At 45.8% G+C, this 115,343-nt stretch carries 105 protein-coding genes, 6 tRNA genes and 3 riboswitches (1 of these 114 only partly in view); of the genes, 22 read left to right on the top strand and 89 right to left on the bottom strand.

Annotated elements, in window-relative coordinates; translation table 11 throughout:
- Nucleotides 1–81: 81 nt before the first annotated feature.
- From PFJ30894_RS00270 to PFJ30894_RS00330, 13 genes are all read right to left on the bottom strand, one after another.
- Nucleotides 82–2,010: an LTA synthase family protein gene (locus PFJ30894_RS00270; RefSeq protein WP_125668729.1), complete on the bottom strand. Its 1,929-nt coding sequence runs from the start codon at nt 2,008–2,010 to the stop codon at nt 82–84.
- 59 nt (nt 2,011–2,069) lie between these two features.
- The gene (locus PFJ30894_RS00275; RefSeq protein WP_125668730.1) at nt 2,070–3,098 is read right to left on the bottom strand and encodes a glycosyltransferase family 9 protein; all 1,029 of its coding nucleotides are present in this window, start codon (nt 3,096–3,098) and stop codon (nt 2,070–2,072) included.
- Nucleotides 3,098–4,132, bottom strand: a complete 1,035-nt coding sequence (waaF, locus tag PFJ30894_RS00280) for a lipopolysaccharide heptosyltransferase II (RefSeq protein ID WP_125668731.1) — start codon at nt 4,130–4,132, stop codon at nt 3,098–3,100. The genes PFJ30894_RS00275 and waaF overlap by 1 nt, the downstream gene beginning before the upstream one ends.
- Nucleotides 4,133–4,154: 22 nt before the next feature.
- Nucleotides 4,155–4,655, bottom strand: coding sequence for a D-glycero-beta-D-manno-heptose 1,7-bisphosphate 7-phosphatase (gmhB, locus tag PFJ30894_RS00285; RefSeq protein WP_021718081.1), 501 nt, complete (start codon nt 4,653–4,655; stop codon nt 4,155–4,157).
- Nucleotides 4,645–5,619, bottom strand: a complete 975-nt coding sequence (gene rfaD / locus PFJ30894_RS00290; protein ID WP_125668732.1) for an ADP-glyceromanno-heptose 6-epimerase — start codon at nt 5,617–5,619, stop codon at nt 4,645–4,647. The genes gmhB and rfaD overlap by 11 nt, the downstream gene beginning before the upstream one ends.
- A complete protein-coding gene (gene rfaE1 / locus PFJ30894_RS00295) occupies nt 5,616–7,109 on the bottom strand; it encodes a D-glycero-beta-D-manno-heptose-7-phosphate kinase (RefSeq protein WP_125668733.1) in 1,494 nt (497 codons plus the stop codon). Before rfaE1 ends, rfaD begins: the two co-directional genes overlap by 4 nt.
- Nucleotides 7,099–7,659 (bottom strand): D-sedoheptulose 7-phosphate isomerase, encoded by a 561-nt coding sequence (gene gmhA, locus PFJ30894_RS00300; RefSeq protein WP_125668734.1) that lies wholly within the window; start codon nt 7,657–7,659, stop codon nt 7,099–7,101. Before gmhA ends, rfaE1 begins: the two co-directional genes overlap by 11 nt.
- A 12-nt stretch (nt 7,660–7,671) precedes the next feature.
- Nucleotides 7,672–9,171 carry an LPS-assembly protein LptD gene (locus PFJ30894_RS00305; protein ID WP_125668735.1) on the bottom strand — a complete coding sequence of 500 codons (1,500 nt, stop codon included), beginning with the start codon at nt 9,169–9,171 and terminating at the stop codon, nt 7,672–7,674.
- Nucleotides 9,172–9,293: 122 nt separating this feature from the next.
- On the bottom strand, nt 9,294–10,265 hold the full coding sequence (locus PFJ30894_RS00310) for a hypothetical protein (protein ID WP_125668736.1): 972 nt from the start codon (nt 10,263–10,265) through the stop codon (nt 9,294–9,296).
- Nucleotides 10,266–10,361: 96 nt separating this feature from the next.
- On the bottom strand, nt 10,362–11,297 hold the full coding sequence (locus PFJ30894_RS00315) for a VirK/YbjX family protein (protein ID WP_231997918.1): 936 nt from the start codon (nt 11,295–11,297) through the stop codon (nt 10,362–10,364).
- An 88-nt stretch (nt 11,298–11,385) separates the two neighbouring features.
- Nucleotides 11,386–12,624, bottom strand: a complete 1,239-nt coding sequence (locus tag PFJ30894_RS00320; RefSeq protein WP_125668737.1) for an S-layer homology domain-containing protein — start codon at nt 12,622–12,624, stop codon at nt 11,386–11,388.
- A gap of 334 nt (nt 12,625–12,958) precedes the next feature.
- Nucleotides 12,959–14,149 carry an S-layer homology domain-containing protein gene (locus PFJ30894_RS00325; protein ID WP_125668738.1) on the bottom strand — a complete coding sequence of 397 codons (1,191 nt, stop codon included), beginning with the start codon at nt 14,147–14,149 and terminating at the stop codon, nt 12,959–12,961.
- A 392-nt stretch (nt 14,150–14,541) separates the two neighbouring features.
- Nucleotides 14,542–15,762 carry an S-layer homology domain-containing protein gene (locus PFJ30894_RS00330; RefSeq protein WP_113077424.1) on the bottom strand — a complete coding sequence of 407 codons (1,221 nt, stop codon included), beginning with the start codon at nt 15,760–15,762 and terminating at the stop codon, nt 14,542–14,544.
- A gap of 412 nt (nt 15,763–16,174) precedes the next feature.
- Between PFJ30894_RS00330 and PFJ30894_RS00335 the strand changes: the two genes are divergently transcribed.
- The gene (locus tag PFJ30894_RS00335) at nt 16,175–16,567 is read left to right on the top strand and encodes a hypothetical protein (protein WP_125668739.1); all 393 of its coding nucleotides are present in this window, start codon (nt 16,175–16,177) and stop codon (nt 16,565–16,567) included.
- Between the two features lie 60 nt (nt 16,568–16,627).
- Here PFJ30894_RS00335 and PFJ30894_RS00340 read toward each other — a convergent pair whose 3' ends face one another.
- From PFJ30894_RS00340 to PFJ30894_RS00360, 5 genes are all read right to left on the bottom strand, one after another.
- Complete coding sequence (locus tag PFJ30894_RS00340; RefSeq protein ID WP_021718092.1) at nt 16,628–17,167, bottom strand: hypothetical protein; 540 nt, start codon at nt 17,165–17,167, stop codon at nt 16,628–16,630.
- A gap of 199 nt (nt 17,168–17,366) precedes the next feature.
- On the bottom strand, nt 17,367–17,906 hold the full coding sequence (locus tag PFJ30894_RS00345) for a hypothetical protein (protein WP_125668740.1): 540 nt from the start codon (nt 17,904–17,906) through the stop codon (nt 17,367–17,369).
- Between the two features lie 131 nt (nt 17,907–18,037).
- Complete coding sequence (locus PFJ30894_RS00350) at nt 18,038–19,252, bottom strand: S-layer homology domain-containing protein (protein WP_125668741.1); 1,215 nt, start codon at nt 19,250–19,252, stop codon at nt 18,038–18,040.
- Nucleotides 19,253–19,578: 326 nt separating this feature from the next.
- Complete coding sequence (locus PFJ30894_RS00355; protein ID WP_125668742.1) at nt 19,579–20,130, bottom strand: hypothetical protein; 552 nt, start codon at nt 20,128–20,130, stop codon at nt 19,579–19,581.
- A 192-nt stretch (nt 20,131–20,322) separates the two neighbouring features.
- A complete protein-coding gene (locus PFJ30894_RS00360; RefSeq protein WP_125668743.1) occupies nt 20,323–21,564 on the bottom strand; it encodes a porin in 1,242 nt (413 codons plus the stop codon).
- A gap of 558 nt (nt 21,565–22,122) precedes the next feature.
- Here PFJ30894_RS00360 and PFJ30894_RS00365 point away from each other — a divergent pair.
- The gene (locus PFJ30894_RS00365; protein ID WP_125668744.1) at nt 22,123–23,868 is read left to right on the top strand and encodes a 2-oxoacid:acceptor oxidoreductase subunit alpha; all 1,746 of its coding nucleotides are present in this window, start codon (nt 22,123–22,125) and stop codon (nt 23,866–23,868) included.
- Nucleotide 23,869: 1 nt separating this feature from the next.
- Nucleotides 23,870–24,730, top strand: coding sequence for a 2-oxoacid:ferredoxin oxidoreductase subunit beta (locus PFJ30894_RS00370; RefSeq protein ID WP_125668745.1), 861 nt, complete (start codon nt 23,870–23,872; stop codon nt 24,728–24,730).
- Nucleotides 24,731–24,791: 61 nt separating this feature from the next.
- Here PFJ30894_RS00370 and gltS read toward each other — a convergent pair whose 3' ends face one another.
- The 4 genes from gltS to PFJ30894_RS00390 form a co-directional block, all read right to left on the bottom strand.
- Nucleotides 24,792–25,985 (bottom strand): sodium/glutamate symporter, encoded by a 1,194-nt coding sequence (gene gltS / locus PFJ30894_RS00375; protein ID WP_125668746.1) that lies wholly within the window; start codon nt 25,983–25,985, stop codon nt 24,792–24,794.
- A gap of 44 nt (nt 25,986–26,029) precedes the next feature.
- Nucleotides 26,030–26,959, bottom strand: a complete 930-nt coding sequence (locus PFJ30894_RS00380) for an NAD(P)/FAD-dependent oxidoreductase (protein ID WP_197714954.1) — start codon at nt 26,957–26,959, stop codon at nt 26,030–26,032.
- A gap of 25 nt (nt 26,960–26,984) precedes the next feature.
- The gene (gene trxA / locus PFJ30894_RS00385) at nt 26,985–27,293 is read right to left on the bottom strand and encodes a thioredoxin (RefSeq protein WP_021718101.1); all 309 of its coding nucleotides are present in this window, start codon (nt 27,291–27,293) and stop codon (nt 26,985–26,987) included.
- A gap of 177 nt (nt 27,294–27,470) precedes the next feature.
- Nucleotides 27,471–29,045 carry a sensor domain-containing diguanylate cyclase gene (locus tag PFJ30894_RS00390; RefSeq protein WP_125668747.1) on the bottom strand — a complete coding sequence of 525 codons (1,575 nt, stop codon included), beginning with the start codon at nt 29,043–29,045 and terminating at the stop codon, nt 27,471–27,473.
- Between the two features lie 185 nt (nt 29,046–29,230).
- Here PFJ30894_RS00390 and PFJ30894_RS00395 point away from each other — a divergent pair, with 185 nt between their 5' ends.
- On the top strand, nt 29,231–29,497 hold the full coding sequence (locus PFJ30894_RS00395; RefSeq protein ID WP_046430933.1) for a hypothetical protein: 267 nt from the start codon (nt 29,231–29,233) through the stop codon (nt 29,495–29,497).
- Between the two features lie 59 nt (nt 29,498–29,556).
- Here PFJ30894_RS00395 and PFJ30894_RS00400 read toward each other — a convergent pair whose 3' ends face one another.
- The 5 genes from PFJ30894_RS00400 to nifJ form a co-directional block, all read right to left on the bottom strand.
- Nucleotides 29,557–30,450, bottom strand: a complete 894-nt coding sequence (locus PFJ30894_RS00400) for an acetamidase/formamidase family protein (RefSeq protein WP_125668748.1) — start codon at nt 30,448–30,450, stop codon at nt 29,557–29,559.
- A gap of 13 nt (nt 30,451–30,463) precedes the next feature.
- Nucleotides 30,464–31,684 carry an aromatic amino acid transport family protein gene (locus PFJ30894_RS00405; RefSeq protein ID WP_021718105.1) on the bottom strand — a complete coding sequence of 407 codons (1,221 nt, stop codon included), beginning with the start codon at nt 31,682–31,684 and terminating at the stop codon, nt 30,464–30,466.
- 230 nt (nt 31,685–31,914) lie between these two features.
- A tRNA-Ser gene (locus PFJ30894_RS00410) sits at nt 31,915–32,005 on the bottom strand.
- A 100-nt stretch (nt 32,006–32,105) separates the two neighbouring features.
- Nucleotides 32,106–32,193 (bottom strand) — tRNA-Ser (locus PFJ30894_RS00415).
- Between the two features lie 144 nt (nt 32,194–32,337).
- Nucleotides 32,338–35,847, bottom strand: coding sequence for a pyruvate:ferredoxin (flavodoxin) oxidoreductase (nifJ, locus tag PFJ30894_RS00420; RefSeq protein ID WP_125668749.1), 3,510 nt, complete (start codon nt 35,845–35,847; stop codon nt 32,338–32,340).
- A 251-nt stretch (nt 35,848–36,098) separates the two neighbouring features.
- Between nifJ and PFJ30894_RS00425 the strand changes: the two genes are divergently transcribed.
- On the top strand, nt 36,099–36,605 hold the full coding sequence (locus tag PFJ30894_RS00425; protein ID WP_021718109.1) for a hypothetical protein: 507 nt from the start codon (nt 36,099–36,101) through the stop codon (nt 36,603–36,605).
- Between the two features lie 59 nt (nt 36,606–36,664).
- Here PFJ30894_RS00425 and PFJ30894_RS00430 read toward each other — a convergent pair whose 3' ends face one another.
- From PFJ30894_RS00430 to PFJ30894_RS11850, 3 genes are read right to left on the bottom strand one after another with little or no spacing between them, the layout of a single operon-like run.
- The gene (locus PFJ30894_RS00430) at nt 36,665–37,867 is read right to left on the bottom strand and encodes a quaternary amine ABC transporter ATP-binding protein (RefSeq protein WP_125669903.1); all 1,203 of its coding nucleotides are present in this window, start codon (nt 37,865–37,867) and stop codon (nt 36,665–36,667) included.
- The gene (locus tag PFJ30894_RS11845; protein ID WP_046430937.1) at nt 37,867–38,724 is read right to left on the bottom strand and encodes an ABC transporter permease; all 858 of its coding nucleotides are present in this window, start codon (nt 38,722–38,724) and stop codon (nt 37,867–37,869) included. The genes PFJ30894_RS00430 and PFJ30894_RS11845 overlap by 1 nt, the downstream gene beginning before the upstream one ends.
- A gap of 12 nt (nt 38,725–38,736) precedes the next feature.
- Complete coding sequence (locus PFJ30894_RS11850) at nt 38,737–39,726, bottom strand: ABC transporter substrate-binding protein (RefSeq protein WP_197714955.1); 990 nt, start codon at nt 39,724–39,726, stop codon at nt 38,737–38,739.
- Nucleotides 39,727–40,004: 278 nt separating this feature from the next.
- Here PFJ30894_RS11850 and PFJ30894_RS00440 point away from each other — a divergent pair, with 278 nt between their 5' ends.
- Nucleotides 40,005–40,634 carry a TrkA C-terminal domain-containing protein gene (locus PFJ30894_RS00440; RefSeq protein ID WP_125668750.1) on the top strand — a complete coding sequence of 210 codons (630 nt, stop codon included), beginning with the start codon at nt 40,005–40,007 and terminating at the stop codon, nt 40,632–40,634.
- A 43-nt stretch (nt 40,635–40,677) separates the two neighbouring features.
- Here the strand turns inward: PFJ30894_RS00440 and thiC are convergent, their stop codons facing one another.
- The 20 genes from thiC to PFJ30894_RS00540 all read right to left on the bottom strand — a co-directional run bounded on the left by thiC (nt 40,678) and on the right by PFJ30894_RS00540 (nt 61,020).
- Nucleotides 40,678–41,979: a phosphomethylpyrimidine synthase ThiC gene (thiC, locus tag PFJ30894_RS00445; RefSeq protein WP_125668751.1), complete on the bottom strand. Its 1,302-nt coding sequence runs from the start codon at nt 41,977–41,979 to the stop codon at nt 40,678–40,680.
- Between the two features lie 56 nt (nt 41,980–42,035).
- Nucleotides 42,036–42,135, bottom strand: a riboswitch (TPP riboswitch).
- 52 nt (nt 42,136–42,187) lie between these two features.
- The gene (locus tag PFJ30894_RS00450) at nt 42,188–44,413 is read right to left on the bottom strand and encodes a sensor domain-containing diguanylate cyclase (protein ID WP_125668752.1); all 2,226 of its coding nucleotides are present in this window, start codon (nt 44,411–44,413) and stop codon (nt 42,188–42,190) included.
- Between the two features lie 170 nt (nt 44,414–44,583).
- Nucleotides 44,584–45,417, bottom strand: a complete 834-nt coding sequence (locus PFJ30894_RS00455) for a family 1 encapsulin nanocompartment shell protein (protein ID WP_125668753.1) — start codon at nt 45,415–45,417, stop codon at nt 44,584–44,586.
- Nucleotides 45,418–45,428: 11 nt separating this feature from the next.
- Nucleotides 45,429–45,806, bottom strand: coding sequence for a demethoxyubiquinone hydroxylase family protein (locus tag PFJ30894_RS00460; RefSeq protein ID WP_021718117.1), 378 nt, complete (start codon nt 45,804–45,806; stop codon nt 45,429–45,431).
- 292 nt (nt 45,807–46,098) lie between these two features.
- Nucleotides 46,099–46,782: a DUF554 domain-containing protein gene (locus PFJ30894_RS00465; protein WP_046430942.1), complete on the bottom strand. Its 684-nt coding sequence runs from the start codon at nt 46,780–46,782 to the stop codon at nt 46,099–46,101.
- 67 nt (nt 46,783–46,849) lie between these two features.
- Entirely contained in the window at nt 46,850–49,567 is a 2,718-nt protein-coding gene (mgtA, locus tag PFJ30894_RS00470) for a magnesium-translocating P-type ATPase (RefSeq protein ID WP_021718119.1), read from the bottom strand.
- Nucleotides 49,568–49,870: 303 nt separating this feature from the next.
- A riboswitch (M-box (ykoK) riboswitch) is annotated at nt 49,871–50,028 on the bottom strand.
- A gap of 46 nt (nt 50,029–50,074) precedes the next feature.
- The gene (locus PFJ30894_RS00475; protein ID WP_125668754.1) at nt 50,075–52,870 is read right to left on the bottom strand and encodes a transporter substrate-binding domain-containing protein; all 2,796 of its coding nucleotides are present in this window, start codon (nt 52,868–52,870) and stop codon (nt 50,075–50,077) included.
- Nucleotides 52,871–53,054: 184 nt separating this feature from the next.
- Entirely contained in the window at nt 53,055–53,435 is a 381-nt protein-coding gene (locus tag PFJ30894_RS00480) for a MerR family transcriptional regulator (RefSeq protein WP_021718122.1), read from the bottom strand.
- A gap of 87 nt (nt 53,436–53,522) precedes the next feature.
- Nucleotides 53,523–54,671, bottom strand: a complete 1,149-nt coding sequence (locus PFJ30894_RS00485) for an aldo/keto reductase (protein ID WP_125668755.1) — start codon at nt 54,669–54,671, stop codon at nt 53,523–53,525.
- 20 nt (nt 54,672–54,691) lie between these two features.
- Nucleotides 54,692–55,456, bottom strand: a complete 765-nt coding sequence (locus PFJ30894_RS00490) for a heparan-alpha-glucosaminide N-acetyltransferase domain-containing protein (protein ID WP_125668756.1) — start codon at nt 55,454–55,456, stop codon at nt 54,692–54,694.
- Nucleotides 55,457–55,779: 323 nt separating this feature from the next.
- Nucleotides 55,780–56,343, bottom strand: a complete 564-nt coding sequence (locus tag PFJ30894_RS00495; protein ID WP_021718125.1) for a 6-carboxytetrahydropterin synthase — start codon at nt 56,341–56,343, stop codon at nt 55,780–55,782.
- Between the two features lie 349 nt (nt 56,344–56,692).
- Nucleotides 56,693–56,776: transfer RNA gene (locus PFJ30894_RS00500), tRNA-Leu, on the bottom strand.
- Between the two features lie 16 nt (nt 56,777–56,792).
- A tRNA-Lys gene (locus tag PFJ30894_RS00505) sits at nt 56,793–56,868 on the bottom strand.
- A 4-nt stretch (nt 56,869–56,872) separates the two neighbouring features.
- A tRNA-Gln gene (locus PFJ30894_RS00510) sits at nt 56,873–56,948 on the bottom strand.
- Nucleotides 56,949–56,969: 21 nt separating this feature from the next.
- Nucleotides 56,970–57,045, bottom strand: a tRNA-His gene (locus PFJ30894_RS00515).
- Between the two features lie 106 nt (nt 57,046–57,151).
- Nucleotides 57,152–57,532: a RidA family protein gene (locus tag PFJ30894_RS00520; protein ID WP_021718126.1), complete on the bottom strand. Its 381-nt coding sequence runs from the start codon at nt 57,530–57,532 to the stop codon at nt 57,152–57,154.
- A 38-nt stretch (nt 57,533–57,570) separates the two neighbouring features.
- Nucleotides 57,571–58,464 (bottom strand): L-serine ammonia-lyase, iron-sulfur-dependent, subunit alpha, encoded by an 894-nt coding sequence (gene sdaAA / locus PFJ30894_RS00525; RefSeq protein WP_125669904.1) that lies wholly within the window; start codon nt 58,462–58,464, stop codon nt 57,571–57,573.
- Between the two features lie 11 nt (nt 58,465–58,475).
- Nucleotides 58,476–59,141 (bottom strand): L-serine ammonia-lyase, iron-sulfur-dependent subunit beta, encoded by a 666-nt coding sequence (gene sdaAB / locus PFJ30894_RS00530; protein WP_113077437.1) that lies wholly within the window; start codon nt 59,139–59,141, stop codon nt 58,476–58,478.
- A 30-nt stretch (nt 59,142–59,171) separates the two neighbouring features.
- Nucleotides 59,172–59,603, bottom strand: coding sequence for a HutP family protein (locus PFJ30894_RS00535; protein WP_021718129.1), 432 nt, complete (start codon nt 59,601–59,603; stop codon nt 59,172–59,174).
- 4 nt (nt 59,604–59,607) lie between these two features.
- On the bottom strand, nt 59,608–61,020 hold the full coding sequence (locus PFJ30894_RS00540; protein ID WP_044491838.1) for a sodium:solute symporter family protein: 1,413 nt from the start codon (nt 61,018–61,020) through the stop codon (nt 59,608–59,610).
- 320 nt (nt 61,021–61,340) lie between these two features.
- Here PFJ30894_RS00540 and PFJ30894_RS00545 point away from each other — a divergent pair, with 320 nt between their 5' ends.
- From PFJ30894_RS00545 to PFJ30894_RS00555, 3 genes are read left to right on the top strand one after another with little or no spacing between them, the layout of a single operon-like run.
- Nucleotides 61,341–61,586: a TIGR03905 family TSCPD domain-containing protein gene (locus tag PFJ30894_RS00545; protein ID WP_021718131.1), complete on the top strand. Its 246-nt coding sequence runs from the start codon at nt 61,341–61,343 to the stop codon at nt 61,584–61,586.
- A 36-nt stretch (nt 61,587–61,622) separates the two neighbouring features.
- Complete coding sequence (locus PFJ30894_RS00550; RefSeq protein WP_021718132.1) at nt 61,623–62,573, top strand: magnesium transporter CorA family protein; 951 nt, start codon at nt 61,623–61,625, stop codon at nt 62,571–62,573.
- 9 nt (nt 62,574–62,582) lie between these two features.
- Complete coding sequence (locus PFJ30894_RS00555) at nt 62,583–62,813, top strand: hypothetical protein (RefSeq protein ID WP_113077439.1); 231 nt, start codon at nt 62,583–62,585, stop codon at nt 62,811–62,813.
- Between the two features lie 54 nt (nt 62,814–62,867).
- On the opposite strand, the gene PFJ30894_RS00560 is transcribed toward PFJ30894_RS00555, so the two are convergent.
- The 10 genes from PFJ30894_RS00560 to PFJ30894_RS00605 all read right to left on the bottom strand — a co-directional run bounded on the left by PFJ30894_RS00560 (nt 62,868) and on the right by PFJ30894_RS00605 (nt 72,125).
- Nucleotides 62,868–64,499: a GGDEF domain-containing phosphodiesterase gene (locus tag PFJ30894_RS00560; RefSeq protein ID WP_125668757.1), complete on the bottom strand. Its 1,632-nt coding sequence runs from the start codon at nt 64,497–64,499 to the stop codon at nt 62,868–62,870.
- 230 nt (nt 64,500–64,729) lie between these two features.
- On the bottom strand, nt 64,730–65,167 hold the full coding sequence (locus tag PFJ30894_RS00565) for a universal stress protein (RefSeq protein ID WP_021718135.1): 438 nt from the start codon (nt 65,165–65,167) through the stop codon (nt 64,730–64,732).
- Between the two features lie 41 nt (nt 65,168–65,208).
- Complete coding sequence (locus PFJ30894_RS00570; protein ID WP_021718136.1) at nt 65,209–65,646, bottom strand: universal stress protein; 438 nt, start codon at nt 65,644–65,646, stop codon at nt 65,209–65,211.
- A gap of 114 nt (nt 65,647–65,760) precedes the next feature.
- On the bottom strand, nt 65,761–66,111 hold the full coding sequence (locus PFJ30894_RS00575) for a hypothetical protein (RefSeq protein WP_046430951.1): 351 nt from the start codon (nt 66,109–66,111) through the stop codon (nt 65,761–65,763).
- A 15-nt stretch (nt 66,112–66,126) separates the two neighbouring features.
- Nucleotides 66,127–67,056, bottom strand: coding sequence for an ABC transporter permease (locus PFJ30894_RS00580; RefSeq protein ID WP_125668758.1), 930 nt, complete (start codon nt 67,054–67,056; stop codon nt 66,127–66,129).
- On the bottom strand, nt 67,049–68,125 hold the full coding sequence (locus PFJ30894_RS00585; protein ID WP_125668759.1) for an ABC transporter permease: 1,077 nt from the start codon (nt 68,123–68,125) through the stop codon (nt 67,049–67,051). Before PFJ30894_RS00585 ends, PFJ30894_RS00580 begins: the two co-directional genes overlap by 8 nt.
- Complete coding sequence (locus PFJ30894_RS00590) at nt 68,122–69,645, bottom strand: ABC transporter ATP-binding protein (RefSeq protein WP_125668760.1); 1,524 nt, start codon at nt 69,643–69,645, stop codon at nt 68,122–68,124. The genes PFJ30894_RS00585 and PFJ30894_RS00590 overlap by 4 nt, the downstream gene beginning before the upstream one ends.
- Before the next feature lie 24 nt (nt 69,646–69,669).
- Complete coding sequence (locus PFJ30894_RS00595) at nt 69,670–71,067, bottom strand: NAD(P)/FAD-dependent oxidoreductase (RefSeq protein ID WP_125668761.1); 1,398 nt, start codon at nt 71,065–71,067, stop codon at nt 69,670–69,672.
- A gap of 27 nt (nt 71,068–71,094) precedes the next feature.
- Nucleotides 71,095–71,586, bottom strand: a complete 492-nt coding sequence (locus PFJ30894_RS00600) for a DUF697 domain-containing protein (RefSeq protein ID WP_021718141.1) — start codon at nt 71,584–71,586, stop codon at nt 71,095–71,097.
- A 152-nt stretch (nt 71,587–71,738) separates the two neighbouring features.
- Nucleotides 71,739–72,125, bottom strand: coding sequence for a DUF190 domain-containing protein (locus PFJ30894_RS00605; protein ID WP_021718142.1), 387 nt, complete (start codon nt 72,123–72,125; stop codon nt 71,739–71,741).
- Nucleotides 72,126–72,340: 215 nt separating this feature from the next.
- Here PFJ30894_RS00605 and PFJ30894_RS00610 point away from each other — a divergent pair, with 215 nt between their 5' ends.
- Nucleotides 72,341–73,537 (top strand): PucR family transcriptional regulator, encoded by a 1,197-nt coding sequence (locus PFJ30894_RS00610; RefSeq protein WP_125668762.1) that lies wholly within the window; start codon nt 72,341–72,343, stop codon nt 73,535–73,537.
- Nucleotides 73,538–73,620: 83 nt separating this feature from the next.
- Here the strand turns inward: PFJ30894_RS00610 and PFJ30894_RS00615 are convergent, their stop codons facing one another.
- On the bottom strand, nt 73,621–74,553 hold the full coding sequence (locus PFJ30894_RS00615; protein ID WP_021717893.1) for a DMT family transporter: 933 nt from the start codon (nt 74,551–74,553) through the stop codon (nt 73,621–73,623).
- Nucleotides 74,554–74,611: 58 nt separating this feature from the next.
- Entirely contained in the window at nt 74,612–75,361 is a 750-nt protein-coding gene (locus PFJ30894_RS00620; RefSeq protein ID WP_021717892.1) for a creatininase, read from the bottom strand.
- Between the two features lie 407 nt (nt 75,362–75,768).
- On the opposite strand from PFJ30894_RS00620, the gene codA reads away from it, so the two are divergent.
- Together codA and PFJ30894_RS00630 are read left to right on the top strand one after the other, a co-directional pair.
- Nucleotides 75,769–77,031, top strand: coding sequence for a cytosine deaminase (codA, locus tag PFJ30894_RS00625; protein ID WP_125668763.1), 1,263 nt, complete (start codon nt 75,769–75,771; stop codon nt 77,029–77,031).
- 311 nt (nt 77,032–77,342) lie between these two features.
- Nucleotides 77,343–77,783, top strand: a complete 441-nt coding sequence (locus tag PFJ30894_RS00630; RefSeq protein WP_021717890.1) for a universal stress protein — start codon at nt 77,343–77,345, stop codon at nt 77,781–77,783.
- A gap of 96 nt (nt 77,784–77,879) precedes the next feature.
- Here PFJ30894_RS00630 and larE read toward each other — a convergent pair whose 3' ends face one another.
- Together larE and PFJ30894_RS00640 are read right to left on the bottom strand one after the other, a co-directional pair.
- Nucleotides 77,880–78,698 (bottom strand): ATP-dependent sacrificial sulfur transferase LarE, encoded by an 819-nt coding sequence (gene larE, locus PFJ30894_RS00635; protein ID WP_125668764.1) that lies wholly within the window; start codon nt 78,696–78,698, stop codon nt 77,880–77,882.
- 15 nt (nt 78,699–78,713) lie between these two features.
- The gene (locus PFJ30894_RS00640) at nt 78,714–80,195 is read right to left on the bottom strand and encodes a class I adenylate-forming enzyme family protein (RefSeq protein ID WP_125668765.1); all 1,482 of its coding nucleotides are present in this window, start codon (nt 80,193–80,195) and stop codon (nt 78,714–78,716) included.
- A 183-nt stretch (nt 80,196–80,378) separates the two neighbouring features.
- Between PFJ30894_RS00640 and PFJ30894_RS00645 the strand changes: the two genes are divergently transcribed.
- Nucleotides 80,379–80,771 carry a thioesterase family protein gene (locus PFJ30894_RS00645; RefSeq protein WP_046431216.1) on the top strand — a complete coding sequence of 131 codons (393 nt, stop codon included), beginning with the start codon at nt 80,379–80,381 and terminating at the stop codon, nt 80,769–80,771.
- 75 nt (nt 80,772–80,846) lie between these two features.
- On the opposite strand, the gene PFJ30894_RS00650 is transcribed toward PFJ30894_RS00645, so the two are convergent.
- The 6 genes from PFJ30894_RS00650 to PFJ30894_RS00680 form a co-directional block, all read right to left on the bottom strand.
- On the bottom strand, nt 80,847–81,482 hold the full coding sequence (locus PFJ30894_RS00650) for a flavodoxin family protein (protein ID WP_046431218.1): 636 nt from the start codon (nt 81,480–81,482) through the stop codon (nt 80,847–80,849).
- Between the two features lie 178 nt (nt 81,483–81,660).
- Nucleotides 81,661–82,872 (bottom strand): MFS transporter, encoded by a 1,212-nt coding sequence (locus PFJ30894_RS00655; RefSeq protein ID WP_125668766.1) that lies wholly within the window; start codon nt 82,870–82,872, stop codon nt 81,661–81,663.
- 137 nt (nt 82,873–83,009) lie between these two features.
- Nucleotides 83,010–83,567, bottom strand: coding sequence for a hypothetical protein (locus PFJ30894_RS11765; protein WP_021717884.1), 558 nt, complete (start codon nt 83,565–83,567; stop codon nt 83,010–83,012).
- 72 nt (nt 83,568–83,639) lie between these two features.
- Nucleotides 83,640–84,401, bottom strand: coding sequence for an amino acid ABC transporter ATP-binding protein (locus tag PFJ30894_RS00670; RefSeq protein ID WP_125668768.1), 762 nt, complete (start codon nt 84,399–84,401; stop codon nt 83,640–83,642).
- Between the two features lie 12 nt (nt 84,402–84,413).
- Nucleotides 84,414–85,064: an amino acid ABC transporter permease gene (locus PFJ30894_RS00675; protein ID WP_021717882.1), complete on the bottom strand. Its 651-nt coding sequence runs from the start codon at nt 85,062–85,064 to the stop codon at nt 84,414–84,416.
- Nucleotides 85,065–85,139: 75 nt separating this feature from the next.
- Nucleotides 85,140–85,910 carry an amino acid ABC transporter substrate-binding protein gene (locus PFJ30894_RS00680; RefSeq protein WP_231997921.1) on the bottom strand — a complete coding sequence of 257 codons (771 nt, stop codon included), beginning with the start codon at nt 85,908–85,910 and terminating at the stop codon, nt 85,140–85,142.
- Nucleotides 85,911–86,080: 170 nt separating this feature from the next.
- Between PFJ30894_RS00680 and PFJ30894_RS00685 the strand changes: the two genes are divergently transcribed.
- Nucleotides 86,081–86,425, top strand: coding sequence for a cupin domain-containing protein (locus PFJ30894_RS00685; protein ID WP_125668769.1), 345 nt, complete (start codon nt 86,081–86,083; stop codon nt 86,423–86,425).
- A gap of 111 nt (nt 86,426–86,536) precedes the next feature.
- Here PFJ30894_RS00685 and PFJ30894_RS00690 read toward each other — a convergent pair whose 3' ends face one another.
- The 9 genes from PFJ30894_RS00690 to PFJ30894_RS00730 all read right to left on the bottom strand — a co-directional run bounded on the left by PFJ30894_RS00690 (nt 86,537) and on the right by PFJ30894_RS00730 (nt 98,343).
- Nucleotides 86,537–89,506 carry an autotransporter outer membrane beta-barrel domain-containing protein gene (locus tag PFJ30894_RS00690; protein WP_125668770.1) on the bottom strand — a complete coding sequence of 990 codons (2,970 nt, stop codon included), beginning with the start codon at nt 89,504–89,506 and terminating at the stop codon, nt 86,537–86,539.
- A gap of 41 nt (nt 89,507–89,547) precedes the next feature.
- Complete coding sequence (locus PFJ30894_RS00695; protein ID WP_125668771.1) at nt 89,548–90,354, bottom strand: FkbM family methyltransferase; 807 nt, start codon at nt 90,352–90,354, stop codon at nt 89,548–89,550.
- A gap of 40 nt (nt 90,355–90,394) precedes the next feature.
- The gene (locus PFJ30894_RS00700; RefSeq protein WP_197714957.1) at nt 90,395–91,819 is read right to left on the bottom strand and encodes an autotransporter strand-loop-strand O-heptosyltransferase; all 1,425 of its coding nucleotides are present in this window, start codon (nt 91,817–91,819) and stop codon (nt 90,395–90,397) included.
- Nucleotides 91,820–91,903: 84 nt separating this feature from the next.
- Nucleotides 91,904–92,224, bottom strand: a complete 321-nt coding sequence (locus tag PFJ30894_RS00705; RefSeq protein WP_046431239.1) for a helix-turn-helix domain-containing protein — start codon at nt 92,222–92,224, stop codon at nt 91,904–91,906.
- Between the two features lie 473 nt (nt 92,225–92,697).
- Nucleotides 92,698–94,053, bottom strand: a complete 1,356-nt coding sequence (locus PFJ30894_RS00710) for an MATE family efflux transporter (RefSeq protein ID WP_021719001.1) — start codon at nt 94,051–94,053, stop codon at nt 92,698–92,700.
- Nucleotides 94,054–94,080: 27 nt separating this feature from the next.
- Nucleotides 94,081–95,988, bottom strand: coding sequence for an ABC-F family ATP-binding cassette domain-containing protein (locus PFJ30894_RS00715; protein ID WP_125668772.1), 1,908 nt, complete (start codon nt 95,986–95,988; stop codon nt 94,081–94,083).
- Nucleotides 95,989–96,050: 62 nt separating this feature from the next.
- Nucleotides 96,051–96,320 carry a barstar family protein gene (locus PFJ30894_RS00720; protein ID WP_125668773.1) on the bottom strand — a complete coding sequence of 90 codons (270 nt, stop codon included), beginning with the start codon at nt 96,318–96,320 and terminating at the stop codon, nt 96,051–96,053.
- Between the two features lie 11 nt (nt 96,321–96,331).
- Nucleotides 96,332–96,847: a ribonuclease domain-containing protein gene (locus PFJ30894_RS00725; protein WP_125668774.1), complete on the bottom strand. Its 516-nt coding sequence runs from the start codon at nt 96,845–96,847 to the stop codon at nt 96,332–96,334.
- 11 nt (nt 96,848–96,858) lie between these two features.
- Entirely contained in the window at nt 96,859–98,343 is a 1,485-nt protein-coding gene (locus tag PFJ30894_RS00730) for a helicase HerA-like domain-containing protein (RefSeq protein ID WP_125668775.1), read from the bottom strand.
- A 177-nt stretch (nt 98,344–98,520) separates the two neighbouring features.
- Nucleotides 98,521–98,606, top strand: a riboswitch (ZMP/ZTP riboswitch).
- A gap of 79 nt (nt 98,607–98,685) precedes the next feature.
- Here PFJ30894_RS00730 and PFJ30894_RS00735 point away from each other — a divergent pair.
- From PFJ30894_RS00735 to PFJ30894_RS00745, 3 genes are all read left to right on the top strand, one after another.
- A complete protein-coding gene (locus PFJ30894_RS00735) occupies nt 98,686–99,909 on the top strand; it encodes an L-lactate MFS transporter (protein WP_125668776.1) in 1,224 nt (407 codons plus the stop codon).
- 251 nt (nt 99,910–100,160) lie between these two features.
- Complete coding sequence (locus PFJ30894_RS00740; RefSeq protein WP_046431248.1) at nt 100,161–100,724, top strand: chromate transporter; 564 nt, start codon at nt 100,161–100,163, stop codon at nt 100,722–100,724.
- The gene (locus PFJ30894_RS00745; RefSeq protein WP_125668777.1) at nt 100,721–101,299 is read left to right on the top strand and encodes a chromate transporter; all 579 of its coding nucleotides are present in this window, start codon (nt 100,721–100,723) and stop codon (nt 101,297–101,299) included. Before PFJ30894_RS00740 ends, PFJ30894_RS00745 begins: the two co-directional genes overlap by 4 nt.
- 47 nt (nt 101,300–101,346) lie before the next feature.
- On the opposite strand, the gene PFJ30894_RS00750 is transcribed toward PFJ30894_RS00745, so the two are convergent.
- On the bottom strand, nt 101,347–102,051 hold the full coding sequence (locus PFJ30894_RS00750) for a 4Fe-4S binding protein (RefSeq protein ID WP_125668778.1): 705 nt from the start codon (nt 102,049–102,051) through the stop codon (nt 101,347–101,349).
- A gap of 196 nt (nt 102,052–102,247) precedes the next feature.
- On the opposite strand from PFJ30894_RS00750, the gene PFJ30894_RS00755 reads away from it, so the two are divergent.
- Nucleotides 102,248–102,742, top strand: a complete 495-nt coding sequence (locus PFJ30894_RS00755; protein WP_197714958.1) for a cyclophilin-like fold protein — start codon at nt 102,248–102,250, stop codon at nt 102,740–102,742.
- A 36-nt stretch (nt 102,743–102,778) separates the two neighbouring features.
- Here PFJ30894_RS00755 and PFJ30894_RS00760 read toward each other — a convergent pair whose 3' ends face one another.
- The 3 genes from PFJ30894_RS00760 to PFJ30894_RS00770 all read right to left on the bottom strand — a co-directional run bounded on the left by PFJ30894_RS00760 (nt 102,779) and on the right by PFJ30894_RS00770 (nt 105,509).
- Nucleotides 102,779–103,951, bottom strand: coding sequence for an iron-containing alcohol dehydrogenase (locus tag PFJ30894_RS00760; RefSeq protein ID WP_125668779.1), 1,173 nt, complete (start codon nt 103,949–103,951; stop codon nt 102,779–102,781).
- 13 nt (nt 103,952–103,964) lie between these two features.
- The gene (locus tag PFJ30894_RS00765) at nt 103,965–104,366 is read right to left on the bottom strand and encodes a cupin domain-containing protein (RefSeq protein WP_113077465.1); all 402 of its coding nucleotides are present in this window, start codon (nt 104,364–104,366) and stop codon (nt 103,965–103,967) included.
- A gap of 213 nt (nt 104,367–104,579) precedes the next feature.
- Nucleotides 104,580–105,509 (bottom strand): DUF1848 domain-containing protein, encoded by a 930-nt coding sequence (locus tag PFJ30894_RS00770; RefSeq protein ID WP_125668780.1) that lies wholly within the window; start codon nt 105,507–105,509, stop codon nt 104,580–104,582.
- A 162-nt stretch (nt 105,510–105,671) separates the two neighbouring features.
- Here PFJ30894_RS00770 and PFJ30894_RS00775 point away from each other — a divergent pair, with 162 nt between their 5' ends.
- On the top strand, nt 105,672–106,073 hold the full coding sequence (locus tag PFJ30894_RS00775; protein WP_125668781.1) for a MerR family transcriptional regulator: 402 nt from the start codon (nt 105,672–105,674) through the stop codon (nt 106,071–106,073).
- Nucleotides 106,070–106,924, top strand: coding sequence for a carboxymuconolactone decarboxylase family protein (locus PFJ30894_RS00780; protein ID WP_125668782.1), 855 nt, complete (start codon nt 106,070–106,072; stop codon nt 106,922–106,924). The genes PFJ30894_RS00775 and PFJ30894_RS00780 overlap by 4 nt, the downstream gene beginning before the upstream one ends.
- A 71-nt stretch (nt 106,925–106,995) precedes the next feature.
- On the opposite strand, the gene PFJ30894_RS00785 is transcribed toward PFJ30894_RS00780, so the two are convergent.
- The 6 genes from PFJ30894_RS00785 to PFJ30894_RS00810 form a co-directional block, all read right to left on the bottom strand.
- Complete coding sequence (locus PFJ30894_RS00785) at nt 106,996–107,646, bottom strand: flavodoxin (protein ID WP_125668783.1); 651 nt, start codon at nt 107,644–107,646, stop codon at nt 106,996–106,998.
- A 128-nt stretch (nt 107,647–107,774) separates the two neighbouring features.
- Nucleotides 107,775–108,254 (bottom strand): 23S rRNA (pseudouridine(1915)-N(3))-methyltransferase RlmH, encoded by a 480-nt coding sequence (rlmH, locus tag PFJ30894_RS00790; RefSeq protein WP_021719017.1) that lies wholly within the window; start codon nt 108,252–108,254, stop codon nt 107,775–107,777.
- Entirely contained in the window at nt 108,255–109,343 is a 1,089-nt protein-coding gene (locus PFJ30894_RS00795) for a S1C family serine protease (RefSeq protein WP_227202698.1), read from the bottom strand.
- A gap of 26 nt (nt 109,344–109,369) precedes the next feature.
- Nucleotides 109,370–110,149 (bottom strand): MBL fold metallo-hydrolase, encoded by a 780-nt coding sequence (locus PFJ30894_RS00800; RefSeq protein ID WP_046431258.1) that lies wholly within the window; start codon nt 110,147–110,149, stop codon nt 109,370–109,372.
- Nucleotides 110,146–110,796: a deoxyribose-phosphate aldolase gene (deoC, locus tag PFJ30894_RS00805; RefSeq protein WP_125668784.1), complete on the bottom strand. Its 651-nt coding sequence runs from the start codon at nt 110,794–110,796 to the stop codon at nt 110,146–110,148. Before deoC ends, PFJ30894_RS00800 begins: the two co-directional genes overlap by 4 nt.
- Nucleotides 110,797–111,036: 240 nt before the next feature.
- Nucleotides 111,037–111,462 carry a transcriptional regulator PerR gene (locus tag PFJ30894_RS00810; protein ID WP_021719021.1) on the bottom strand — a complete coding sequence of 142 codons (426 nt, stop codon included), beginning with the start codon at nt 111,460–111,462 and terminating at the stop codon, nt 111,037–111,039.
- Nucleotides 111,463–111,689: 227 nt separating this feature from the next.
- Here PFJ30894_RS00810 and PFJ30894_RS00815 point away from each other — a divergent pair, with 227 nt between their 5' ends.
- Nucleotides 111,690–113,852 carry a Tex family protein gene (locus PFJ30894_RS00815; protein ID WP_125668785.1) on the top strand — a complete coding sequence of 721 codons (2,163 nt, stop codon included), beginning with the start codon at nt 111,690–111,692 and terminating at the stop codon, nt 113,850–113,852.
- A 153-nt stretch (nt 113,853–114,005) separates the two neighbouring features.
- Nucleotides 114,006–115,343: the 5' portion of a sensor domain-containing phosphodiesterase gene (locus PFJ30894_RS00820; RefSeq protein WP_125668786.1), read on the top strand. It continues 798 nt past the right edge of the window; only the first 1,338 of its 2,136 coding nucleotides appear in the window; its start codon is at nt 114,006–114,008; its stop codon lies off the right edge, out of view.

A 115,343-nucleotide genomic window follows, 5' to 3' on the forward strand; every position in this document is an offset into this window, starting at 1 on the left:
CCTGATTAGATATTATAACATCTTTATTCTGCTTTAATCTATAGTAATTGAATCAATATCATTTCAACTGCCAGATAAAGATTATTGGATATCATTTCCTTTTAAAACTCTCCACGCAGTTAATTGACGGGCAGCTTTTATTTTATTTGTCAAAGCATTTGGTATCTCGCTGTTTATTTTATATATTTTTTCAGTATCTGTCCATAAACGATGATTGAAAACAATACCATTATAATCAAACAAACTGGGCCAAATACTGCTGTAAGTGTCACCCTTTTGGCCTACCATTTCTGCCAGAGTGGATATGATCTGCAAATGACAGCCAACTTTATTATCCGCTAGTAAATCTTTATCTACATTCTTGCCATAAAAGATACAGGGAACTGCCGATAAAGTCTTTAAATCTACCTCTTTAGCAAAGTCAAACCGTTCAGCATGGTCACCTGTTATTACGAACAGCGTATCCGGTTTATCTGCTTCAACTTTTTCAATAAAATTGCCCATACTTTGATCAGCATACCAGATATGTCCCATTTCATTTAAAGTTTCTTCATCAGAACCCAAACTATCCGGCAATTTTTGTTTTATTTCTTCTTTAGGAAAGCCTTTGGCTACAACGTCTATATTATAAGGCGGATGATTACTTGTCGTTAAAATAATATGGAATGTTCTTTCATCTTTTTCTCCAGCTATATATTTTTCTACATATTTGAACAATATTTCATCAGGGCATCCCCATGAATTTCCGCCTTCATACTGAAAATCGCCTGCACAATGAAACTCATCAAAATTTTGGGATAAAGTAAACTGTTTGATATCCTGCCAAGCTTCAAACCCGCCATACCAAAAAACTGTTCTATATCCTAAAGCTTTCATAACACTACCGATTCCTGTGCCATATTTTGTTTTATAACTTTCCGGCTGGCTGTTAGGATAAATTCCAGCATCTGCCAGTCCAGTCACGAAACCATTGATCGTAGGCATCGTTCCCGTCCCCTGAGCTAACATAAAATTGGTTTTAAAACAGTTAGGCGAATTGAGCAAATTTTGTTCCTTTGTTACTAATCCCAAATCTTTATATTCTGGTAAAAATGGCCATAAAGCATGGCTTTCGCCGATTATAAGCACCACATTCCCCGGCGGCTGCTGCAATTTTGGAACAGCAACAACTTTTTTGAAGGCTTCATCAATATTACCGGCTGAAGGATTCCCTCCTAATAATTCTATTTTTTGCCGAAGTGCATCCGCACTAATTTCTACATTATTAATTTTTTTAATTTTCCCAGCAATACTTTTAACTCTGTATAATGACTGTCCGTCATCCAATATAGCTTCATTAAGTAAATTGGATTTAAGCCGTTCGGCATTTTCCCAATTTACTGATTTGGCATAACTAAATGCCCCCCCATAACGAACAAATATCCAAAATATTGTCAAAAATATTATTATACCAAAACTATATAACCATCTTTTATTTTTGCTGATAAACTTGATCTTATATGTTCTTGTATCTAAAAATTTACATAATATCCATGCTAAAATAATCCCGCATATAATTGCTGCCGGCAAACGCCATAACAGCTGATATTCATTAACAGCAGTATCTATGATAGCACTGATATCATCATACATACCATTAATAAGCATGATATTGAATCCTGAATTAAAAATTTTATAATAAGGCACTCTTGCAAAAAATAAAACCGTAAATAACACTACTGATAATGAAGAAATTACTTTTCTCAACAAATCAGACGGCCATTTTGTAAATAACAGCTGCGGCAGCGTTGCAAAAACAGCTGATATCAATACTATTATCCCTGTGGTTTTAAGGCTCAACCTCAATCCATACCACAAACAGAGTATAACTTCCCTATAACTGCCATCTTCAAGCTGATAACTATATATGCTGATAAAAACAATTCTAAACAACGTAAATAAAATTGTAAAAAACAAAAACAGCTTTAATTCCTGCTGTAAATTTCTAAAGAACAAACTGAATTTTTCCAACTCGAACCAACTCTCTTAATAATAAACCAGAAAAAGCGGATATCATATCCGCTTTTTTATTATTTATTCAACATTGTATCAGCTGCTGCCACAACCTGCTCTACCGTCATCCTGGACATACACTGCAGATCATCGCAGCTGTGCTTCATTCCGTCTGCACATCCCTGACAAGGCGGTTGTGCCGTAACTATTACAGCATCCTTTGTATAAGGACCATAAAGCTTTGGATTTGACGGTCCATACATAGCAACGATAGGCACCTTCTGGCTGATAGCCACATGCATAGGACCGCTGTCATTAGTAATAATCAAACAACAACGGCGCATTGCAGCGGCCAGCCCGCCAATAGCAAAATGTCCTGTAGCAATAATCGGCCGCGTTTGCATATAACCTGTTGCTTTCGCAACCATCTCTTCATCCATTGGCCCGCCAAAAAATACTGTTTTATATCCCTTGGCCGCAAAAATATCTGCAACCTCAGCAAAACGTTCCGGCGGCCAGCGTTTAGTCGGTACGGCGCTGCCAATATTAAAGCCAATCAGTTTATCCTGATCAGTAATATTTTGTTCCTGCCAGAAAAGCTCTGCTTCTAAAAAATGTTCTTCCCCCGGAAAAATTTCCAGACCGTTATTACTCAGATCCTGCACACCTAACTGCTGCAATACATCAAGATACATATCAGCAGCATGCATAGACCTATCCAGCGGCGTAAAAACATCCCAAAACCACTTAAATATTTTATGCGTCGTACCTGTACGCAGTTTAACACTTGTCATCGCATCAATAAAAGAACAGCGCTCGTTAGGATGCAAATTAATGAGCACATCAAAATCAAGTTTGCTTAAATGCCTGGAACAGGCCCATAGAGACAAAATACTGTTGTCACGTCCTTTTTTATCTATCGTGACAACTTCATCAAGGTACGGATTAAAAAGCACCACATCTTTTAGTTTTTCATCTACCAGCATAGTAATATGTGCATCAGGTGCAGCTTTACGCAGAGCATGGATAAAAGGCGTCGTTAAAGTCAAATCACCCAAGTGCATTAAAAACGTTACCAGTATCTTCTTGCCATTGAGTTCAACCATTACAGCCTCCTGCTTTTCTCGATATAAACCGCATATACCATCTCAGGTGTGATGTCATACATACAATGCCAGTCGTCACATTCTTTTTTTAAACAACCGGCACATGCAGCCGTACTCAAAATAACCGTCGCGTCATCAGAGCCATACGGGCCGGTCCGATCAGCTTTAGTCGGTCCATACATAGCAATCAAAGGTTTCTTCAACGCTGCTGCAAAATGCAGCGGCCCTGTATCCGCGCTGATAAAAAGCTTACAGCCTTTAATAAGCGCTGCTAATTCGCGCAGACTGGTCTGTCCGATCAAATTTATAAGCTGCATAGGTTTTCCAGCCAACTCCGTAATTTTTTCTCCTTTAGCAATATCATCAGGTCCACCTGCCAAAACAACACTGCAGCCATCAGCAATGATCATTTTGATCAAACTGGCATAATGCTCTGCCGGCCACTCTTTTGTTTTCCACCTTGCCCCGGGAACAACAACTATATATTCACCCTGCAGCTCATTTTTTTGTAATTTTTCCTGCACAGAAACAGTCTCTTTGGACAAATCAGGCAACGGGAAAACAATTTGCTCTGCCGAAGCGCCTAAATAACGTGCCACATCAAGATAACGCTCAATAACATGGTCATTACTGTGACTGCCGCAAATCGCTTTACTGACCAACCCGCTGCTTTCACGCATTTCACAATATCCAATGCGATCAGAACAACCGCTGATAGCTGCAAGCACCGCACTTTTAAACAACCCCTGCATATCTATTACCAGATCAAATTTTTTAGAATGCAATAATCGGCGCATTTCCTGGAAATACGCCAATTTAGCCAGTAAATTCATTTTATTGAACTTTACCTTATCAAAATAAATTATCTCATCAATAACAGGCGGATCAGGTACAAAACCGGCAAACTGCGGATGCACCAGCCATGTTATTTTCGCTTTGGGAAAACGCTGCCGCAAAGCTGCCGCAAAAGGCAACGTGTGCAAAATATCACCCAATGAACTCATTTTGATCAGTAAAATATTTTTATATTCCATGTATGCCTCTAATAACACTTATTTAAGGAATTATCAGCTTGATAAAGTCCAATAAATTTCCCTTTTCAAACAAATACCCTTTGATCCCGGCGGCCTCTGCCGCTTCTACATCACGTCTCTTATCACCAATCAGAAAAGATTTATCCTGATCGATATCATATTCTGCCATAGCCTGTAAAATAAGTCCCGGTTTCGGTTTGCGGCACTCGCAGTCAACAGCATACTCAGCAACGCTGCCAGACGGTAGATGCGGACAATAATAAAACTTTTCTATCTTCCCGCCGCTGTTAAAAACAATATCTGACATATACTGATGTAGTTTTTCCATTTCAGCGACCGTATAATAACCTCGTGCTATCCCGCTTTGATTAGTCACGACAAAAACAAGGTACCCGGACTGTGTTAAATAGGTTATTGCCTCCAGCGCGCCTTCTATCCACTCCAGTTCATCGATCTTATATAAATAAGCTTTATCGATATTCAGCACACCGTCGCGGTCAAAAAAGACTGCCTTATGCGCCATGAGTATAATAACCGCCGCTCTTGTCCAGGATAGCGCAGTATTCAGCAACAGCTTCATTCACGTCAGTAAAACCTCCGTCATACCCTGCCGCCAAAAGATTCGTCGCATCTGCCTGAGTATAGCTCTGATATTTACCCTTTAATACTTCTGGGAACGGCACATATTCCAATTCGCCGCTGCCAAAATGTTTCAGTACACCTTGGGCCAAAGTATTAAAAGTATGGGCATGCCCTGTTCCGCAGTTAAAGACCCCGCTGATTTCAGGATGATCCCAGAAGAAGAAATTAACTTTAACAACGTCTTTTACATAAATAAAATCTCTTGTCTGTTCACCGGCACCATAATCTCCGTAAGCATCAAATAATTTAACCTTTTTCTCTGCCAGCCATTGATTATACATCTGGAAAACCATAGATGCCATTTTACCCTTATGATTTTCCTGCGGACCATAAACATTGAAATAGCGCAGGCCGACTAACTGACTGTTGGTCTTGCCAAAATAACGACGGGCATAATTATCAAAAAACAATTTGGAAAACGCATAAACATTTAAAGCTTCCTCACAGGCAGGCTCTTCACGAAATCCGTTTGTACCGCTGCCGTAAGTAGAAGCCGACGACGCATAAATCATCTGTATCTTACGGTCAACTGCAAAATGCATCAGATTTTTCGTATATTCAAAGTTATTCTGCATCATATATTTGCCATTATATTCCATCGTATCAGAGCAGGCGCCTTCGTGGAAAATAACATCAACATTCTCATGAGCAAATTTACCAGCCTTTAAAGCCTCAGAAAAATCCATTTTATCCATATAATCCATGACCTTCAGTCCCTGGATGTTTTTAAATTTGACCATATTAGTCAGATTATCCACAACTAAAATATCATCGCGTCCGCGATCATTTAAGCCTTTAACGATATTACTGCCGATAAAACCTGCACCGCCGGTTACAATAATCATAGTTTGCCCTCCTTCACAAATTGAGCTATCTGCTCCACAATACCAGTCGTCGAATAGCCATCTTCAAAATCAATGATCCTGACTTCGCCTGCATATTCCCTTCCGGCAACTTCCTCAGGTTTATAATCACCGCCCTTGACTAAAATATCAGGACGTATTTTTTCAATCAATTCCGTCGGTGTGTCCTGTTCAAACAATACCACTGCGTCAACACAAGCCAGTGCCGCTAAAACGCGCGCACGGTCAAGCTCATGTACTAAAGGTCTGACATCACCTTTCAGTTTCCGTACCGAAGTATCAGAATTCAACCCAACGACTAAATGCCTGCCAAGCCTGGCCGCTTTTTCCAAATAGCTGACATGCCCTACATGCAGAATGTCAAAACACCCATTGGTAAAAACTATTTTTTCCCCGCAGGATCTCCAGGTTTTAGCCAAAGATTCTATCTCAGACCAGCTCAAAGTTCTATAACCGCGGCCCTGTTTACGCTCTTCCGTCAGCATATCCTTTAACAGTTCCTCCCGATGCACAGGATACGTACCAACTTTTGCTACAACTATACCTGCAGCACGATTAGCCATAAATACTGCATCCTGTAAGGCAAGCTTCCCTGCAGCGCCTGCCAAAAGCGTTGCCGCTACGGTGTCACCGGCACCTGAAACATCGAATACCTCTTGTGCCGTAGCCGGGTCATTAATCACCAGGCCATCCAAACCGGCTAAAGTCATCCCCCGCTCACTGCGGGTGACTACAACATTTTTGATTTCATATTTTTCCCGGGCATTTTGGGCCAGACGCAGAACCTCTTCATCCTCATTAGGAACAAATTCTCCAGCCGCCTCGCACATCTCCTTTAAATTTGGAGTAATGAAATCACAGCCCCGATATTTATTCCAGTCAGCCCCCTTAGGGTCAATAAGCACCGGCACCTGATACTGATGCGCAGCCGCGATCACCCACTGCACAAAATTATCCGAACAGACACCTTTGGCATAATCAGAAACAATCACACCGTCCAATCCGGCTTCCAGTAAATTCTGGAGCCATAATGATAAGGCCTCTGTTTCTTCCGGAAACAAATCTCCTGTTTCTTCAAAATCCAGGCGCAGCATCTGCTGCTGCGCTCCCAAGATACGCATCTTCGTGATCGTTTCACGCTGCTGCGACTTGATCAAACCACTGTAATCGATACCTTTTTCGGCCATCATCGCTTCCAGTACTTCTCTGTTGTTATCGGCCCCGGTAACGCCACCCATAAAAACCCTGCATTCTAAATGTGCCAGGTTTGCAGCTACATTTGCGGCGCCTCCCAAAACAGACTTTATGCGTTTGACCTTATTAACAGGCACAGGAGCCTCCGGAGAAATGCGCTTGACCTCACCATAAAAATAACGGTCGAGCATAACGTCCCCAATCACAGCAATTTTTAAATTCTGGATATGTTCAGCTAAAAAAGCAGTACATGACAAATTCGTCACTTTATTCACCATCCACCAATTCGCACAGAATATGGCCAATCAAAATATGTATTTCCTGCGCTCGAGCCGTAACCGGGCAGGGAACAGCCATGCAGATATCACAGACCTCTGCCATCTTGCCGCCCCCCTGAGCCGTCATCCCGATGCACTGTATCCCTTTAGCTTTGGCAACATCAATAGCCGCCAACACATTTTTACTGTTACCCGAAGTTGATAATCCGACCAAAACATCACCGGTATTTCCTAAGGCCTGCACCTGTCTTGCAAAAACAGTATCATAGCCATAGTCGTTAGCTACCGCGGTCAAAATAGAAGTATCTACAGTCAAAGCTATAGCCGGCAGACCGTTGCGCTCCTTTTGAAAGCGTCCTACGAATTCAGCCGCTAAATGCTGACTGTCGGCGGCACTGCCGCCGTTGCCGCAAAACAAAACCTTCTTGCCGTTTTGCAAGGCCTGTCGAATAATTTCCGCACTGGCTGCAACCTGCTCTAAAATTCTGCTTTCTGCAACCTGCTGTGCCAAAGTAATATGTTCAGCAAAACGCTGTTTAATGGTTTCCATAGTTCACCTGCTTTACCAATTAAGGAAGTTATAACGGACTCTGAAAGTATTGCCATGATCTTTTCTGTGATCCTGCTCATATTCAAATTCAATGGCCCAGCAGCAGAACCTGTGCGTCCATCTGTAATTTGTTTCATAATTACTATGCTTGCCCAAATCATAACGGTTGACAATCGTAAAAGTATTTTTATCATCAAGTTTAAAGCTCAGTCCGTTACGAAGCTCCCTGCCCATATCAGGCTGTCCGTAATCATAGAGATTGCTTGTTCTGTCCTCACGGTAATAGCCGACCCAGGTATCCCATTTCGGAGCCAGCTTTTGGCCTAAAGTTGCATAATACATCATTGTGGACTGCGTTTCGTCAGTATAACTTTCTGTTACCCATTTTTTACCTACAGTCAGGTCAAGGAAAGTATTTTTACTGTTGAACAGATAAATCCGGTCATGATTCAAATAAGCAGCATACTCTGTATGCCAGCTTTTGATACTGCTCTTTTCGTTACGCCATAAACCATGAGTAATATACGCACTGTATGTCAACGGCAAATTATCGATCAAACGATGGTTTTTATAATATAAGCCGATATCTCTTTCTTTGCGGATCCATTCGTCATCTTCTTCATCCCAGCCGTCCTGAAACTTTATATTAAAGTTACGCTCATCGTGATTGATGCCGTACATGGGTTTATAACCGGCCTTAGAATAATAAGCCAGATCGGCATAAAAATCTGTTTTCGGACCTAAATTATAATCGACCTGCAGTTTAGCATACATTCCATTATCGCTGCCGTCATACCCGATACGCGGCATTATTCTATTTTCACTCTCACCATCTAATCTATTGACCCATAAATCACGCGAGTAGATATGCTTGCCTTTGGCATAAACCTTAACATCTCTGGCGACCATTTTTTCTTTGGGATAAATCTCAAAAGTTTTTGCCGTTATCAGCAGACAAGGATCATGCTCCACAGCCGGACAGCGTGTTGTCTGTCCGCCCTCGTCCACAACTATTTTATCCGGATAAATCGTTGCATGCGGTGCTTTAAAATAGTCTTTGGCACCTTTGCCGTCAATTTGTTTGATCTCACCAGTCTTGGAATTAAAATTATAATGGACCCATTCCCCATTCATGGTAGTATCCGGCTCCTGCAGTGTTCCGCCCTGCTTAAGCCAGACATCCCCGGTCTTCATATTGCCTTCGGCCCTGGTAGTCAGAATAGTTTCATCCCCCTGCACTATCTTGACATTACCTTCAGCAAAAAAGTCTCCGCTGCCCTGGTCATATGTAGCACTGTCACTCCATAAGGTTATCGGCATCGGCTCAGCAGACTCCGCCTGTTTCTTCTTCTTGCTCTTATCTTTAATTACACCAGCTTCCCGCTCCTGCTTCTGTTCCTGAAAATCAGGCGCAGCATAACGCGAATCACCGGTAACATAGTCGTCGGCAAAAGCTGCCTGTGATACTGCTAAACTCATTAAGCAAGCAGTTGCTAAGACTTTCTTCTTCATGCTTTCTCTCCTCAGTCAAATTTATCATTTATAAAAAAGCATACAAATATCCACTACATATTATATCACAATTTTAAATAAAAAACCCGCCACTAAGGCGGGTTTTACTGATAATTCAAATTTTATTTTCCCTGATAAACCATACCCTGGATAGTAGTATCTTCCATAGTCTGTACATAAGTAGTAGAACCAACGGGAATGACTACTGCTTTACCGGTAACAAAGGCACCGCCTAAAGCACCGATAGGCCCTAAAACGATCATACCGCCGATTGCCGCTCCTGCTGCGCCGGCTGCAGTCTTAGCCTCCTGTTTAGCCAGATCGCCGATATAGACCGGAACCTTAGTTCCGTCAAGAGCATAAACATGAGTAAAATCTACGTCAATACGGGCATCACGGCCAAAGCTGCGCGGCTGTACAACCTTTTTGATAGTACCTTCTCCTAACGCACCTTTAGGAAGTACCAGCACATCATTCACATAAACATTGTCAGCAATTTTAAAATGCACAGGTTCACCGGCTTTGTCTTCTCTGCTGCTCAGTTCCTCAGTAAATTCTACTTTAATCACAGAATCCTTAGGTAAAGTAACGCTTTCAACAGAAATCACACCATCGGTAAAAGCGATATTCGCCAAAGCTTCCAATCTGGAAGAAAGAGAGCCTTCATCAATTTTGCCGTTAAGCATCATTTCTACTGCCTCGATACGGGTCTTGGCAGGACCACCGGACATACTTTCATTAAACTGCCATTCAATAGCGTTGAGTTTAGTTAAAAACCCGGCTTCATTACTGGCAGGACTGCCTTTAAGGTAATCATACAGGTTATCAATACGATCTAAAATAGCGTCGCTGGTAACAGTACCATAAACATCATCTTCCAAACTATCCATACGGCCGACCAATGCACCTGCCTGCTCAGTACCATATAACATCTTTTCCATCGCGGAAATTTTATCAGTAGCAGACATTTGTGTCACTGCTGCCGCAGCCGGTACAGCGCCGCCCAAATCATCAGCATTCATGGCAAAACCAGGCGCAACTGATGTTACACAGAAAACCAAAGTCAAAAGCAAAGTAAGGAGTCGTCTTTTCATTACAATACCTCCGTTATTTATTATTTTTATGAAGCTATTATACCATATAAAGTGCGTAAAAAAAATAGGCGACCACAAGATAATGTGGTCACGCCTTTATTTTTTATAATTATTTAACACTTCTGTCACAGATTCAGTTATTTCATCCATTTTCGCAAACCTTCTTCTATGCTGAGCCCGTTTAGAAGGCTTCAGCTCTTCCATGGATTTGCGGTATTCTTCTATCGGCATTTCAAAAAAACGCTGATCTTTACATACCTGTCCTTCACATTCCTGCCAGAAATCATCCAGCGAAGTTTTTAATTTGCGGTCCCTGCGTACATGATTCATCGCATAATACCCGGCATTGGAAACGGCATATAAATGCTTACATCCCAATCCTGCCGCCACATTCCTGATACCATAGAAAATCAGATTTTTGGTACGGTAACCAAAAAAAGCTTTAGTCAGGCCTTTTATGATCTCACTGCCGTTAGGAGTTCCCTGCAACGCGCCTATCCACAGTGACAGTTCATTATCTTCCGGCGACGGCGCCAACCAAAACATGATCTGATACAGTTCGTCTGCACCCAATGAAAGCACCAGCGAAAGGCAGCCTTCCTTACGCTGACCTCCATGAAACCACAGTTCCATTACCACCGGCTGTTCTTCATATACATCTTCCCACAACCTGATACGTTCGCCATTAACATATAATTTTGCTATAGCTTCATCGTTAAATATATTTTCCATATATTCAATATGATTCTTTACTATGGCAATACGCTCATCCCAGGTAGAATCTTTATAAAAAAACGCACGGGTAGTTTGTTCCACAAATGAAGTAGTATGTTCCAGCATCGCTTGACGCTGCGGAGTTGCTTTAAAAAAATCCAGTAAATCGTTAATCTGTCCTTTATGTAAATGACAACGCGTCATAAAAACGATGTAACGTTTCCACTCTTTCAAAATATGTGTTTTATACAAATCTTTGCCAATATACTTTAAAGTCTGTGTATCCATTTCTACCTCGTCAACAATATTATTGTTCATATTATACCACAATTGCCATTAAGCTTCTATGGATAATTACAGATAAAAAAACGACCGCCAAAGCGGTCGTTTTTACAGCTCTTAAATTTTAGAAAGTAAAGGTCACGTCAGTCCACAGTCTTTTATCTTTCAAGCTGCTGCCTTCACTGGTAACAGTTTTGGCTTTGGTATCATAATAGGCCAAAGTAGCAACGATGTTTTTAGCAACAGCATAGTTTGCACCTACTGCATAACCTTTAAAGCCTGTATTCCAGAAAGTATTGGCATCGGTAGTATGTTCCCAATAAGTACCTTCGCCCTGATCATAGTAACGGGCAAAAATACCATAAGAACCGGCATCAGATGCCTGAGCGCCTTTATAATTCAAACCAACGGTCCAGCCGTCGTCGTCAGAATTTCTTTCACCGTCCCAGTTAGAATTGAGGTACATACCGGAAAGTGTCAGATCATTATTAAAGTTATATGCTGCACCAACATGCCAGATCCCGTCATCCTTACCAGAATCTCTGCCCATAACATCCTGGAACTTCACATAACCGGCAGCCAGGTTCAGCGAATCGCCAAGATTACCGGAAACCTCACCGCCGTAATATCTGTTAGCGATTGTTTTAGTTGCAATAACATTATTGACATCGAAATCAGTATCGTCGGAAGCCTTACCCATATAAGCTTTAACTTTAATACGGTCGCCATAGGTAGCAACCAGGCCGTCAGCCTGGGCATCCATAATATTGCCGTCTGCCAGGAAGGCATCGATACGGCCTGCCTGCAAGCCAACGCCACCAACGCGGCCATTGACATAAGCACGTTTAAAATCTGTACCCTCATCACCCTGATCATTGCTGAAGTCCTGAATATTCTGGATCATAGCCGTGTAAGTCCAGTCATCATTGATCTGACCATTCAGCCACAAACGGCTACGCAAGTCAGAATCATATTTGCTGCCCTGATTAGCTTTTGCTTTTTGGTCAACGTAGCGGGCACGAATTTCACCAGTGATTTTTACATTATCTGATTTCTTTTCAAGACCAGCAACACGCACGCCTAAAGAATCAAGCTCATCGGCAAATTCAGCTGCCAGACGATCTACATTAGCGCCTTTAGCCATAGCTTTGGCTACGATCTGTGCCATTTCATAACGGGTCATCAAACGATCGCCGCCGAAAGTTCCATTAGGATAACCGTCAATAATACCTTCTGCCGCCAGTTTATTGACAGCGTCATAAGCCCAGCTGTTTGCCGGCACATCAGAAAACGGATTAGATGCGTAAGCCGAAGCAGTTACGCCTAAAGCCATCGCCATACCTAAAACTACAGATTTGTTCATTTTCTATTCCTCCTCAGGAAAGATATTTTCTGCAGTCCGTAAATTCCAGACAGAAATCAACAACATTTCGGACAAGTCACCTTGTTACCTCTTCCGTCTGCTGCCGCCTGCTCCTGAAATCTATCGGCTACGTCACCTATCTTAACCCCCGTCAACCCCAGATGCAAATTAGCTTAATTGCAAAAAAGTTTAACTTTAAACAAGTTAATGGAATAAAAAAATTTAAGAAAGCTTTATTGAAACAAATTCAGCCAGCAGATCATCTTCAACCAATTTCAGCATAAAATAAAAGAAAGCGGACGCATACGCGTCCGCTTAAGTCTCTAAGTTAATCTTAGAAAGTAACGATCAATTGAGACCACAAGGTTTTCATTTTGTCGTCAGAATAGGTTTGTTTCAGATCATAGTATTCGATACCGGCGATCATGTTTTTAGCAACAGTATAGTAACCAGCTACGCTGTAACCTTTGAAGCCTTCGCCGGAATAGGTCGGGCCATATTCACCGTTCATGGTGTGTTGGATAGCAGTGCCTGCAGCTTGTTGATAGTATTTAGCAACGAAGCCCAGTGAACCCGGTTTGGAAGCTTTAGCGCCGCCCAAAGTACCGGTAACTACAAAGCCGTCTTTATCTCCTTCAAGATCTTCAACATCAGATCTCAAGTACATAACGCCCAAGGATGCTTTGTCGCTGAAGTTATATGTTGCGCCAACGTTCCAGATGCTGTCGTCGTCGCTGGTGATAGGAGTAGCATCACCTTCAAATTTAGTCCAGCCGGCTTCTGCATTTAAAGCGCCGATTTTACCATTAACGCGTGCGCCATAAATTTTATCGAAGCCCCAGTTTTTGAAAGAGTTGGTCGGTTTGCCATAGAAGGCTTCCAATTTCACTTCTTTACCGAAAGTCAGGTTTACACCATCATAACGGGTATCATAGATATTACCGTCTGCAAGGTTCAGGTTCTGACGACCTGCAGAAACGCCTACAGCACCGATTTTACCTACAACGTAAGCACGTTGGAATTCAGTGCCTTCATTGCCGATATCATCTGCTAAATTCTCGTCATTTTGCAGCATGCCAACATATTTCCAGTCGTCATTGATTTGACCGTTGATGGAAATACGGGAACGCAGTTTGGAACGATAACCGTCGATATCGCCGGAATAATCAGTGTAGTCATAACGTACCTGACCAGTGATTCTAACGTTATCAGATTTTTTCTCCAAAGCTGCAACGCGTACGCCAAGGCTGTCCAGCTCGTCAGCAAATTCAGCTGCCAAACGGTCTACGTTAGCGCCTTTTGCCATTGCTTTTGCTACGATTTGAGCCATTTCGTAACGGGTCATCAGGCGATCGCCACCAAAAGTGCCGTTGCCATAACCGTCAACGATACCAGCTGAAGCCAGTTTGTTTACGGAGTCATACGCCCAATGGCCTGCCGGCACATCGGAGAAGGGGTTTGCAGCATAGGCAGAAGCAGTTACGCCCAATGCCATTGCCATTGCAAGTACTAAAGATTTTTTCATGTTTCTTTCCTCCTCGGAAATTTATTAAGCCAAGTTTTTCAGCTCATAACAATTTCCTAAGGAATGCGCCATACGAGTTACCTAGTTTCCTCTACGGCCATCCGCTTTTCAATTATTATAAACTTTAAAAACTATAAGCTTTAGTTTATTTTAGCATGCGTTTCTAGTTTTTGCAATACTATTTTATATTTATTTAATTTAACTTAAAATCAGTAAATTCCACTTTTCTTTTGCTTTTGATAATAATAAATCGCCTATATTTTAAAATCCATTTTTTCCGCTTTATGTATTCTCTTGAAAAAAATTTTCTTACTTGTTCCAAAGTATACAAAAACGGCCGCATATGCGGCCGTTTTTAGTTCAGATTACTTAATTAACTGCAAAAATCTGTCTTAGAAAGTGATCGTCAGATCAGTCCACATGATTTTGTCTTTATCACTGGTATCAAATTTAGATTTAGTATCATAGTAAGCAGCAGTTAAAACCATATTTTTAGCAACAGTATAATTTGCACCTACACCATAACCTTTAAAACCTTGTCCGTCAAAGGTATTAGCATCAGTAGTATGAGCAATATAGGTTTGTCCGCCTAAATCATAATAGTTGGCAAACAGGCCCCAGGAACCTTTTTTAGCTGCTTCCGCACCCTTGAAGGTCAACCCTACAGTCCAGCCGTCATCATCAAGGCCGTCAAGATCAACATCATGATAGCTCATATCGCCTTTAAGGTACATGGCATTCAAAGCAAAATCGCCAAACTCAGTACCGGCACCTACGAACCAGATTGCATTATCAAGTTTACTGTTTTTAGCTAAAATGTCTTTAAAGTTATAGTAACCTGCAGACGCGTTGAATTTACCGAAATCAGCAACTACAGCGCCGCCTGCATAGCTGCCGCCGGTAGTTCCGGAAACGCCCAGCTTATCGAGATCGTCAGTTGCCTTACCAGCGGCACCAATGATCTTGATTTTATCGCCGTAAGAAACTTCCACGCCATCAGCACGATTATCATAGATATTACCGTCAGCAAAGAATGCATTGTAACGGCCGGCAGTTACATCCATACCGCCGAGTCGGCCTTCCAGATAGGCACGTTGGAAATCAGTGCTTTCGTCACCGGAATCAGTAGACAGATCCTGCGTGTTCTGCAGCATACCGGTATATTTCCAGCCGTCATTGATCTGACCTGTGATCCAGATACGGGAACGCAAAGTGCTTTCATAATCGTTGGAAATGCTGCCTTTACCTTCATGGTTAGCATACAAAGCACGGAACTCACCTGTAATTTTAACATTATCAGATTTTTTCTCCAAAGCTGCAACACGTACGCCAAGACTGTCCAGTTCGTCAGCAAATTCAGCTGCCAAACGATCTACGTTAGCGCCTTTTGCCATTGCTTTTGCTACGATTTGTGCCATTTCATAACGGGTCATCAGGCGATCGCCACCAAAAGTGCCGTTGCCATAACCGTCAACGATACCAGCTGCCGCCAGCTTGTTTACGGAATCATACGCCCAATGGCCTGCCGGCACATCGGAGAAGGGATTTGCAGCATAGGCAGAAGCAGTTACGCCCAATGCCATTGCCATTGCAAGTACTAAAGATTTTTTCATGTTTCTTTCCTCCTCGGAAATTTATTAAGCTTATAAAGACTTTGCGCTCAAATAAATAATTCCGAATCTCCTTTAGTGCGAGTTGCCTTGTTTCCTCTACTTACAGAAATCCATTTCATTATTTTTTTGATCTAAAAGTATAAGCTTTTATATATTCTAAACATTGGCCTTCCTTTTTGCAAGGTTAATTACCATTTATTTATTTTAACTGAAAATCAGTAAATTCATCATTTTATAAGCTTTTAATTATTTTTTCTGCCAATATCCCATAATTTTATTTTTAAAAATTGCATTATTACACCAAAAATTATTTTCGCCTATCCTATCTCTATTCTTATAAAATAAGGCCATTGTATATAACAAATGAATTATGTTAGAATAAGTAAATTACGAATATAAAGGAGGTCCTAAAATGAAAAAAACACTGCTTACAGCAGGTATCATCCTGGCAGCCTGCCTGCCTTCATTCAGCTCCGAAGCCTCAAATAATATTATTCCGACCCCCTCTCGAAACAGCTATTATCAAAACGTCAGCAGTTATACGAACATAACCCTGGGCATGGCCGATAGGGAACGCAAAGAACAGGAAGCCTGGGACCGTGAAAAAAAACGGCGCGGCAAAGAATATGAATCCGACAAGCAAGAGCGCCGGGACCGTGAACGCTGGGAACGTCAGGAAGAGAAAAAACGCACAGAGGAAAACCGTCACCATAAAAAAGACAAAAAACGTAAGAATGACAGTGATTTTGAACGTCAGCGCAAATGGAAATTCGACCCTTCTCAATCGGGAGGAGAAGGTGACTGACAGCAGGAACCAAAAAAGGGGCAGCTGATCTATGATCAGCTGCCCCTTTCAATAATAAGCCTATTTAAATTGGGTCACCTTTTTCAAATAACTGCGTACAGTCTTGGCAAATTCTTCGCTCTTCCAATCACTGCGTACAGTCAAAATCTCTTCAATTTCCATATCGTCAGAATACTTTTTAACATAATATCTGCCGGTAACTTTGTTCAAAAATGCAAACTCACCGCTCATATCCAGCTTCAAAGTAGGCTCGCGACGGGGAAACAAAGCTTTGTCATCCAGTTTATCAAGCGACATGGCAATAACGATATCCGCACCGCTTTCACGGGCAATACGTTCCAGGTTGGCTTTACTGAAATCAGAAATATTCCTGCTGCCTACTGCCTTATCCACAACATCCTCGGCAATCATATCAAACTCAGGAAACTTAAACGTATCCATGATCTCTTCCATGTAAATCATACTTGCAGTAGTGTTATCTTCTACATGGTTAGCCAGCGGGACAACAGCCAATTTTGCGGCTTCAGCCTTACCTGCTGCCGGCAGTACAAAACAAACAGCCAAAACAGCCATTAGTACAAAATTCATAATTTTTTTCATTAAAGAGCCTCCTCTATACCAGATTAGATGTCTACTCTGAACATCTTAGCACATTTTAACTGTAAAAAACAAGAGGAGATACAAATTTGCTTTTTTCACAAGAACCTTTGTTAAATTTTATTACGTTTCCTTTAAAAATATAAACGATAAAAATAACGTCAGCCTTAATGGCTGACGTTATTTTTTATCAAACTACAGGTTATTTCCCCGCAACCTTTTTAAAGGCATTACGCACTACATTCTGCAATACTTCATGTTCCCAGTCACCGCGCACCGTAACGGCTTCCTCGATCGTTCTGGTATCACGCAGGTCTTTATAATAATAAGCACCAGTAACAGTATTCAGCGAAGCAAATTTGCCGCGCAGATCCATTTTCAAAGTTGCTTCTTTACGCTGCGGCATCCGCTTAGCATCAAGTTTGTCCAGCTGCATAGCCACTACAACGTCAGCGCCGGTAGCCTGAGCTACCCTCTCTAAAGCTGCTTTGCTGTAATCAGCAAGGCCGTTTTCACTGCCGATAGCTTCCAGCACTACATCCTCACCCAAAAGGTCAAATTCAGGATAACGGAACAGCGCCAAAGCCTCCTGCATGTAAATGGTACCGGCCAGTTCATCGCCGGCAACATGATTAGCCAGCGGCACAACGGCTACTTTAGCCGCTTCGGCCTTACCGCCCAATGGCAGAGCAAAGCAAATCGTGACTAACGCCAAAAGCACATAATTAAAGAATTTTTTCATTATTTACCTCCTTCAGTAAAAAGCATCTGAAGATATCTTAACACATTTCCTAACAATCAAAAACTGTTTTGTTGAAAAAAGCGGCTGCCTAAGCAGCCGCTTTTAAATTTACAGTATCTAATTCAGTTAAATTAGAAAGTGAAAGTCAAATCAGTCCAGATTCTATGGTCTTTTTCTTTGGGCATGTTTTCGAAAGCTGTTTTAGCTTCAGTATCATAGTAAGCAACAGTAGCAACAATGTTTTTAGCTACAGTATAATTAGCACCAACACCATAACCTTTAAAACCTTGACCTAAAAAGCTGTTCGCATCTGTAGTGTGTGCTAAGTACGTTTGAAGACCTTGATCATAGTAGTTGGCAAACAATCCCCAAGTACCTTTCTCTGCAGCTTCCGCACCTTTATAAGTCAAACCAACAGTCCAGCCATCATCACCTACATCAGTACTATGGTTTTTATAACTCGCATCGCCTTTCAAATACATAGCGTTGAGACCAAAGTCACCGAAATTGGTGCCAGCACCAACGAACCAAATGTCATTGTCTACACTAGAATCTTTGAAGCCAATATCTTTAAAGTTATAATAACCGGCAGTTGCAGTAAAAGCACCAAAAGTAGCGCCCAATTCACCACCAGCATAACTGTTAGCTACCAAATCTTCAGTACCGGGATCAGCTTTACCAGCAACCAGCATAACATTTACTTTATCGCCATAGGTTAATGCCACAGCATCAGCACGGTCATCATAAATATTACCGTTAGCCAAGAATTCGTTATAACGGCCAGCAGTTACAGCCATACCACCCAATTTACCTTCAACATAAGCGCGTTGGAAATTGGTATCTTCATTACCTTTATCATTAGCAAAGTTTTGAACGTTTTCAATCATACCGGTATATTTCCAGTCTTCATTGACTTGGCCGGTCAACCAAATACGAGAACGAAGATCAGCTACATAACCGTCGCCACCATTAGCTTTAGCCTTTTGGTCAACGTAACGAGCACGAACTTCGCCAGTGATTTTTACGTTGTCAGATTTTTTCTCCAAAGCTGCAACGCGAACACCAAGGCTATCCAGTTCATCAGCAAATTCAGCTGCCAAACGATCTACGTTAGCGCCTTTTGCCATTGCTTTAGCAACGATTTGAGCCATTTCGTAACGGGTCATCAGGCGATCGCCACCAAAAGTGCCGTTGCCATAACCGTCAACGATACCAGCTGCTGCCAGTTTGTTTACGGAATCATATGCCCAATGACCTGCAGGTACATCGGAGAAGGGGTTTGCAGCATAGGCAGAAGCAGTTACGCCCAAAGCCATAGCCATTGCTAATACTAAAGATTTTTTCATTGTTATTCCTCCTCAGGAAATTATTAAGTTTATAATTTTGCTGTTTTAGAATAACTTCTTTAGTAATCATTGCGGCGAGTTGCCTTGTTTCCTCTGCAAATCCAACTATAAAGATTATTCCTTAATCAACTGATTATAAACTTAGTTTATTTTACCGTATTTTCACTAATTTGACAAGTATTTTTTATTTTTATGCAGCAAAAATGTAATCTGATTTTCTTTTCATCTTTTATTATGCAATTTTATAAATTATAATTATAAATCGAACTTATAAATATAATAATTAAAACCGACAATCATAAAGATTGCCGGTTTTAGAAATAATATTAAAATTTAGCAACTTTTTTCAATTCGCGAATCACATGGTTACGAAACTCATTATGTTCATAATCACTGCGGGCAATAACCGGGTATTCAACCATTTCTTCATCATTGATATGATCTTTAGTGACCTTACCAGTAAGACCATTGACATACATGATACGAGCTTTGATTTTAAATTTATAATAATCTTCGATCATACCCATCTGCGGCTCCAGGCTCAGTTCATCCAAGCTCATCATCAAGGCCATATCAGCGCCTGTTTTAGCCATGATACGTTTGAGCATTGCTTCGTCAGGGCCATTTTTACCAACAGCAGCATAATTTTCTTCCTTCAAAGCTTTGTCAAGCACAGTATCATCGATCATGTCAAATTCGGGGAATTTGAAATAATCCATACATTCATTAAAGAAAACCTGACTGGAAAGCTCATCATCCGCTACATTATTCGCCAGCGGCAGAATAGCTATTTTAGCGGCTTCGGCTTTACCGAAAACGGGGACAGTAAAACCAATCACAACTAAAGCCAGCAATAAATAGCGCAGAATATTTTTCATTGATATAACCTCCTTCAAATAACTATCAATTATAAGTTATTTTATCATAAAACAAACAAAAAAAATAGAGCCAAAGCGGATAATATGTCAATTATTATAATAAAGTTAAAATAACACATTCAATGATTTTGATTCCAAGATATAAAAAAGGGCGATCGTAAGATCGCCCTTAGAGAAGCAGATTCACTAAAATTAGAAAGTGAAGACAACTTCGGACCAGATAGTTTTGTCACTGGGTTTTTTACCAGTGTAGTTGTCTTTAGCGTCGAAATCAGAATATTCAACAGCTGCAACGATATTTTTTGCCAAAGCATAGTTAACGCCTACCATGTAACCTTTGAAACCATAAGCACCGAAATCGTTAGCCAAATCAGTGTTCATGCCATGATGGATGTAGGTGCCAGCGCCCTGGTCATAGTATTTAGCGTAGATGCCATAAGTGCCAGCTTTAGCAGCTTTAGCGCCTTTATAAGTCAAGCCAATTACATAACCGTCATCGTCAAGTTTAACTCCTGCCTCAGTTTTATCAGCATCAGATTTCAAATAAGTAGCATCCAATTTGAAATCGCCAAATTTGTAGTCAGCACCGATAGCCCAGATAGCGTCATCTACGCCACCATTATTTTTACTAGTATATTGACCAAGTTTGTAAACATTATCAAAATTGTAGTAGCCAGCAGTCAAACCGAGGTTTCCGATTTCGCCACCTACAGTAGCAGCCCAATAAGTGTCAGCCTTAGGAGTTTTGTCATTGCCGCTGGAAACTTTACCATATTGTAAACCAACTTTTAAATCTTTACCAAAACCAAGTTTAACGGAATCGGTACGATTGCTGAGGATATTACCTACGCCACCGCCAAGAGCAGTGTTGTTACGACCAGCTTCAACTTTCACGCCGCCAATACGGCCGGTAACGAAAGCACGTTGGAAATCAGTATCTTCATCGCCCTTATCGTTGCGAAGGTCCTGCTCGTTTTGCAACATACCAACATATTTCCAATCTTCATTAATTTGACCATTGAGCCAAATACGAGAACGCAATTTACTACTATCTTTTTTAGTATGTTTGTCATAGGATTGATAATGAGCACGGATCTGAGCATTGATTTTTACATTGTCGGATTTTTTCTCCAAAGCTGCAACGCGAACGCCAAGGCTGTCCAGTTCGTCAGCAAATTCAGCTGCCAAACGATCTACGTTAGCGCCTTTTGCCATTGCTTTTGCAACGATTTGAGCCATTTCGTAACGGGTCATCAGACGATCGCCACCGAAAGTGCCGTTGCCATAACCGTCAACGATACCAGCTGCTGCCAGTTTGTTTACGGAATCATATGCCCAATGACCTGCAGGTACATCGGAGAAGGGGTTTGCAGCATAGGCAGAAGCAGTTACGCCCAATGCCATTGCCATTGCTAATACTAAAGATTTTTTCATTGTTATTTCCTCCTTCGGAAATGTTTTATTTTTATAAAACGTCCCGGAAAGGAATCTGTGCGCATCAGTTTGCTTCATGCGAGTTACCTAGTTTCCTCTACTCGGCGCACTGCTTTGCTTAGATACTTTCTTCAACGCATTATAAACAGGTTAAAAAACAATTATTATCCTATATATAATTCATTGTTTGGACATATTTTACATTATTTTCAGAATTATTGCAAGTTATTTTGTTAAAAATATAACTAATCATTGTATTTTTCTTTATTTTCGGATAATTCGCTGTTTTTACCAAAGCATTGCCGCGTCCTGTTTACCAACGAAAAATTATTTTTACAGGCTATGCTTTTATAAATTACTTATTTGCAGCTGTACTGCCGTATCTGCAGGCTATTTTCAACATATTTAAAAAGTTTTTAAATCTAATTGCTACTGCTATTTTCCGCAGAAATAGGTTAAACTATAGATACAGAAACTTATCTGCACAGGGTGAATTTTTTAAACTTCTCCCGGGTAAATACCTGTACTAAAAAACCTTTTAATAAGGAGGGATATTGTATGAAAAAACAAGAATTATCGTGGAAGGCCGGCGGCCAGCAGGGCGAAGGCTTAGAGAGCCTGGGTGAGATTTTCGCCGCAGCTTTATGCTCTCTGGGCTATGACGTGTATGGTTACCGTCAGTTTTCGTCCCGGATCAAGGGCGGCCACACCAGCTACAAGCTGCGTATCGCCAACCATCCGGTAGCTACGATCGCCAGCAGCTGCAATCTGCTGATCGCGATGGACCCGGACACACTGGAGGTGGATGCGCCTGAACTGACGGCTGAAGGCATTTTAGTTACCGATGCTGCTTGGCTGGAAGGTAAAAAACCAAAGGTACGCACTGTTGCTCTGTCCTGGAACGAACTGAGCAAAGCAGACGGTACAACACTGCCGAAAAACATTCTGGCTTTAGGCATCACCGCCGCTTTACTGGGCATCAATACTGCCAAACTGCTGCCGCTGCTGGAAAAACAATACGGCCGCAAAGGCGCCGAGGTCATGGAGACAAACCGCCTGGCGCTGGAAACAGGCTACGAATATATTAAAAATAATTATCATGATCTGCTGGCAGCCTTTACGATGCCGGAGCTGGAAAATCCACAGCCGAAGCTGTTTATGCTGGGCAATGAAGCAGTAGCTCTGGGGGCTTTGACCTCGGGCGCCAAATTCATGTCGGCCTATCCGATAACTCCCTCTTCAGAAATTATGGAATATATGGTAAAATACGCACCTGCCGAAGGCGGCGTGATGCTGCAGACGGAAGACGAGATCTCGGCCTGCACGATGGCGATCGGCGCAGCTTATGCCGGCGCCCGCGCTTTTACTGCGACAGCAGGCCCAGGCTTATCGCTGATGGCGGAAGCAATCGGCCTGGCGGAAATGACAGAGACCCCGCTGGTCGTGATCGATACACAAAGAGGCGGCCCCAGTACCGGCCTGCCGACCAAGCATGAGCAGTCGGACCTGATGGCAGCGATCTATAATACACACGGCGACACTGCCAAAATCGTTATTTCGCCTTCTTCTATAGAAGAATCTTTTTACGACACTTTTGAAGCCTTTAATCTGGCTGAAGAATATCAATGTCCGGTCATCGTGCTTTCTGACCTGCAGCTGTCTTTAGGCAAACAGTCCGTAACCAGCCTTGATTACGGCAAACTGCAGGTGCGGCGCGGCAAGCTGGTCAAGGACGGATTGCCGGAAATCAAATCGCCGGAGTATTTTAAACGCTATGATCTGGAAGCAGAAGGCAGCATTTCCATGCGAGTCCTGCCGGGCACGCCAAACGGCATCAGCCTCGGCACCGGGCTGGAGCATGATGAAGTCGGCCGACCTTCTGAAAACAGGGCCATGCGTACAGCACAGTCCGATAAACGCCTGCGCAAGGTCCGCAGCGTTGTTGATACATTTGAAAACCCGCTTTATGAAGACGCTCCCTATCCGCAAAGCGATCTGCTGATCATTGGTATGGCAGGCACCCGCGCCGTCATCAGCGAAGTTGCTGAGGAGCTGCGCGAAAAAGGCCTGCGCGTCAATCATGTCCAGATTCGGCTGTTATCGCCCTTCCCGGTCTGCGCTCTCAACCATTATCTGCAGGAAGCGAAAAAAATCGTCGTCGTCGAGCACAATGCCACGGCACAGCTGGCACGGCTGATAAAAATGAATGTACCGCCCTGTCCGGAGCTGCATTCTATCTTAAAATACAACGGTGATATTTTCTATAAAGAAGAATTGCTGGCCAAATGCAAGGAGGTGCTGTAAGATGTCGAATTTAGCTAGTTTTCAAAATCAGGTAAAACCCAACTGGTGTCCGGGCTGCGGTGACTACGCCGTTCAAATGGCTCTGCAGCAGGCAGCAGTAAAACTAAATCTGGAACCGCATCAGCTGGCACTGGTTTCCGGCATTGGCTGCAGCGGCCGTATCGGCGGTTATCTATACGCCTACGGCATGCACACAACTCATGGCCGCGCTCTGCCTTTTGCCCAGGGCGTTAAGCTGGCAAACCCTGAATTGACCGTTATCGCCTGCGGCGGCGACGGCGACGGCTTTGCCATTGGCACAGCGCATACTATCCATGCTATGCGCCGCAATGTCAATATCACTTATATCCTGATGGATAATCATGTCTATGGCCTTACCAAAGGTCAGACATCTCCCCGCAGTGATGTTGGCTTTAAAACCAAAACCACGCCGACAGGCAATATCGAGACCCCGATCGCTGCTTTGGAACTGGCTTTAGCTTCCGGAGCAACTTTTGTAGCGCAGGGCTTTTCAGCCCAGCTGCCGCAGCTGGTAGATCTGATCGTCGCAGCCGTACGTCACGAGGGTTTTTCCTTCGTGAATGTGTTCAGCCCCTGCGTAACTTTTAACCATACCAATACTTATGAATGGTTCCGCGAGCATCTGAGCGACGTCAAAGATATTGCCGGCTACGACCCGCATGATAAAGGTGCGGCCGCACGGCATATTATGGAAAAAGAAGGTATGCTGACCGGGCTGCTGTACGAAAGCGACCGCGCTTCTTACGAACAGGCCAGCGGCCTTGCCGGTTTCAACACTATTAAAAACGTTGAAAAAATGCCGCAGGCAAACTTTAACAAACTGCTGGAAGGTTTTAAGTAAAAACAAAATAAGCAAAATAAAAAATACCACCCAAAGGGTGGTATTTTTTATTAACAGCACTTTAAAACATATTCAAAAACAGGGTAATAATAAAGGCATTGATAAAATCAATGAACAGACTGCCGACCAAAGGTACGATAAAATAAGCTTTAGGCGCCGGTCCGTAACGTGCAACGATAGCATTCATATTAGCCATGGCATTAGGTGTGGCACCCATACCGAAGCCGCAGCCGGCAGCGGTAATAACAGCGGCCTCATAATCGCGCCCCATTAAATTGAAAATAACAAAGCGGGCAAACAAAGCCATCATCGCCGTCTGCGCCAGCAGCATTACCACCAGCGGCAGTGCCAGTTCGCTGAGCTGCCACAATTTCAGGCCCATCAGTGCCATTGACAGGAAGATCGACAGCGACACGCTGCCCATAACGTCGATTTCTTTGGAAAAAACTTCGTACCTTCCGGTCAGGTCGGACAGGTTGCGAATAACGGCAGCCGCCAGCATCGCCCCGATGTACGACGGGAAGGTAACACCAAAAGATGTTATCAGGCCTGTGATCCATGACCCGATACCCATTGCCACCAAAAGCTGACCGATACCGAAAAGGAAATATTCTTTATCGACAGCATAAGCTTCCTTCCCGACAACAGGAGTTTTATGCACCGGCTCCTGCACACATTCAAAACAGAAAAGATTGTCTTTATCGATCAGATAACGGGCGATCGGCCCGCCGATAACGCTGCCCATAACCAGACCGAAGGTTGCCGCAGCAATAGCCACAGTCGCCGCCCCCTGCGCGCCCATCTGTTCGAGCAGAGGACCGAAGGAACCAGCCGTACCATGCCCGCCGACCATCGGGATCGAACCCGTTGCCATACCGATCAGCGGCCCCAAATTAAAAACCGAGGCCAGTCCGATACCAACAAGGTTCTGCATAACGATAAGTACGGCGCAGACAGCTACCAGCTTCAAAACGCTGAGTCCGCCTTCTTTCAGCATACGCAAGCTGGCCGTATAACCAATGCTGGTAAAAAACATCGTCATAAAAAATCCCTGCAGCGATGTATCCAGCGTCAACTGCCAAAAGCCTCCGGTCGTCATGACCAGATTCAGCAGAGAAAACAGAACGCCGCCGATAACCGGAGCCGGGATACAGTACTGGTCAAAAATATTGAACCTGCGTTTTAAACGCAGGCCAACATAGTATACAACTACTGCTACAGCAGTCATTTGATACATATCCAAATCAATATTCATCAGGTATCACGATCCTTAAAAAGATTGTTCCACCCATTCGTCCATCATAAAAGGTCAATGTAATCGCAAGCTGCCAGGGCAGCTTCCGTACCATCAGCGGCAGCCGTCGTCAGCTGGCGCACCTTTTTAACGCGGCCGTCGCCGGCAGCATAAATGCCGGGACAGGAAGTCGCACAATTTTCATCAGTTTTAATGTAACCATAAGCGTCCAGCTCAACCAAAGACGCGAAAGCTTTATTATCCGGAACATGGCCGATAGCGATAAAAACGGCATCGACATCCAGCGTCTGTTCCTCGCCGCTGACCTTATTGCGGATGCCCAGCGACTCCAGCCGTTCAGAGCCATTGATGGCTGTTACTTCACTGTCAAGAATGAAAACAACGTTATCATGCTTCTGCAGCTTTTCCAGCAACCGTTTTTCGCCGCTGAAAGTATCGCTGCGATGGATGAGATAAACCTTTTTACTTGTAAAGCTCAATACCAGCGCATCATCGAGCGCTGTATTACCGCCGCCGACGACGGCCACGTTTTTATCTTTAAAAAAGGCTCCGTCACAGGTAGCGCAGTAGGAAACGCCGGAACCAATAAAACGGTCTTCATTTTCCAGTCCCAGCGGACGCACCCGCGCACCGGTCGCCAGAATCACTGCTTTTGCAAGCAGTTCGCCGCCATATTCAGTCTGTACGCCTTTATGGCTGCCGTAATCCTGCAGTCCGGTCACTTTATCGTAAACGATTTCCGCACCCATTTTGATAGCCTGATTATAAAGTGCTTCGGCAAATTCAAAGCCGGCAATGGATTCAAAGCCGGGGAAATTCTCTACATGCGAAGCATTGATGATCTGCCCGCCCTGCAAATACTGCTCGACCAGTTTAACAGATTTACCAGCACGAGCGGCATAGACTGCCGCCGTCAAGCCCGCAGTACCTGCGCCGACGATCAAAACATCAGTCATAATTTGTTTTTCAGTCATAGTTTCACCGCTTCCCAGCCGCAATTTATTTCAGCATTGCCAAAATAGCCGGCTTCGGCTGTACGCCGACAGAACGTTTCACTTCCTTGCCGCCTTCAAACACGACCAGGGTAGGAATCGTTTCAACTTTATACTTTGCTGCCAGATCCTGATTGGCATCAACATCGATCTTGCAGACTTTCACATCAGTCAGTTCGCTGCCCAGCTGATCAATAACCGGTCCCAGCATACGGCAGGGGCCGCACCAGGATGCCCAAAAATCTACCAGGACTTTCCCTTCAGCCTGCATAACTTCTTTTTCGAAAGTTTCATTAGTAATATGTACAACTGCCATAATAATCGCTCCTTTTATCAATATATTTTATTTATATCTTAATTTTAACCATTAATGATTATAATTGCAACAAATAATAATTACATTATCATTGTTAAAATATCAATAATTTTTTTCTGATACGCCGGAAAACTAAAAGCACTTTACCTTTATATACCCGGCAAAGTGCTTTTATGGTCATTTGTGATATATTTTATACTGTTTCTTGCCGTTTCTTTTGGCTTCGTACAAGGCCGAGTCACTCTGACGTATCAGCAGGTCGACATCAGTAAGCGCATTACTGACGGCAATACCGATGCTGGCTGACAGCACGGCGAACTTAGCATTGTCGGCAATCGTCTGCTGCAGACTGCTCAAAAATCTTTCTGCCAAAATTGCCAGCTCCGCATCTGTCTTCGAGCCTAAAACTACCGCTAAAAACTCGTCGCCGCCGACACGGGCAATAAATTCAGCTCCGAAGGTCTGCTTCAGCAGCTTGGCTACCATTACCAAAACCATATCTCCGGCCTGATGTCCATATTCATCGTTGATCTTTTTAAAATTATCAAGGTCGATATAAAAAAGGTTGACATGCTTAGACATGATTTTATTACGCGTCATATATTCATAAAAATAACGGCGGTTATAAAGATCTGTCAGCTGGTCGGTGTTGGCACTGTAAATAATTTTCTTTTCCAGCAGCCGTTCAACGGTTACGTCGCGGCACATACACAGCATACCTACAGCCGTACCGAAAACATCAAAAATAGGCTTTTCGTAAATCTCCAGATTTTTTTCACGCCGACCGACAAGCACTTTTGCATCGGCATAGCCTTTTGCATTGATCTCACTCATATCAGCTAAATTCTGCTGCTTCCACTGCTGATACTCCTGCCCGATCATAGCTTCTTTTCCTTCTGTAAAATACTGCGAGCAGATATCATTGGCATTGATGATCTTGCCGGCCTCGTTAGTCAGCAAAACCGCAAAAGGAAGATTACGCAGGATAACTTCCAGCTCCGCCCCCATATTTTCCAGATCAGTGACGTCGTGCGCGATGCCAACAGTACCGATCAACTGCTCATTATCATCAAAAATCGGCGACTTGTAAGTCTTAAACTGCCGCATTCCATGCTTAGTTTTGACCTTTTCGTCGAAAATACAGGTTTTCTTTTCCTGCAGGACGATCTCTTCCGATTCCAGACAAATATACTCACCCTGCTCGTATTCTTCCTTTTTCATATCCCAGATATAATAATGGCCGCGGCCCTCAACATCTGCCTTGGTCTTACCAACGGCACGGCAAAAACTGTCATTGACCTTTAAATGCGCGCCGCGGATATCTTTAAACCAGATCAGGCTGGGAATACTGTTGATCCCGGTATCAAGATAACGCTGCGCCAGATGACAGTCTTTTATGATCTTGATATGTTCAAAAAGTCTGTGCAGCCTAAAAGCCACAAAAGCTTCAGTACATGGCCTGATCCAAAGATCTGTCAGCGACTGATAAACAGCTGCATCCAGCTGCTCTGCAGTTTGCGGCTCAGCACAAAAAACTATTGCGGCATCCGGCTTAGAGTTTTTGACAAGCTCTGCCAAAACTGCTCCTGACAATTCACAGACAATAACATCAGCAGTTTTAACAGCTGCGTCTGCCGACTGCCTTAAAAGCAGCTCGTGCTCAAAACCAGCCAGCGGTTCAAGAGCACTGACAGCATCATATATACGATTATCCTGGCTTAAAATCAATACCTGTAATTTATAATGGTACACGTTTTCACACCCAACTTTTTAATTCCCCATAAATTATTACACAAGCATATTATTGAAATTCTTCTAACTATTTTATTTATATTACATCAAATTATATGCTATTAATTCTTTTTTGTCTACAGTTTCAGCAACATCAGCCTTCCTATGTTATACTATTTTCAAGAAACCGAAAACCGAGGCCTATCATGACAAATATTGCCACTCTTTTAGAAACTGCAATAGCACAAGCCCTGCCTGATAACTGGCAGCAGGAGCCGGAAACACATTTGCCCGCTCTATCGCTGATCATCAGCAATATCCTGCTGCCCAACTGCTGCCAAATGTCGAATTTAAACAGCCTGGCAGCTTTGATAGAAGAATCTGCTGTTTTAAAACAGCTGCCTGCTGCTTACAAAAATAAGCTGGCGCATACAGTTTATGATACTTTGGCACGCTTCAACGGCCTGGGCTGAAAATAAAACCACCCGTAATAAACAGGGTGGTTTTATTTTTTTATGTTTATTCTGCTGTTTCAGAAAACAGATTCCAACTGCAGATCCAGTTTCGGTGCTTTTACCCTTACAGTGATATTATCATTCACCAACTGGCTGATCTGAATATCGCAGGCAGCACTCAACAGTCTGTAGGCATCAGCAAAATCCAATTCTTTTTTCAGCATTAAAAATTCTACCATGTCATGCACTGCTGTTTGGATAGCTTCCTGAATATCAGCTCTGCTGGCCAGCGTATAAACAGCATCAGGAGTTTCAAGCATCGGACGCGCCAGCTTCCGGTCTTTGATAACTTCTACCTGCAGGCATACTCTGCCGGCTGTCTCTATTCCCGTCCCGCTCAGCTCGCCGTCACCCATACAGGCATGCAGATCGCCCAACGCCAAATTAGCACCGCTGACAAATACCGGCAAATACACTTTGGAGCCGACCTTAATGAGCTTGGTATCCATATTAGAACCGTGATCACCTGGAACAGCGCAATGTACGCTGCCTTCCGCCGGAGCAACGCCAAGCACGCCGATCATCGGCGTTAACGGCAGTCTTATTTTTTCATTGAATTCAGCAAAGCCATTTTTGATAGGAATTATTTTAGTGTGCGCTTCTGTGATTTTTTCACCCAGCACTCCCAAACTGGGAGATGTAACCATCACCCCCTGCTCAGCCAGCTGAATAGCCAGTACCTCAACGCAGAGAACGTCACCCGGTTCAGCCCCGCTCACAGCGATAGGACCCACAGAACAGTCCATAATGCTTATATCGATATCAGGTCTTAAAACCGTTTCTGTTTTTATCTGCCCGCTATAACAATCATCGGTTTCGACCCAAAACGTTTCTCCGGGTTCCACAAAATATACCGGCTGATTAGTTTTACTGAAGTTAAAAACGACTTTATCTTTTGCAAAAATTTTCATTTTCGTCATCTCCTTACCAGGCAGCAGGCAGCAGGCCAAACAACCCTAAAACAGCATACAAAGCAGCACCGCAGAATAAAACGATCATTGACCACTGCACCCAGGCAGACGCGATCCAGCCGCATTGCCATGAAGGTTCCATATCACCTGTTTTCCTTGCCGAACGCAGCATCAAAACAGGCAGCACGGACATAATGACACCGCCAAACGTACCAGCCAGATAAATAGCGTCGACAAAGCTTACCAAGCCGCTATACGCCAAAATAAACGGAGGAATAACCACACATGCCAAAACAAACAGCCTGGTCTTAACATCGTCCTCCGATTTAAAATTAAACTTATCCACGATGTTGGTAAGAAAACTGCCGGCAACCGCCCAATAGGAAGTCATCATCGCAGCAAGAGCAAACAGATTGGCCGTAAAAAAGGCCCATTCACCCAAAGCCTTGCCCCAGGCAATAGTTGCTACCTGCGTTACATTTTCCGGCCCCGTCAAAGAAAGTACTGCCAGCGGCACCAAAGCCAGCAAAACCATCGTCAATGACATTCCCGTAACAATAGCCGGCGCCAGCTTCTGCTGATCATGTGCCAAACCTCTTGCCAGTTCAGGAACGGCATACTGAGCGATATAACAAAAGATCGCAACATTGAAAACCGGTATCGCATAAGTCCAGTTTGTAAAAATCGCATTGGACAAATCAGAGTTCTCAGCTAAAAAAGATGCTGCTATGATCACCGCCAGCAACGCCATCATTCCAAAGCTGATAACTTTCTCTGCTACGCCGGTCGCTTTCAGGCCAAACCAGACTACAATGACAGCCGGAACAGAAAAAAGCAAACTGCCGATCTGTGTAGAAAGACCGAACATCTCGCTTAAAATCCTGCCGCTGCCATTAGTATAAGCAATCAGGCAGCCAATGGTATTTGCCGCCACTGAGATAAAGACAAGCCAGGCTCCCAGCTCGCCCACATATTTTTTAGCAAGTCCCGGCAGCTGCATGACCTTTCTGGTCCTTAACGTAGTTTCAGCCACATACAGCATTGACGCCGTCGTAAAAAATCCTGCTATGATCAGCCACAGCATCAATACCGGCCAGCCGGCTTTTCTGGCCGAATAGGCCAGTCCTAAAATGCCGGACCCGATGTTAGCGCCGACAATGATCATGGCAGCTTCCCAAAAGGTAAGTTTGTGGACCTTGAGCGCACCCTCAACAATATTATTTTCTGATTTCACTATTTTCGCCCCCTCAAGCTTAACAAAGTTATGTTTTCATTGTATTACTAACTTCCAAATATTCAACTATTTCTTCATAAAAAGCCACTTTAAATTTTTTTCTATTCATTTTCTGATAAGTTTATTACACAGAAACAGCGTATTTAAACCAGAAAAACTTTTAAAACTTTATCCAGACATAGAAAAAGAGCCTTCGAGAAAAATCTCGAAGGCTCTGAAACTTTTAATAGTGGCGGAGTGGGTGGGATTCGAACCCACGCACGAGTCACCCCGTCTAACGATTTAGCAAACCGTCCTCTTCAGCCACTTGAGTACCACTCCGTTTGACTTACTTGGATAGTATACACTATCCTGATATTTTTTTCAAGAGTACCAACGCAAATATTTATTACGAGGCCCCTACAACGCTGTTGTAAAAATATGGCGGAGAGGGTGGGATTCGAACCCACGGAGGCTTGCACCTCGCTGGTTTTCAAGACCAGAGCCTTAAACCACTCGACCACCTCTCCGTGCTATTTTGATATTATACGGCAAATATGCCTTCTCGTCAAGTTCCAACAAATACCTCTTGAATGCCGTAGACTGCACAGCACACCCGAAAACAAAAACCGCCGTCAAAACCGACGGCGGTTTGTTTTTTATTACAGCAGGGTTTATGCTTTGCCAGCCAAACGTTTATAGTTGTTCAAACGTTCTTTAGCATCCTGTTCAGTTTTGGCGAACAGTGCTTCAGCTGTTTCAGGATACTGTTTGAGCAGGGAAGAATAACGAACTTCGCCCAAAAGGAATTCTCTGAAATCAGCAGTAGGCTCTTTAGAATCCAATACGAAAGGATTCTCACCTTTTTCTTTCAAAGCAGGATTATAACGGTAGGTTGCCCAATAACCGCAGTCTACAGCAAGTTTAGCTTCCAGCTGGCTGCAGCCCATACCCGCTTTCAATCCGTGGTTGATACACGGAGCATAAGCAATGATAAGGGACGGTCCGTCATAAGCTTCCGCTTCTGCAATCGCCTTCAAAGTTTGATTCTTATCGGCACCCATAGAAATCTGAGCCACATAAACATAACCATAGCTCATGGCCATCATGCCCAGATCTTTTTTCTTGGTCTTTTTGCCGCTGGCAGCAAATTTGGCAATAGCTGCAGCCGGTGTGGCTTTGGACGATTGACCACCGGTATTTGAATAAACTTCGGTATCAAAAACCATAACGTTAACGTTTTCACCCGAAGCCAGAACATGATCCAGACCGCCGTAACCGATGTCATAAGCCCAGCCGTCGCCGCCAAAGATCCAATGACTGCGCTTGACAAAGAATTGTTTTTCTTTATACAGAGCTGCGCATTTATCGCATTGGTCCTGATATTTTTCCAAAACGGCCGTCAATGCTTCCGCACGTTCACGAGTGCCTTCGCTGACGTCCATATTATCGAGCCAATCCTGCATTGCTGCTTTCAGATCAGCCGGAATCTCGGCAGCCAAAGCTGCTTTTACCATTTCAGCAACACGTTCGCGGGATTGTTTTACACCCAGGTACATACCCAAACCATATTCGGCATTATCCTCGAAAAGGGAATTTGCCCAGCTGGGACCATGCCCTTTGCTGTTAGTAGTATACGGCATGGAAGGCGCACTGGCACCCCAGATTGAGGAACAGCCCGTAGCGTTGGCGATCATCATGCGGTCACCAACAAGCTGTGTAACCAGTTTGGCATACGGAGTTTCGCCGCAGCCGGCACAGGCGCCAGAGAACTCAAGCAAGGGCTGTTCAAACTGAACGCCTTTGACAGTATTTTTGTTCATCGGATTAGGTTTGGCCGTAACCTGATGGGCAGTATAATCCCAATGAGCAGTTTTGGCCAATTGGCTTTCCAGAGGTTTCATAACCAGGGCTTTTTCTTTAGCCGGGCAAACCTGCGCGCAGTTGCCGCAGCCGGTGCAATCCAGCGGTGAAATAGCCATATGGAATTTAAGTTCTTTAGCTCCGATGGCATCTTTGTATTCCAGTCCCTGCGGAGCGTTGGCAGCTTCTGCTTCTGTCATCAGAACAGGACGGATGACTGCATGCGGGCAAACGAAGGAACATTGGTTGCACTGAATACATTTATCCATTTGCCATTCCGGTACATTGATCGCGATACCGCGTTTTTCGTAAGCGGAAGTGCCGCTGGGGAAAGTACCGTCGACATTTTTATTAAAGGTGCTGACAGGCAGGTTATCGCCTTCCAGACGATTGACTGGAGTCAGGATATTATCGATAAATTCGTTGCCGGTAACTGCGATATTGGCGTCACCAGCAGCATCAGCCCAGGCTGCAGGTACATCGATCTTCACAATAGCATCGACGCCGCGGTCGATAGCCGCATAGTTCATGTCAAGAATAGCCTGGCCTTTCAGTCCGTAGGAATGATCGACAGCTTCTTTCAGATACTTGACGGCATCAGCCAAAGGAATAATATCCGCCAGTTTGAAGAAGGCTGACTGCATGATCATATTGATACGTCCGCCCAAACCGATTTCCTGAGCGATCTTCACCGCGTCGATAGTATAGAAATTAACAGCATTTTTAGCAATGTAGCGTTTGATATTGCCCGGCAGATGCGTTTCCAGCTCTTCCATAGACCAGTTGCAGTTCAAAAGGAAGGTACCGCCTTTTTTCAGGCCTGCGGTAACATCATATTTGTCTACATAAGACTGATTATGTACGGCTACAAAGTCTGCAAAAGTGATCAGATACGGAGCGCGGATCGGCTCATGCCCGAAGCGCAGATGCGAGACAGTGATACCACCGGATTTTTTAGAATCGTAGGAGAAGTAACCCTGCGCATACATATCCGTATGGTCGCCGATAATCTTGATCGCGCTTTTGTTGGCGCCGACAGTGCCGTCACTGCCCAGGCCCCAGAATTTACAGCTTTTGGTAGAGGCAGGAGTAGTATCCAGCGAGGTAGTTACCGCCAAAGAGGTATTGGTAACATCGTCAACGATGCCTACAGTGAAATTATTTTTCGGTTCTGCTGCAGTAAGATTTTCAAAAACCGCCAGCACTTCAGACGGAGTCAGCTCTTTACTGCCCAGGCCATAACGGCCGCCGATGATGAGCGGTGAAATCTCTGCTTCGTAGAAAGCGCCCCGCACATCCATGTATAACGGTTCACCAAAGGAACCGGGTTCTTTGGTGCGGTCCATAACAGCAATACGTTTAACTGTTTTAGGAACAGCAGCCATAAAATGTTTGATCGAGAACGGACGATACAGATGCACAGCCAGAAGGCCGACCTTCCTGCCTTCAGCGTTGAGTTTTTCGACAACAGTCTGGATCGTTTCGCAGGCGCTGCCCATAGCGATGATGATTTCTTCCGCATCCGGAGCACCATAATAGTTGAACAGACCATATTTACGTCCAGTCAGCTTGTTGATCTCGTTCATATATTCTTCAACGATACCGGGCAAAGCTTCATAGTAAGAGTTTACAGCTTCACGGGTCTGGAAATAGATATCAGGATTTTGAGCAGTGCCGCGAACGACCGGATTATCGGGATTGAGCCCGCGATTACGGAAAGCAGTTACCGCATCATAATCGATCAGTTTAGCCAGATCATCATAAGCCAGAGTTTCTATTTTCTGAATTTCGTGGGAAGTACGGAAACCGTCAAAGAAGTTAATAAAAGGAACACGACCTTTGATAGCAGACAAATGAGCCACTGCCGACAGATCCATAACTTCCTGGACTCCGCTTTCAGCAAGCAGCGCAAAACCTGTCTGGCGTGTAGCCATAACGTCCTGGTGGTCGCCAAAAATAGACAGTGAGCTGGCAGCTAAAGCACGGGCAGAAACATGGAACACGCCCGGCAGCAGTTCGCCTGCCATTTTGTACATATTAGGAATCATCAGAAGGAGACCTTGCGAAGCAGTGTAGGTTGTTGTTAAAGCACCGGACTGCAAAGAACCGTGTACGGCACCGGCAGCACCAGCTTCAGATTGCATTTCCAATACTTTTACAGTTTGACCAAAAACATTTTTCTGACCTTGAGCAGCCCATTCGTCTACAACTTCGGCCATGGTAGAGGACGGGGTAATAGGGTAGATAGCTGCGACATCGGTGAACGCATAAGATATATACGCCGCTGCCGTATTACCGTCCATAGTTTTCATTTTTGTCATTTGATCCCCTTCTTTCTTTTAATTAGAGTACAAGATATGGGAACCGGCCTTATCGGTTCCAGTGATACGCAAAATAAATGTGCGGCAAGACATAGTTCACCCTTGCTCACACAATTAGTATACACTATTTAATCACTTTTGTAAATTTCCTTCGCATGTATACATGTGAATATTATGCAAGTATTTTGTAAATTTTTAAAACTACTCAATTTATTGACAAATGCTATAATAATGCTACGGAGGTGTTGAATTTGCAGACGATTGTTAACTACATTGCAAATGCTCTTCAAGCCCGTATTCCCAGGATTAAAATAGATACAGCCAATGACGCTGCCACAGCTCACTTGACTATACCAAACAAACACGGCGGAAAACCTATCAACATCTTAGCCAAAGCTCACGCAGGCATCGTGGTCGTTTTTAATAAAACTCCACGACTTTTTGACCAGGATGCCAAAGGCATTGACAAGCTTGCCTTTGATATCAGCGAATATCTGAAAGGACGCAGTGTTTATCTTGATCTGCTGAAAAGTGACGGCAGTGACAGCGGCAAAGACTGTATCGCTAATTCTATCGAAGTACAGGCGGAAAACTTTACTATTCTGACAAATCTTATTACCCGCAAGGGGCTTTTAGACAGCACAGAATTAGAAAAAGCTTTACAAGAGGGCGACATTGTACGGGTCAATTATTGGGACCCGCGCAAAAATTACGGCTATAGGCTTGACGGCGATCATCTCGCCAAAATAGCCTTATGACCAAATAAAAGAAGAGCTGCTTTGGCAGCTCTTCTTTTATTTTTAACATCTGCTGATTTTCAGGCAACAAAGGAAGACAAGACAGAAGCCTTGGTGATAATACCACGGAATACTTTTTCTTCATCAACCACGGCCAGCGGAAAGGCAGCATTAGCTGCCAAAGGCACTATATCAGCAACGGGAGCGTCCAGATCGTTGACCTGGAGCACATCGCGTATGATCGCTTCGCTGAAAGTCTTTTTCCCGTCACGAACAGCCAAAGCTCCCTCCAGGGTAACGATACCGATGAAGTTCATATGGTCTCCGACCACATAAGCGCTGGACACGCCGTTGACGCGCATACTGGTAAGCGCCGTATTGGCACCGTCGCTGTCTTTAACGATACAGCTGGGCGTAGACATAATATTACGCACGCAAAAGACCTTACTGGTATTGACATTATGGATAAATTTCTTAACATAATCATCTGCAGGGTTTGCAAGCATCTGCTCCGGCGTATCGATCTGCACCATTCTGCCGTCGCGCAGGATACCTACTCTGTTACCAAGCTTAAAGGCTTCGTTGATATCATGGGTAATGAAAACAATAGTTTTACCCATGCGTTCCTGGATCCGCAGCAGCTCAAACTGCAGATCGTTTTTGACCAGAGGATCAAGCGCCGAAAAAGCTTCATCCATCAGAAGTATATCAGGATCATTAGCAAGCGCCCTGGCTATACCTACACGCTGCTTCATCCCGCCTGACAAGCTGCTGAGTTTTTCGTGCTCATAACCCGTCAGTCCGACCATATTGATCATTTCCATAGCCTTATTTTCACGTTCTTCTTTGCCGACACCGCGTACTTCCAAGCCATAGGCCACGTTACCCAGTACATCGCGATGGCTCAAAAGCCCGCCGTTTTGAAAGACCATGGAAACCTTCGTACGCCTCAGCTCCTGCAGCTGTTTTTCATTATATTTGGTAATGTCCTCGCCATCGATCAGAATTTCGCCCTTTGTCGGCTTATGCAGCATATTAAGGCAGCGTACGATAGTTGATTTACCACTGCCTGATAAACCGATCAGTACAAAAAGCTCACCTCTTTTGACGCTGAAGGAAACATCGCTGATCGCAGCCATGATACCTGTCGTTTCCATAACGTCCATCCGGCTGGCTCCAAGCTCCAACAGCTTGAAGGCAGCTTTTCTTTCATCCAGGAAGTCATAGGGACCAAACAATTTATATAAGTTTTTCACTTCTAAAACCGTATCTTTTTCCTGCATCATTTACCCTCCTTCTGCACCAGGCTCTGTGTCAGACGATCAATAATGATCGCAATAATAACAATGGCGAAACCGGCGATAATGCCGCGTCCGGATTCCATACGGTTAATAGCGATCAAAACTTCCATACCAAGTCCGTTCGCACCGATCATGGCACAGGTAACTACCATCGCCACCGCCATCATCATCGTCTGGTTGATACCGGTCATGATCGTCGGCAGCGCCTGAGGTATCTGCACCTTAAACAAAGTCTGCCAGCTGGAGGAACCAAACGAGCGGGAGGCCTCAACAACCTCCTGATCGACCTGGCGGATACCGTGACTGGTCAGCCTGATAACAGGTACCACAGCATAAACTACTGTTGCCAGAACCGCCGGCACCTTTCCTGGTCCCAGCAGCATAACTGCCGGTATCATATAAACAAAGGTCGGCATCGTCTGCATCGCGTCCAGTATCGGCCGCACTATCGTATCAGCGCCGCGTACCGCCGCCAGAGCGATACCGATCGGCAAACCTATCAGCAATGAAAAAATTACTGCCGTGATCACGATAGCTAAAGTTTCATTCATCATATGCCAATACCCGCAGGCACCGATCATAAACAGCAGGCCGCCGTAAATGACACCGTTTCTGTAGCTGTTCATCAGTTTTTTTGTGGCAAAAACTACCAGCAGAATCATCAGCCACCAGGGAATCATATCCAGTGCGCCGTTGATGCCGTTAATAAAAATACTGAGCATCTTTTTGGCGGCAACAAAAACCTCGCCGTAATTAATATTGATGTAACGTACAAATTCATCTATCGGTTCTGCTATATTCAGATTGATATTAGGAAAATTCAACAACCAACTTGTCATATGCCCGCCCCCTTACTGTTCTTTTAACGCAGCCCGCATGGTCTGGGCCTTATCGGGCGGCAGCCATTGCGTAAGCAGATTATCATGTTTTTGTAAAAACCAACGGGCCGCCTGGTCATAAGTCGCCTTATTATCGGCAATATAAGCGAGAGCTTCCGCTGTTAAAGCACTGGAAGTATGATACTTTTTCAGGAACTCTGTAAACTCAGGCTGCCGTTTTGGAAAACGGCTGTTAGCCGATACCATGACAACTACTGATGGCGCAGCTGTTTCACCTGCTTCAAACCCGGCCTGATTATACGGCGCGTCTTCTAAAAGCACCAGATCCAGCTTGCCGCTGATCCAGGTTGGTTCCCAATTATAGCCAACGATCGGCAAACCTTTTTCGTAAGCCGTTACAAAGGATGTGCTCAAGGTCGCCTCGCTGCCGGGACGGAAATACACATAATTTTTATCCAGCCCGTAGTGCTTATACTTTTTAAACATTACTTCATCGACCGCCCAACCGGGGATGGCTCCGTAAATACGCCCTTTGGAAGGATTTTCTTCATCCACAAAAAGTTTACTGTAGCGGGCCAGATCAGAAACCTTGTGCAGATCAGGCGCCATCGGCGCAATGCCACGCTGGGGATCACCTTCGATCACATAACGCGGTACATACAGGCCCTGTTTATTATCATCGAAGTTGATTCCCAGATCGACTATCCCACCAGCGGCTTTATCAGCCTGATAGGTAGCAACGTTATCCGTCCAGAGCTCCATATTTACGTCCACATCACCGCGCACCAGCGCCGCTTCCATAATCGGCGTCGAGCCGTTCATCGTTTCTACTTTTAAACCATAAGCCTTTTCTGCAATCAAACCGGCTACCGCGTTATGAAACTTCACACTGTCCCAGCCGGCATCAGAAAAAACTACCGTTTTTTCATTATTGCTGCCGCAGCCTGCCAGCAGGCCTACAAACAAAACCATACCCAACAGCTGCAGTATTTTTTTCTTCATCAAAACTCCCCCCTTTTCAATCCGACAACTTTATGTTATTATTGAGTTGCTTCTATCTGTTTTTTAGTTTAACTTACTTATAAAAGCTTGTCAATTTACTTTAATTACTTTTTTACACTGCGAAGATCTGCAGCTGTCAGTTAACAGTTTCTTTCGGAAAATCTCCGCAGCCGCCTGTCAGGCCACTTGTGGAGTCTGCTGCTGCGCCTTGCCAGCAGACAAATATAAATTTTAAGCCTGTTGATTTTTACTAAATTTTTACTGTAAAGGACTATACCATGGCTAACAAACACAAAATAGCAGAACCAATCTATCAGAAAATCGCTATCGATATCGCTTCCAAGATAGCTGCCGGCAAATATAAGGCCGGCGAAAAAATTTACGGACGCTCCATGCTTGCAGCTCATTATGCCGTTTCTCCTGAAACGATCCGCCGCGCCATGTTCATGCTGCAGGATGTCGGCATCGTCGCCATTGAATCAGGCAGCGGCAGCACAGTGCTTTCGGCCAAACGGGCCTCACAGCTGGTAAGCCGTTTCCGCAATATTTCTACCATTACCGAACTGAAAAAAAATATCGAAACCTTATCGGAACAACAGAAAAAACAACAGGACGATATTTTAGATAATGTCCATCAGCTGCTTGAATATATTGAAAAATTCCGTTTGGCATCACCTATCTTGCCTTATGAAGTAAAAATAACTCAAGACTGCCGTTTCCTGGGACAGATGATCTCGGAAATAAACTTCTGGCAAAGTACCGGTGTTACCGTCGTCGCTATCCGCAAAGGCGAAGAGCTGATCGTTTCGCCGGGCCCCTACGCGCTTTTCGAAGCGGGGGACGTCTTCATCATGGTCGGACCTGAAGACAGTCACAGCAAAGTACAGGATTATTTATACAAAGACTGATAAAAAAGAGGACTTACATATGTAAGTCCTCTTTTTACGGTTATTATTGTTTTTTCCTGTGCGCTTCCAAATATTGTCCCACGATCTTGACAGCGCAGTAATCGCCGCACATGGAACAAGCTTCATCCTCCGCCTTATTCTTCTTGTCGCGGTAAGCCTGCGCCTTCACCGGGTCGAGTGCCAGACGAATCTGTTCCGGCCAGTCAAGATTTTTACGTGCGACAGCCATTTCCCTGTCCCAGGCTATAGCCTGGGGCAGTCCCTTGGCAATATCGGCAGCATGAGCCGCGATCCTCGTTGCGATCACGCCTTCGCGTACATCGTCAATGTCAGGCAGCCCCAAATGTTCGGCCGGCGTTACATAACATAAAAAGTCAGCGCCGCTGACCGCGGCCAGAGTGCCGCCAATGGCAGAAGTAATATGATCGTAACCAGGCGCTATATCAGTTACCAATGGCCCCAAAACATAAAAAGGCGCACCATGACATAAACGCTTCTGCAGCTGCATATTAGCTGCAATCTGATTATACGGAACATGTCCCGGTCCTTCAACCATTACCTGTACACCGCGCTGCCAGGCCCGCTGGGTCAATTCCCCCAAATTCAAAAGCTCCTGAATCTGCGCCCTGTCTGTAGCATCTGCCAGGCAGCCGGGCCGCAGTCCGTCACCTAAACTGATCGTTACATCATACTCCGCGCAGATGTCCAATATTTCATCATAATATTCATATAAAGGATTTTCACGATCATTATGCAGCATCCAGCCGGTAATAAAACTGCCGCCGCGGCTGACAACGTCCATAACGCGCCCTTCGCTGACAAGAGCGTGCAGAACCTGACGGTTGATACCGCAGTGGATCGTCATAAAATCAGCACCGTCGGCAGCCTGCTGACGGATAACTTCAAACAGGTCCTCTTTCGTCATTTCAACAACGGCACCGCGTTTTTTAATAGTTTCTACTGTTGCCTGATAAATAGGTACCGTACCAACCATTACAGTGGATGCAGCAATGATAGCCTTACGTGAAGCGTCGATATTATCGCCTGTAGAAAGATCCATCACAGAATCGGCCCCGGCATCAATAGCAGCGCGCAGCTTAGCCAGCTCAGGTTCAGGATCAGGATAAGCGCTGGAAGTACCGATATTGGCATTGACCTTGACTGCCAAGCCCTGACCTACACCGCGCGGCACAAGATTTTTGTGGTTGATATTGCAGCAAACAGCTATTGTTCCTGCCGCTACACCAGCCCTGATGACCTCAGGCGCCAACTGTTCCTGCGCCGCTACCTCATGCATCGCTTCTGTGATTATGCCCTGACGGGCCAACTGCATCTGTGTTGCCATTATTAAACTCCCCCTTAAAAATAAAAAGCCAATCTCCCACAGGAAATTGGCTTTGGCTCGCGCTTACGCCACTTCCCTACGCCGGTATTACCCGGAAATCAGGTTCTAAGGGTCGGCCTTGCGGCCTCTCAGCATAATGCGCCCCCAGTGGATCGACTTATGATATTAAATTAACTTTAGCATCTTTTGCCGGTAATAGCAAGCAAAACTAAATTTTATCACCTGGCTCATAAACATGATAACCGCCCTTGCCTCTTTCTTTTACAACATACGCGGCCACATCAGCCAAATGCACCAGCTTGTCAAAATCCCGGCCATGCTCAGGGAAATAGCAAATGCCAATGCTGGCAGAAACAGTAACGCCATCATAGGCAGTATGCAGAATACGGCATAAATCCTCCGCCCTTTTGACTGTCGCCTCCGGCGAAAGCCCCGGTGCATAAATATAAAATTCGTCACCGCCAAAACGACCGATAATATCGTCGGAACGGAAAAACTGCTGCAGCTTTGCTGCCATTTCCTGTAAAACTTTATCGCCTGTCTGATGCCCTAAGGTATCGTTGACTGTTTTAAAATTATCCAGGTCAGTAAAGATAAAGCTGCCCGAACCGCTTTCTTTCAACAGCGGTTCCACCACAGTTTTAAAGCCGGCTTTATTATAAACTCCTGTCAGCTGATCGATACGGCTCATATCCTGCAGCTTTTCTTTTTCAAGCATTTCTGCATCAATATTATCCAGTTTGCCTACCAGGCGGATCACTGTTTCTTTTTTGATGATGCAGTTAGCCCGGATCCTGAACCAGTGCTGCTCGCCATTGGCATAACTGAGCAGCAGTTCTTCACTGCCGGAATGCTTCTCTGCAATAATTTTATGGATAAACGCACTGATAACGGCAATATTTTTATCGGGCTCCGATTTTAACGGAGGCGCAGACTCAGAAGCAAGCTTACCAAAAGGTTCAAAGCCAAAAATCCTGCGATACAGAGGCGACCAGGCAATATGCTCCGGCAGCACGTCCACATCAAAAATTATTTCGTTGGAAGCCTGCACTAAAAGATCATAACGCTCCTTCTCAAGTTCCAGTTCCTGGATGATACGCTTTTGTTCACTGATATCAACAATAACGCAGTACATTACCAGCATGCCGTCTTTATCTATCCCCACGCTGCCACGGATCAAAACAGGTATATAATGCCCGTTTTTATGCAGCAGGCGCATCTCCAAATCGATCTTATCATTAAGATGCCAGACACCATCCAGTAATGCCTGAAATTTAGGCGCATCCTCTTCATATATCAAATGCGCCCTCAAAAACGAAGGTACGTTTTCCAATTCTTCCCTTGTATAACCAATCAATTTTAGAAATCCATCATTAGCATAACGGATGCAGAAGCCGGCATCATTGACCAGTGTCAAAACGCCTCCGTTGATATTATCGGCAATCTGACGCAGTATTTCTTCCCTGTCTGCAATCTCACGGTGGGCCTCTTTATTTTCCAGCCATTTTTTTACGGCAAAAACACTCAGCAGCCATACAAAAAAGGCAATCCCTGCATTCAAAAAAATTATATTATTACCAACCCAGCCGCCTGCTTTGTCTACCTCTATGATGCAGCTGGCATTCGGCAGTTCGATATCATATTTCATTCCGCCTGTCATTGCCATTGCCGCATGGTCAGAAGCAGCAATCGTCAATTTGGCTCCGTTTTCTATCTTGTATAAATGATAACGATATTTCTGCCCCTGCAGTGCGGCAAAATTGATGTTCTGCAAAGCATATTTCGGACTTGCCGGATTCATATCCAAAGTAACAGCAACTAAGCCCCAGGGTGAACCGTCAGAATTTTTTACAGCGACCCTGCCCGTCAGTACCAGCTCATTATCCTGAATCCTTCTGAACGGTCCTTCGATCACCAACTCGCCCTGCTTGCGATACACTTTCCTGATAGCGTCATCCCGTTTCGGCTGGACCATCAGATTTTTTCCCAGGGCACTTTTATTGATTTCATAAGGAAAGCAATAGGAAATCACAGTTTTTTCAGGAATACCGTCCTGCAGCGGACCTTCTGCCATAGCCAAAGATACATTTGTGATCAAAGCCATATCGTCAAAGGCTGTACAGACATTGTTCATTCTCTGGATACCAAGCTCTGACATATTGCGAAAACCTTTTTCGTGTACGGCTATTTTTGTACCTTTGGCATCCAGCATACCCTGCTGGATCAGCTCACGTAGGACAAAAGCGTCATCATAAAGATCCATCAGTTCATAGCGCGTCTGAGAGCCATAGCTTTCCGCCAGAAAAGCTGCTCTTTCACGGGTATACTTATAGGTATCGTTAATGCTGATATATGCAGCCAGAGCGCACAGCAACGCAGCTGCTGAAGTGAACAGCAATAAATATTTTATATTATAACCACGTTTTTTATCCATGCCCGGCCTCCTTAATACCGATAATCCACTTTTATTTTATTATAGCTTATTTTCAATTATTAAACATCAAGTATTTTTATTAAATAAATATTAATACGCTTTCAGTATTGCTATTCTGCATAGTAAAAAGCCTGCCGACATAATATGCCGGCAGGCTTTAAATTTTACGATCAGCCAAAAACCACTACTGCATCTTTGCATTTGATCCGCAGCAAAGCTGTTTCAAATACACGGAATTCGTGATTCAGCTTAGCAGAACCCATATAACCGGTAATAAGGTCCTGACCTATAACAAGATCCATATTCTGCGGTTCAGCGCAGACCAATACGGCTTTATTAAGACCTAACGCCGGAGTCATATATAATCTGCCGCCAACCAGGGTTTTGATGCGTTCGCTTTCCAGTAATCCGGTGCTGACCTGTAAACGCTGTAACTGTGCATATAGGTCAGGGCTGACTGCCAAAGCATAACGGCCTCTCAAATTCTTGTCCGCAAAATGCTGCAGACCTTTAACAACATCGCTGAAAGCATTTTCATCTTTGCTCCAGTCGGATTTTTTTACTTTAAAAGCACCTTCTGCCGTAGCCAGGCCTTCATAACCGGCTTTCGGATTCCCTGCAAAAATCATCAGGTCTTCTTTCTGAGCGCAGGCATTTGCGGCAGCGCTGACCGCACCCAAATCGATCGGCATACCGATCTGTCTGGCCTGTTCCATATCTCTCCAGGATAATACAAAATCACGATAGATCATTGGCAGCTCTTTAAAACTGCGGCCTGTAACTTTTACAGCTTCCTCTTCCTCACCGAAGAAATCTACACTGCCTTTTTCAGCAGGAGTCAGCACATCTACATTCACACTTTGTGCACCGGCACCCAAAGGACCGTAAATCTGTAAAAATTTACGTCCAACCAAAACATTTCTTGCCGCTTGGATTACGGCACTATCAATAGACTGCCATTGCTCGGCAGACAGATTAACATCATCACGCATTAAAAATTCCATGACCATACCTCCTATTTATCCAGCAGGCTGCCTACGGTAGTCGCTTTATTGGTAACTTCCGTTTTGTCATCGGCAATCCCGGCAGCTTTCATACCAAGGCCTTCAAGCATTTCCTTAACTTCGCCTTCACCGGAAATGAAATGTTCTGCTTCAGCAGGATCAAGATAACGCAGCAAAGTCATCAACTCACCGACATGGGCTTTTTCTTCGTCACGAATATCGGAAATAACCATTTTTGCCACTTCGTCATCAGTAGCCTGTACATGGGCATCATACAAGTAAATAGCTTCCAGCTCACCTGCAATATCCAGACGTACGGCTTGGATCAATTCTTCTTTGGTTAACTTTCTGTTGACATTACCTTGAAACGGGTTTGCAAAATTTGGCATTACTGCCACCACCTTTCAAAATTTTGATTTATTTGCAGTGTGTAATCGCAACAAATAAAAATTATCTTTTACTATATTATAGCACTGAGAATTTAAAAAAGCAATTAACTTTTCGGCCCTAACCGCTGTTTTAAATTCTCCTTACAGTTTTATTATAACACCGCCACGTTTTTCTACAAGTCCACAACCTGTTTTCTGACAGCTATTTTACACTTTTAACTTATTTTTTTGTTAAGATAATCACTTAAAAAAACTAAAAAACGGTCTCATTTTCAAATGAGACCGTTTTTACTCAGGAAAAACATTTTAAAAGCAGTGTCCAAACTGCAGGAACAATAAGCGCCGGCAGCATATTCAAGGTCTTAAACTTTTTTAATTCTAAAATCGCAAACCCGGAGCTCATAATAAAAACTCCGCCGATAATCGAAATTTCTGTCATCAGCTCAGCTGTCAAAAATGGCGCCAGCCAACCGGCCAGCAGATAGATCGACCCCTGCCAGCAAAACAGTACGACTCCTGCCAAGGCTATGCCGATGCCATATGCGGAAGCCAAAACCATCGAAGCTACAAAATCAAGCGTAGCATTAGTAAAAAGATAAGTGTTATTACCATACAGCGCGCTTTCTATCGGCCCCAGAATAGACAGGGTCCCGATACAGAAAAGCAGTATTGCCGTAGACAGCCCCTGACCAAGGTCGGACCCGCCTTTGAACCGCCCTGCCAGACGCTGGAAGCGGCCGTCGATATCAAGCAAAGTACCGATAATGCTGCCCAGCGCCAGACTAAGAATGAACAAGACGGGAAACCTACTCTGAGGCATATTGCTGACTACTGCATTAGCTCCCAGAGCAACAGTAGCCAATCCCAACGCATCAAAGAGTGCTTTTTTGTAATTTTCTTTGATCCCCTGTCTGAACACACTGCCAAGCACGCTGCCAGCAATGATCGTGCTTGTATTGACGATAGTCCCCAGCATTAATCCATTCCCCCATTTATTACGCTTCGTATCTTTATATTATATGCGTTCCAGCGTCTATAAACAACTATAGAAGTTCTCCATAGCGCTTGATATAAAGTTTTTTCATCATCGTAGCCAAAAGCATATATGCCAAAGTAATAGCGGCCAGCCAGCTAAAATATTCACCAGGCAGCGAAGCCAGCCCGATAGCATGTCCCACCGCTGTAAACGGTATCACTGTCAGCACTGCGATACCAATAAATGTAAGTAATGTCACAGGCGCTGAAGCGCGGCTCTGCAGGAAGGGAATCTTTGGCGTTCTGATCATATGGATAACCAGCGTCTGCGTCCACATTGACTCAACAAACCAACCAGCCTGAAAAACAGCGATATATAATGCCTGCTGGGCAGGATCACTCAGTTCGTGAAACAAATGGCCGCCGACAACGGCCGGACAAATGATGAAATACATCAGTGCATAGGTCAAAATATCGAAAACAGAACTTGTAGGACCGATCCAAAGCATAAATTTGCTGACACTGGAAGCATCCCATTTTCTGGGCTTGGTCAAAAACTCTTTGTCCACATTATCCCAGGGAATCGCCGTACAGGAGATATCGTAAATCAGATTCAGCAAAATCAGATGTATCGACGCCATCGGCAGGAAGGGCAGAAAAGCACTGGCGATCAAAACCGAAAAAATATTACCAAAATTAGACGAAGCCGTCATCTTGATATATTTAATCATATTAGCATAGGTTTTACGGCCTTCAAGAATACCCTTTTCCAAAACCAGCAAATCTTTTTCCAGTAAAATTACATCCGCCGATTCCTTGGCAATATCCACGGCCGTATCGACAGAAATACCAACATCAGAGGCTTTCATGGCCGCCGCATCGTTGATGCCATCGCCGAGATAACCTACAGAATGTCCATTTTCACGCAGCAGGCGTACTACTCTGGCTTTCTGCGCCGGCGCCAATTTGGCAAAAACAGTGGTATACTCTGCCGCTGCCGCCAATTCTTCGTTGCTCATAGCTTCCACCTCAGAACCCAACAGCATTTTTTCTGCTGCAAGTCCTACATGACGGCAAACACATTTTGTGACCTTTTCATTGTCCCCTGTCAGTATTTTCACGGCAACACCATGCTCCTGCAAAGCCCTGATTGCAGCTGCAGTCGTTTCTTTGGGCGGATCCAGAAAAGCCAGATAACCGATCAAAACCATTTCGTTCTCGTCTGCTATCGAAAAAGCTCCTATCGGCGAAGGATTGGTTTTCTGCGCTACGGCAATGACTCTCAAGCCATCGGCATTAAGCGCATCCACTTTTTCCATAACCAGCTTTTTCATAGAAGCCGTCAGCGGCACTACACGCCCTGCATATTCGACAAAAGCCGAAATATTCAGCATTTCCTCTACGGCGCCCTTGGTGATCATTTGCGTTTTCCCATTCCGGTCTTCTACTACCACACTCATCCGGCGCCGTTCAAAATCAAAGGGCAGCTCATCTACCTTCTGGTAAAAATGTTCCAGATCGCCCAGCTGATCTTTGTTTTCTTCCTCTTCCAGTTTCGTCCTGCTGATAATGGCAATATCCATCAAATTTTTCAGACCCGTCTGATAATAACTGTTTAAAAAGGCATGCCGCAATACCCGCGGCGCTTCTTTTCCTTCAATATCCAGATGATATTCCAGTACAACCTTATCCTGCGTCAGCGTACCGGTCTTATCAGTGCAGAGAATGTCAATAGATCCAAGGTTCTGGATCGAATTTAAATTTTTGATAATAACTTTTTCTCTGGACATTGCGACTGCACCCTTAGCCAGACAGGTCGTCACAATCATCGGCAGCATTTCAGGTGTCAGCCCTACGGCCACGGAAATTGCAAACAAGGCCGCATTCATCCAGTCACCTTTGGTAAAGCCGTTGATAAACAAAACTACCGGCACCATGACCAGCATAAAACGTATCAAAACCCAGGAAACAGAATTGACACCTTTTTCGAAGCTGGTTTTCGGAGGCTTGCTGTTCAGTGCCTTGGCCATTTCGCCCAAAAGCGTATCATTGCCCACTGCTACGGCAACTCCTACCGCTGTACCGCTGATGACATTACTGCCCATAAAGGCCAGATTAGGTTCTTCTGTTATAGAAGCTGCCTGAACATCCAGGCAAAGATATTTCTCTACCGGTTCACTTTCACCGGTCAATGCCGACTGACTGACAAACAAATCCCTGGCAAAAATAATACGGATATCAGCAGGTACCATATCGCCCGCCGATAAATGAACAAGATCACCGACGACGACTTCGTCCAGTGGTATCTCCTGCTGACCCGTTTCCATTCTTTCCACACAGGTCGTAGTTTCGATCATAGCCGATAATTTAGCCGCCGCGTTACCGCTTCTCGTTTCCTGCACAAAACGCAGGATACCGGAAATCATAACCATCGTCGTAATAATAATCACAGTAACGGCGTCTTCTTCACCCGGATCAGCCAGCCAGATATCTGTAAAAGCCGATACTGCCGCCAAAACAAACAAAATCGCTGTAAAAGGATTAATAAAAGCTTTGCAGATACGCGTGAACAGAGATTCTTTTTGTCCATGCGTCACAACATTATCGCCATACCGTTCACGAGCCTGCTCTACCATACCGGATGGCAATCCTTTGCCAGTCGTTCCCAAATACTTCAGAACTGTGTTCACGTCATGAGCTGCAGCAAAACGCAGTCTTTCATTGACCTTCTCACGATGCAGGATTTCCTGCGGGTTATTTTTTAAAAACAGTAATTTCTTTTTCATTGTTTTCTACCTCCTTACGGTTTTACTGCATACTTTCAGGAAAGTAGGACACACAACGAAAAGACAAAGTATTTATATGTAATTGTCGCGGAAGAACAGACGCCCTGACGGCAGACCGCTTCCTGGTTCTTCGCCTTTTGGTTTTATGCCCCTACTGCCTCCTGCGTCCATTCTTCTCACCTCACTTTTTTATAAAATATCTATAATAAAAATTCTGCGGCTGGCCGCGGCAAATAAAAAAACCGCGTCAATGCTTAAACAAAGACGCGGCAATAAAACAAATTTACCTTACAGTTCAATCAGAACCGGCCCTGTTCAAGCTTTAACTCCACAGGGCGGTGAAATTGCATTAGATTATGCCTTGTTGTCGACATAGCCTGTTCAAACCTGCTCATGGTGTCTCCACCACTCCGCGGCAGCAATCCATATCCCTGTGGTAGCCTCACCTACCAGAATATCCAGCTCCTAAATTATATATTAGGCTATTTAAATTTGTCAATACTTTATTCATTTACAAATCATATTTTCTTTATTCTGCAATAAACCGCGCAGTAAAAACAGAAACTGACGGGTATCGAACGGTTTGGCAACATGTGCATCCATGCCCTGTTCCAGTGACTGTTCCACATCATTTTCCAGCACGTCTGCCGTCATCGCTATTATAACAACCGAGATAGCATCCGGACGCGGCAATGCTCTGATAGCAGCAGCAGCCTGATAACCGTTCATCCTTGGCATTCTGATGTCCATCAAAACTGCGTCATAAGTAAACGGCTCTGCCTCGCAAAATAAATCGACCGCCTCTTCATCATCGCTCGCTGTAGCAAATTCGGCCCCAACATTACGCAACAGCTCACAAACAATTTCCATATTTATTTCATTATCTTCTACTACCAGCAGTCTGTAACCATGCAGATCGATCTCATCAGTTACAAGCGTTTGCTGCAAAACAGAGGCCTTGGCAAGACGCAGATCAAACCAGAAGCGACTGCCGACCCCAAATGTACTGACAAGCTTGATCTCACTGCCCATCATATGAGCCAGCTTCTGCGAAATGGCCAGACCCAGTCCCGTTCCTCCATAAAAAGCATCTGTACTGCGTCCGCCCTGATTAAATGCCTCAAAAATACATTGTCTATTGCTTTCTTTTATACCGATTCCCTCATCTTCTAAGACAAACCGGACCAGCATGCTCTCATCATCCTGTTCAAGCATATCGCATTTTAAAACAACTTTTTTATCTTTAGCTGTAAACTTTACTGCATTGGCTCCTAAATTTACCATGATCTGCTGCAGTCTTCTGCTGTCAGCGTACACAGAACAATCTGCAACATTTACCTTCCGCTGTAAAAGAACACCCTTTTTTTCTGCCAGCGACTGCAGAATATCCAGGGTCGAAAAGATGATACTGTGCAGTGAAACTATCTGCGGCGTCAGCTGCAATTTGTCATTTTCTATTTTGGACATATCCAAAACATCATCTACTAATGCAGCCAGATGCCTGGACGCAGTATCGATCTTCTCCAAACAATCTAATACGGGCTGGCTGTCAGCAGCGCGCAGCTTTGCAATATCGCTCATTCCGACAATCGCGTTAATCGGCGTGCGTATCTCATGCGACATCCGCGACAGAAATTCGCTTTTAGCATTATGTGCGTATTCAGCAGCGCTTCTAGCCCGTTCCGCTGCAGCCAGTGCTTCAGCCAAACTATTATTAAACCTGGCCTGCTGGCGGTTCTTCAAAAATAGAAAAATACCCGTAAAACTCAAAGCCAATACCGCAAAAAATACTGTTCCGGCAACAAGAAAATTATTTTTAATAAATTCCCGCCAGTCCAATGCTCTGTGTTTAACGATGCTGTTATCTAAAATTATTTTATCCAGAGCACCTGCATCCAGCTTTTGGATTGATTTATTAAAAATACTCAATACCTCCGGCGGACATTTTTTAGAAATGCCGAAACCTACAGGTATTTCCATACTTACCGTCATTACAGGCATCAGGCTGGCATATTTGCTCAGATACCTGTTAGTTGTCATCACAATAGAATTGCCCAGCATAATATCGGCCTCGCCGTTGACCACCATTTCCAGACAGCTTTCTAAAGTGTCGCCATCAACAATCTGCCACTGCGGGTATTTCTGCCTGATGTAATCTGCAGTGCCTATAAATGAAGTTTTCATAGCTACTTTCAAACGGCTGTTAAAATCAAAGCTTTCTCCGCGCCTACCCAAAATCAGATAATTTTCTTTTAGAAAGCTGTCTGTGTGCAGAAAATCGTATTGGGCCTCCAATTCTTTCGTCCAGACGATTCCGGAAATAACATCAGCTCTGCCGTCAGCCAGCAATTCCCACGACGAGGCCATATCAGGAGTGTAGGTCATTTCCATCGTTAAACCGCTGTTCTGAGCCAATAATTTCAGCACATCCTGATAAGTGCCTTTATAAACGCCGTTTTTACCGTCCAGCCATTCCATCGGATAATTATCGGCATCACCGACAACACGCAGCGGTGCGGCTGTCTGGATATAAGCAAGTTCCGCCCTGGTAAACCCCTTGGCCAACTTGTCGGCACGTCCGTAAAAATTCTCGTACAACGCAGCAGTAAAATAAGGATTTTCCAGCGTTATCGCCCGCATCGCCTGATCCAGCTGCTCCATTAATGCCGTATTGTTTTTTCCCGTAATGATATACGCAGGCAGATAATCAAATTTAGCAACCAGCTTTTTATCTTCGTCAAGCACACAATTCCCACTCATAATAGCATCGATCTTACCGGCAGCCAATGCTTCATTGACTTCGGCACCACTGCTGTAATAAAATTTCTGAACGCTGATGCCTTTACTCCCCACAAACTTGTCAAAACATAAATTAAGATAGTTGCCTTTGATCATGCCTAATCGTTTACCCTGCAACGACTGATAATCCTGATATAAAATATCGCTGTTGGTACCGGACGTATAAATAGCAGCAAAATCTAAAATACAGTTCTGCCTGCTGAAAAGGAAATCCGCCGCCCGCTGCTCGCTGTACTGGGCTGGAAAAGTAAAATCGGCTTCACCGTTTTTCACCCACTCCAGACACTGTTCCCACGAACCGCTTTTATATTCATAAGTCCAGCCGGTATGTTCGGCAATTGCATCAAATAGAGCTACGCCATAACCTGCCAGCCGTCCTTCTTTGATACCGACAAAATTATCAATATCCGAATAGGCTATGCGTACTGTATTAGAAGCACCTGCACTGTTGACTACCAGCAGAACAAACAGCATCAACACAGCAGTCAATATTCTTTTCAGCATCCTAAATACCTCCCCAGCCAAAACATCGAACAATATTATTCAAGTAAACATTTGCGTATAATAATAATTATATCACTTTTATTTGTTTATATAAATATTTATTATCTTTCAGACATTTATTATGATCGAAGATAAAAAAACAAAGGTCAACCAACTCCTGGCTGACCTCTGCTGCAAATCTTATTTATTGTCTTAAATTTTCTTCCTCAAATTTTAAGCATCTTTCCTCATAACCATCTATTTTCATATCTAACCGTTCCAGTACAGCCTGCATAGCTACTATCTTGTCGGCAAGCTGCTGTCTTTGCTCTACTAAAAGAGCTTTACGGGCAGCAATCGTCTCCTTGCCCAAGCGGAACATCGCCACATATTCAATCAGCATTTCTACCGGAATACCAACACCGCGCATGCACTTAATAAATTCTACCCAATTACAATCTTTTTCATCATAATCACGAATACCGCTGCTGCTGCGCTTGACCGGCGGTATCAGGCCAATTCGTTCATAATAACGCAGCGTATCAGCTGTCAAGCCAAACGTTTTACTGACTTCTGCAATCGTCATAGAGCAACACCTCCTCCTGCGATTATTTTAACACCTGGAGTCAACTCCAAGTCAAGCAATAATTTATTTTTAAGATTGTTTAAGTTATTACATACCAAACACTTTCACTGCTTCCTGCATATTTTGGATAACTGTAACTTTAAATGGACAGCGTTTCTCACAAGCACCGCATTTCACGCACTCCCCGGCATGATGCCGCAGCGCAGCATAATGTTCGCGTACTGTTTCAGGAACACTGTTCTGCGCTTTGGTAAGATTCAAAAATTTAGTTACTGCTGCCACATCTATTCCCTGCGGACAGGGAGCACAATGTCCGCAATACATGCAGTGCCCTTCCCAGCTGATTTTCGGTAAAGCGGCAAAAGCAGCCGCATAATCCTTTTCAACATCAGCAGCCGTAGTATATTCAAGACATTTTTCCAGCTCGTCAACAGTATGCGCTCCCGACATCACTGCCGCTACTCCGGGACGCGTCAAAGCATAGTGCAGACACTGATTAACAGTCAAAGCTTTTCCTGCCGGCGAAAGCTCTTCATCCAGCAAATCACCGCCGCCAAAAGCTTTCATTACGGTTATAGCGACGCCCAGGCGGCTGCAGGTTTCATACAGCGCTTCCCGCTCCGGATCCATATTCACAAGCTTCCTGTCATAATTTTTCCCATCCCAAAGCGCATAACAGTCTTCATTCGCCGGCTGCAGGTCATAGCAGGGATTAACGCTGAACATCAGTACATCGATCAAACCGCTTTGTACAGCCTGCATAGCTGCGGCAGGATTATGGCTGCTCAAGCCGATATATCTGATTTTTCCCTGAGCCTGCATTTCTCTTGCATACGCCATTACCGGGCCACCAGCTACCGCTTCCCAATCTTCCAGAGAGTCCACATAATGGATCATCCCAATATCTATATAGTCCGTTGCCAGCCGTGTCAGCAGATCTTCAAAGCTCGCTTTCACTTCCCCGATCTCCCTGGTCCGCTTATACTGTCCCTCCTGCCAAACCGTACATAAATGTGCCTGTAAAACAAATTTACCGCGGCGGCCACGCAGCCATTTACCTAAACGGCTACGCATTTCCGGCTGCGGCGCATACAAATCAATACAGTTGATGCCGCCTTGCTCTGCCGCATTCAGCAGTTGCTCTGTTAAGGCACCTTCGTTGGCAACAAAGCCTTCGCACCCTAATGCTATCACACTGACTTTAATACCTGTCCGTCCCAATTCACGATATTCCATACTCTCAACACTCCTTCTCCTTAAAGCAATACCTTACCACCCAAAATCAACGTCAGCAGCAAGTACAAAAGCGGCTGATGCAGAAGATAGACTAACAAAGACCTCCGTCCGAAAAAACTCAGGCAGCCGCTGCCATAATCAAAGATCTTAGGCAATCCGCCCAGAGCTTCACAAAAACGCAGACAGTAATAACCTGCCAAATATAAAAAGAACCAGGGCATTAAAGAAAAATAATCACTGGAAAAAAATCCTGCTTCTGTAAATCCTACATAAGTAGTGAATTTATTCAGATACAGCTGCTCCGGTATTTTGAAAAAATTCCAATCCTCAAAACCTAAATAACCGTCGTTGATATTGCGGGTCAGAAAAAATAACATACCACTTGCTGTAATGCCCCAGACAGGAGCCAGCCTGCACAGCCGCCGGTCAAGCAGCTTCAGCAGCAGCATACCTGACCCCAGAAAGAATAAAACGCCAAAGGTAACCGCCTGGTCCGGCACAAAAATGTGCGTTATAAGCATCACCAGGACACTTCCCCCAAAAACCTGCACAGCACGCCGTACAGCCCTTTTCCCTAAAGGCCAGCAAAAGCCTGATAGAAAAATAAAACGCCAGCAAATACTTTGCTGCCACCAATAACACAAACTGCTATGAAACCAGGGCAAATCCTGCTCAAATAAATACACCAGGTCCCAAAAAAAATGATAGACGATCATCTCCAATAACAGCAGCCCTCGCAGACTGTCCAGCAAGGCGTATCTTTTTTCATTATTCAGCCCCCGCATAACAAACCTTCCCCCATATATACTTTAAAGCAGAAACTTTAGCTATCTAATTTCACGTCGCTGTAATATTCTCTGCTATGGTAAAATAAACACTATTTTTTTCTACAAACACCTATGCGTTCCTCTTTTATCAATCATAACACTTAAAGCTCACTCCAAGTCAAGATACAAATAAAAATTTTCCCTGTATCCTGCTTTAAATTGCTGTTGTTTTATTTTCCTCCAGTAATTTTAATATGAATATCCTCTAACCCTTCGTCCATCTTATCCCAACAAAAAACAGCAGGCCTTATAGGCCTGCTGTTTTCATTATTTCTATACTATCATTTTTTATAGCCGCACTTCGGGCAAACACCATTTTCATTCAAGGCAATACCACACAGCGGGCAACGATCAATTTGATTCTTGGTTGTGAACTCTGCCGAAGCAGTATTGACACCGCTGACAAAAGTTATTTTCGCAATATTGAGTTTGTCTTTAAGCAGATCATAAACGATCTTAATCATGCCCTCGACAGTCATAGTTTCTTTTGTAACCACAAGACGACAATCCGGGTATGCTGTTGCCAGCTCTGTCTTGAAAGCCGCACCTTTCATCTGGTTCTGCGGAGCGCCATTACGGATACCCTGTTTTTCGTAAACATCAAGTACTGCCGGCAGTAGCGGATCATCTTCCCTCAAAATCAGTGCATGATCGAAGTTCTTTAAAACGTCCCAGGCAGTTTTTTGAATTTCATTACAGGGAAATACCATATTGACACCTGGTTCGACAGAATCTTCCACCTCAATAGTCAGAATACCTGAATGTCCATGCAGATACTGTGCTTCACCTTTAAACCCATAAAATCTATGGGCATATTGCAGGTCTAATGTTGTAATACTTCTCATGTCTTTATCCTCCTATATTTTTTATTTACGGGGTCAGCGCCCGAATACGCATTTGTTAATCGAAATATCCCAGTCTGTTATCTGCTGTTAATGATATTTTCTTTAGTATTAATATAATATTATTTTCTGTTTTTGTCAATAACTTTTTAGTTTTTAATTCTATTAGAAAATTAATATCCTTTATTGTTTCATATATTATACATTAATCTTAATTATTTCTCCACCAGTTCCTACCAGCCTCAAATAAAAAATACACTCGCTAGCCCCTGAACTTTAATAGTTCAATAATCAGCAAGTGTAAAAAATAAAAGCTGCAGAATCTAACGATTCTACAGCTTTATAATTTGATTGGTGCGAGTGACAGGAGTCGAACCTGCACGCCGAAGGCGCTAGATCCTAAGTCTAGTGCGTCTGCCAGTTCCGCCACACTCGCAAACAGGCAAAAAAAATGGTGATCCACCCGCGACTCGAACGCGGGACACCCTGATTAAAAGTCAGGTGCTCTACCGACTGAGCTAGTGGATCACATTGGCTGGGGCGGCTGGACTCGAACCAACGCATGCGGGAGTCAAAGTCCCGTGCCTTACCGACTTGGCTACGCCCCAAGGATAGAAACCGGATAATTATGGGGTGACTGGAGGGGATCGAACCCTCGAGTAACGGAGCCACAATCCGCCGTGTTAACCGCTTCACCACAGCCACCAAATTGTCCAAACTTAATAGCTTGGCGACGAATGTTATTCTACCATAGCCACTAGTTTATGTCAATCTTTTTTATAAACTTTTTTACATTTTTTTGCAGGGATTATTATTTGCAGACAGCGATTGCTTCTATTTCAACTTTAACACCTTTCGGCAGTCCCGCAACCTGTACGCAGGAACGCGCAGGAGCGTTTTCAGCAAACTTTTCACCGTAAATGCTGTTAACAACGCCAAAATCTTCCATATCAGTCAAAAAAACAGTGGTTTTTACCACATCGTCAAAAGTCAAACCTGCCTCAGACAATACGCCTTCCATATTTTTCAAGACTCTGATCGTCTGCGCTTCAATACCTTCATCTACTACTTCGCCTGTTTCAGGAACCAAAGCTATCTGACCTGACATATACAACATACCATTAGCCATAACAGCCTGAGAATAAGGCCCGATAGCAGCCGGTGCATTTTCAGTCTTAATAATTTTTTTCATTTGATTTACCTCCATTTAATACTTATCTAAAATATTTTTCAAATTTTACCATCAGCGGCAAAATAAGCCTGTGCCCAGGCCAGTGCAGTTGGTGTCTGTGCCAGTCCGCCTTCCGCCGTTTCCTTGAGCGTGCAGGGCAAACGATCGCCTACTGACTTCATCGCATCAATGGCTTCGTCTGCAGGGATAAAGCTTGTGATACCAGCCAGAGCCAATTCTGCTGCCAGCAACGCCTGTGCAGCGGCACCGCCGTTTCGTTTGATACACGGCACTTCTACCAGACCGGCAACAGGGTCACAAACAAGCCCCAGCATATTTTTGAATACTATCGCCACTGCATGTCCTACCTGTTCCGGAGTGCCTCCCAGCACATCTACAGCGGCACCGGCCGCCATAGCCGCACCGCTGCCGCATTCAGCCTGACAGCCGCCCATAGCGCCCGACAGTGAAGCGCGGCTGGCTATGACCATACCAATATTACCAGCCACTACCAAAGCTTCAGCCATTTGCCGTCCGTTCAAATTGTAATGCTGCTTCAATGCCAAAAGTACTCCCGGCAGAACGCCGCTGGCTCCGGCGGTAGGAGCGGCGACGATACGTCCCATCGCCGCATTGCATTCACCTACAGCCATGGCATAAGCCACAGCATCGTTAACGACACCGCCTAAAATATTTTTATAATTTTCAGACTGTCTGGCCTCCTGCAGCTTTTTAGCAGCACCACCAGTCAGGCCGCTGTGTGAACTTACCCCGGTCAGACCGAATGCTGCCGATTCTTCCATTACCTGCAGCATTGTCTGCATCTGCTCCAGTATAGCATCTTCACTCAGTTCAAGCTCTTCGCTGCTGAGCTTCAGCAGATAAGTATGTAACGGAACACCCTGATCAGCTGCGGCCTCAATCCAGGTCCTTAAAGAAATTTTCTCGTTAATCACGCTGCACCTCACAAAACATTACGGATGAACCGCACCGACTGCATAGGTTCCAAAGCAGCAACCAGATTGATTATCGGCTCCGGCACGACCTGGTCACATTCAATGACCATCGTTGCCAACCCGCCTTTATTCGCCCTGAAAACCCGCATACCGGCAATATTGATACCGGCACTTGCCAAAGCGCTGCTGACCAGGGAAATAACACCAGGCTTATCCTTATGCAAGGTAAGGATCGCCGGCAGCTTACCGCTCAGTTCTACAGCCGCACCGTCAATAGAAGTTACCAGAACCTGTCCGCCGCCAATAGAAGAACCAATAACTTCGCATTTTCTGCCATCTGCAGCTGTCAATTTAAAATAGACCGTATTGGGATGTGTCAGATCACCTAGATTGATCGTGGAAAATGCGTATTCCAAGCCCTGCTTCTGCGCAAAATCCATTGCCTGCGGAATCCTGGCATCATCCGGCAGCCAGCCCATCAGTCCCGCAAGAAGCGCCATATCCGTGCCATGGCCGCGGTAAGTTTGAGCAAAGCTCCCATGCAAAGCAATCTGCGCCTTTACCGGCCAGGCCCCCAGAATGCTGATTGCCAATAACGATAAACGTACGGCTCCAGCCGTATGCGAGCTGGACGGACCAATCATTACCGGTCCGATAACATCAAATATATTCATAATAACCTCACTGCTTTTACTATTGCGTCCTTATTCCACATTATCCAGCGAACGATGCGCCAGACCTACACACAACTCATTGAGATTGAGCACGCCTACCGCCATATAAATAGCAACGCACAAATGCTCACCGCAGCGGGCAATACCGATCTTGCCGCCGACATTAAAGCCCAAAGCCTTGGTTTTCACCTGCTCTAAAGCCGCATGAGCAGCTCCTGCTACCGCACCGGCGCCAACATGCGTATCTGAAACCAGGCCCTGCCTCTGCGCTGCCACTACAGCACGTTCAACAATCTTGACAATAGACGGAATAAATTCCCCGCCAAAATCGACCGCTGTCGAACGAATACCCTGTTCAGCCAGTTCCTGCTTGATCCTCTGCTCTTCGCTGCGTGAACCTGTAACAGCTATTTTCAGAGCCGCACGGCCGATTTCAATACTGGTGAGTTTGCTGTCGGTCATAATATCAAGCCTCTTCCTCTACATATTCCGGTACTTTAATCGGAGTTTTATCAACAACTGCCACTATTAAAAAGGTTACAATACAAATAAGCCATTCAAAATAAATTACATGCTGCAGAACATGGAGCGCCGGTACAAATTCCCAGACCACCAGCCCTAAAAGTCCGACCAGCGTTGTATAAAAAGCACTGCTTCTGCGGCACAGCCCCGGCGCAAACACAGTAAATAAAAAGACACAGGTCAGAGCGGTAGTCATCGACAGACCGGCAATCATGGTCTTCAAAATACCTGCGGCATTGAAAGCAAACCATAAGGTTATCAAACCAACCCCGAAAATAGTCAGACGATTGACAGTGACAAATTTTTCATCGCTGACAGAAGGATTAATAAAACGTTTGTAAATATCCTGACTGAACAAAGTGCCCGCCCCCAAAAGGATCGTGCAGGCAGTAGAAACATCGGCCGCCCACAAGGCAGCCAGCGTCGTTCCTGATGCCACCGGGTTCAGACTCATAACGACTTTCGGCAGAGCCATAGTCGCCGTAATATCCGGGAAAGAAACCTTCGCTACAATGCCGAGCAGCGCGCATAAAAATCCGATCGGGAAAATCAAAATGCCGCCTAAAAGAAAGCCTTTACGGGCAGTTTTGGCATCACGGGCACCACAAGCAATCTGCACCGGTCCCTGTGCCGTGATCGCTTGTGTGACCATAACTATGAACCAGCCGATAATGACCGCCATCGGTATACCAGCCAAAGGATCGAACCAATCCAGCGTCGGCGGCAGCTGAGCCGCAATATTCTCGATCCCGCCGGCATTATTGACGGCGGCAAAGCAGGAATACAGGACACCGACATAAATCAGACAAACGCTGACGATATTGGAAAGACCTGAGGACCACAGACCGCCGATCAGGGTGATGCCGATGAAAACAACGGCACTCATCATCATGCCGCCTTTAAAACTGAAAATGTCAGGCAGCAGCGAAGCCAGAATCGCCCCGCCCGCCAAATACTGCAGCGCCGTAATAACAGACATAATAATAACAAGACCAACCGCGCTGATGACACGACCTTTCGTATCATAGTATTTCTCAAAAAATTCCGGGATCGTAGAAATCTTCATCGCCCGCAGTTTCCCAGCGGCAACAAGCCCCATCACGACAGCCCCCGCTGCCCAGGCTGCATTATACCAGCCTGCCGCCATACCTACTTTAAAGGCATTTTCGGCAACGCCCACTGTAGAAGCCGCACCGACCGCAAGCCCCGTAATATTGACCGCGATCAGGCCGGCACTTAATTTACGCCCGGCAAACAAATATTCCGTCGAGCCTTTATCAGCCCGCCTTTTAACATAAAAACTGATACCAAACAAAAGCGCGATATACACGCACACGATAATCAACTGAATAGACAAATGCCACACTACCTTTCTACGCTGCTACATTGCTGCTTATTAAAACCACTCCGCGCCTCAGAAGGCGCCTGCTGCCATACTACCCTCCTACCCATCAAGTATGGATATAATTATATCAATTTTCTTCTGCAAAGTGAAGTAAAACAGCTTTTTAAAACACTTTTTTACTTTCTTTAGCTCATTTACATTCGCTGGCTGCCTTGTAAAATTTTTTATACTTTGCTGCCGGCAACAAGGATTTTAGATTTTTATGTCGAATGTAAAAAAGATTACAGAAGATTTATTTATCTGAAATTCCCTGATAAGTGAGGCTTAAATTTATGTATTCTTACAAAACCAGCGGCACCTGCTCTCAACAAATAAATTATGACATCGTTGACGGCAAGGTCCATAATGTTACTTTCGTCAACGGCTGCCCCGGCAATCTTAAAGCTATCGGCATCCTGGTAGAAGGACTTCCCGTTGAGGAAGTTGCCGCAAAACTGCGCGGCATTCACTGCGGCAACCGCAGCACCTCCTGCGGCGACCAGCTGGCTCAGGCCCTGGAGCAGCATCTAAACAAATAACAACATCGCAAATTCCAAGGAAAGGGGGCACCTGCAATGTATAAGATCCTCAAAAGTACACCAAACGGCATCGATGAGCTTGAGCTTGAACAATTAGAAAAGGGCTGCTGGATCGACATTGTCAGTCCCTCCCCTGAAGAACTGCATGAAATAGCCGCCGCTACTAAGATCCAGCTGGATTTTCTGACGGCCGCGCTTGACGAAGAAGAAAAATCGCGTATCGAAACCGAAGACGACCAGATCCTGATCCTGGTCGATATTCCTTTTTTACGCAGTAACAAAGACTACGACACACTGCCGCTCGGCATTATCATCGCTGAAGACTTTATTGTCACCGTCTGTCTGGAGCCTAACGCTGTTGTTGCTGACTTTTCTTCCTATAATCATCGTTTCTTCAGCACCTTCAAAAAAACGCGGTTCCTGTTCCAGATCCTTTATAAATCAGCTACTTTATATCTAAAGTATATTCGTATCATCATCAAACGTACTGATGAACTGGAGCAGCATCTGCGTAAATCCATGGAAAACTCCGAGTTATTCAACCTGCTGGATCTTCAGAAGTCACTGACCTACTTTACTACTTCCCTGCGCAGCAATTATATCGTTACTGAAAAACTGCTGCGTCTGCGTTCTACAAATCAGTCAGGACATTTGATCAAGCTCTACGAAGAAGACGAAGACCTTTTGGAAGACGTCATCATTGAATATAAGCAGGCTATTGAAATGGTTGAAATGTACAGCCATATTCTTAACAGCATGATGGAAGTATTTGCCTCTATCATCAGTAATAACCTGAACTTAGTTATGAAGTTCCTGGCTTCTGTAACCATTATTTTAGCTATCCCCACAACTATCGGCGGCTTATGGGGCATGAACGTTCCGGTGCCTCTGGAAGGTAACGAATTCGGTTTTGTCACCATCACTTCCATCGCCCTGCTGATTTCTGTAGGTACAGGCTACTGGTTGTGGAAACGCCGCATGTTCTAGGAGGATATTATGTCAAAAATACTAGCAGAACAATTATTGGCCGGTATTATTCTCGGCGATAACGATAATCAGGAATATATTTATCTTCCAGGCGGAGAAGTAGGAAGCGATACTCCCTGCTGTGTCTTTGAAAGCAAGTCCGGACGACAGGACCTGCCGCTGGATAAAGCCGTAGAACAGGCCAAGCGCCTGCATCTAAAACCCGTAGCGCATCCGGAAATGGGCCGGCGCTCATACTGAACCTGAAGAAGAAGACCCCGCTGCAATAATGCAGCGGGGTTATTTTTATGCTTTTTATTTTTTTACATAACGCTCCCAAAACTCGTCTTCAGGCAGCGGTCGGGCAAAATAATAACCCTGACCCAACTGACAGCCCAGCTTTTGCAAAACCTTGAGCTGCTCTTCATTTTCAATGCCCTCAGCCAAAGTCAGCGTATCGCCAAATTCACGGCACATAGAAACCGCCGCCTTAAACAAAATCTGCGTTTTAGGATTGTCTACGATACTGTCCGTAAGACTTTTGTCAAACTTTACCGTATCAAAATGCACCTGTGACAATAATTCCAGATTAGAAAAGCTAGTACCGAAATCGTCCATGGAAATACTGAAGCCAGCCTCATGCATCCGTTTGATCAAATCCACAAGCAGCTCTTTTTCCAGCAAACCAAAGCTTTCCGTGATCTCCACATCTATCAGACATGGATCAATACCATATTTCTTACAGATAGCCACACTGTTTTTGATTGTATCTTCCGCAATCAACGTTACCCGCGAAACATTTACAGACATCTTAAAAACTCTGCCGCCACGTTCACGCCAGTCTTTCAGCATCCGGCAGACTGTCTTCAGAACAAAGATGTCGATATAATTTATCAAACCATTTTCTTCGTAACCAGGAATAAAATTATCCGGCGCTATTATCACTCCCTGATCGTCGATTTTTCTGACCAGGGCCTCGGCACCTTCTATCAGACCTGTCTGCAGGTTTATTTTCGGCTGCAGGTAAACTTTGAACCTTCCTTCCGCGATCTCGGCCAACAGCCGGTGCGCGCTTTCTGCTTTATGATTATAATCGGCGGTCAGATTTTTATAGCCAAACGATTTTGTCGCTTCCATCACCGCATTTGCCTGAGATACCTTTTTATAAATATCCCGGCAATTATCGCTCCATAAGCTGCCGACCGAGACCCTGAAATCTGTCTCTGCACTGAATTTAGCTTTCAGCGCCGCTACTTTTGCTTCAAAATCCGCTTTATCCATATTCAGCGCCAAACTGACAAACTCATCACTGCCGACACGAAATGAATTAACGCCAAAAACACTTTTGATAAGTGCTGCTATCCTGATCAGGACCCTGTCACCCGAATGATAGCCCTTGGTTGCATTGATATTGCGCAGCCCGTTGATATCCATATCGACAATACCTATCTGCCGTATTTTCTTAATTTCTATATCCTTCAACAGACTGCTGTATTTCTCTCTATTATACAGTCCTGTAAGATTATCTACCCAACGGATCTGTTCCAATTTTTGATCCAGATATTTTTTCTGCTGTTCCAGTTCTTCTTCCTTAAAATTATATAGAATTTCAAAACGCAGACGACGCCCCATATAATTGAATAAAATACTCTTGACCTGTAAATAGCGCTGTACCGACGGCTGATATATTTCTTCCACAAACATGCGCTCTGTAGTCAGCAGATTATTTCGGCAGAACCTGCACTTGCTGTTCAGTCCCTGTAAAACCGTATAACATTTTTTACCGCAGTAGCTGTCATCTTCATAGGCCAGCTGCAACATGTCTTTCGCACTCTTATTCATATAAACAATTTCACAGGTATCAACATCAATCAGATAGATCGCTCTTGCTGTTTCTGTACGCGCTATTTGAGGAAATTCGTCGAAGCCCATCATTTTCGAGCTCATTTCTGCACCTCTTTTATAAATATTCCCAGTCGCAACTTTTACTTTAGTTTAAAAAAGCTTCTTCAGGATATTTATTTTTAACATTTTTAAAAGTTTGCATTTTGTTTATCCATTTGTATTATAACATCATTATAATATCTATTCAATATTTTTGGTTTTTTAGAATATTTTTATTCTTAAAACAACAAAAGGCGCTGTGTAATTTATACACAACGCCTCAAAGACCACTTTTATTTAATTACAATAACTGGCAGTTCGGATTCTTCGATCACCGTTTTACTGACACTGCTTTTTAAAAGCCCTTCCAAAGCTCCAAAGCCGCGGCTGCCAATAACAATGCTGTCACAGTTTTCGCGACGGCTCAGCTTAATTATTTCTTCAGCTGCTCTACTGCCGATAGCCAGCAGATAATCGCAGGGGATTTCCTGTTTGTCCATTAAGTGCTTGGCAGCGCCCAGCACCTCATTGCCGATCTGCATCACCGGCCCATTAGCACTGTAGACCAGTTCTTCTTCCAAAGGAGCACCGCCGACAGCTTTAATCCCCGGCTTAACGACCGTCAAAATAACCAGGTGTCCACCCGACAGCTTTGCCAGCGAAGCGGCATATTCCATGGCCCGCCAGGAATATTCAGTCCCGTCGATAGGTACGAGGATTTTTTTTAACATATTCATCATCCTTCATCAAAACTTTAAACACAGCTCCGTAATTATTTTACGATCAGTACCGGCACTGTTGCATACTGAGAAACCTTGGAACTGACGCTGCCCAGGAAAAATTCAGCAATGCCGCTGAGTCCGCGGCTGCCCAAAACGATCGCGTCGGCTTCCACTTTTTTGGACAAAGCGATAATCCGTTCCGACGGATGCCCTACTTCCATATCATATTCAACTTTATGCGGATAGGAGCCGACCATTTCTTTGGCCAGTTCCAAAACCTTATCACCGACTTTTTCCAATTCGCTGTTACCCTGATTAATCGTAGCATGGTCAAGCGGGACTGCCAAAAGAGCAGCATTATTATAAGGCTGGATTACGTTCACTACCAAAATTTCACTCTCAAATTTTTTACCGATCTCCAACGCATTATTCAATGCGCGCCATGCGGTTTCGGAACCGTCTACAGGTACTAAGATTTTTTTAAACATAATACGCACCTCCTGCTATCTTAACTGCTTTTAGAATATTCAAAATCAATAATAAGCTTATTGGTTTCACTGTTAATTTCTCTTTTTACAGCCTAAATTCCTGCTAAAGCAAAATTATTTAACTTTATTTTTTTTCGCCTGATGCTTCAGGGATTTTTTACTTACTTTTTTGATCTCTGATGGTGCCGGAGCATCATCCATACTGCCGCCTTTACCAAAACGGTAATACAGCAGCATTAATCCTAAAAGCAGCATCGGCAGCCCGCCGATAACATAACGGTATTCGGCCGGCGCAGTGATCGTCAGAAAATCATAACCAATGATCGCTATCGGCACAAGAATGATCTGCGAATAACGGCTTGCAGAACTCGTCGTTCCCATAAGACGGATCACCAGTCCGTAAGCCAGGAAGGCCACAGCAAAAGAAACAAAAGACATAAAGCATAAGAAAATAAAAAATTCCATAACAGCTCTCCTCGTTTAACGTTCTTCCCTGTCATAAGGCTGCCCCAGCGCCTGAGGCGCTGCCAGACGGCCCCCTTTGCGGGCCAGAACCAAAATCAAAACCACTATTGTAAAAATATATGGAAGCATATTCAAAATAAAAACAGATACGGGCAGGCCAACAACCTGCAAATGAAAGCCCAAAGCATCAATGCCGCCGAAAAGATACGAACCAAGCAGCGCACGCCAGGGATCCCACAGAGCAAAAATTACAAGTGCCACCGCGATCCAGCCGCGTCCGGCCGTCATATTTTCCAGCCAGCAGGGAGCATAAGCCAGCGACAAATACGCGCCGCCCAAACCGGCTAAAGCACCGCCCATGACCACATATAAATACCGCAGTCCAAAAACATTGACGCCTACAGCATCTACAGCAGCCGGATTTTCTCCCAAAGCCCTCATAAACAGCCCTGCTCTTGTACGGTACAGATAAAAAGCAACAGCAGCCACTAAAATATAACTGCAGTAAACCAGCAGATCCTGCCTGAACAGTACCGGCCCCAGCACCGGGATCTCACTGAGCCCCGGTACAGCCAGCTTACTGAAAACAACAGTCGCCTGCTGCCCCACATAATCCAAACCCAGATAACCGGATAGACCCGTGCCAAACAAGGTCAGCGCCAAACCGCTGACGACCTGGTTTGCCCGCAGGGTGACAGTCAGAAAAGCGTGTATCAGCGCCATCAATGAACCTGCCAGCAGCGCCATCCCAACACCACTTAGAAGACTGCCCGTCTGCTGAGCGGCAATGAACCCGGCACAGGCACCGACCAGCATCATCCCGTCCACACCCAGATTGGTAACACCAGCTCGCTCGGAAATCAGTTCACCCAGCGCAGCAAACAAAATAGGGGTACCGGCCGTAATAGAGGCAGCTAAAATTGAAATGAGCAATGTCTCATTCACTCTCTTCGCCTCCTTCATTTTTGATCAGGTGCAGCTGATAATTGGTAAAGATATCAGCGCCGACGACAAAGAATAAAATAGCTCCCTGCAGCATTGTTGCCACAGCCGAAGGAATCCCCAGTGTCTGCACCATAAACCCGCCGACATGGATAATCGCAAACAAAAAAGCTACTACGATAATCGCTGCCGGATGCAGCCGCGCCAGCCAGGCCACAATAATCGCCGTATAACCATAACCGGGACTGATACCCGGCTGCAGCTTGCCAACGATGCCGCTGACTTCAATCATGCCGCCCATCCCGCAGACAGCACCGCTTAGCAGCATCACCAGCAAAACATTTCTGGGAATATTGATCCCGGCATAACGGGCAGCCGTAGGATTGGAACCAATAACAAGTGTCTCGTAGCCCCAGCGGGAATCACGAAAAACTACTGCCAGAACTGCCGCTAAAACAAATACAATAATGATACCGGCATGTACGCGCAGATCTCTGAAAGAGGGCAGCAAAGCCGACTCGCTGAAGGCCGCTGTCAAAGGAAAATTCAAGCCCTTGGGATCACGCCACGCACCATAGACCAGATAATTGACCCATAAAATTGCAATATAATTCATCATCAGCGTCGTAATCAGTTCGCTGACCAGCCATTTAGTTTTGAACCACCCGGCTAAAAGTCCCCACATCCCGCCTGCCGCAGCTCCCAGCAGCAGCATGCCCGGCAGCATGATCATAGAAGGCAGGTCAGGATAAGTCAGCGGCAGCCAGCTGGCCGCACAGGCTCCCATATAAAACTGCCCTTCAGCGCCGATATTCCAGATCTGCATCCTGAAGGCAATGGCAATGCCTAATCCGCACATCGCCAGCGGTATCATTTTGACGATCGTTTCCGAAATACCATACTCAGAACCTAACGCACCGCTGAACATGGCATAATATACCTCAAAAGGATCGCGCCCCGTCACTGCAAAAAAGATACCGCAGAAAACCAGAGCGGCGAAAGCTGCCACCACCGGCACCAGCGAGCGCATCAGCGGACTGGGTGCCAGACGTTTTTCCATTACCAGCTTCATACGCCCGCACCTCCCGCTTCGGTAATACCCGCCATCAAAGCGCCGATTTTTTCTGTATCCATTTCGCTGACAGGGAATTCACCTAAAATCTGCCCGGCAAACATAACGCCTACACGATCAGCCAGCTTCGCGATTTCCTCCAGCTCTTCCGATACCAGAATGATCGCAGTCTGTTCTTCTTTCAGCTGCAGCAGCAGCTTGTGCACTGCTTCGATAGCACCTATATCCAAGCCGCGTACCGGGTACAGTACGATCATCAGCTTGGGTTTAGCGGCTATCTCGCGTCCCAGCAGCAGTTTTTGCAGATTGCCGCCGCTCATCATCTTCACCGGCTGGAAAATCGATCCCAGCTTCACATCAAAATCTTCTACGATACGTTTTGTCGCCGCTATAGCAGCTTCACGCCGAATCCGCCAGCCTTTGGAAAATTTACCGTCATATTCTTTCAAGATCACGTTATTGACAGAATCCAGATTTGGCACCAGCCCCATACCCAGACGATCCTCCGGCACATAACTGATACCTGCTTCGATCATTTCTTTCGGTTTTTTATTGGTAAGGTCCTGTCCGTAAAAAAATATTTTTCCGCCCATCGACGGCCGCAGTCCGGCAAGTACCTCAGCCAGCTCGCGCTGACCGTTGCCCGATACTCCGGCGATACCATAAATTTCACCAGCTCTGACTGCAAGCCTGACATTGTTCAGTCCAACCGTATTCATATCATTGAGAGCTGAAACCTGCTCCAGCTGCAGCACCACTTCACCGCAGTGCTCGCAGTTTTTTTCATAGGTATTCAGCACCTCGCGGCCGATCATCATCTGCACCAGCTTGTCGCGACGCATATCTTCTTTTGCGGCGCTGCCGGTTACACAGCCGCCGCGCAAAACAGTTACTCGGTCAGCCAATTCCTCGACTTCGTTGAGTTTGTGGGAAATAAAAACTACCGCACAGCCGTCGTCTGCCATCTTTCTCAGATTGACGAACAGCTCGCGTGTCTCCTGCGGCGTCAGAACAGCCGTAGGCTCATCCAGGATCAGCACCCGGCTGCGATGATAAAGCATCCGCAAGATCTCCACACGCTGTTTTTCTCCCACACCAAGCTGCCAGACATAGGCCCGCGGATCTACCTGCAGTCCATATTTCTCACCCAGACTTTCAATATCTGCTATGATCTGCTCCGGTTTCAGCAAAAAACCACCTTTGCTCTGGCTCAGAACGATATTCTCAGCTACCGTAAAAGATTCGATCAGTTTAAAATGCTGATGTACCATCCCGATACCGCTGGCAATGGCGTCAGCAGGCGAAGCAAACTTTACTTCCTCCCCGCCAACCATGATACAGCCTTCTGTAGGCTTGTAAAGACCTGTAAGGATACTCATCAAAGTACTTTTACCGCTGCCGTTTTCACCCAAGAGCGCATGTATCTCACCGGGATACAATTCCAAATTTATTTTATTGTTGGCGATAACGCCGGGAAACCGTTTCGTTATCTGCCGCATACTGATAAGAGGCAAGGTCATGACTTTGCTCCGTTCATCATAAAATTAATCCGCTCCTCCGCATAGCCGCGCGCCGATCTGGCGGGCAACATGGACTCCGCTCGCACTGGCCTGTGACAACCCCCTGGTGATACCGGCACCGTCGCCGACGGCGAACAGGTTCGGGATCTTAGTTTCCAGCTTATCATCAAGTTCCAGACGCGCACTGTAGAATTTTACCTCTACACCGTAAAGCAGGGTATCGGCATTAGCCATCCCCGGCGCCACCTTATCCAGCGCATAAATCATTTCGATGATATTATCCAAATGGCGTTTAGGCAGCACCAGGCTCAAATCGCCGGGCGTAGCCGACAAGGTAGGCTTAGTAAAGCTCTTTTCCAGACGTCTTTCATTAGTACGCCGGCCTTTGATCAAATCGCCGAAACGCTGCAGCAGCACGCCGCCGCCCAGCATATTGGAAAAAGAAGCGATACGTTTGCCGTATTGATGCGGTTCAGTAAACGGTTCTGTAAATTTATTGCTGACCAGTAAAGCAAAATTCGTATTATGACTGTGCAGCTTGGGATCGCGGAAGCTGTGCCCGTTGACTGTAATGATGCCGTCAGTATTTTCGGCCACTACATAACCGTTGGGATTCATGCAGAAAGTACGGACCAGATCATTATACTGCCGTGTCCGGTAGACCAGCTTAGCTTCATAGACTTCGTCAGTAATGTGTTTAAAGACCTGCGCCGGCACCTCTACCCGCACGCCTACGTCGACCTGATTGTTAATAAAGGACAATCCCAGTCCGCGGCACTGTTCGGTAAACCATTCCGCACCGGCACGTCCGGGAGCAGCGATCAGATAATCACAGCGAATATCAGCTTTGTCCTCGCCGCGAACGCCCAGTTCAAAACCGTCACCGTGCCGTTTGATAGTTTCCACATGGGTATTACAGCGGATCTCCATTCGCTCAGCCAGATATTTATAAATATGCTCCATAATAATAAGGTTATTTTCAGTCCCCAGATGCCGGACCTTGGCGTTTAAAAGATGCAGATCATGTCCCAGCGCCAGACCGCCGATAGTACTGTTCTTTGTGCTGAAATATTCGCCGGGAGCGCCATGACGGCAATTAAGCTCATCAACATAATCAATCAGCTCGATTACAGTCTTTTCCGGAATATACTCGCTCAGCCAGCCGCCGAATTCAGTCGTAAAATTATACTTACCGTCTGAAAAAGCACCGGCACCGCCAAAACCGCGCATGATATCACAAGGGACACAACGCAGGCAATGATCCACTTTTTTTGCAGCCAGCGGACATTGACGCCGTTCGATTGGATTGCCTTCCTCCAGCATGATCAGCCTGACCGTCGGATATTTCAGAGTAAATTCATAAGCTGCGAAAACAGCCGCAGGGCCACCGCCGATAATCGCTACATCATAGTTCTCGTACATAAAGGACCTCCATTCATTATGGTTTGATCACAAATCGTATTTTTTACTTTCATCACCCAGTGGTTCATCTTTTTTAGGGTCATTTTTAAAAAGCTCAATATTTTTCTTTGCTTCACGCAAAGCATCATCATACACAGTTTTAAACGGACTCAGGTCCGCCGGTTTACCGGCCTTCAGCCATTCGGTAACGACACGACCCAGCGCATAGGTAGTCCCTACAGCTACAGGTATCTGCAAGGGAGCAAACGGGATCAGTGTCGTCAGCGTACTGCCTACAAAATAAGCTCCTAAAGAACTCAGCAGGCTTACGGCCGCCTTTTCTCCGATTTCTTCTTCATAAACACTGCCTAATTTTATCACCAGATACACATCATTAGCAATCAGCGCCATTGTTCCAAGCAACGGAGCAACAACGATAACCCCGGCGCGGGCAGCAGCCCAGCGGCACAAAGTTTCAGCTTCCTCCTGACGCAGCCGGTCGTCAATGACAGTGACCTTAGTTTCCTGATTCATATCCATTTGCATACCCTCCTTCAGGCATAGTAAACCACTTATTATTATTCGCAATCTTCCTGAAAAATCCTGCTAAGTCCTGCCGATAAATACGCTGTCGGGCATAAAAAACCGCAGGCTGTAAAACCTGCGGCCAAATTTTTTTATAAGGGCAAAACTTATTTTTCCAGCCCGTCAGCCTGACGTTTGGCAATCACCTGACGCATATAGTCAGTAACCAAAGCCGTACTTTCTTCAAACAACACCAGCGCATGCGTAGCCTTTTTCTCTAAAAACGGGATCAGCTTTTCCAAATTTTCTTTCTGATCGACGATCGTCACCAAAACAGGCAGGTTGGAAACACCGGTAAAAAGTGATACCGGACGACGGTCGATCCCACGCACTTCGGTCGCATAACCTTCGATACCTTTAATGACGGTAGCGCCGGCGATCTTTAAACGGCGGGCTTCTTCAAGAATCGTTCTGTACAGGGGATCGTTGCCTACTATAACGTCCTCGCCCGTATAAATTTTAAGCATCCAGCATTTTTTGAATTCTGCCGTCATATAACTCACACCTTCCCATAAATTATTATTTTTCTTGTTACTTTAATTATAGCACGCAGTTTCTGAAAATTCATGTTTTAGAGTATAAATAATAATAAATAATTTTTGTAACACTAGCTACACTTTATTCGGCCGCTTAAATTTCCTGCTGCCGAGTATTGGAATTTGATATAATAAAATAAGCATTTGACTATTCGACCACAAGGAGGCCTACCATGTCTGTTACCTGTCAGGATCTATTGACTTTAAAATATTTTGAACGTATCAAGCTGGTTGCCGGGCCAAACGGTCTGGACCGTACGGTCACCTGGCCCTACGTAGGACAGACTTCAACTGTCTCGCAATGGGTACACGGCGGCGAACTGCTGTTTATTACCGGCATTGTGCACAGCGCCGATAAACTTAAGGATCTCATTTTAGAATGTATCCAGAAAAAATTAGCCGGTCTTGTAATCTTGGTCGGCAATGAATATATCAACTCTATTCCAGAAGAACTGCTGGCCCAGGCCGACGCAGCCGATTTCCCGCTTTTTGAAATGCCCTGGGACGTAAAGCTGATTGATGTAACGCGCGAAATAACCGACCTGATAATGCGTGATAAATTTGAAATCAAAAAGTCAAAAAACTTTCTGGGCCGCCTGCTTTTTGCTTCCGATGTTGATTACCGGCAAATGCTTGATACAGCGATCATCAACGATATCCAATTACTGGAATATAAATTTATTGCTGTTTTTAACGTCAGTCACCCCGCTGATGAAATCATGACAGATGCAGGCCATGACAGCCTTGAAGATAAACTGCAGCATTCTGTCGACAGTCTTTGTAAAGAGAAACAGCTGCCGGTCATCACATTGGTCTACGGCAATAATGTGATCTGCCTTGCCAGCGCGCCTACACAGGAAAAAGCAGCTGAGGCGGCAGCTTATCTGGAAACCGTCTGCGGTCTTTTAAGCCAGCTCTACAGCGGCAGCAACCTTTACCTCAGCTTTGGCCGTCCTTACGCCGATGTCGAACAAATCAAAATCAGTTATCAGGAAGCGCAGAAAGCGCTGCTGCTCTGGAAAAAGATGGGACGCAGCAATCACATTGTCTACTATTCCCAGCTTGGTTTATACCGCCTGCTGTTTAAAATCGATGATAAAGAAGAAATCCGCGAATACTATCACTATAATCTCGGTGTGCTCCTGCAGCATGACAGCAAAAATAATTCGGAGCTTCTGGAAACGCTGCGTCAGTACTTATACTGCAACGGCAATCTTGTTAAAACATCACAGGCACTGTTTATTCACCGTAATACACTTTTATACCGTCTTAACCAGATCCGTGATCTGCTGGGGCGCGATATCGACGATGCCCTGATACGACTTGAGCTGCTGAGCAGCATCGTCGCCAAAGACTACCTGGAAGAATAGCAAAAGACCAGACCCTCAAGCAGCGGTCCGGTCCTTTACTGTTGTTTTATTTACAGGAGGATTTGTAGGTTTACTCAAATTTATCAGCCTTCAGGAACGGTAACTGCCTCTTCCGGAGGCTTTTTTTGTTTTGCCAGTGACAGTGTAACTACGCCCGTCATAATCAGGGCACAGGCAACGATCTTGATCGTAGTCACTGTTTCTCCCAAAAGCAGTACGCCGCAGATAATGCTGGTAATAGGCTCGAAGGTAGTCAAAATAGCGGCAGTAGAAGCACCGACATGCTTGATGCCTATCTGCAGCAGCGAGAGGGCTACCACCGTACACAGCAATGCAAACACAGTGGAAATAAACCAGGCCTGCGGCGTCAGAGTCGTCAAAGTCAATTCACCTGTTCCTATGCCAAAGATCCCCATAGCGATCGAAGACATCAGTGCTACATAAAAAGAAATTTTAAAAACAGGCTGATTTTTCAAACCGCTTTTATCCATATAAATGATATAAAAAGCATACGTAACGCCGGAAGCGACCGCTAAAAACAGCCCCAGAAAAGTCCCGCCGCTGAAACCAGCGCTCATATCCACACCCAGAAAAAAGCAGGCAATCCCGGCAGTAGCGATCAGCAGAGCAATAAATTTCTGCAGTCCCAGCCGTTCTTTATAAAAAAGTACGCAGCCGATAGTCACAAAAACAGGATAAATAAAGTGGATCGTTGTTGCTACGCCTACGTCGATCAATGAAAAGGCAATAAACAACATCAGCGTAGTCACAGCATTACCGATACCGCCTAAAATAGTCAGGCTCCACAATTCTTTGGCGCTGACCTGTAAAGATATGCCCTGATACCAAAGAATCGCCAAAAGCACCGGTAAGCTCAAAAAATTACGCAAAAAGGTCAGGGTCACCGGATTGCTGCCAGCCTCGCCATAGGTCATCGGCCCTAGAGTAAAGGCAAACCCGAAGGTAACAGCCGACAGCATCGTCAGTAAAATACCCCTGGTACTTGTATTAGCCATGATAATTCTCCTTTATGGAAGACAAAGCGGCAGATCCGCCGCTTTGTCTAAACCGGAATTAAAATTCTTTATCGCAGATTTTTACCAATTCATCTAAAACACTGTCAATGATCAGCTGTCCGCGGGCAGCTGAAGAAGAACGCGCCGGAGCAAGTACGCCGGTAGGCGGAACCGCATCTTTAGGCACAGGATATATATGATACGGACAGGGAGTCGCTCCCTGGGTATCTACCATTCTTTCTTCATGCACCAATTCAGGGGCGAAAGCCATCATCAGAGAGGTTTCCGTAACAGCTGCGTGCTCAAAAGCCCAGCCCGGGAACGGTACTTCGTCAAACACTTTATCGATGATCTCTGCCGGCATCGGGTCCCACCAGTTAGCGATCAAAATCTTGGCCTGTTCTCCATATTTTTGAGCTATCAGGTCGACTGCTTCGCAGACAAAAGCTTCATTTTCAAAGTGACAGCTAAGCACCATGATTTTTTTCACGCCGTCTTTAATAAGCTCTTCCAGAACATCATAGGTCAAACGGACAAGAGTATCACCGTTCAAATCAACAGTTCCCGGGAACAGGGGGCCGCCGCCGGAAAGAGGTTTAGATTTATAACCATAGTTGATTGCCGGCGCTACCATACCGCCAACACGCTGCGCCAGTCTTTCGGCAAAGCCGTTAGCCAGAACCGTATCTACACACAGCGGCAGATGGGGGCCATGCTGTTCGCAGGCGCCGATAGGCAGAATAGTGATCGCTCCTTCGTCGATTTTCGCTTTAAATTCCATCCAGGTCATTTCGTTCATTCTGATCATGATTTATCGCTCCTTTAATATCCATATTTTAATGTCGTTTACCTGCATTTTTCCTTGTTGCTTTGTTCTTTTAAGAAAGAAAGTTGTGAGGACCTGCGGCAGTGCCGCATTTAATTAGGAACTTACTTGACTAAGAGTTTTCGTCCTGTCCCCGGGCCGTTTATTTTTGTGCAGCAGCTAGCTTTACTGTGCTTTCAGTATACCCCCGCTTCAACCTTGTACACAACGTACAAAAAGGCCAAAAACATTCCAGCCTGCAAGTGCATTTTTTGCACAAGTCAGTACTGCTCTTTTTGTATCATTCATACAGTGCTTTTTATATTTCGACTTGCTATACTGATTGCGACAAGAGTTTTCGTTACGAAGCTCCTCCGCCACAACATTAAGTTTGTAAAGGAGACTTTATAATGAAAAGCATATTATTCACCAACGCCAAATTAAAAGGTCAGAACGGCCTGCAGGACATTTATATAACTGATGGTAAATTTAAAGAGATAGGCCCCGGTCTTGCCGCAAAAGTAACAGCTGAGAAGGTCGTAGATCTTGAAGGCAAACTCGCCGTACCGCCTTATGTCGATCCCCACATTCATCTTGATTACGTTTTCACTGCACTTAATCCGGCGGCAGCCAACAAAACCGGTTCTTTATTTGAAGGCATCCAGCGCTGGTCTGAAACTAAAGGCAGGCTGACCAAAGAAGAAATCAAAGAACGCGCCCGTCAGGCCATGAAACAGGAGATCCTTACCGGCGTGCAATATATCCGCACCCATGTCGACGTGACTGATCCCAAGCTTACAGCCCTGCTGGCCATGCTGGAGCTGCGCGAAGAAGTCAAAGATACCTGCACCCTGCAGATCATCGCCTTCCCGCAGGAAGGGATGTATGCTTATCAGGGCGGTGATAAATTAGTTGAAGAAGCTCTCACTATGGGCGCTGACCTGGTCGGAGCCATCCCCCATTTTGAATATACACGTGAAGACGGCGTTAAAAGCGTCCAGAAAGCTTTCGAACTGGCAGTAAAATACGACAAAATGGTCGATATCCACTGCGATGAAACTGACGACGACCAGTCCCGCTTTATCGAAGTCCTGGCCGCCGAAGCACTGCGCAGCGGCATCGCCGAAAAAGCCACTGCCAGCCATACCTGTGCCATGCATTCTTACAACAATGCCTATACTTATAAGCTGTTCAAATTACTGGGGCTTTCCAAAGTCAATTTTATTTCCTGCCCTACCGAAAACATCCATCTGCAGGGACGTTTTGACAACTACCCCAAACGCCGCGGCCTGACGCGTGTCAAGGAATTGAACGAAGCCGGCATCAACGTCTGCTTTGCCCAGGATTCCATGAGCGATCCCTGGTATCCTGTCGGCAACGGTAATCTGATGAATATTCTTGACGCAGGTATACACATCGCGCAAATGATGAGTATCGAAGAAATCAGCAACTCCCTCGACCTGATTACAGTCAACGGCGCCCGCACCCTGAATATTCTCGATCAATACGGTATCGAAGCCGGCAAACCGGCCAACTTTATCGTTCTCAATGCCAAAGGCGAATTTGAAGCAGTCTGCAATCGCGTTTCCGTTGCCTGTTCCGTCCGCGACGGCGAATTTCTTTTTGAACGTGCCCCCGAAGTTATTACTACAACCAACGGGCTCTTAAAATAATATTCCCGGCCCCTTAACAAATAACAAAAAGCACTGCCGTTATTAAATACGTCAGTGCTTTTTTATCTGCAGAAAGAAACCTGAAAACCAGCATTTTCTGTAATATTTTTCGCAAAAATTTTACTGGTTTCAACAGCTCACGCAGCAGGATTTTTGATCCGTTTGTAGAAGTAAGTATATACAAAAAGAAAACAAGATGTCATCTGAAAATCATCTAAATTTTAACCTGACTTTTGCGGAGTGTTACCACTACCGCCTGTAACATTTCCGATCTGATCTATAGGCGCGGATGTTTTAAGGAGGGATTTACCATGATGAAAAAGATTCTTGTACCGTTCGATGGTTCCGAAACTGCGCTGCGTGCACTGGAGTTTGCAGCCGGCATCGGCAAACCGTTTGGCAGCGAAATTATGGTAGTCAATGTTATTGTACCTTACGACTACACTAAAGTTCCGCCAAGAAAACCTAAAAATGCTATTGAAGAAGCTGAAATGGCAGCCAAAGAACCGGATCCGACTCCGCTTGATATCGCTAAAGGTATTTTGGATAAGCTGGGCTGCACTACCGCATCTTATCGTCTGATCGTTGATATCGACCCGGCTGAGAGGATTTTGGAATATGCCAAAACTGCCGAAGCTGATATGATCGTGCTCGGCAACAGAGGTATGGGCATGCTGGCCGAACTGCTGATGGGCAGCGTGAGCATGAAGATTTCGCAATATGCAGAATGCCCCGTAGTGATCGTAAAATGATCAGTTAATATACATATTCCCGTCTTGTGAAGGCGGTAATCCCTTGGAAACGGCCCCTTACCCGCTGGAGGTAAGGGGCCGAAGTGTTTTTCAGAATCACTTATCTGTCAATGTATCATTCATACTGCCGCTGCGAAACCCTTCCAGATCTAAACTTACATACAGGAACCCCGCCTTCCTGAAAGCTTCCACGATCTTCCGGCGCAGCTGCGGCTGCGCAATTTTTTCAATAACGGACTCAGCAACTTCAATGCGCGCCAATTTGCCGTGACAGCGTACACGCATTTCGGCAAAACCAAGATCCAGCAAAATCTGCTCTGCTACTTCTATCATCTGCAGTTTTTCTGCAGTAATAACTTCACCATAAGGTATACGTGAGGCCAGGCAGGCATAGGAAGGCTTATTCCAGGTAAAAAGCTCAAACTCCCTTGACAGCAGCCGTACTTCTTCTTTAGTAAGTCCCACTTCCCGAAAAGGACTTTTGATCCCCAGCTCTGCTATCGCTTTCATCCCGGGGCGGTAATCACCTTCGTCATCTATATTGGAACCATCTGCGACGCAGCTGCAATGATACATCCCAGCCATCTCCACAACGGTTTCAAATAAGGCACGTTTACAATAATAACAACGTTCCGGACCATTCTCTGCAAATCCCGGAACAGCAAGCTGATCGACACCGATTTCAAAATGCGGTATTTTCAGTTCGTGCAGCAGCTGTGCCGCGTCCCTCGCTTCGTGTCCCGGATAACTTGGCGTCCTTACCGTCACCGCCAGTACGTTATCACCCAAAGCCTCGCGTGCAGCATACAATAACAGCGAAGAGTCGACGCCTCCTGAAAAAGCCACGGCAACGCTGCCGTAACTGCGCAGCGTATCCAGTAAATCTAAATATTTCTTTCGCAATTCTACTTGCATTTTACACCGCCTGTCTTAATTCTGACGATTAACTAAATCTTCAATAGCATTTTCACGCAAAGCTGTCTTCATAACCTTACCTGTACCATTTTTAGGCAGCTGCTCGCAGAAGAAAAAATATTTTGGTACCTTGTAACTGGCAAGACGCTCCATTAAAAAGCGCCGCAGCTGCGGTTTTGTCGCCGCCGCGCCCTCCTTCAACACCAGATAAGCACAGACCGCCTGACCTCGCAGCTTATCCGGCACACCTACTACAGCGTTTTCCTGCACTGCCGGATGATGATACAACGCTTCCTCGACCTCACGCGGATAAACATTTTCCCCGCCTGTAATAATCATATCCTTGAGCCTGTCAACGATAAAAATATAACCTTCTTCATCCTGATATGCCAAATCACCTGTATGCAGCCAGCCGCCGCGTAAAGCTGCAGCCGTTTCTTCCGGGCGATTCAGATATCCCAACATCACATTGTCCCCCCGGACGCACAGCTCGCCTACCGTGCCGCTGGCAACCCGTCTGTCATCCTCATCACGGATCTCAACTCTTACATTCGGCAGCTGCGGTCCAATTGATCCGACCTTGATTTTTTCAGCCGGATTAACAGTACAGACCGGCGAAGCCTCTGACAGGCCATAGCCCTCCTGTACGGGCTTTCCAAATTTTTTCTTAAAATCTTTTGCCAGCTTTTGCGGTAAGGAAGCACCACCACTGATAAAAAAGCGTACTGATGCCAGCTGCCCGCTGTCGGCACCCTTTTCAAACATCTGGATCATCGTCGGTACGCCGGCAAACTGTGTTATTTCATACCTTTGGATCAACCGCAGTGCTTCAGCTAAAGTATAATTTTCCTGTACAACTATGCAGCAGCCATGCAATAAAGGACATGCTACGGAAACAGTCCAGGCAAAACAATGATACATCGGCAACACACACAAGGTCTTATCAGAAGAATACATCAACACCCTCTGCGTAAAATCTTTCGCGTTGGCAACCAAATTACGATGTGACAGCATTGCTCCTTTAGGATGCCCTGTCGTACCGCTGGTATAAATGATCGTACAATTATCATTATCGTCCATAGCTATATCTTCATAATTCCTGTCAACAGGCTGACGCAGATCCTCGAAATCCAGCTGCTTGAGCGGGCCACAGCCACATTCCTGCAATGCGGCATCTAATTCCAGCTTTTGCCGCGTCACCATTACGCTCATACCTGCATCCTGAACGATATAGGCCACCTCCGGCGCCGCCAGTTGAAAATTAAATGGAACAACAACGCCGCCGGCTTTAATGATCGCCAAATAAGCGATCACAAATTCATTGCAGTTTTTGCTGAACAGGCCGACTTTATCGCCTTTACATACGCCGCTGCTCTGCAGATGCGCAGCCCATAAAGTAACTTCCTCACGCACTTCACCATAAGTCAGCATTTTATCTTGACAGATCAGAGCCGGGTCTTCTGCCGGATGATCGTTGATTATTTCATAAAAAAGCATAGCTTTCGCTCCCCGCCGCGGCTTCAAGCCGCTAAAATTACCGTTGCCTGATCCGATCCACTTTTCCAGCAGCAGTATATTCTTTATTATACTAAATAAAAACCCACTTGCACAATGCTAAAAATCAGGTTAATATGTAAGCAGTATATAAAATATTAATTCCCAGAAAGGCAGGTTTAATAAATGAAAGTTGAACTACGACCCGGTCTTCAAGGACGAGCCGAAGCAATCGTTGACACCACCAATGTTGCAGCAGTTATGGGCAGCGGCGATCTTGATGTTTTTGCTACTCCGGCCATGATAGCCCTGATGGAGCAGGCCGCCTGCAACGCGATCCTTCCATGCCTTGACTCCTCTACCAGCAGCGTCGGCATCAAAATGGACACCACTCATGAAGCCGCCACGCTGCTTGGAAAAAAAATTATTGCTACAGCTAAACTGATAGCCGTTGAAGGACGCAAGCTTACCTTTAAGGTAGGCGCCTGCGATGATCATGGACCGATCGGCAACGGTACCCACGAGCGCTTCATTATTGACAAAGCTAAATTTATTGCTAAATTACAGTCTAAGCGCTGAATTATTTTTTAACAAAAAACTCCCGCAATGCGGGAGTTTTTTGTTTACCTGCAGCAAAAGCTTTAAACAAACGCTTCAGCTGCGAATAAAATTAGTAAAAACTGGCGTTTCCTGCTGTGGTAATGCTACACCAGCCTGCAAACCGGCTTCTTTGCACCGCAGTAAAAAAGCCATATTTCTGCCCAGCGTACGCATCGTCTGTAAGCCTTCCAAATCCTGTTTTACTTCTTCAGCATTGACGCCATGTACCATATTCCAATATTGCGAAGCTACAACAGGCATCTGCATCAGCATAAAATATTTATTCAGCTGTTCAAAGGCTGCCGTCGTTCCCGCACGGCGGGCAGATACCACCGCAGCCGCCGGCTTCAGGTAAAAAGTTTTCTGACCTGAACAAACGGCAGTATAAAAAACTCTGTCCATAAAAGAAGTTATCGCTCCTCCGGCTGCAGCCCAATGTACAGGCGAACCAAAAATATAGCCGTCATAAACAGGTGCCAGCTCCAAAAATTCATTGACCTTGTCATGAAAAACGCAGCGGCCAGTTTTGGCACAGCCGTGACAGGCAATACAGCCCGCAATAGCTTTAGTACCGATCCAGAAAATATCTGTTTCGATGCCCTCCTGTTCCAATGCAGACGCAACTTCTGCCAGCGCCGTATATGTGCAGCCTTTTTCATGGGGGCTGCCGTTAACCAATATTACTTTCATCTTTACTCCGCTCCTTTGCTTTGTTGTCTTTCCACTGCTCCTGACATAACTATACAACCTTGAGCGCACTCCAGGTCAAGTGAATTATTTTCAAATTTTACTGCTTTTCTGTCTGTACATAAAAAAACAACAGGCGGCAAACCTTTACCACCTGCTGTTTTTGACTTTCTCTATTTTATTAGTGATGCCACAATAAATGCTGGCTTACCGCCAGTTCCAGCCTGACTACTACAAGGAGGCAAATAATAACCGCAGTAGCAACCATGCCGATAACACCGCTCCAGCCATAGCTTTCCAAAAATACGCCGCCTAAAGTACCCAGTGAGCTTGCACCGGCATAATAGAAAAACATATACATCGACGATGACTGCGCTTTATCGCCCTGATTAAGTTTTCCTACCCAGCCGCAGGCTACGGAATGTGAACCCAGCATCCCAAAAGTAAATATAGCCAGACCTATAAATTTAAATACAAGCGGCTGCAGTAAAGTCAGCAGCCCGCCGGTCAGCATTATCAAAAGGCCCAGAATAAGTACGCGCCCGTTACCATGCTGATCTGATAATCTGCCCATATAGGTAGAGCTGAAGGTTCCAAACAAATAGACTACAAACAGCAGCCCTACTACAGTCTGGCTTAATGAATAAGGCGGTGCCAGTAAGACATAGGAAATAAAGTTAAAAACAGCAACAAAAGAACCCATAATCAAAAATGCAACCAGGTAAATCCATAATAATTTCTTATTTGCCAGAGCGGTATGAAAGGTTTTTATCAGCTGCAGTCCGCCTGACTGGCGCTGCCGCTGATATTTCGGTTTAGGCAGCAGCATAAAAAAAGCAATACCGACAGCAAGATATAAAATGCCGATCACAATCAGCCCCATGCGCCAGGAAACAAAATCAGTAATCGCGCTGACCACAAGCCGTCCAAACAGGCCTCCCACTGTTGTTCCGCTGATATAGATCCCAATTACAGTACCGACGTTAAACGGCTCAAATTCCTCATTGATGTAAGCAATTATCAACGAAGGAAATGCAGCTAAAAGCAATCCCTGTATCAGACGCATCCCCAGAATAGCTTCAAAACTGCCGCTGAAGCCTATCATAATAGTCAGTATTGCAGCTCCTATCAAGCCGACAGCAGTTGCCAGTTTACGGTCAAAACGCGGTGCCAAACCGGCAATCAGCAGCATTGCTGCTGACATCCCCACCAATCCTAAAGATACTGCCAGACTCCCCTGTACTGCATTGAGCCCAAAGCTGGAAGCAATAACCGGTATAATCGGCTGCACACAGTACTCGGCACCAAAAGCCGCCATACTTCCTAAAAAAATAATAAACAGCGTTCGCCAGTAAACCTGCGAACCTGTTTTTATATACTCGCGATTCTCCACTTAAAAGCCCCTTTTCTCTATAACCTGCTTTTAATTGTATACTTTCTGCCGTATTAGTCAATTCCTAAAATAAATAAAAGCACCGATGGCGGCCGGTGCTTTTATTTATTTTTTCATCTCATTCACCTTTACTGCCGTTATTCACGCAGCTCGGCCAGCGAAGGCAATGCAGCACGTACAGGCTTCCACAGCATGATCGAAACAGTATAATCGATCAGCGAATGTAAAAATGTACCAACCCCTACCAGAACAAGTACGCTCATAACATAACCGTCGGCAAGCTGTTCCGGTTTGAAAATGCTGCCGGCCAGAAAGAAAGGTGAAACGACGGCAACCTCAGCCAGAGCATGTACAAAGGCCAGCCCACCATTAAACACAGTGCTTGGCAATGGCTTTTCAATAATTTCCGGTATTTTTCTGATCAGCACAGCCCCAAGCAGGGCAAAACAGATATGGCTGGCAGCCCTCAGAGCAATAATTACAGGCGTCGTCATAAAAAATCCCAGCGTCGTTCCCAAGCAAACTACTGCGGCCAGCTTCGGCGATATGAACATCGCAATAAAAATAGCCACATGGCTGGCCAGCGTAAACGACATCGGCCCGATCACTATTTTAGGCATCAACATCGGCACAACGATACCGATACCACACAGTACCCCGGCCAATACAAGCTGATTGATATTCTTGCTTTTCATTTCGCAGCTCTCCCCTCATCATTCATCCTTCTGCCTCATTGATAACGAAAACAGCGCCTCAGGGCGCTGTTTTTATTTTAACACAGTTTGCAAAAAAGCCTGCAGACGTTCATTTTTCGGATTAGTAAAAATATCCTCAGGCCTGCCCTGTTCCTGTACTCTGCCATCAGCCATAAAAATAACTTTGGTCGCTACTTCGCGGGCAAAACCCATTTCATGAGTCACTACCACCATCGTCATTTTTTCTTCAGCCAGTTCACGCATGGTACGCAGAACCTCCCCTGTCAATTCAGGATCCAGCGAAGATGTCGGCTCATCGAAAAGCATGATCGACGGCTTCATCGCTAAAGCGCGGGCGATAGCTACACGCTGCTGCTGACCGCCGGAGAGCTTCCGCGGATAAACATCCGCTTTTTCGGACAAGCCAACCTTGCCTAAAAGTATTTTTGCTTCTTCGATTACTTGGGCATGGTCGCGCTTCTGCACCTGCACCGGTGCTTCAATCAAATTCTGCAGCACTGTCATATGCGGAAACAAGTTAAACTGCTGAAACACCATTCCCATTTTACAGGCAATTCGGCGGCTTTCGTCACCGGGTGCATATACCACCTCACCTGTGCTGCTGGTATCAGCAAGCAGCTCACCGTCAATAATGATCGTGCCCCTGTTGATAGTTTCCAGCTTGTTCAAACAGCGCAGCAAAGTACTTTTACCGCTGCCGCTGGGACCGATGACGGCAATGACTTCGCCTTCTTCGACATCAAGATCTATACCCTGCAAAACGTTCAGTTCCTGAAAACTTTTATGAATATTACGTGCTTCGATTTTTTTCATGGCTTACTCCCATCAATCGTACTTCGAAAATCTTTTTTCCAGTTTGTCAAATCCGTAGGTCAAAACCAGCGTCATCAGCAGATAAAAAACACCGGCTACAAGAAACGGCGTAATACTGAAATCACGCTGCACCAGATTACGTGTCGTCCGCAGCAGATCATTCATTGCCAAAACATAAATCAAAGAAGTATCTTTGACCAGAGTTATCGTCTCATTGCTGACAGGCGGCAGGATAATGCGAAAAACCTGCGGCAGAATAATACGGCGCATGGTCTGTACATAATTCATACCCAAAGTACGGGCCGCTTCATACTGGCCTTTAGGAATAGCCTGGATACCGGCGCGGAAAATTTCGCAGAAATAAGCGGCATAATTAAGTACAAACGCAAAAATAGCCGCCTGAAAATCATCCATCCTGATCCCAATACCGGGAATAAATGGAAGTCCGTAATAAACGAATAAAAGCTGCAGCATCAGCGGCGTACCGCGCAGCAGCCAGACATAGACACCAACGGCACTGCGCAGACTGCCAAGTGACGAAACCCTCGCCAGAGCCAGCAGTATACCTAAAGGTATTGACAAAACAATAGTAATAAAAAACAATTTTAAAGTTTCGATCGTTCCCAGCCACATCTGCGGCAGGATGGAAATAATATAATCCATTATGAGTCTCCGTATCTGCATTAAAAATAAGTAGAGTAAAAGGGCCGACAGCTCATGCCATCGGCCCGGAGCTTATTAATATTTAGTGATGTCAACACCCATCCATTGTTCAGAAATCTTTTTCATGGTGCCGTCTTTTTTCATTTCATCCAGTGCCTTGTTGATTTTCTCACTGTATTCTTTATCATCCTTACGGAAGGCAACCGCTACGACTTCGTCGCCCAGATTTTCTTCCAAAGCTACATATTTATCAGGATGTTTGACCATATAATAACGAGCCAGAACAGCGTCAACTACCATGGCATCGATACGGCCGGCGTCCATATCCATATAAACAGCAGCAAAGTCAGGATATTTTCTGTAATCTTTCAGGGAAGTCCTCAGTTCATTATTTCTGTCAAGAATATAAGAACCGGTACTGTCATCCTGTACTGCCAGAACTTTACCCTTCAAATCAGCAATTTTAGTAATCTCAGACCCTTTAGGAACAACTACCAGCTGAGCATTTACCATATAGGGCTTGGAGAGCGTATAAGCTTCCTGACGCTCCGGGTTGACTGTAAAGCAGTTCCAGATCGCATCGATACGCTTACCCTTGATCTCTGCTTCCTTGGAAGCCCAGTCGATCGGTTTAAATTCTACTTCCATACCAGCACGCTTGCAGGCTTCTTTAGCGAGGTCGATATCATAACCGACGATCTCGTTCTTTTCATTACGGAAGCCCATCGGCGCAAAATTGTCATCAAGACCTATCACCATTTTTTTAGGACTGTCACTGCCGCAGCCTGTAACCAAAGACAAAGCCATCAGCAGCGTCATAGCCAAAAGTAAAAATTTCTTCATCATCCATCCCCCTCTAAGGTGTTGTTTTCTTACTACGCTTTTGATTATACTTTAGTATGCTAAATTTGTAAAGAGGTAAATTGATTTTTTTTTGAAATTTTTTGCAGGAATTTTCCTTACAGCTGCGAATCTTATTTCAACAGCAGTATTTTATAACGAAAGAGGGGCTTGTGATGATCGTCACTGAAAGAAAAACCGATATTTTTGAACGCCGGGCCGGCGGTAAAGGCAATACTATTATGGAGCACATCGTAGATGAAAAGGTTTACGGCGGCAAAATAGCCGCTTATGCGCGCGTAATTCTTAAACCCGGCTGTTCACTCGGTTACCACAAACATGAAGGCACCAGCGAAACTATTTATATCCTGCAGGGTACGGCCTTATATAATGACAATGGCACTGAAAGCACGCTGCCTGCAGGCGCAGTTGTTTTCTGCCCCGAAGGCGAAAGCCACAGCATCGAAAATATTGGTCAGGATGACCTGCTGGCTATGGCGCTGATTGTCAACGAAAAATAAATTTCAAATAATTACAAAACATATTAAAACACTGCTGTGAACTTTGGTTCACAGCAGTGTTTTAATATTTATTCGGATTTATTTTACTGCTCGCAGCAAAGCGACGCTCACTTAGAACATGAACCTTAGCCCGGCGTTGACGCTCCACTTTTTGTTGATGTCGCCGCCGAAGCCGCGCGTCACTTCGCCATAGAAGTTGCCCGTCCTGCTGATTCTGACGTTGCCGCCCAGCCCCAGCTCGAACCAGGTATCGCCGTAGTCGTTGTGCTTGGTCAATATATCATTGGTTCCGCCTGCATCCGAGGTCAGCTGCAGGTCGCGCTCACCGGCAAATTCGTGCAGCAGGTCGGCTTTCAGATAGATATCGCTGCCATTTTCTATCTTCTGTCCCATGACGAAGCCGATACGGCCGATGGCGCTGTTCATGCCGTCGATACGGCCAGTGACGCCTCTATCGGTGGTGTAGTCGATACCGGCCAGCCTGCCAAGGGTAAATTGTGCCTGTGGCTCAACAAAGAAACCTGCTTCAAAATCAAAGCGTTTGCCGTATTCCACACTAAGACTGTAGGCGTGCTGCTTGTAGCTGGCTTTATCCGGGTAGTCGCCGTAGGATTCCAAATCGGTCGAGAAGTTGCCTACACGGGCCGTAACATTGGTATATGCGCCGCTGCCTGTTGTCCAGATGCCATAAAGGCTAAAGGATCTCAGATTATCTTTGCTGCTGCCGGGGGCGTAGCTGCCGCTGCCATCGCCGTAGTCGATAGCGCCACCATAGATACTTCCGCCCTTGAACTGCTTCTCAAATCCCAACTGATAAAGGTTGTAGCGTCCTTCGTAGCCTGAGCCGCTGAAGCGCCCTGCCTGCGTCCTCGCCCAAACGCCGTCTGCCTGCTCTCTGCCGCTTGCCAGTGCTCCCAAACGACTGCGCAGACTGTCGTTGGTATTGCGCCACATAGCATAGCTGTTATCGGCAGCATCCAAAAGCACGCTCGTATCATTATTGACTGTTTTGACCATATTTGTCAAATACCAGTCGTTGGCCGAAAGCCCCAGAGCATCACCTTTAGACAGTGTGGGGTCAACGTCCCACAGTCCTCCGGCATTGAATTCTTTACCCACAAAGGTCAGTTTGCCGCTGGCATCGGTTATCAAAAGCTGCTTATGTTCCCCTGTTACTTCAATATTGTTTAACTTGCTCAAGTCTTTGATCTGTACATAGTGAGTACCGACATCAGCATGGGTAATGGTAACTTTATCGCTGTTGGCTTCACCTGCCAGATCGGTATCCAGGATAAAGGTGGTGCCGCTGCCGCTAAGCGTATCTATGGTCAGGCTTTCATAGGCCGGTGTTCCCGCGCGTGTCACACTGCTGTCAGTCATGTCGATAACTGCATTATTTGCCGTCAGCGTGCCATTGATATTGAAACTGCCGCCATCAATGTTTTCTAAAACCATACTACCGCCTGTCATGGTCATCCCACTGACTATACCGCCGCTGCTCATCTGCATAATACCGCCGTTAAGCTCTGTATCAAGGGCTGTACCACCATTAAGAATAAGCTGCTCGCCGCCGCTGTTAATGATCGTCCCGCTCATCTGTGCTCCGCTTATAATGCCCATGGTCACGTTGGTGCCGCCGCTGCCAAGCGTCATATTATCATAACCGGAAGTGATATTGTCGATGATCTGCATACCGCCGCTATAGGTAATATTAGATATATTGCCGCCGCTGCCCAGATAGACAGTTCCGCCGCTGTTCAAAACAGTATCCAGTGACGTGCCGCCGACTGAAACGATTTGTGTACCGCCGTTCAAGGCGTTTACCGTACCCTTACCACTGCGGGAAACAACCTGCGTACCACCGAGCATAGTACTCACTGTGCCGTTGCCACCGCCGGCAACAGTTTGCGTGCCGCCGTTCAGAGTGTCGACTGTACCAGTACCGCTACTGCTTATAACCTGACTGCCACTGTTCATTGTACTGACCAGACCTGTACCTCCCCCCATGATATTCTGCTCACCACCGTTTAAAGTCTCTATCATGCCATTACCACTAACTCTAACGATCTGTGTTCCGCCGCTCATATCGACTACCGTGGCGCTGCCGCCCTTGAATACATACTGCTCGCCGTCCAGCATAGTAACGATCATACCGATGGCATTGGAGTAAACGATCTGCCCGCCGGCGCCATCATGGTTGTCAAGAGTAATGATCGTACCAGTGCCGCCATCATCAACCAACTGCGTCCCCGATTTCAATGTGACCACCGTACCGACAGCATTGGCCGAGATCCACTGTGTACCAGTAGTGTTCATGATGTTGATTATACCGGTACAGCCTTCGTTCACATATTGCTGGTAGCTGTTAAGCTCGTTTATCATACCTGTGCCGCCAGAGTAGATAAACTGCCCAGCGGGACCATTCATAGTTCCTACTGAGCCAACACCGCCGGAGATGTACTGAAGACCGTCCATAGTCTCCACCTTACCTGTGCCACCTTCGTAGACAGTTTGATAGCCACCGTTCATATCAATTACCGTGCCAATGCCGCCGCTAGATACAAACTGCGTGCCGCCTCCATCCATTTTACTGACTGTGCCGGTCCCGCCGCTTGATATCGTCTGCAGACCAGCGCCGTTTACGTCACCACTCATAACACTTACAATACCGTTTTGTCCAGAGGTTATAGTCTGCGTATCGCCCTTCACCATAGTGGCTACGCTGGCATTGCCGCTATAATCAGTGGCTTCGGCGCGGGCAAATATGGCCCTGTCCACTACGTCTGCCAGCTGGGGCAGCACGGCGTAATCCAAAGGCGCAGCATCGCTACGCAGGGGCTGGACTGGGGCAGGCACCGTTTTCCCAGCCGCGGCCAGTGCTGCCACCGGAGCTGTGACATTGACAAGGTTCATGCCCATAACTACTGTCGCCAGAACTTTTTCTGCCCGTTTTTTGCGTTTTTCCCCCAGCAGTGATTTTACCCTAGATTTCAAAGGCACAAACTTCCCCCCCAGATGTACACACGGAATGTCCTGCCTGATCATTAACTCCTGTTTATTTAAATTTTTATGTTTTCTCATCTTCTTTCCTTCTCTCTTAACTTTATTTTGGAGTAAAACTCTTACTGTACTTTTTCAAAGCCTTCCATAGCTATGCCAGCTTCTATGGGCAGGCACAGCATATTTAGCGAGATATAATTGCTTTCGATCCAGCCTTTTTCTGTCTGCTGCTTTATCGTAAAAATATTTTCCTTCACGCCTTCATAATTATTGGGGTTATACATGGTCGGTTTGTGCCAGTACAAGTCGTAGCCCTGCTGTTTTATCCATTCCACCAATTCCTGCGACTTTTCTGCACGGTCGTTTTCTACATACAGGATCGGCCGATATTTACGAAGGTTTTCTGCCGCGCCCTGTAGTACGGGCAGTTCCATGCCTTCTACGTCTACTTTGATAAAGTCGCAGGCCGACAGCTTAAGACTATCGATGGTGATAACCTCTACTTCTTCACCTTCACTGCAGCTGCCCAAGGCCAGACCGCCCCAGTTCACTTCTTTTTCGCAGTCCTGCAGTGGTACCAGCAGCTTACCCGGTGCGTTGCTAAGGGCTTTTTGGAAGCCGTAGATATTGGTCAGGCTGTTGAGCGCCGCATTGCCCAGCAGTGTCTGGAACATCAGCCGCTGGGGCTCAAAGGCATAGACCCTGCCATTCGGCCCTGCCAGCTGCGCCAGTCCCAGTGTATGCGCGCCCAGATTGGCGCCGGCTTCGATAACTGTATCGCCGGGTTTTACTACCTGGCTAAAAACATCGTATTCACCTTCTGAATATTCGCCGTAGACCTTCAGCGCTTTGCCGATAAACTGGTCGTGCCTGTTAAAGACCATCAGTCCATGCCGGCATTGACGTACTATGTTAAATTTTTCTGGCATTTTTACTTCTCCTTATGTTTTTTACTGCAAGAGGCAAGGTTCATTTTCTTATCCGCGCTTTTTTTGCTTTACCTGTTGTTTTAGCGGCAGTGGTTTTATTTATTGCTGCACTTGCTATGGACTCAGCTTCTGCTGACGCTGCTTTATCTGGAGCCGGCTGTTTTGGTGCCAGCGGATCCAGCTGGTAGTCTGCCATCAGTTTGTCTATAACTTTGTTTACCGCTTCGGGGGTTATGTAGCGGCTGCATTCAAACTGGCGGTCGGTGCCTTTAAGGCGTGGGCACCATTCAAAGTCTTTGTGGTCGAATACTACCTGGGTATCGTTCCAGCAACCGTTGCAGACGTGGTAGTTTATGACCCGGTAGGGTGTGGCAAATTCGTTAAACGGCAGGGTAAAGCCGCTGATGAGTACGACAGGTATGCCTACGCCGTTGGCTACCCAGCTAAGACCGCTGGACAGGCCGATGAAGAAGTCGGCATGGTATAAAAGGTCGATACGTTCTGACAGGGGCAGCTTGCCGGTAAAATCTTCGACGCCGTAGGGGATTATGTTAAAGCGACTGTTCATACCGTAGACATTTTCGCGGTCTATGCACAGCACCCTGTAGCCTTTGGCTTTAAGGTGTTTGACGACGCCCAGCCAGCCGCTGCCGTTGTTCCAATATTTGGCCTGGCTGCTGGACTGGGCGGCGATGCAGACGTATGGTCCTGCTATTTTACGTGTTTTGTCTTTGGGCAAAAGCTTGACGCTAAGCTGAGGCGGTTCGCCTCCTTCGTCCAGCCCCAGGATCATGGCGGCGTTTTGGTGCAGGCCGCGAATGCGAAAGTCTGATGGCTGGTGCAGCCTGTCGTCGCAGGGAAAGAAGATACCCATATAGTAGCTGGCGTACAGCCCTTCAGGCCGTTCTTCCGGTTTGAGAAAGTGTATCTTAGGATAGGCTGGTTTAAACAGCTCTGCCAGTTCTTCGTCCATGGCGCAGTAAAGCTGGCAGCCGTGCTTTTGGCGGAAGGCTTCCGCATAGGGGAACCAGGCCAGAATATCTCCCAATATCCCGACCGGGAATTTTAACAGCACTTTTTGGCTGCGCAGATCCAGGTCGTGGGCAAAGATCATTTTATCTTTTTCGTATACTTCGATACGAAAATCTATAAAATACTTTTTGCTGCTGGCAACCAAAACGCCGCTGGCAGGTGCGTCGTAGACAGTAAGACAGGCTTTGCGGTCAATAAACCGAACCCTGTACTCGCCCTGGGGCACGGTGACGCGGGCGCCGTAGTTAAAGTCGAAGCTGATACCTGCAATACCGCTTGGCTGCTGCACCTGGCCTGCGGCGAAGGTCATATAGGGTTTTGGCGCTGCCTGAGGTGCCTGTCCCTGCTGGGGCAGGCCGCCGTTGTTACCATCGCTGTTGCCTTTGGCAGAGTATGCCATTTCTTCGTCACTGGCTGATTTTATTTCCGTCATAGTCATGTCTTCCTGTTCGTTTTGTTTTCTATCAGTCTAAACTTTTACACAACAGTACCGCTTATTTGTTTAAAGCTGGAAGCGTTACGGCTGACCGCTTTTTTTAACCAGTGTCAGCAGCAGCTCCATATCACTTTGGGTATACCGCTTATCCTGTCCGGTCCCGCCGACTGCTACATTGGCCGCCTGCCGGGGGTCAAAAAAACATTCCAGCTGGCAGTCAAAAAGGTTGGCCAGGCGCAGCAGCTGTTTCAGGCTGAACTTGACGCGGCCGCATTCCATATTGCTCAGATGGGTCTGACTGATGCCCAGCGTTTGCGCTACATCCTGCTGGCGCAGCTTGCGCATCGTGCGCAGGAACTTGACATTGGCGCCAATTTTTTCCAGACAATCTGCATCGTACATCGTTTACCTCCGCCTTTCTCATTATTTTTAAGGTAAAATTTTACTGCTTTTCAGATAGATTCTTTGGTTTTCTTTTGATTTTCTTTTCTTAAAACGGTGTTTTTATTTCTCAGAGTAATAATAATTATTATAGCACGTATGTACCCCCCCACAAGACATGCAAACGGATATTTATCATAGACTTCCGTTTTGCCCCTCCCCGGCACTTATACAACAACCATCAGCGGGCAATGCTCTGCACGTGGTCACTGTCCTCCTGCTGCCCGCCTGCGCCGTCAGCAATGCAAAAAAATACCCCTTGTATACTTTGCAAATACACAAGAGGTCAGGATTTATTTAAGCAAAAAAATTTAGCCCCAAAGGGGCTAAGTATTCTACGGCGTTATTTTGCTATTTATTTTTTTTAACAGGCGTACACTTAAACACAAAACTCCGGCTTCTAAACAGCCGGAGTTTTGTGTTTATTGCGGTTTTTATATTTGTTCACGTGCCAGCTTTTTCTGCAGCCAGAACATCCGCAGCGTTAAGAAAACCGCCGAGAAAAACAAGCCTATATCCAGGCTCTGCCAATATGCGGCAGGACCATGCTCCATTACAAAATCCAGGAAACAGCCCAAGGGCAGACAAACAACCCAATAGGCAAAAAAACCGGAATAGAAGGTTGCTTTAACATCTTTATACCCGCGCAGGATTCCCTGGATCGGCGCTGCCGTCGCATCAAACAACTGAAAAAAGATTGCATAAAACAAAAAGCCGACTACTTTTTCAATAATGACAGGGTCAGTAGTGTAGAGCATGGCTATATAAGGTCTGTTAGTGTAAACCAGCACCGCCAGAAAAATCGCGATGGCCATATTGAGAGCAATGCCCATACGACTGAATTTCTGCGCTTCCTCAAAACGTTTGGCACCTGCTTCGACCCCAACTAAAATCGTCAGCGCCATAGAAAAACTGAGCGGCACCATATAAAGCAATGAAGTAAAGCCCAACGCTGCCTGATGCGCCGCAATGATGACTGTACCGAACTTGGCAATGAACAGTGCAACTACACCAAAAATACTGGCCTCCATAAACATTGCCAGACCGATCGGCACACCGATGCTGAGATTTTCACGCAGCTGTTTGATATCTAAATGGAAACGGTCTTTAAAAATCCGGAAATGCTCAAAAGCCGGCAGCTTATGCACGATCCAGACAAAAATAGCAAATTCCAGCCAGTAGGTAATACCAGTCGCCACACCGGCGCCAACCCCGCCCAAACGCGGCATTCCCAGTTTTCCAAAAATAAAACAGTAGTTCAAAAAGGCATTTACCGGCAGCGCCAGCAAATAAATCTTCATTGTGATACCTGTATGTCCCAAAGTATCTATCAGAGCGCGCAGCGAGGTTGACATAAAAAACGGTATCACACCTACGGCCACCGCCGCCATATACATCTTGGCAATATAATGCACCTGCGGTTCCAAATGCAGATGTGTCAGCAGGGTATCTAAAAATAAAACGCCCATTAAAATGATAACTGCCGAAAAAGCTATCGCCAAAAAAATCGTATGCCGAATGACCTTACCAATATTATCGCGCTTATCAGCGCCTAACAGATGAGCAACTATAGGCATCGCGCCTAATAAAACTCCATTAGTGCCAACAAAAATCGGCATCCAGATATTACCGCCGATCGAAGTGCCCGCCAAATCGACCGCACCTGCATGACCAGACATTGAAGAATCAAAAAAATTCATAGCCATGATCGCCGTCTGAGTAATCAAAATCGGGATCATCACTGAAAAAAGCCGCCGCAGGCGTTGTTTAAAATTTTCGTCTACTAACATATTTATCCCTTTCTATTTTAAGGCAGCTCAGAAAACACCGCTCGCCTCCGCCAGCTCCGTAAGATAGGCCCAGCGTTCCACAAGCTGTTCCAAACGCTGCTCGGCATCCTGCTGCTGCGCGGTAAGCTCGCCCAGCTTCACAAAATCACTGCCGGCGCTATTGACTTCCAGCGTCAGCATTTTCAGCTCGGCTTCCACACCGGCGATCATTGTTTCTATCTGCTCAAATTCCAGTTTTTCCTTATAAGTCATCTTGATTTGTTTAGACTGGCTTTTAACGGCTTCTATACGCTCCTTGCCGGTACCGGTTTTAGCACCGCCTGCAAGCATTGCTTTGCTTTCGGCCGCCGCTGCTTCATATTTGCTGTAATCGCCGATAAACTGCCTGATCTCACCATTACCCATAAAGGCAAAAATTTTGCCGGCAAACCGGTCTAAAAAGTAACGGTCATGCGAAACTGCGATGACAGCTCCATTAAAACTGTCCAGATAATCCTCCAGCACCGACAGCGTCGGGATGTCAAGATCGTTGGTCGGCTCATCCAGAAGCAAGACGTTGGGAGCACCCATCAGAACCCGCAGCAGATACAGCCGCCGTTTTTCTCCGCCGGACAGTTTATTGACCGGCACCCACTGCAGCTCGGAAGGAAATAAAAACCGTTCCAGCATCTGTGCGGCAGTAATCCTTGTCCCATCGTTTGTTTCGATGTGATCACTCACATCGCGGATATATTCCAGCACGCGCTGTTCGCTGTCCGGAAATTCGCTGTGCTGAGAAAAATAACCGATCCTGACCGTCTGTCCGATCTGAACACTGCCACGGTCAGGCACTAATTTTCCCGCCAGAATATCCATCAGCGTCGTTTTGCCGCTGCCGTTAGGGCCAACAATACCCACGCGGTCATTACGCAGCAGGATATAGCTGAAATCTTTAATATAGGTCACACCGTTGTAGTCAAGTCCCAGATGCTCGCACTCGACCACAGTTTTCCCCAATCGGCTGCCGGCAGATGACATTTCCAGTTCTCCCGATGCAGAAATATTTTTCACTTCCTGCTCCAGCTCGTTAAAACGTTCGATGCGTTCCCTGCTTTTTGTCCGCCGTGCTTCCGCACCGCGGCTGATCCAGGCCAGTTCACGCCGGTAAACATTGCGCAGCCGCTGAGCAGCAGCAGCTTCCGACTGGCGTCTTTCTTCACGCTTTTGTAAAAAAAGGCTGTAATTTCCTGTATATAAATAGCATTGCCCGCCATCTAATTCCAATGTCCGGTTGACCACTCTGTCAAAAAAATACCGGTCATGGGTCACCATCAGCAGAGCGCCTTTTCGCTTCAAAAGCAGCTGTTCCAGCCAGGCCACAGTTTCATTATCCATATGGTTAGTAGGTTCGTCCAAAATCAGAAGATCGGAAGGACGCACCAAAACTCCGGCCAGTGCTACACGCTTGCGCTGCCCGCCGGAAAGTTCCGCCATCGGCTGATTAAAATCACTGATCCCCAGCTGATCAAGCACCGCTTTAGCTTCGCTCTCCAGCTGCCAGGCATATGCGCTGTCCATTTGCTGCTGCAGTTCCAGCAGCCTGCTCTGTAACGCACTGTTCTCAGGATCAGCAGCCGCCAGCGCTGCCGCCCGTTCATAACGCTGCAGTAATTCCAGCTGCGGCGAATCTCCCTGAAATACCTGTTCCAATACCGTTGCCTGTGGATCATGATCAGGATTCTGCGGCAGATATTCGATCACGCAGCTGCCATTTGCCGTAATCCGGCCGCCGTCACCGGCTTCACCGCGTGCAATATCGCGCAGCAGCGTGCTTTTACCGGTGCCGTTGACGCCGATAATACCGATTTTATCGCCCATTTCAATATTAAAAGTTACATCTTTAAACAAAGTTCTGACGCCATAGCTGTGCGACAGCTTCTCTACACTTAAAATCATTCTTTTCGCCCTCTGTAAAACAGAATAAAAGCAGCCTGCCGCTTGAGCAGACTGCATATATTTTAAATAAGCTCTACTTGAAGATTAGGATTTGCAGCGGCGGCATCCTGTACAACTGTAAGCAGTCTTGCGCCATACCAACCTAATTCTGAACCTGCGGCTACCGCCTGCGGTATTTTTAGTATAACAGGCTCGCAGACTTCCGTCAAACAATCATACAATGCGTCCAGATTTTCACCGTAATAATCCGGCAGCTCAAGCTCCGTACGCAGATATTTATGCAGCTGCCTGATCGACTGCATCCTGGCCAGTGCCAAAGTTACTGTTTTCATCAGCCGCCTCCTTAATACAATTTTTCAAAGCTTTTATAATGATCGTCCGTATAATAGATCAGTCCGTCATTAGAATACACCAGACGTTTAGCATTCCTGTTACCGGTTTTGTAATCAATATCGCATTCTTTCCAGCTGCGTCCTGATTTCTGCGGCAGTAATCCTTCGTAGTTGCCATACCTGTCACCGCCTATACTTTTACCGGGCGCCACTTCATTCAGCGTTCCCTTATGCTTCCAGCCCAGGCGCTCGGCTTCACGTTTAGTAATAAAATTTCCCGGCAATTTATGAAAGGTATGGATATACAAAGCTACCTCAGCCTTACCGGTATAAGCGCGCCCTTCTTCGACTTTGAACTGCGCCTGCTTGCCCTGCAGCTGTGCCAGTCCACTTTTGGCGGTTTTGGCCACCTGCTCTGCAGCCTGCTGTTTAGCCTGATTCAGCTCTGTCTGAGGCGTTTTGCCACAGCCAAACACGGCACCGGTTATAAATAATACAGCCAGTAATGCTGCAAAAATCTTTTTCATTTCAAACACCTTTAAAACCATTTTTTCATTTGATTAAAAATACCGCGTACTATAGTGTCTACAGCTTTATTTTCCATTCGCGTCATCGTTTTGCTGATCAGCTTTTCCGCGACCGTAGGCGGTTCTTTTTTGGCAGCCGCGCTGCGGCTGCGCAGCTCTTTCTGCAGCGCCGCTTCTTCCTGTGCCCTGGCTGCGGCTTCCGCATCCTGCTGGGCTTTGGCGCTCAAAATCTCATAAGCAGACTCACGGTCTACAGCTTCAGCATATTTACTATACAGCGGGCTGGAGGCTATCAGCTGGTTGCGCAGCGTGTCGTCAGCTACGCCAAGATAGCTGCGCGGCGGCATGACATAAGCACGCTCCACCATTGTCGGCACTCCGTCAGCATCCAATAGTGATACCAGCACTTCGCCGGTGCCAAGCTCCGGCAGCACTTTAGCCGCGTCAAGATCAGGATTGGCTCTAAAGGCCTGCGCCGCAGCCTTCAGCCCCTTCTGGTCTTTAGGTGTGTAAGCTCGCAGCGCATGCTGCAGCTTGTTTCCCAGCTGTGACAAAACAGTATCTGGAATATCAGAAGGCTGCTGGGTGATAAAATAAATGCCGACGCCTTTGGAACGGATCAAACGCACGATCTGTTCAACTTTATCGAGCAGAGATTTCGGCGCGTCTTTGAAAATCAGATGCGCTTCATCAAAGAAAAAGACGATTTTAGGTTTTTCCGGATCGCCTGCTTCCGGCAGCAGGTCATACAACTCCGACAGCATCCATAATAAAAATGTAGAATATAACAGCGGAGTCTGAAACAGCTCTACGCAATGCAGAAGATTGATATAACCGCGTCCGTCATCTGCTACTGCCAGCCAGTCCCTGATGTCCAGTGCCGGCTCGCCGAAAAACACATCTCCGCCCTGTTCTTCCAAGCGCAGCAGCGCCCGCTGGATCGCGCCTACACTCTGAGCCGACACATTGCCATAGGCAGTTTTGAACTGAGCCGCATTATCACCGACGTACTGCACCATCGAACGCAGATCCTTAAGATCCAGCAGCAACAGTCCCTGATCATCGGCAATCTTAAAAATGATCGTCATAATACCGCTCTGCGTGGTATTCAATTCCAAAAGCCGACTCAGCAGATCCGGCCCCATCTCGGAAATAGTCGTCCGGACAGGATGCCCTTTTTTACCGAAAACATCAAAAAAACGTACAGGAAAGCCTTTGAACTCAAAATTTTCTATGCCTAATTTATGCAGACGTTTCTGAAACCCTTCACTGCTTTCACCAGCCTTGCACATACCGGAAACGTCGCCTTTGATATCGGCCAGGAATACCGGCACGCCCATCTCGCTGAAGGATTCTGCCAGCACCTTTAAAGTAACGGTCTTGCCCGTACCCGTTGCCCCGGCAATCAGACCGTGACGGTTTGCCATTTTCGGCAGCATGCAGATCTTATCCTCGCCTTTACAGACCCAAATCTTGTGTTCATCAGCTAAATACATGGTATTCCCTCCCGCATTTTTATAAAATAAACTACATCTTTATATTAATTTTTATTATACGTTATTTAAGGGTAAGAGTAAACAAGCTGGGCAGGTTCTGTTTTTATACTGCTGTTTTTTTATTTTTCCTTGCTTGACATTATCGTAATTCTTGCTATAATGAGAACATAAATCAAATAGACCTCGCAGGACTGACGGATAAAGTGGAATCAACCACGTGTACTGCGATGCCATAGAAACAGCCGACCGTCTGGGCAGAGAGAACTGATCCCGGATGGTTTTTTTATTTTCCGGCTTTGGCCCTCTCGGATTTTTTCTAGTGTGAAAAGGAGATGTTTACCTATGAAAAACAGATGGCTCATTGCTCTGGCGGCTATCGGCATCCATATCTGCATCGGCAGTGTTTACGCCTGGAGCGTACTGACAAAGCCTATTATGCAGGCTATGGGTTTTACCCTGAAAGAAACGACCTGGACTTTTTCGATCGCAATTTTATTTCTCGGACTGTCAGCGGGATTTTTGGGCGATTACGTTGAAAAATACGGCCCGCGTAAAAGCGGTCTCACCTCGACCTGCTTCTTTGGTCTGGGTATGTTCGGTACAGCGCTGGCACTGCATCTCAACAGTCTGCCGCTCTTATATCTTTTTTACGGCGTTATCGGCGGTATCGGTCTTGGGACCGGTTATATCACCCCTGTTTCGACGCTGGTCAAATGGTTTCCCAACAACCGCGGCTTTGCCACCGGTCTTGCTATCATGGGTTTCGGTTTTGCCAGCCTGATCGCAGGTCCGCTGATGCAGATCCTGGTTGCCAAATACGGACTGGTACAGAACTTTATCATTCTCGGCTGCGTGTACATGGTTATCATGGCCGCCTCCGCCTTATATCTTGAACCACCTAAAGCAAGCAACGGCGGGCCGTCCGGCATTAACGTCAAAAGTATCCTCCCGGATACTCAGTTCACAGCCAAAGAAGCACGCAAAACCTGGCAATTTTACGCACTGTGGTGGATTTTTTTCACCAATATTACCTGCGGTATCGGACTTTTAGCAGTAGCTTCACCGATGGCACAGGAAGTAGTAAAAATGACACCGATGGCAGCCGCCTCCATGGTCGGTATCATCGGTCTGATCAACGGTCTGGGACGCATTTTCTGGTCTACTATTTCCGACTATCTCGGGCGCAGTACAGTTTATGTAGTCTTCTTCCTGATCCAGATCTTTGCCTTCTACGCACTTGCAGAAACAAGCAGTGCCTTCATCTTCCAGCTGATTGTCTTTGTCATCATTTCCTGCTACGGCGGCGGCTTCTCCTGTATGCCCGCCTTCCTCAGCGATCTGTTCGGCACGAAAGAACTCAGCGCCATCCACGGCAAGATCCTGACTGCCTGGGGCATGGCTGGTATTGCCGGTCCTCTGCTGCTGTCCTGGATCCGTGAAACGACCAACAGCTATTCAATTACCCTGTATTTCTTCTCCGCCTGCTTCGTTGTCAGCCTCATCATCGCTGGTATTTTGAAATGGCGTACTTCAGTAGGCGTGCTGATCGAAAAGAAACATCTCTGATTTGACCATAACCCCTTCGCTACAGCTGCGGAGGGGTTATTTTATGCCGTTTTAGACTCTGCCTATTCGTTAACGTCATAACTATCAGTACATTTTATCTACATCTGGTATTCATTTTACTTTCCATACTATATCTGGTTTTATTTGCCACAGCCGATACCGCTACCTGTTCCAACCAGACTTGTAATACTGGAGCAGATAACCGATAATAAAAATAACACCATTTATCAGACTGAAAAGAGGCGGTTATTATGGATACTTCGCGCCCGCGTTATCTTCATATGTTTCTTGTTTTTGTTAAGATCGGCCTGTTCACGATCGGCGGCGGGCCGGCAATGATACCGCTGATACGTGACGAATTTGTTGAAAAACAAAAATGGATCAGGGATGAAGACATTACTGACGTTCTTGCGCTCTCGCAGTCTTTGCCCGGCGTTATTGCCGTCAATGCTTCTACCTTTCTTGGCTACAGGCTGGGGGGACTTAAAGGATCACTGGTAGCAACTATCGGCGTCGTCCTGCCTTCTTTCGTCATTATTTTCGTCATCGTCACGGCTTTCACCTCCAGTGGTTTTGACCAGTACCCCAATATATTGAAATTTTTTGACGGTATCAATTCTGCTATCACAGCTTTATTGATCGCAGCAACTCTGAAACTGATTCCCTATTCCATCAAAAACAATTTTGGCTGGTTCATTCTGGCCTTTTCACTGCTTGGGATCTATTTTTTCAGTCTCGACATTGCCATAATCGTTCTGCTGGCCTCAGCGCTTGGTTACTGCGCCACTAAATATCTGGGAAGTGATACAAAATGATGCTTTATTGGGAATTATTCATTGTCTTTTTCAAAATCGGTCTTTTTTCTTTCGGCGGCGGTCTGGCAATGATCAGTATCATTCAGCAGGAAGTCGTCGGACGCGGCTGGATCCCCGCAGCTGAATATGCACGGATCATCACTATTTCTCAGATCACCCCCGGCCCTATCGCTGTCAATACGGCTACATATGTAGGGGCCAGGGTCTGCGGTCCTGAATTCTGGCATGCCCTGCTTGGTTCTTTTGTAGCTACTTTCAGCGTCAGCCTGCCATCTTTCATTCTTGTCGCCATCGTTGCCCGTTCTCTCCAAAAGTTCAACTCTTCGCTGGCTGTACAAGGTATCCTCAATGGATTGCGGCCTTCAGTTATCGCCTTGATGCTGACCGCAGTTTTCTTTTTTATGCGGATAACATTTTTCCCCGCAGCCGGAACCGCCGCAATGGAAAATCTGCTGACCTATTTCAAATTCTGGCCGACATTGCTGACGGCTTTGCTTTTTTATCTGCATTACTACCGTAACCTGAGCGCTATTCCCTTGATGCTTTTAGCCGGCTGTGCCGGACTGTTGATGTAGAAAAAACACAAAATAACCTGCATACGGCAGGTTATTTTATTTCTTCTTTAATATTTGCAGCCCAGAGAAATGGCTTCGGTCGGGCAGGACTGTCTGCATTTACCGCAGACAATACATTCCCTGTCGCCTACCCGTTTACAATCCATCAAGCAACTGCGTACGCAGCGCTGGCAGGCGGTACATTTACGCGAATCTACCTGCATGCCAAAAACGGCGATCCTGTTAAACAGGCTGTAAAAAGCTCCCAACGGACAGAAAAAACGACAAAAAGGCCGATAGATAAATAACGCCGCAGCAGCCAAAAGTCCAATGATCCAACGCCAGTCCAGACCATGCAGATCAAAGAAATACAGATTGCAGGCAAACAGCAGCAGAACCACATATTTAAAATAACTTAAATAGTACGTAATTTTATTTTTAGACAGCTTCAACATCGGCAGCTTATCTAAAAGCTCCTGCGCCCAGCCAAACGGACACAGCCAGCCACAGATCATCCGTCCCAAAAACAGAGCGCACAAGATGAGCAGCCCCCAAACCCGCCAGCCCAAAGGTAAAGTAAAACCGGTCAGGGTATGCTGCGTCAGCCCCCAGGGACATCCGGCTTCTGCATAGCGGCAATAGCCGCAATTAACTCCGGGCAGACAAACATTTTTCCAGGTCATATCGGCCCCCAGCAGATTGGCGGCACCACGCCCATTATACAAAACCGTCGCCGCAAGCTGCGTCGTCCAGCGTTTAAAATCCTTAACCATTTTTACCGCTCCTTTCCTGTATTGCTTTCATTGTAAGGGCTGGAGTTGACTCACAGTCAAGCAGTTTGCAAAAAATCTACAAACAACGCTTGACCTGGAGCAGACTCCAGCATATAAACTCACATATAGAAGCCGTATAAGCAACGGCAGACCCTATCTATTTGCAACTTACAAACAGAGAAACGGAGGAAATACCATGCTGAAAACTCTGGCCCTGACGCTTACTTTATTACTGAGCTTTACTATGGCTGCCTGCAGCAGCACGTCCGGCACCAATGCCAAAATCGACCAGACAACAACTAACGCAGCTCAGACTGCTCCAACAGACGCAGTCCAACGCATCAGGCTGACACTCGCCAACCAAGACGAGCTTATCCTTAAACTCAATGGCACCAGAGCTGCAGAGGATTTTTTGAGCCTACTGCCGCTGGAACTGACCTGCAAAGATTTTAATAATACCGAAAAGGTAGCTTATCTGCCGCGGCGCCTGGACACACAGGGCGCTCCTGCCGGTTTTGATCCTCAAACAGGCAGTTTTGCTTATTATGCACCTTGGGGTAATCTGGCATTTTTTTACCGTGATTACGGTTATGCCAACAGCCTCATTGAACTTGGTACTGTTGAAAGCGGTATTGAAAAACTGGCCGCTTTCGATAATGATTTCACTATCAAACTGGAACGCCTGCCCTAAAAAAACAGAGCTTGCATAAATGCAAGCTCTGTTTTTTTAGGCTTTCAGCGTTTCCTTCAATATCTCAACGATCTCTTCTTTAGTCAGCACTTTATAACCGCCATCAAGAATAAACGAACCCTGAGCGATCCCGTCAAGCATCGTTTCATCGACGCCAAGTTCCCTGCCGTTAAGTACAAGTCCCAGCTCCCTCATATAGCTTTCCATCGCCGCAAGGCCTGCCTGAGCTATCTGTTCATCAGTTTTCCCCTCAGGACGCACATCCCATACATTGATGGCAAAGCGTTTGAATTTCGCCAGTCCGTACGGCATGATGTGCCTGTAATAAGGCAGCGACACAGCGGCCAGAGTCATTCCGTGCGTAGCGTCAGTGTAAGCGCCGATCGACTGACCGATCATATGCACCATCCAGTCTGTCGACTTTCCTTTAGCTACCAGGGTATTCAAGGCCCATGTAGCGATCCACATAATATTGCTTCTCGCTTCATAATCTTCAGGGCTTTGCACCGCGATCCTGGAACTGTGGATCAGCGAACGCAGCAAGCCTTCCATAAGATAGTCGGAAGTATTGTCGTCAGTTCCGGAAAAATACTGTTCCAAAATATGCGACATGATATCAAAAAATCCGGCAACCATTTGATAACGCGGGAGCGTAAAAGTATAAGTCGGATCAAGTATCGAAAATCTGGGGAACACATTATCACCAAACACCCGCCCTATTTTAGCTTTAGCCGCATGATTGGTAATAACTGAGCCGCCGTTCATCTCCGAACCTGTACCAACCATAGTCAGAACACAGCCAACCGGGATAATCTTATTATCCACCGCTTCCATCCGCAGATAATATTTTTCCCATGGATCAGTTTCGCAGTAAGCGGAAACTGAAACAGCCTTGGCATAATCACAGACAGAACCGCCGCCGACTGCCAGGATCAAATCGACCTTGTTTTCTTTGGCTATCCTGCAGCCTTCATATAATTTTTCCAGTGTGGGATTAGGCATTACACCTGCATCCTCAAAAACTGTTTTGCCGCTGGCTCTCAAAAGCTTGACCACGTTTTCATAAATACCGTTTTTCTTAATCGAACCGCCGCCATATACCAGCATGACATTTTTACCATAGCATGCCAATTCCTGCGGCAGATTTTCTAATGAATTTTCGCCAAAATACAATTTGGTAGGATTGGAATAAACAAATTTACCCAGCATTATTTTTGCTCCTTTATTTCAAATTTCCATATTCTGCATCTGTTACCGGTTCCAGCCATTCATTGGACACCCCCGCGGCGGGCACTTCGACTGCAAGGTGTGCAAACCAGCTGTCAGGAGCCGCTCCATGCCAGTGTTTCACTTCAGGCGGGATATTAACCACATCACCCGCGTTCAGCTCCCGGGCCGGTTTCCCCCACTCCTGATAATAACCTCGTCCGCCTGTGACAAGCAGTATCTGCCCGCCTTGATGATGGATATGCCAATTATTGCGACAGCCGGGCTCAAAAGTAACATTGCCAATAACTACTCCTTCTGTTGTCAGCATCTTCAAATAGCTCTGCCCCACAAAATACCGGGCATAGGCATCATTTTTTTCACCCATGGGAAACACGCTTAATTTTTCTTCCAACATTCTCACATCGTTCTGCGCTCAAATCCGTTGTAGCTGAAAACGCAGTCCGCACTGATGCAGAACCGCCAAATCACCTGTTTTTTATTGCGCCCACTCATAACTAAAATGCCGGAACTTCCGTTCCTTATCTGTATCATATCCAATGGAGTTAACTCCAAGTCAAGCAGCTTTTTCAAAAAATTAATACCGGCTGTCTGACAACAAAACCGATATTTAAAAAAGCTCTGCCTGCAGTGACCGCAGCGCCCGCAAGTTTCTTTCCGTAACCTTATCCGCAGGCTCCAGCTCACTGCACAGCAGCGGCGAACTGCTATTTCCAGCCGTAATCTGCTGCAGCTGTCTGCGGCTGTCATTGGCATAACAATAAATGCAGCCATGCAGACAGGTGTTATAGGCGCCGATATCGATACTGGCGGCACAGCCACATTCACCGCGCTGATTTTTATCTTTGACTGTATCAAGACGGCACCCGCCCACACGGCCAAGCAGCTCTGCGTCGATGCAACTGGCATGCCCAATCCCCAGATCAGCTAATTCTATAGCTTCCGCACAGGTTTCCAGCTGCAGACCATATTGCCGGGCTGTTTGGGACAATACAGCCGCAAGCCGCCGCTGCTCGTCCTCACTCAGGCCTCTCAGCCCTGCCTGATGCAGACCTGCCTTGATCTTAGGATAATAATCAAGGAAACTGATAATACATTTTTTCGTGCTGCCGGCCAGCTGCGCTGCCAGTTCCTCAAAAACCGCTGCGTGATACTGCAGGTCATAGCGTGCACTTAACAGGATCGGGTCATAGCGCCAGATCATTCTTTCCGCACCTATCTTCTGCGCCAGCTGCCGAAATATCTCTATCCTCACCGCCAATGGCGGTAAAGCTGCTTCTACGTCAGCAGCATACGCATTGAGCGTAAATTGAAAATAATAAGCATACGCATCCAGAACTGACAGCTGCTTAAGCATCGGTTCTGGATTTTTTGTCCAGAAAACCAACCCATCCACGACCTCCGGCCGCAGGCTGATCCTGCTTACCTGATGAAGGTTCAGAGGATTGCGTACCAGTACATACTGTTCCTGCAGCCGCTTTTGGAACCATTCCCAATAAAAAGCAGGAATATCAGTTCGCCGGCTGGCACTGATAATCATTCGTCATCCCTCCTCTTTTTGATAAACTGCTTAAAGCTTCACTTGTTTCTATTATACACTGATCTATATCGAACAGGCCGGCTAATTTTTTTCAGAAAACGCTTGACTTGAAGTTAACTCCAAACGCTAGAATGAATTTAAAAGTTACAGGAGGTGATTTTTATGAATATTACCGAAGCAGGCAAACTGACTTCGCTGACACCCAATACTCTGCGTTATTACGAACGGATCGGGCTTATCCCACCTGTCGCCCGTAATAAAGGCGGGACCCGGGAATACACTTTCAAAGACCTCTGCTGGATAGAATTTATAAAAACCATGCGGTCAGCCGGTCTCTCCCCGGAAACTTTGATAGAATATGTCGCCTTGTCACAGCTCGGCGACACCTCGCTGGAAGCCCGTAAGGATATTTTAGAACTGCAGCGGGAAGTGCTGCAGGAAAAATTGGAATTTATCCAGCAAACCTTAGCCAGAATAGATATCAAAATAGAAAACTACCGTACTGACATTTATCAGAAAAACCATCCGTTACAAAATCAAAAACAAGAGGAGGCAGACCTATGAAAAACTTTATTTCCATGTTCCTGATGACATCCCTGCTGCTGGGGGGGATGACCTTTACAATTGGCAAAATGAGCGTGTGTGCCGCTTCAAAAAACAGGATTGAAACAGCACAGCAAAAACAGGCGCATCTTTTCGGCAGCGCCAAAAACAAACTTGCCGCCACCGACCCGGATTTTGCTCAGACCATGGACAATTTCATTTACGGCGACGTTTATTCCCGTGGTAAGCTGACCGACAAACAACGTGAACTGCTGACGATCACCGCACTTACCGCCAGCCAGACTTTAGACAGCCTGCCTGCACAAGTGCAGGCCGCACTGGAAGCCGGCGCTACCCCGGTAGAAATAAAAGAAACACTTTATCAGTGCGCTCCCTATGTGGGCTTTCCCAAAACGGTCGGCGCTTTGGAAATCACCAATAAAGTTTTTAAAAAACAGGGCATTAAAATGCCGCTGGCAAACCAGAGTACTGTTACCGAAGCCACCCGTTTTGACGACGGCTTTAAAGTACAGGGTGAGATTTTCGGAACAGAACACATTGCCGCCATGCACAAAAACTCGCCGGCTAATCAAAAACATATAGCCAATTATCTTTCAGAGTTCTGCTTTGGCGATACCTACACCAGAAACGGCCTTGATCTGCAAATGCGGGAATTGATCACCTTATGCGCTATCAGCACTATCGGCGGTGCGGAACCTCAGGTCAAAGCCCATGTACAGGCCAATCTCAATGTCGGCAACGATAAAGAACTGATGCTGGACGCAGTTACCCAGTGCCTGCCCTATATTGGTTTTCCACGTACGCTGAACGCCATCGCCTGCATCAATCAGATCATCCCCGCCAATGCCTGATAAGCATTATATGTAAAAGAATACCTGTGCTGACTTTAAAAGTCAGCACAGGTATTTTATTTATCTGCAAATCATTGTGCCGTCCGCTTTTTACCAAACGTATCTATTTCGCCGCGTACACCTTCCAGCCAGCTGCTGATCAGTCGCTGCATCTTCCCGGTCCCGATATCCTGCAGAGCCAGTCCTTTTGTTATATCCGCCTGCGGGCAGCTTGCGGCTATAGCATCCAGACTCTTTTCGATACCGCTTTTTTTACTGGTACAAAACGGTACGAGCACTTTACCTGAAAAATCATGCGCTTCTAAAAAAGTACGCACGGCCATAGGCGTTGTTCCATACCAGACAGGATAACCGATGAAAATCGTATCATACTGGGAAATATCGGCTAAATCCGCCGCCAGAGGAGGCCGTTCATTACCTGCAAGTTCCTGTTTAGCTATTTTACCGCATTCACTTTTATCCTGCGGATAAGGCACCTCAGTCTGAATTGCAAACAGCTGTCCCCCGACCGCAGCCTGTATCTGCCAGGCGGCCAGTTCTGTATTCCCAGTATGTGAAAAATAAGCAATCAGTATTTTAGGATTAGTAGGCAAGCCTTCCGGTCCTTTAATCGTAACCGGCTTATTTTCATCCGTTTCTTCATACCCGATCCCGCCACAGCCTCCGACCGCAGCCATCAACAGCAGACCCAGCAGCAGCAGATATTTCTTGCAGCTTCGCATAGTATCCCTCCAAGCATCAAATCATTCTTTCTTAATTGTATCATAAACCTTAGAGTTTGCTCTATGTCAAATAAAACTTTTTATTTTTTATCAAAAAACAGCCCTGATAAATTATCAGGGCTGTTTACTTACCAGTGATATTTTTCGCCGCGGCTGATTTTAAACGCACGGTAAATCTGCTCTACCAGCAGCAGACGGATCATTTGATGGGTAAAAGTCATTTTGGAAAAAGAAATACGCTCATCAGCCCGATGCCGCAATGCATCCGTATAACCAAAAGCACCGCCGATCACAAAGGTGATATGGCTGCTGCCCGCTAAGGCCAGCTTCTCTATTTTGGCGGCCAGCTCCGGTGAACTTACGGCCTTGCCACTAACATCCAGTAAAATCACATACGAATTTTCCGGGAGCACTGCCAGCAAACGTTCTGTTTCTCTGCCCAGCACCTGTTCTTTTAAGGCCGGCGATGGATCTTCCGGCATTCTCTCTTCTCCAATAGCGATCGTTTCCAATTTACAAAACGGCTGCAGCCGTTTTGTAAATTCTTCGATCCCCGCCGTCAGATACTTTTCCTTGATCTTACCCACACAGGCAATGGTAATCTTCATTTAACGGTTTTCCTCAGGAATCTCTTCCAGTGTCATGTGGATCGTTTCTTCAGCGCCGCCGCGCAGAACAACAACATCCACACTGTCGCCGACTTTCAGCTCAGCCAGCTTGCCGCGCAGCTCTACTACTTTATCGATCTTCTCACCGTTGAACTTGAGAATGATATCGCCGGGACGCAGGCCGGCTTTAGCCGAAGGACTGCCTTCCCAAACCTTCATAACAAAAATACCGTCATGCAGGTCGATATCAAAACCGTAACGGTTGGCAATATCCTTATCGACCAGGCTGGCGCCAATATACGGACGCACTACACGACCTTTTTTAGCCAGTTCATCCAAAATCGGTTTGGCCGAATTGATGGGGATAGCAAACCCAATGCCTTCGACACCGGAAACAGCGATCTTCGCAGAATTGATACCTACGACCTCCCCTTCCGCATTGACCAGCGCACCGCCGGAATTGCCGGGATTGATCGCCGCATCAGTCTGGATCAGGTCAAATTTACGTTCCCCTAACTGGATGGAACGGTTCAAAGCGCTGATTACACCGGCTGTGACACTGCCGCGGAACTCCAGCCCCAGCGGATTACCAATAGCAATAGCGGGTTCACCGACCTGTAAAGTTGAGGAATCACCGAAATCGGCAACAGGAAGATTGTTTTCGTCGATCTTTACTACGGCAAGATCAGTTGCCGCATCGGCCCCCAATACCTTGCCTTTGACACTGCGCCCGTCCGTCAGGCTGACGATGATTTCTGAAGCGCCTTCTACAACATGGTTATTAGTCGCGATCAGACCGGACTTGTCATAAATAACGCCGGAACCTGTGCCGCGTTCCGTCAGCTGCACTCGATTAAAAATATCGCGCACATAGGCTTTATTAGTGATGCCCACTACTGCCGGACCTACTTTTTTAGCCGCCGCTACGATCGGCGTGTTACGGGCACCGGAAAGGCTGGCATCTTTCTGTGCCGCAGCAGCAGTTTTCTGTTCCTTTACTGCCTCAGCCTTATTGTTATCACTGCAGCCGCCTATAAGTACAGCAGCTCCCAGCAGAGCACAGAAAAAGATATTCATGGTTTTTTTCATAAAGCTTCTCTCCATCTCAACACTCCTCAATCATAATTTTTTACTATGTTTTCCTGCGATGTGATATAAATTTTTGTATCCGCGCCAACTTCGTTAGCGTCCAGGATACCCCGCACCGTTTGCAGGGCCAGGGAAGGCAAATTGTTTTCCTGGCTCAGATGCGCCAGAAAAACCTCTTCCGGCAAGCGCTCCATATGCGCCAGCAGCCAGGCTGCCGAAACATTGGATAAATGCCCGCGTGTTCCCAGAATCCTCTGCTTGAGTATCTGCGGATAACTGCCATTTTTCAGCATATCTTCATCGTGGTTGGCTTCCAGCACCACTACGTCAGCATCAGCTATATTCTGACGCACCTCGTCTGTCACAAAGCCTACGTCGGTGAGATATGTACATTTACTGCCGCCGCTTTTAAAAACATAGCCTACTGTAGAGGCTGCATCATGCGGGACGGCAAAAGGGATTATTTCCAAACTGCCGCTGCTCAGTTTTTTGGGCAGTAAGCGGCAACAGCTGCGTTCCATTTCACTTTTTTTCGGCATATACTGCCAGGTACTTTCATTGGCAAACACCGGCAGACGGTATTTACGGCAAAAAACAGGCAGTCCCTTTACATGGTCGTTATGCTCATGTGTCAACAGTACGCCCGTCAAATCTTCAGGCTTCATGCCTGCCTGATGCAGACGTTCCGTCAGCTGGCGGCAGCTGATGCCGACATCTACCAGAAAAGCCTGCTCTCCGGCACGTATCACCGCGGCATTGCCTTTACTGCCGCTGGCCAGGATCGTGATTTCAAACTCACTGCTCATGCTTCGCCTGCCGCGATTTTGTGCCCGGCACTGGTTCCAATACGTTCAGCTCCTGCAGCCAGCATAGCCTGCGCAGCTTCCGCGTCACGGATACCTCCGGCGGCTTTGACTTTGAGACCATACTTTTCTGCTTCGGCTGCCAGCAGCTTTACGTCATCGACAGTAGCGCCGCCCTTGTTAAAACCCGTACTGGTCTTGACAAACGCCGCACCGCCTTCGGCTACTAAACGACAGGCCGTGCACTTTTCAGCGTCTGTCAGCAGGCAGGCTTCAATGATCACCTTGACCGGAAACGGACTGGCCGCCTCGACTACGCTGCGGATATCACTGACTACAGCAGCATAATCACCGGTCTTAAATGCCGATACGTTCATGACCATATCTATTTCATCAGCGTGCGCTTCGACCGCCATTTTTGTCTCCAGAGCCTTGACCTCAGAAAATGCAGCTCCCAGCGGGAACCCTACTACTGTCACAACCTTGACGTTCGTATCGCTCAGCAGATGTCTGGCCAGCCCCACATAACACGGATTCACACAAACGCCAAAGAGCCCGTATTTCCGGGCTTCGCTGCAAAGCTGCATAATATCCTCGACAGTTGCCTCAGGTTTTAATAAAGTATGTTCAAGATGCTTCGCAATCGTCATCCCCGACTCCTCCTCATCTTCTATAATGATTTTTGCTTCTATATATTATATCAAAACTTTATACTTTCTGCTTTGACAAAAAAGTAAATTTTTATAAAAACAGAGCCATAATTTTAATTATAGCTGTTCATTGTAATTATACACTAACAATATTCTATATTATCATACAATAAAAACTCTGTGTTCTTAATAAAAAAGCCCCGACTGTACAGTCGGGGCAACATAAACATTTCTCTAATTTCAGTGTTTTTTACGGCACTTCTCACAAACGCCAAAGAAATAAAATTGGTGTTTGTCGATACTGTAACCGCTTGCTTCTTCCACCTTTACGACCAGAGACCGGTCATTGAGAGCCGGTACATCATCGACACGGCCGCAGACAGTACACTGCACATGGCTGTGCTCGCTGATATCAGCATCATAGCGGAAACTGTCCTCGCCGGTATTGATGATCTGAATCAGGCCCAGTTTATTGAGAATCTCGACGGTCTTATAAACCGTAGCAAAACTCATGGAAGGATATTTAGGCTGCAGGGTACCGAACAGCATTTCAGCACTGGGATGCTGCTTGGTATTAGCCAGCGCTTCATAAACTGCCAATCTTTGCGGAGTGACTTTATAACCGTTTTGACGCAGCAGGGCGGTCAGTTCTTGGTTGTTTAACATGATTTACCTCCTTGGTTGAAATGTTTTTTGTCCGGCATTTATTGCCTGTTTAGTTTTAGATAATCTTTATCTATTATTTACTAAATTATAATAAAGAAAAACTTTCCTGTCAATATTTAATATCCTTTAATTGCAGCTGTTTAAACATATTTCACAAACCTTCCACAAGGATTTTGGCAATTAAAAGCGAATTTTATAATTATTATACACAAGAAAGAGGTAGACCCATGACCATTGAACAAATAATTGCCGGCGAACTGTCGGTCAGACCGCAGCAGGCAGCCGCAACTCTAGAACTGCTGGACAGCGGTAATACTATCCCTTTTATCGCCCGCTACCGCAAGGAAGTGACCGGATCGCTGGACGAAGAACAAATCCGTATGATCAGCGAACGTGCTCAATATCTACGTAATCTGGAAGAACGCCGTCAGGAAATACTGGAATCAATAACTTCACAGGAAAAACTGACCCCTGAACTTGAAAGCCAGATCAAAGCTGCTGTCAAAATGCAGGAGCTGGAAGATCTTTATCTGCCTTACCGTCCTAAAAAACGTACCCGGGCACAGATAGCCCGTGAACGCGGACTGGAGCCTCTGGCAGAACTGATCATGGCTCAATCCCAGCCGCTAATGACCTTAGACAAGCTGGCCAGCCTGCATGTAGATCCTGAAAAAGGTGTCAACTCTGTTTCCGAAGCCTGGGCCGGGGCCTCCGACATAGTTGCCGAAAATATTTCCGACCGCGCCGATATCCGCGAACTGATCCGCAAAGAACTTTGGAAAGGTGCCGAACTTGCTTCAACGCTGACAGTTGATGAAACCGAAGGGCAGGATTACCTGATGTATAAAGAATATTCCGAACCGGTACGTCAGCTGCCGCCGCACCGCATTTTAGCCTTGAACCGCGGTGAAAGCAAAAATTGTCTGAAGCTCACCCTAAATTATCCTGCGGATTCCATGCTGACTAAACTGGCTCAAAAACTGAAAATCCAGCCACACACAGTTTGGAACGAGCTTTATACAAATGCTGTTGCCGACAGCTACAAAAGGCTGCTGTTTCCCTCGCTGGAGCGGGAACTGCGTAACGAACTGACGGAAAAAGCAGAAAAACAGGCTATTTCTGTCTTTGCCGCCAACCTGCGGCAGCTGCTGCTGCAGCAGCCTATTGCCGGGCATACTGTTTTAGGTCTCGATCCCGGTTACCGCACCGGCTGTAAAGCAGCCGTTATTGATCCCAACGGACGTACACTGGCGATCAATACGCTGTATATCACCGGCAGCCAGCATCAGCGTGAACAGGCGGAAGCCGGCTTTATGGATCTGATGACCAGGCATAAAGTGACCCTGGTAGCTATCGGCAACGGAACTGCTTCTTTTGAAACAGAGGAGTTTACGGCCCAGATGATCGAAAAATACCATCTTGATATTGCTTACCTGATCGTCAGCGAAGCAGGCGCTTCTGTTTATTCTGCCTCCAAGCTGGCCCGCGAAGAGCTGCCCGATCTGGACGTTTCCCTGCGCGGAGCGGTATCCATTGCCCGCCGTGTACAGGACCCTCTGGCAGAACTTGTCAAAATAGAGCCCAAGGCTATTGGTGTTGGTCAATATCAGCATGATGTCAATCAAAAGGAACTCACTGCGACCTTAGGTACTGTTGTCGAGTCCTGCGTCAACCACGTCGGCGTCGAGCTGAATACAGCTTCTCCCGCTCTGCTTTCATACGTAGCAGGCATTTCCGGCACCGTCGCCAAAAATATTATTGCCTACCGTGACGATAACGGTGCCTTTACCAGCCGTAAGGAACTTTTAAAAGTTGCCCGTCTGGGTCCGGCAGCCTTTACTCAATGCGCAGGCTTTCTGCGTATCGCCCAGGCAAAAAATCCTTTAGACAATACCTCCGTCCATCCTGAAAGCTATACCTTAGCAGAGCAGATCCTGGCAGAGCTTGGCTTTGACCTGAAACACTGTAATGACATCGCTGTTCAGGAAGCGGCAGCTAAAGCCGACGCCTCTGCCATTGCCGTCAAACTGAACGCCGGCCTGCCGACTGTAACTGATATCCTGGAAGCCCTGGCCCGGCCGGGGCGCGATCCGCGCGAAGATGCTCCGGCACCGCTGACACGCAAAAAAGTAGCAAAACTGAGCGATTTGGAGATCGGCAGCGTTGTCAAAGGAACAGTCCAAAATGTTGTTGATTTCGGAGTTTTCGTAGATATCGGCCTAAAAACCAGCGGTCTGATTCACCGCAGCGAATTATCCAACAGTCGGTTTCACCACCCTCTGGACGTTATCAGCGTCGGCGATGTGATCGAGCCGGTCATCATCAGCATCGACGAACAACGTAACCGTATCGGCCTGAGCTTAAAACAGGCAAAAAAAACTACCGTCTAAATATAATTTAAACAGACGTCTTTTAAGACGTCTGTTTTTTATTGTTACAAATTATATTTTCATCACAATATTAATAAATATAAAGATATGTATACTTTTATTTTTATGATATAATATTTTTAAATAACAATCAATAATATTTAGGTGATAAACATGAAAAGAGATATCAATACCCTCAGTCTGTTAAATGAAATATCAGAACTTGTTTATGTTTCCGATCCAGAAACCTACGAGCTGCTGTTTGTCAATCAGACCGGCTGCCAGACACTGCATCTGGAAAACTACAAGCACAAAAAATGCTATGAAGTTTTACAGGGTAAAACTTCACCCTGCGAATTCTGTACCAACGACAGACTGTGCGATGATAATTTTTATACCTGGGAATTCACAAATCCCTCTATCGGCAGACACTTTTTACTCAAGGATAAAATAATCCAATGGCGCGGCAAAACTGCACGCATGGAAATAGCTTTTGATATAACAGAACGCGAACTGCAAAAGCAGGAACTGAAAAATATGCTTGATGTCCAGACCTTAATTACCAACTGTGTCCGAATGCTTTACGCCGTCGATGACCTCGATCAGACGATCAATGCTGTCTTGACCCAGATCGGCGAATTTCTAGTTTCTGACCGTGCTTATGTTTTTGAAATCAAAGACGAGTTGATGAACAACACACATGAATGGACAGCTCCCGGGATCTCGCCGCAGCTGGAGAAGCTGCAGCAGCTCGATCTGTCATTGATTTCCGACTGGCTGCCGTTTTTTGAAAAAAACGACTGTATCATCATCGACGATGTCGAACAGCTACAAAAGACTAATCCGGCGGCTTATGCCACGCTGCACGCCCAGGAAATCACCTCTTTGATCGCTGCGCCTATTTTTTTGGATAACAAGCTGGCAGGCTATATCGGCATCGATAATTACGACAGTGAAAAAATCAAAAATTCTTCTTATTTGCTGCTTTCCATGTCCATTTTTCTTTCCTATGCGATCAGACATCGGAATCATGTCGATATGCTGCATCGCCTCAGCTACCACGATCTGCTGACGAACGCACTGAACAGAAACGCTTTTATGGACGTGCTCAGTCAGTTCAGGCCGGGACAATATGCTTCTGCCGGCATTATTTATATCGATATCAACGGTATGAAGGAAATCAATGATTTTTACGGCCATCACCAGGGTGATAAAATCCTTATAACAACTGTAGCCAAAGTCTTCAACCTTTTTAAACCCGACGAACTTTTCCGCATCGGCGGTGATGAGTTTGTTATCATTACCTATGATCTGACAGAAACCGATTTTTATGAAAAATTTAACCTGCTGCGTAATATTTTCTGTGAAAAAACTAACTTGCCCTTCTCCATCGCTACAGGCAGCTGCTGGGTCAAATCCCCCAGCGATTTAAACAGCCTGCTGCAGCAGGCTGACAGCGCTATGTATACGGATAAGAAAAAATTTTATTATGGCAAAGAAAAAACAAGCCGC

Origin of the sequence: Phascolarctobacterium faecium, from assembly GCF_003945365.1 — a bacterium.
Lineage (GTDB): Bacteria > Bacillota > Negativicutes > Acidaminococcales > Acidaminococcaceae > Phascolarctobacterium > Phascolarctobacterium faecium.

Excerpts from the sequence above, each read along its gene's own strand:
- PFJ30894_RS00275 (WP_125668730.1), bottom strand. The coding sequence starts at position 3,098 with ATGGTTGAACTCAATGGCAAGAAGATACTGGTAACGTTTTTAATGCAC.
- waaF (WP_125668731.1), bottom strand. The coding sequence starts at position 4,132 with ATGGAATATAAAAATATTTTACTGATCAAAATGAGTTCATTGGGTGAT.
- gmhB (WP_021718081.1), bottom strand. The coding sequence starts at position 4,655 with ATGGCGCATAAGGCAGTCTTTTTTGACCGCGACGGTGTGCTGAATATC.
- rfaD (WP_125668732.1), bottom strand. The coding sequence starts at position 5,619 with ATGATTATTGTAACCGGCGGTGCAGGTTTTATCGGCAGTAATATCGTT.
- rfaE1 (WP_125668733.1), bottom strand. The coding sequence starts at position 7,109 with ATGGTGAATAAAGTGACGAATTTGTCATGTACTGCTTTTTTAGCTGAA.
- gmhA (WP_125668734.1), bottom strand. The coding sequence starts at position 7,659 with ATGGAAACCATTAAACAGCGTTTTGCTGAACATATTACTTTGGCACAG.
- PFJ30894_RS00305 (WP_125668735.1), bottom strand. The coding sequence starts at position 9,171 with ATGAAGAAGAAAGTCTTAGCAACTGCTTGCTTAATGAGTTTAGCAGTA.
- PFJ30894_RS00310 (WP_125668736.1), bottom strand. The coding sequence starts at position 10,265 with ATGAAAAGACGACTCCTTACTTTGCTTTTGACTTTGGTTTTCTGTGTA.
- PFJ30894_RS00315 (WP_231997918.1), bottom strand. The coding sequence starts at position 11,297 with ATGAACAATAATATTGTTGACGAGGTAGAAATGGATACACAGACTTTA.
- PFJ30894_RS00320 (WP_125668737.1), bottom strand. The coding sequence starts at position 12,624 with ATGAACAAATCTGTAGTTTTAGGTATGGCGATGGCTTTAGGCGTAACT.
- PFJ30894_RS00325 (WP_125668738.1), bottom strand. The coding sequence starts at position 14,149 with ATGAAAAAATCTTTAGTACTTGCAATGGCAATGGCATTGGGCGTAACT.
- PFJ30894_RS00330 (WP_113077424.1), bottom strand. The coding sequence starts at position 15,762 with ATGAAAAAATCTTTAGTACTTGCAATGGCAATGGCATTGGGCGTAACT.
- PFJ30894_RS00335 (WP_125668739.1), top strand. The coding sequence starts at position 16,175 with ATGAAAAAAACACTGCTTACAGCAGGTATCATCCTGGCAGCCTGCCTG.
- PFJ30894_RS00340 (WP_021718092.1), bottom strand. The coding sequence starts at position 17,167 with ATGAAAAAAATTATGAATTTTGTACTAATGGCTGTTTTGGCTGTTTGT.
- PFJ30894_RS00345 (WP_125668740.1), bottom strand. The coding sequence starts at position 17,906 with ATGAAAAAATTCTTTAATTATGTGCTTTTGGCGTTAGTCACGATTTGC.
- PFJ30894_RS00350 (WP_125668741.1), bottom strand. The coding sequence starts at position 19,252 with ATGAAAAAATCTTTAGTATTAGCAATGGCTATGGCTTTGGGCGTAACT.
- PFJ30894_RS00355 (WP_125668742.1), bottom strand. The coding sequence starts at position 20,130 with ATGAAAAATATTCTGCGCTATTTATTGCTGGCTTTAGTTGTGATTGGT.
- PFJ30894_RS00360 (WP_125668743.1), bottom strand. The coding sequence starts at position 21,564 with ATGAAAAAATCTTTAGTATTAGCAATGGCAATGGCATTGGGCGTAACT.
- PFJ30894_RS00365 (WP_125668744.1), top strand. The coding sequence starts at position 22,123 with ATGAAAAAACAAGAATTATCGTGGAAGGCCGGCGGCCAGCAGGGCGAA.
- PFJ30894_RS00370 (WP_125668745.1), top strand. The coding sequence starts at position 23,870 with ATGTCGAATTTAGCTAGTTTTCAAAATCAGGTAAAACCCAACTGGTGT.
- gltS (WP_125668746.1), bottom strand. The coding sequence starts at position 25,985 with ATGAATATTGATTTGGATATGTATCAAATGACTGCTGTAGCAGTAGTT.
- PFJ30894_RS00380 (WP_197714954.1), bottom strand. The coding sequence starts at position 26,959 with ATGACTGAAAAACAAATTATGACTGATGTTTTGATCGTCGGCGCAGGT.
- trxA (WP_021718101.1), bottom strand. The coding sequence starts at position 27,293 with ATGGCAGTTGTACATATTACTAATGAAACTTTCGAAAAAGAAGTTATG.
- PFJ30894_RS00395 (WP_046430933.1), top strand. The coding sequence starts at position 29,231 with ATGACAAATATTGCCACTCTTTTAGAAACTGCAATAGCACAAGCCCTG.
- PFJ30894_RS00400 (WP_125668748.1), bottom strand. The coding sequence starts at position 30,450 with ATGAAAATTTTTGCAAAAGATAAAGTCGTTTTTAACTTCAGTAAAACT.
- nifJ (WP_125668749.1), bottom strand. The coding sequence starts at position 35,847 with ATGACAAAAATGAAAACTATGGACGGTAATACGGCAGCGGCGTATATA.
- PFJ30894_RS00430 (WP_125669903.1), bottom strand. The coding sequence starts at position 37,867 with ATGCAGGAAAAAGATACGGTTTTAGAAGTGAAAAACTTATATAAATTG.
- PFJ30894_RS11845 (WP_046430937.1), bottom strand. The coding sequence starts at position 38,724 with ATGACAAGTTGGTTGTTGAATTTTCCTAATATCAATCTGAATATAGCA.
- PFJ30894_RS11850 (WP_197714955.1), bottom strand. The coding sequence starts at position 39,726 with ATGAAGAAAAAAATACTGCAGCTGTTGGGTATGGTTTTGTTTGTAGGC.
- PFJ30894_RS00440 (WP_125668750.1), top strand. The coding sequence starts at position 40,005 with ATGGCTAACAAACACAAAATAGCAGAACCAATCTATCAGAAAATCGCT.
- thiC (WP_125668751.1), bottom strand. The coding sequence starts at position 41,979 with ATGGCAACACAGATGCAGTTGGCCCGTCAGGGCATAATCACAGAAGCG.
- PFJ30894_RS00450 (WP_125668752.1), bottom strand. The coding sequence starts at position 44,413 with ATGGATAAAAAACGTGGTTATAATATAAAATATTTATTGCTGTTCACT.
- PFJ30894_RS00455 (WP_125668753.1), bottom strand. The coding sequence starts at position 45,417 with ATGGAATTTTTAATGCGTGATGATGTTAATCTGTCTGCCGAGCAATGG.
- PFJ30894_RS00460 (WP_021718117.1), bottom strand. The coding sequence starts at position 45,806 with ATGCCAAATTTTGCAAACCCGTTTCAAGGTAATGTCAACAGAAAGTTA.
- PFJ30894_RS00465 (WP_046430942.1), bottom strand. The coding sequence starts at position 46,782 with ATGCTGGGGACTATCGTCAATACAAGCACGATCATTGCTGGCAGCGTG.
- mgtA (WP_021718119.1), bottom strand. The coding sequence starts at position 49,567 with ATGAAAAAGAAATTACTGTTTTTAAAAAATAACCCGCAGGAAATCCTG.
- PFJ30894_RS00475 (WP_125668754.1), bottom strand. The coding sequence starts at position 52,870 with ATGCTGAAAAGAATATTGACTGCTGTGTTGATGCTGTTTGTTCTGCTG.
- PFJ30894_RS00480 (WP_021718122.1), bottom strand. The coding sequence starts at position 53,435 with ATGACGATTGCAGAAGTCAGTAAAACGTTTGGCTTGACAGCTGATACG.
- PFJ30894_RS00485 (WP_125668755.1), bottom strand. The coding sequence starts at position 54,671 with ATGGAATATCGTGAATTGGGACGGACAGGTATTAAAGTCAGTGTGATA.
- PFJ30894_RS00490 (WP_125668756.1), bottom strand. The coding sequence starts at position 55,456 with ATGCGGGGGCTGAATAATGAAAAAAGATACGCCTTGCTGGACAGTCTG.
- PFJ30894_RS00495 (WP_021718125.1), bottom strand. The coding sequence starts at position 56,343 with ATGAGAAGTATTACAACATTAGACCTGCAATATGCCCATAGATTTTAT.
- PFJ30894_RS00520 (WP_021718126.1), bottom strand. The coding sequence starts at position 57,532 with ATGAAAAAAATTATTAAGACTGAAAATGCACCGGCTGCTATCGGGCCT.
- sdaAB (WP_113077437.1), bottom strand. The coding sequence starts at position 59,141 with ATGAATATATTTGATGTTATCGGACCGGTAATGATTGGTCCGTCCAGC.
- PFJ30894_RS00535 (WP_021718129.1), bottom strand. The coding sequence starts at position 59,603 with ATGACCGACAGCAAACTCACCAGTATTGAAATCGGCCGTGCGGCTCTG.
- PFJ30894_RS00545 (WP_021718131.1), top strand. The coding sequence starts at position 61,341 with ATGTATTCTTACAAAACCAGCGGCACCTGCTCTCAACAAATAAATTAT.
- PFJ30894_RS00550 (WP_021718132.1), top strand. The coding sequence starts at position 61,623 with ATGTATAAGATCCTCAAAAGTACACCAAACGGCATCGATGAGCTTGAG.
- PFJ30894_RS00555 (WP_113077439.1), top strand. The coding sequence starts at position 62,583 with ATGTCAAAAATACTAGCAGAACAATTATTGGCCGGTATTATTCTCGGC.
- PFJ30894_RS00560 (WP_125668757.1), bottom strand. The coding sequence starts at position 64,499 with ATGAGCTCGAAAATGATGGGCTTCGACGAATTTCCTCAAATAGCGCGT.
- PFJ30894_RS00565 (WP_021718135.1), bottom strand. The coding sequence starts at position 65,167 with ATGTTAAAAAAAATCCTCGTACCTATCGACGGGACTGAATATTCCTGG.
- PFJ30894_RS00570 (WP_021718136.1), bottom strand. The coding sequence starts at position 65,646 with ATGTTTAAAAAAATCTTAGTACCTGTAGACGGTTCCGAAACCGCATGG.
- PFJ30894_RS00575 (WP_046430951.1), bottom strand. The coding sequence starts at position 66,111 with ATGGAATTTTTTATTTTCTTATGCTTTATGTCTTTTGTTTCTTTTGCT.
- PFJ30894_RS00585 (WP_125668759.1), bottom strand. The coding sequence starts at position 68,125 with ATGAAGCTGGTAATGGAAAAACGTCTGGCACCCAGTCCGCTGATGCGC.
- PFJ30894_RS00590 (WP_125668760.1), bottom strand. The coding sequence starts at position 69,645 with ATGACCTTGCCTCTTATCAGTATGCGGCAGATAACGAAACGGTTTCCC.
- PFJ30894_RS00595 (WP_125668761.1), bottom strand. The coding sequence starts at position 71,067 with ATGTACGAGAACTATGATGTAGCGATTATCGGCGGTGGCCCTGCGGCT.
- PFJ30894_RS00600 (WP_021718141.1), bottom strand. The coding sequence starts at position 71,586 with ATGGATATGAATCAGGAAACTAAGGTCACTGTCATTGACGACCGGCTG.
- PFJ30894_RS00605 (WP_021718142.1), bottom strand. The coding sequence starts at position 72,125 with ATGACGGCAGAATTCAAAAAATGCTGGATGCTTAAAATTTATACGGGC.
- PFJ30894_RS00610 (WP_125668762.1), top strand. The coding sequence starts at position 72,341 with ATGTCTGTTACCTGTCAGGATCTATTGACTTTAAAATATTTTGAACGT.
- PFJ30894_RS00615 (WP_021717893.1), bottom strand. The coding sequence starts at position 74,553 with ATGGCTAATACAAGTACCAGGGGTATTTTACTGACGATGCTGTCGGCT.
- PFJ30894_RS00620 (WP_021717892.1), bottom strand. The coding sequence starts at position 75,361 with ATGATCAGAATGAACGAAATGACCTGGATGGAATTTAAAGCGAAAATC.
- codA (WP_125668763.1), top strand. The coding sequence starts at position 75,769 with ATGAAAAGCATATTATTCACCAACGCCAAATTAAAAGGTCAGAACGGC.
- PFJ30894_RS00630 (WP_021717890.1), top strand. The coding sequence starts at position 77,343 with ATGATGAAAAAGATTCTTGTACCGTTCGATGGTTCCGAAACTGCGCTG.
- larE (WP_125668764.1), bottom strand. The coding sequence starts at position 78,698 with ATGCAAGTAGAATTGCGAAAGAAATATTTAGATTTACTGGATACGCTG.
- PFJ30894_RS00640 (WP_125668765.1), bottom strand. The coding sequence starts at position 80,195 with ATGCTTTTTTATGAAATAATCAACGATCATCCGGCAGAAGACCCGGCT.
- PFJ30894_RS00645 (WP_046431216.1), top strand. The coding sequence starts at position 80,379 with ATGAAAGTTGAACTACGACCCGGTCTTCAAGGACGAGCCGAAGCAATC.
- PFJ30894_RS00650 (WP_046431218.1), bottom strand. The coding sequence starts at position 81,482 with ATGAAAGTAATATTGGTTAACGGCAGCCCCCATGAAAAAGGCTGCACA.
- PFJ30894_RS11765 (WP_021717884.1), bottom strand. The coding sequence starts at position 83,567 with ATGAAAAGCAAGAATATCAATCAGCTTGTATTGGCCGGGGTACTGTGT.
- PFJ30894_RS00670 (WP_125668768.1), bottom strand. The coding sequence starts at position 84,401 with ATGAAAAAAATCGAAGCACGTAATATTCATAAAAGTTTTCAGGAACTG.
- PFJ30894_RS00675 (WP_021717882.1), bottom strand. The coding sequence starts at position 85,064 with ATGGATTATATTATTTCCATCCTGCCGCAGATGTGGCTGGGAACGATC.
- PFJ30894_RS00680 (WP_231997921.1), bottom strand. The coding sequence starts at position 85,910 with ATGATGAAGAAATTTTTACTTTTGGCTATGACGCTGCTGATGGCTTTG.
- PFJ30894_RS00685 (WP_125668769.1), top strand. The coding sequence starts at position 86,081 with ATGATCGTCACTGAAAGAAAAACCGATATTTTTGAACGCCGGGCCGGC.
- PFJ30894_RS00690 (WP_125668770.1), bottom strand. The coding sequence starts at position 89,506 with ATGAGAAAACATAAAAATTTAAATAAACAGGAGTTAATGATCAGGCAG.
- PFJ30894_RS00695 (WP_125668771.1), bottom strand. The coding sequence starts at position 90,354 with ATGCCAGAAAAATTTAACATAGTACGTCAATGCCGGCATGGACTGATG.
- PFJ30894_RS00700 (WP_197714957.1), bottom strand. The coding sequence starts at position 91,819 with ATGACGGAAATAAAATCAGCCAGTGACGAAGAAATGGCATACTCTGCC.
- PFJ30894_RS00705 (WP_046431239.1), bottom strand. The coding sequence starts at position 92,224 with ATGTACGATGCAGATTGTCTGGAAAAAATTGGCGCCAATGTCAAGTTC.
- PFJ30894_RS00710 (WP_021719001.1), bottom strand. The coding sequence starts at position 94,053 with ATGTTAGTAGACGAAAATTTTAAACAACGCCTGCGGCGGCTTTTTTCA.
- PFJ30894_RS00715 (WP_125668772.1), bottom strand. The coding sequence starts at position 95,988 with ATGATTTTAAGTGTAGAGAAGCTGTCGCACAGCTATGGCGTCAGAACT.
- PFJ30894_RS00720 (WP_125668773.1), bottom strand. The coding sequence starts at position 96,320 with ATGAAAACAGTAACTTTGGCACTGGCCAGGATGCAGTCGATCAGGCAG.
- PFJ30894_RS00725 (WP_125668774.1), bottom strand. The coding sequence starts at position 96,847 with ATGAAAAAGATTTTTGCAGCATTACTGGCTGTATTATTTATAACCGGT.
- PFJ30894_RS00730 (WP_125668775.1), bottom strand. The coding sequence starts at position 98,343 with ATGTATTTAGCTGATGAACACAAGATTTGGGTCTGTAAAGGCGAGGAT.
- PFJ30894_RS00735 (WP_125668776.1), top strand. The coding sequence starts at position 98,686 with ATGAAAAACAGATGGCTCATTGCTCTGGCGGCTATCGGCATCCATATC.
- PFJ30894_RS00740 (WP_046431248.1), top strand. The coding sequence starts at position 100,161 with ATGGATACTTCGCGCCCGCGTTATCTTCATATGTTTCTTGTTTTTGTT.
- PFJ30894_RS00745 (WP_125668777.1), top strand. The coding sequence starts at position 100,721 with ATGATGCTTTATTGGGAATTATTCATTGTCTTTTTCAAAATCGGTCTT.
- PFJ30894_RS00750 (WP_125668778.1), bottom strand. The coding sequence starts at position 102,051 with ATGGTTAAGGATTTTAAACGCTGGACGACGCAGCTTGCGGCGACGGTT.
- PFJ30894_RS00755 (WP_197714958.1), top strand. The coding sequence starts at position 102,248 with ATGCTGAAAACTCTGGCCCTGACGCTTACTTTATTACTGAGCTTTACT.
- PFJ30894_RS00760 (WP_125668779.1), bottom strand. The coding sequence starts at position 103,951 with ATGCTGGGTAAATTTGTTTATTCCAATCCTACCAAATTGTATTTTGGC.
- PFJ30894_RS00765 (WP_113077465.1), bottom strand. The coding sequence starts at position 104,366 with ATGTTGGAAGAAAAATTAAGCGTGTTTCCCATGGGTGAAAAAAATGAT.
- PFJ30894_RS00770 (WP_125668780.1), bottom strand. The coding sequence starts at position 105,509 with ATGATTATCAGTGCCAGCCGGCGAACTGATATTCCTGCTTTTTATTGG.
- PFJ30894_RS00775 (WP_125668781.1), top strand. The coding sequence starts at position 105,672 with ATGAATATTACCGAAGCAGGCAAACTGACTTCGCTGACACCCAATACT.
- PFJ30894_RS00780 (WP_125668782.1), top strand. The coding sequence starts at position 106,070 with ATGAAAAACTTTATTTCCATGTTCCTGATGACATCCCTGCTGCTGGGG.
- PFJ30894_RS00785 (WP_125668783.1), bottom strand. The coding sequence starts at position 107,646 with ATGCGAAGCTGCAAGAAATATCTGCTGCTGCTGGGTCTGCTGTTGATG.
- rlmH (WP_021719017.1), bottom strand. The coding sequence starts at position 108,254 with ATGAAGATTACCATTGCCTGTGTGGGTAAGATCAAGGAAAAGTATCTG.
- PFJ30894_RS00795 (WP_227202698.1), bottom strand. The coding sequence starts at position 109,343 with ATGAAAAAAACCATGAATATCTTTTTCTGTGCTCTGCTGGGAGCTGCT.
- PFJ30894_RS00800 (WP_046431258.1), bottom strand. The coding sequence starts at position 110,149 with ATGAGCAGTGAGTTTGAAATCACGATCCTGGCCAGCGGCAGTAAAGGC.
- deoC (WP_125668784.1), bottom strand. The coding sequence starts at position 110,796 with ATGACGATTGCGAAGCATCTTGAACATACTTTATTAAAACCTGAGGCA.
- PFJ30894_RS00810 (WP_021719021.1), bottom strand. The coding sequence starts at position 111,462 with ATGTTAAACAACCAAGAACTGACCGCCCTGCTGCGTCAAAACGGTTAT.
- PFJ30894_RS00815 (WP_125668785.1), top strand. The coding sequence starts at position 111,690 with ATGACCATTGAACAAATAATTGCCGGCGAACTGTCGGTCAGACCGCAG.